Annotated in this window: 97 protein-coding genes, 3 pseudogenes and 1 riboswitch (1 of these 101 running past the window's edge); of the genes and pseudogenes, 26 read left to right on the forward strand and 74 right to left on the reverse strand. The window is 69.9% G+C overall.

Annotated elements, in window-relative coordinates:
* Positions 1-348: 348 nt before the first annotated feature.
* Positions 349-1,653, reverse strand: coding sequence for a tyrosine--tRNA ligase (gene tyrS / locus D473_RS0113780; RefSeq protein WP_017609648.1), 1,305 nt, complete (start codon positions 1,651-1,653; stop codon positions 349-351).
* 349 nt (positions 1,654-2,002) lie between these two features.
* Between tyrS and D473_RS0113785 the strand changes: the two genes are divergently transcribed.
* Both D473_RS0113785 and D473_RS0113790 read left to right on the forward strand, forming a co-directional pair.
* Positions 2,003-2,581 carry a TetR/AcrR family transcriptional regulator gene (locus D473_RS0113785; protein ID WP_026126929.1) on the forward strand — a complete coding sequence of 193 codons (579 nt, stop codon included), beginning with the start codon at positions 2,003-2,005 and terminating at the stop codon, positions 2,579-2,581.
* A 110-nt stretch (positions 2,582-2,691) separates the two neighbouring features.
* Positions 2,692-3,414, forward strand: a complete 723-nt coding sequence (locus D473_RS0113790; RefSeq protein ID WP_026126930.1) for an HNH endonuclease family protein — start codon at positions 2,692-2,694, stop codon at positions 3,412-3,414.
* Between the two features lie 10 nt (positions 3,415-3,424).
* On the opposite strand, the gene D473_RS0113795 is transcribed toward D473_RS0113790, so the two are convergent.
* From D473_RS0113795 to D473_RS0113960, 33 genes and pseudogenes are all read right to left on the reverse strand, one after another.
* Positions 3,425-3,916: a hypothetical protein gene (locus D473_RS0113795; protein WP_017609651.1), complete on the reverse strand. Its 492-nt coding sequence runs from the start codon at positions 3,914-3,916 to the stop codon at positions 3,425-3,427.
* 126 nt (positions 3,917-4,042) lie between these two features.
* Positions 4,043-5,260, reverse strand: a complete 1,218-nt coding sequence (lhgO, locus tag D473_RS0113800; RefSeq protein ID WP_017609652.1) for an L-2-hydroxyglutarate oxidase — start codon at positions 5,258-5,260, stop codon at positions 4,043-4,045.
* 56 nt (positions 5,261-5,316) lie between these two features.
* On the reverse strand, positions 5,317-5,748 hold the full coding sequence (locus tag D473_RS0113805) for a DUF742 domain-containing protein (RefSeq protein ID WP_017609653.1): 432 nt from the start codon (positions 5,746-5,748) through the stop codon (positions 5,317-5,319).
* Entirely contained in the window at positions 5,738-8,362 is a 2,625-nt protein-coding gene (locus D473_RS24875; protein ID WP_017609654.1) for a sensor histidine kinase, read from the reverse strand. The genes D473_RS0113805 and D473_RS24875 overlap by 11 nt, the downstream gene beginning before the upstream one ends.
* 261 nt (positions 8,363-8,623) lie before the next feature.
* Positions 8,624-9,541 carry a sirohydrochlorin chelatase gene (locus D473_RS0113815; RefSeq protein WP_026126931.1) on the reverse strand — a complete coding sequence of 306 codons (918 nt, stop codon included), beginning with the start codon at positions 9,539-9,541 and terminating at the stop codon, positions 8,624-8,626.
* A 157-nt stretch (positions 9,542-9,698) separates the two neighbouring features.
* Positions 9,699-10,295, reverse strand: coding sequence for a GTP-binding protein (locus tag D473_RS0113820; protein WP_017609656.1), 597 nt, complete (start codon positions 10,293-10,295; stop codon positions 9,699-9,701).
* Positions 10,276-10,719 (reverse strand): DUF742 domain-containing protein, encoded by a 444-nt coding sequence (locus D473_RS0113825; protein WP_241474795.1) that lies wholly within the window; start codon positions 10,717-10,719, stop codon positions 10,276-10,278. Before D473_RS0113825 ends, D473_RS0113820 begins: the two co-directional genes overlap by 20 nt.
* Complete coding sequence (locus D473_RS0113830; RefSeq protein ID WP_017609658.1) at positions 10,716-11,150, reverse strand: roadblock/LC7 domain-containing protein; 435 nt, start codon at positions 11,148-11,150, stop codon at positions 10,716-10,718. Before D473_RS0113830 ends, D473_RS0113825 begins: the two co-directional genes overlap by 4 nt.
* A 1-nt stretch (position 11,151) precedes the next feature.
* Complete coding sequence (locus tag D473_RS0113835; RefSeq protein WP_017609659.1) at positions 11,152-13,665, reverse strand: sensor histidine kinase; 2,514 nt, start codon at positions 13,663-13,665, stop codon at positions 11,152-11,154.
* A 250-nt stretch (positions 13,666-13,915) separates the two neighbouring features.
* Positions 13,916-15,370 (reverse strand): argininosuccinate lyase, encoded by a 1,455-nt coding sequence (gene argH, locus D473_RS0113840; protein ID WP_017609660.1) that lies wholly within the window; start codon positions 15,368-15,370, stop codon positions 13,916-13,918.
* A gap of 46 nt (positions 15,371-15,416) precedes the next feature.
* Positions 15,417-15,953 carry an arginine repressor gene (locus D473_RS0113845; RefSeq protein ID WP_017609661.1) on the reverse strand — a complete coding sequence of 179 codons (537 nt, stop codon included), beginning with the start codon at positions 15,951-15,953 and terminating at the stop codon, positions 15,417-15,419.
* The gene (gene argF / locus D473_RS0113850) at positions 15,950-16,906 is read right to left on the reverse strand and encodes an ornithine carbamoyltransferase (protein WP_017609662.1); all 957 of its coding nucleotides are present in this window, start codon (positions 16,904-16,906) and stop codon (positions 15,950-15,952) included. Before argF ends, D473_RS0113845 begins: the two co-directional genes overlap by 4 nt.
* Positions 16,903-18,115: pseudogene (locus D473_RS25740) on the reverse strand (acetylornithine transaminase). The gene argF and the pseudogene D473_RS25740 overlap by 4 nt, the downstream one beginning before the upstream one ends.
* A complete protein-coding gene (gene argB, locus D473_RS0113860; RefSeq protein ID WP_017609665.1) occupies positions 18,112-19,110 on the reverse strand; it encodes an acetylglutamate kinase in 999 nt (332 codons plus the stop codon). The pseudogene D473_RS25740 and the gene argB overlap by 4 nt, the downstream one beginning before the upstream one ends.
* Complete coding sequence (locus tag D473_RS0113865) at positions 19,107-19,898, reverse strand: bifunctional ornithine acetyltransferase/N-acetylglutamate synthase (protein ID WP_026126933.1); 792 nt, start codon at positions 19,896-19,898, stop codon at positions 19,107-19,109. Before D473_RS0113865 ends, argB begins: the two co-directional genes overlap by 4 nt.
* Positions 19,899-19,915: 17 nt before the next feature.
* Complete coding sequence (gene argC, locus D473_RS0113870; RefSeq protein ID WP_017609667.1) at positions 19,916-20,944, reverse strand: N-acetyl-gamma-glutamyl-phosphate reductase; 1,029 nt, start codon at positions 20,942-20,944, stop codon at positions 19,916-19,918.
* 141 nt (positions 20,945-21,085) lie between these two features.
* Entirely contained in the window at positions 21,086-22,501 is a 1,416-nt protein-coding gene (locus D473_RS0113875; RefSeq protein WP_017609668.1) for an NAD(P)/FAD-dependent oxidoreductase, read from the reverse strand.
* A gap of 193 nt (positions 22,502-22,694) precedes the next feature.
* Positions 22,695-23,150 carry a MarR family winged helix-turn-helix transcriptional regulator gene (locus tag D473_RS0113880; RefSeq protein WP_017609669.1) on the reverse strand — a complete coding sequence of 152 codons (456 nt, stop codon included), beginning with the start codon at positions 23,148-23,150 and terminating at the stop codon, positions 22,695-22,697.
* A gap of 202 nt (positions 23,151-23,352) precedes the next feature.
* A complete protein-coding gene (locus tag D473_RS0113885) occupies positions 23,353-24,579 on the reverse strand; it encodes an aminotransferase family protein (RefSeq protein WP_017609670.1) in 1,227 nt (408 codons plus the stop codon).
* Positions 24,580-25,000: 421 nt separating this feature from the next.
* The gene (gene pheT / locus D473_RS0113890; protein ID WP_026126934.1) at positions 25,001-27,487 is read right to left on the reverse strand and encodes a phenylalanine--tRNA ligase subunit beta; all 2,487 of its coding nucleotides are present in this window, start codon (positions 27,485-27,487) and stop codon (positions 25,001-25,003) included.
* The gene (gene pheS / locus D473_RS0113895) at positions 27,487-28,608 is read right to left on the reverse strand and encodes a phenylalanine--tRNA ligase subunit alpha (protein ID WP_017609672.1); all 1,122 of its coding nucleotides are present in this window, start codon (positions 28,606-28,608) and stop codon (positions 27,487-27,489) included. The genes pheT and pheS overlap by 1 nt, the downstream gene beginning before the upstream one ends.
* A 182-nt stretch (positions 28,609-28,790) precedes the next feature.
* Positions 28,791-29,924 (reverse strand): sensor histidine kinase, encoded by a 1,134-nt coding sequence (locus tag D473_RS0113900; RefSeq protein ID WP_017609673.1) that lies wholly within the window; start codon positions 29,922-29,924, stop codon positions 28,791-28,793.
* 515 nt (positions 29,925-30,439) lie between these two features.
* Complete coding sequence (locus tag D473_RS0113905) at positions 30,440-31,261, reverse strand: TrmH family RNA methyltransferase (protein WP_017609674.1); 822 nt, start codon at positions 31,259-31,261, stop codon at positions 30,440-30,442.
* 15 nt (positions 31,262-31,276) lie between these two features.
* Complete coding sequence (rplT, locus tag D473_RS0113910) at positions 31,277-31,648, reverse strand: 50S ribosomal protein L20 (protein WP_017609675.1); 372 nt, start codon at positions 31,646-31,648, stop codon at positions 31,277-31,279.
* Between the two features lie 172 nt (positions 31,649-31,820).
* Positions 31,821-32,015, reverse strand: coding sequence for a 50S ribosomal protein L35 (gene rpmI, locus D473_RS0113915; RefSeq protein WP_017576762.1), 195 nt, complete (start codon positions 32,013-32,015; stop codon positions 31,821-31,823).
* 187 nt (positions 32,016-32,202) lie between these two features.
* Positions 32,203-32,859, reverse strand: a complete 657-nt coding sequence (gene infC, locus D473_RS0113920; protein ID WP_241474796.1) for a translation initiation factor IF-3 — start codon at positions 32,857-32,859, stop codon at positions 32,203-32,205.
* Between the two features lie 298 nt (positions 32,860-33,157).
* Complete coding sequence (locus D473_RS0113925) at positions 33,158-33,994, reverse strand: shikimate dehydrogenase (RefSeq protein ID WP_017609677.1); 837 nt, start codon at positions 33,992-33,994, stop codon at positions 33,158-33,160.
* Positions 33,995-36,343, reverse strand: a complete 2,349-nt coding sequence (gene mltG / locus D473_RS0113930) for an endolytic transglycosylase MltG (RefSeq protein ID WP_026126936.1) — start codon at positions 36,341-36,343, stop codon at positions 33,995-33,997.
* A complete protein-coding gene (ruvX, locus tag D473_RS0113935) occupies positions 36,343-36,828 on the reverse strand; it encodes a Holliday junction resolvase RuvX (protein ID WP_026126937.1) in 486 nt (161 codons plus the stop codon). Before ruvX ends, mltG begins: the two co-directional genes overlap by 1 nt.
* A gap of 550 nt (positions 36,829-37,378) precedes the next feature.
* The gene (alaS, locus tag D473_RS0113940; RefSeq protein WP_017609680.1) at positions 37,379-40,045 is read right to left on the reverse strand and encodes an alanine--tRNA ligase; all 2,667 of its coding nucleotides are present in this window, start codon (positions 40,043-40,045) and stop codon (positions 37,379-37,381) included.
* Positions 40,046-40,351: 306 nt separating this feature from the next.
* Complete coding sequence (locus D473_RS0113945; protein ID WP_017609681.1) at positions 40,352-41,032, reverse strand: hypothetical protein; 681 nt, start codon at positions 41,030-41,032, stop codon at positions 40,352-40,354.
* A 566-nt stretch (positions 41,033-41,598) separates the two neighbouring features.
* Positions 41,599-41,862, reverse strand: a complete 264-nt coding sequence (locus tag D473_RS0113955) for a hypothetical protein (protein ID WP_017609683.1) — start codon at positions 41,860-41,862, stop codon at positions 41,599-41,601.
* The gene (locus tag D473_RS0113960) at positions 41,859-42,254 is read right to left on the reverse strand and encodes a DUF948 domain-containing protein (protein WP_017609684.1); all 396 of its coding nucleotides are present in this window, start codon (positions 42,252-42,254) and stop codon (positions 41,859-41,861) included. Before D473_RS0113960 ends, D473_RS0113955 begins: the two co-directional genes overlap by 4 nt.
* Positions 42,255-42,620: 366 nt before the next feature.
* Between D473_RS0113960 and D473_RS0113965 the strand changes: the two genes are divergently transcribed.
* Positions 42,621-44,162, forward strand: a complete 1,542-nt coding sequence (locus D473_RS0113965; RefSeq protein ID WP_017609685.1) for a serine/threonine protein kinase — start codon at positions 42,621-42,623, stop codon at positions 44,160-44,162.
* A 55-nt stretch (positions 44,163-44,217) separates the two neighbouring features.
* Here D473_RS0113965 and D473_RS0113970 read toward each other — a convergent pair whose 3' ends face one another.
* The 4 genes from D473_RS0113970 to D473_RS0113985 all read right to left on the reverse strand — a co-directional run bounded on the left by D473_RS0113970 (position 44,218) and on the right by D473_RS0113985 (position 51,016).
* Positions 44,218-45,549, reverse strand: coding sequence for a replication-associated recombination protein A (locus tag D473_RS0113970; RefSeq protein ID WP_017609686.1), 1,332 nt, complete (start codon positions 45,547-45,549; stop codon positions 44,218-44,220).
* A gap of 34 nt (positions 45,550-45,583) precedes the next feature.
* Complete coding sequence (locus tag D473_RS0113975; RefSeq protein WP_017609687.1) at positions 45,584-47,587, reverse strand: SpoIIE family protein phosphatase; 2,004 nt, start codon at positions 47,585-47,587, stop codon at positions 45,584-45,586.
* Positions 47,588-48,384: 797 nt separating this feature from the next.
* Positions 48,385-50,157: an aspartate--tRNA ligase gene (gene aspS / locus D473_RS0113980; RefSeq protein ID WP_083918009.1), complete on the reverse strand. Its 1,773-nt coding sequence runs from the start codon at positions 50,155-50,157 to the stop codon at positions 48,385-48,387.
* A gap of 181 nt (positions 50,158-50,338) precedes the next feature.
* Positions 50,339-51,016, reverse strand: a complete 678-nt coding sequence (locus D473_RS0113985) for an MBL fold metallo-hydrolase (protein WP_017609689.1) — start codon at positions 51,014-51,016, stop codon at positions 50,339-50,341.
* 461 nt (positions 51,017-51,477) lie between these two features.
* Between D473_RS0113985 and D473_RS0113990 the strand changes: the two genes are divergently transcribed.
* Positions 51,478-52,710, forward strand: coding sequence for a DUF349 domain-containing protein (locus D473_RS0113990; RefSeq protein ID WP_017609690.1), 1,233 nt, complete (start codon positions 51,478-51,480; stop codon positions 52,708-52,710).
* A 102-nt stretch (positions 52,711-52,812) separates the two neighbouring features.
* Here the strand turns inward: D473_RS0113990 and D473_RS0113995 are convergent, their stop codons facing one another.
* The 14 genes from D473_RS0113995 to pyrR form a co-directional block, all read right to left on the reverse strand.
* On the reverse strand, positions 52,813-53,478 hold the full coding sequence (locus D473_RS0113995; protein WP_017609691.1) for a DUF11 domain-containing protein: 666 nt from the start codon (positions 53,476-53,478) through the stop codon (positions 52,813-52,815).
* Between the two features lie 164 nt (positions 53,479-53,642).
* Entirely contained in the window at positions 53,643-54,836 is a 1,194-nt protein-coding gene (metK, locus tag D473_RS0114000) for a methionine adenosyltransferase (protein WP_017609692.1), read from the reverse strand.
* Between the two features lie 231 nt (positions 54,837-55,067).
* On the reverse strand, positions 55,068-56,261 hold the full coding sequence (gene coaBC, locus D473_RS0114005) for a bifunctional phosphopantothenoylcysteine decarboxylase/phosphopantothenate--cysteine ligase CoaBC (RefSeq protein WP_017609693.1): 1,194 nt from the start codon (positions 56,259-56,261) through the stop codon (positions 55,068-55,070).
* Positions 56,262-56,387: 126 nt separating this feature from the next.
* Positions 56,388-56,654, reverse strand: a complete 267-nt coding sequence (gene rpoZ, locus D473_RS0114010; protein WP_017576780.1) for a DNA-directed RNA polymerase subunit omega — start codon at positions 56,652-56,654, stop codon at positions 56,388-56,390.
* Between the two features lie 104 nt (positions 56,655-56,758).
* Positions 56,759-57,349: a guanylate kinase gene (gene gmk, locus D473_RS0114015; protein WP_017609694.1), complete on the reverse strand. Its 591-nt coding sequence runs from the start codon at positions 57,347-57,349 to the stop codon at positions 56,759-56,761.
* 198 nt (positions 57,350-57,547) lie between these two features.
* Positions 57,548-57,871, reverse strand: coding sequence for an integration host factor, actinobacterial type (mihF, locus tag D473_RS0114020; protein WP_017576782.1), 324 nt, complete (start codon positions 57,869-57,871; stop codon positions 57,548-57,550).
* Between the two features lie 368 nt (positions 57,872-58,239).
* Positions 58,240-58,947: an orotidine-5'-phosphate decarboxylase gene (gene pyrF / locus D473_RS0114025; RefSeq protein WP_017609695.1), complete on the reverse strand. Its 708-nt coding sequence runs from the start codon at positions 58,945-58,947 to the stop codon at positions 58,240-58,242.
* A gap of 222 nt (positions 58,948-59,169) precedes the next feature.
* Positions 59,170-60,111 carry a dihydroorotate dehydrogenase gene (locus D473_RS0114030; protein ID WP_026126939.1) on the reverse strand — a complete coding sequence of 314 codons (942 nt, stop codon included), beginning with the start codon at positions 60,109-60,111 and terminating at the stop codon, positions 59,170-59,172.
* A gap of 37 nt (positions 60,112-60,148) precedes the next feature.
* Complete coding sequence (locus tag D473_RS0114035) at positions 60,149-61,045, reverse strand: dihydroorotate dehydrogenase electron transfer subunit (protein ID WP_026126940.1); 897 nt, start codon at positions 61,043-61,045, stop codon at positions 60,149-60,151.
* A 118-nt stretch (positions 61,046-61,163) separates the two neighbouring features.
* A complete protein-coding gene (gene carB, locus D473_RS0114040) occupies positions 61,164-64,478 on the reverse strand; it encodes a carbamoyl-phosphate synthase large subunit (protein WP_026126941.1) in 3,315 nt (1,104 codons plus the stop codon).
* Positions 64,479-64,499: 21 nt separating this feature from the next.
* The gene (gene carA / locus D473_RS0114045; protein ID WP_017609699.1) at positions 64,500-65,696 is read right to left on the reverse strand and encodes a glutamine-hydrolyzing carbamoyl-phosphate synthase small subunit; all 1,197 of its coding nucleotides are present in this window, start codon (positions 65,694-65,696) and stop codon (positions 64,500-64,502) included.
* Positions 65,693-66,994 (reverse strand): dihydroorotase, encoded by a 1,302-nt coding sequence (locus D473_RS0114050; RefSeq protein WP_017609700.1) that lies wholly within the window; start codon positions 66,992-66,994, stop codon positions 65,693-65,695. Before D473_RS0114050 ends, carA begins: the two co-directional genes overlap by 4 nt.
* An 89-nt stretch (positions 66,995-67,083) precedes the next feature.
* Entirely contained in the window at positions 67,084-67,992 is a 909-nt protein-coding gene (locus D473_RS0114055) for an aspartate carbamoyltransferase catalytic subunit (protein ID WP_017609701.1), read from the reverse strand.
* On the reverse strand, positions 67,992-68,570 hold the full coding sequence (gene pyrR / locus D473_RS0114060) for a bifunctional pyr operon transcriptional regulator/uracil phosphoribosyltransferase PyrR (RefSeq protein ID WP_017609702.1): 579 nt from the start codon (positions 68,568-68,570) through the stop codon (positions 67,992-67,994). Before pyrR ends, D473_RS0114055 begins: the two co-directional genes overlap by 1 nt.
* A 562-nt stretch (positions 68,571-69,132) precedes the next feature.
* Here pyrR and bldD point away from each other — a divergent pair.
* The 3 genes and pseudogenes from bldD (at position 69,133) to D473_RS0114070 (ending at position 70,905) form a co-directional block, all read left to right on the forward strand.
* On the forward strand, positions 69,133-69,627 hold the full coding sequence (gene bldD, locus D473_RS0114065; RefSeq protein ID WP_017576791.1) for a transcriptional regulator BldD: 495 nt from the start codon (positions 69,133-69,135) through the stop codon (positions 69,625-69,627).
* A 363-nt stretch (positions 69,628-69,990) separates the two neighbouring features.
* Positions 69,991-70,281 (forward strand): annotated as a pseudogene (locus D473_RS26675) (zinc ribbon domain-containing protein); the annotation flags it as partial.
* A gap of 9 nt (positions 70,282-70,290) precedes the next feature.
* Positions 70,291-70,905, forward strand: a complete 615-nt coding sequence (locus D473_RS0114070; RefSeq protein ID WP_017609703.1) for a GNAT family N-acetyltransferase — start codon at positions 70,291-70,293, stop codon at positions 70,903-70,905.
* Here the strand turns inward: D473_RS0114070 and metF are convergent.
* Positions 70,838-71,680 (reverse strand): methylenetetrahydrofolate reductase [NAD(P)H], encoded by an 843-nt coding sequence (metF, locus tag D473_RS0114075; RefSeq protein WP_241474798.1) that lies wholly within the window; start codon positions 71,678-71,680, stop codon positions 70,838-70,840. The two genes, D473_RS0114070 and metF, sit on opposite strands and share 68 nt — an antisense overlap.
* 224 nt (positions 71,681-71,904) lie before the next feature.
* Between metF and D473_RS0114080 the strand changes: the two genes are divergently transcribed.
* Complete coding sequence (locus D473_RS0114080) at positions 71,905-72,987, forward strand: polyprenyl synthetase family protein (RefSeq protein WP_017609705.1); 1,083 nt, start codon at positions 71,905-71,907, stop codon at positions 72,985-72,987.
* Between the two features lie 1,226 nt (positions 72,988-74,213).
* A complete protein-coding gene (locus D473_RS0114085) occupies positions 74,214-75,107 on the forward strand; it encodes an SDR family oxidoreductase (RefSeq protein WP_017609706.1) in 894 nt (297 codons plus the stop codon).
* A gap of 69 nt (positions 75,108-75,176) precedes the next feature.
* On the opposite strand, the gene thiE is transcribed toward D473_RS0114085, so the two are convergent.
* Both thiE and D473_RS0114095 read right to left on the reverse strand, forming a co-directional pair.
* Positions 75,177-75,842, reverse strand: coding sequence for a thiamine phosphate synthase (gene thiE / locus D473_RS0114090; protein WP_026126943.1), 666 nt, complete (start codon positions 75,840-75,842; stop codon positions 75,177-75,179).
* Positions 75,843-75,896: 54 nt separating this feature from the next.
* Positions 75,897-76,250, reverse strand: coding sequence for an Rv2175c family DNA-binding protein (locus D473_RS0114095; protein WP_017609708.1), 354 nt, complete (start codon positions 76,248-76,250; stop codon positions 75,897-75,899).
* A 122-nt stretch (positions 76,251-76,372) separates the two neighbouring features.
* Positions 76,373-76,482: riboswitch (TPP riboswitch) on the forward strand.
* Between D473_RS0114095 and thiO the strand changes: the two genes are divergently transcribed.
* The 7 genes from thiO to thiI all read left to right on the forward strand — a co-directional run bounded on the left by thiO (position 76,451) and on the right by thiI (position 84,438).
* Positions 76,451-77,626, forward strand: coding sequence for a glycine oxidase ThiO (gene thiO / locus D473_RS0114100; protein WP_051043071.1), 1,176 nt, complete (start codon positions 76,451-76,453; stop codon positions 77,624-77,626). (Overlaps the previous riboswitch by 32 nt.)
* Positions 77,623-77,838, forward strand: a complete 216-nt coding sequence (gene thiS, locus D473_RS0114105; protein ID WP_017609710.1) for a sulfur carrier protein ThiS — start codon at positions 77,623-77,625, stop codon at positions 77,836-77,838. The genes thiO and thiS overlap by 4 nt, the downstream gene beginning before the upstream one ends.
* A 2-nt stretch (positions 77,839-77,840) precedes the next feature.
* Positions 77,841-78,611 (forward strand): thiazole synthase, encoded by a 771-nt coding sequence (locus D473_RS0114110; protein ID WP_017609711.1) that lies wholly within the window; start codon positions 77,841-77,843, stop codon positions 78,609-78,611.
* A gap of 376 nt (positions 78,612-78,987) precedes the next feature.
* Positions 78,988-81,021, forward strand: a complete 2,034-nt coding sequence (pknB, locus tag D473_RS0114115) for a Stk1 family PASTA domain-containing Ser/Thr kinase (RefSeq protein ID WP_017609712.1) — start codon at positions 78,988-78,990, stop codon at positions 81,019-81,021.
* A 47-nt stretch (positions 81,022-81,068) separates the two neighbouring features.
* Positions 81,069-81,746, forward strand: a complete 678-nt coding sequence (locus tag D473_RS0114120) for a response regulator (protein WP_017609713.1) — start codon at positions 81,069-81,071, stop codon at positions 81,744-81,746.
* A gap of 145 nt (positions 81,747-81,891) precedes the next feature.
* Entirely contained in the window at positions 81,892-82,917 is a 1,026-nt protein-coding gene (locus tag D473_RS0114125) for a 6-phosphofructokinase (protein ID WP_017609714.1), read from the forward strand.
* A 234-nt stretch (positions 82,918-83,151) separates the two neighbouring features.
* Entirely contained in the window at positions 83,152-84,438 is a 1,287-nt protein-coding gene (gene thiI, locus D473_RS0114130; RefSeq protein WP_017609715.1) for a tRNA uracil 4-sulfurtransferase ThiI, read from the forward strand.
* A 164-nt stretch (positions 84,439-84,602) separates the two neighbouring features.
* Here the strand turns inward: thiI and D473_RS0114135 are convergent, their stop codons facing one another.
* Together D473_RS0114135 and aroF are read right to left on the reverse strand one after the other, a co-directional pair.
* Positions 84,603-84,941 carry a hypothetical protein gene (locus tag D473_RS0114135; protein WP_017609716.1) on the reverse strand — a complete coding sequence of 113 codons (339 nt, stop codon included), beginning with the start codon at positions 84,939-84,941 and terminating at the stop codon, positions 84,603-84,605.
* A 425-nt stretch (positions 84,942-85,366) separates the two neighbouring features.
* On the reverse strand, positions 85,367-86,413 hold the full coding sequence (gene aroF / locus D473_RS0114140; protein WP_017609717.1) for a 3-deoxy-7-phosphoheptulonate synthase: 1,047 nt from the start codon (positions 86,411-86,413) through the stop codon (positions 85,367-85,369).
* Positions 86,414-86,716: 303 nt separating this feature from the next.
* On the opposite strand from aroF, the gene D473_RS0114145 reads away from it, so the two are divergent.
* A complete protein-coding gene (locus D473_RS0114145; RefSeq protein WP_017609718.1) occupies positions 86,717-87,352 on the forward strand; it encodes a molybdopterin-dependent oxidoreductase in 636 nt (211 codons plus the stop codon).
* A gap of 36 nt (positions 87,353-87,388) precedes the next feature.
* Here the strand turns inward: D473_RS0114145 and macS are convergent, their stop codons facing one another.
* From macS to D473_RS0114160, 3 genes are read right to left on the reverse strand one after another with little or no spacing between them, the layout of a single operon-like run.
* The gene (macS, locus tag D473_RS0114150) at positions 87,389-88,513 is read right to left on the reverse strand and encodes a MacS family sensor histidine kinase (protein WP_394296768.1); all 1,125 of its coding nucleotides are present in this window, start codon (positions 88,511-88,513) and stop codon (positions 87,389-87,391) included.
* Complete coding sequence (locus tag D473_RS0114155) at positions 88,510-89,436, reverse strand: hypothetical protein (protein ID WP_017609720.1); 927 nt, start codon at positions 89,434-89,436, stop codon at positions 88,510-88,512. Before D473_RS0114155 ends, macS begins: the two co-directional genes overlap by 4 nt.
* Positions 89,433-90,242 carry an alpha/beta hydrolase gene (locus D473_RS0114160; RefSeq protein WP_017609721.1) on the reverse strand — a complete coding sequence of 270 codons (810 nt, stop codon included), beginning with the start codon at positions 90,240-90,242 and terminating at the stop codon, positions 89,433-89,435. Before D473_RS0114160 ends, D473_RS0114155 begins: the two co-directional genes overlap by 4 nt.
* 405 nt (positions 90,243-90,647) lie before the next feature.
* Between D473_RS0114160 and D473_RS0114165 the strand changes: the two genes are divergently transcribed.
* Positions 90,648-91,469: a lysophospholipid acyltransferase family protein gene (locus tag D473_RS0114165; RefSeq protein ID WP_017609722.1), complete on the forward strand. Its 822-nt coding sequence runs from the start codon at positions 90,648-90,650 to the stop codon at positions 91,467-91,469.
* Positions 91,470-91,585: 116 nt separating this feature from the next.
* Here D473_RS0114165 and D473_RS26680 read toward each other — a convergent pair.
* Both D473_RS26680 and D473_RS0114175 read right to left on the reverse strand, forming a co-directional pair.
* A pseudogene (locus D473_RS26680) lies at positions 91,586-92,515 on the reverse strand (ROK family glucokinase); the annotation flags it as partial.
* 135 nt (positions 92,516-92,650) lie between these two features.
* Positions 92,651-93,121, reverse strand: coding sequence for a hypothetical protein (locus D473_RS0114175; RefSeq protein ID WP_017609724.1), 471 nt, complete (start codon positions 93,119-93,121; stop codon positions 92,651-92,653).
* A 385-nt stretch (positions 93,122-93,506) separates the two neighbouring features.
* Between D473_RS0114175 and D473_RS0114180 the strand changes: the two genes are divergently transcribed.
* Positions 93,507-95,309, forward strand: a complete 1,803-nt coding sequence (locus D473_RS0114180; RefSeq protein ID WP_017609725.1) for an AMP-dependent synthetase/ligase — start codon at positions 93,507-93,509, stop codon at positions 95,307-95,309.
* A 292-nt stretch (positions 95,310-95,601) separates the two neighbouring features.
* Here the strand turns inward: D473_RS0114180 and qcrB are convergent, their stop codons facing one another.
* From qcrB to ctaE, 4 genes are read right to left on the reverse strand one after another with little or no spacing between them, the layout of a single operon-like run.
* Complete coding sequence (qcrB, locus tag D473_RS0114185) at positions 95,602-97,269, reverse strand: cytochrome bc1 complex cytochrome b subunit (RefSeq protein ID WP_017609726.1); 1,668 nt, start codon at positions 97,267-97,269, stop codon at positions 95,602-95,604.
* The gene (qcrA, locus tag D473_RS0114190) at positions 97,269-98,423 is read right to left on the reverse strand and encodes a cytochrome bc1 complex Rieske iron-sulfur subunit (RefSeq protein ID WP_017609727.1); all 1,155 of its coding nucleotides are present in this window, start codon (positions 98,421-98,423) and stop codon (positions 97,269-97,271) included. The genes qcrB and qcrA overlap by 1 nt, the downstream gene beginning before the upstream one ends.
* Entirely contained in the window at positions 98,416-99,333 is a 918-nt protein-coding gene (gene qcrC, locus D473_RS0114195; protein ID WP_241474797.1) for a cytochrome bc1 complex diheme cytochrome c subunit, read from the reverse strand. The genes qcrA and qcrC overlap by 8 nt, the downstream gene beginning before the upstream one ends.
* A gap of 17 nt (positions 99,334-99,350) precedes the next feature.
* Positions 99,351-99,977: an aa3-type cytochrome oxidase subunit III gene (gene ctaE, locus D473_RS0114200; RefSeq protein WP_193373283.1), complete on the reverse strand. Its 627-nt coding sequence runs from the start codon at positions 99,975-99,977 to the stop codon at positions 99,351-99,353.
* A gap of 480 nt (positions 99,978-100,457) precedes the next feature.
* On the opposite strand from ctaE, the gene D473_RS0114205 reads away from it, so the two are divergent.
* Positions 100,458-100,898, forward strand: coding sequence for a chemotaxis protein CheY (locus tag D473_RS0114205; RefSeq protein WP_017609730.1), 441 nt, complete (start codon positions 100,458-100,460; stop codon positions 100,896-100,898).
* Positions 100,899-101,123: 225 nt separating this feature from the next.
* Entirely contained in the window at positions 101,124-102,215 is a 1,092-nt protein-coding gene (gene trpD / locus D473_RS0114210; RefSeq protein ID WP_017609731.1) for an anthranilate phosphoribosyltransferase, read from the forward strand.
* 115 nt (positions 102,216-102,330) lie between these two features.
* Here the strand turns inward: trpD and D473_RS0114215 are convergent, their stop codons facing one another.
* Genes D473_RS0114215 through D473_RS0114225 form a run of 3 tightly spaced genes read right to left on the reverse strand, consistent with a single transcriptional unit; the run spans position 102,331 to position 105,125 of the window.
* Complete coding sequence (locus D473_RS0114215) at positions 102,331-102,606, reverse strand: Lrp/AsnC family transcriptional regulator (RefSeq protein WP_017576826.1); 276 nt, start codon at positions 102,604-102,606, stop codon at positions 102,331-102,333.
* 52 nt (positions 102,607-102,658) lie between these two features.
* On the reverse strand, positions 102,659-103,423 hold the full coding sequence (locus D473_RS0114220; protein WP_017609732.1) for a rhomboid family intramembrane serine protease: 765 nt from the start codon (positions 103,421-103,423) through the stop codon (positions 102,659-102,661).
* Positions 103,401-105,125, reverse strand: coding sequence for a DEDD exonuclease domain-containing protein (locus tag D473_RS0114225; RefSeq protein WP_017609733.1), 1,725 nt, complete (start codon positions 105,123-105,125; stop codon positions 103,401-103,403). Before D473_RS0114225 ends, D473_RS0114220 begins: the two co-directional genes overlap by 23 nt.
* A 104-nt stretch (positions 105,126-105,229) precedes the next feature.
* Here D473_RS0114225 and D473_RS0114230 point away from each other — a divergent pair, with 104 nt between their 5' ends.
* From D473_RS0114230 to D473_RS0114240, 3 genes are all read left to right on the forward strand, one after another.
* Positions 105,230-105,505, forward strand: coding sequence for a hypothetical protein (locus tag D473_RS0114230; RefSeq protein WP_026126947.1), 276 nt, complete (start codon positions 105,230-105,232; stop codon positions 105,503-105,505).
* Complete coding sequence (locus tag D473_RS0114235) at positions 105,502-106,890, forward strand: NYN domain-containing protein (RefSeq protein ID WP_017609735.1); 1,389 nt, start codon at positions 105,502-105,504, stop codon at positions 106,888-106,890. Before D473_RS0114230 ends, D473_RS0114235 begins: the two co-directional genes overlap by 4 nt.
* Before the next feature lie 401 nt (positions 106,891-107,291).
* Positions 107,292-108,230 carry a C40 family peptidase gene (locus D473_RS0114240; RefSeq protein ID WP_017609736.1) on the forward strand — a complete coding sequence of 313 codons (939 nt, stop codon included), beginning with the start codon at positions 107,292-107,294 and terminating at the stop codon, positions 108,228-108,230.
* Positions 108,231-108,322: 92 nt separating this feature from the next.
* On the opposite strand, the gene D473_RS0114245 is transcribed toward D473_RS0114240, so the two are convergent.
* Positions 108,323-109,528 (reverse strand): DUF418 domain-containing protein, encoded by a 1,206-nt coding sequence (locus D473_RS0114245; RefSeq protein WP_017609737.1) that lies wholly within the window; start codon positions 109,526-109,528, stop codon positions 108,323-108,325.
* Between the two features lie 13 nt (positions 109,529-109,541).
* Positions 109,542-110,156, reverse strand: a complete 615-nt coding sequence (locus D473_RS0114250; protein ID WP_026126948.1) for a TetR/AcrR family transcriptional regulator — start codon at positions 110,154-110,156, stop codon at positions 109,542-109,544.
* A 370-nt stretch (positions 110,157-110,526) separates the two neighbouring features.
* Here D473_RS0114250 and D473_RS0114255 point away from each other — a divergent pair, with 370 nt between their 5' ends.
* Positions 110,527-111,552, forward strand: coding sequence for a C40 family peptidase (locus D473_RS0114255; protein ID WP_026126949.1), 1,026 nt, complete (start codon positions 110,527-110,529; stop codon positions 111,550-111,552).
* A 67-nt stretch (positions 111,553-111,619) separates the two neighbouring features.
* Positions 111,620-112,744, forward strand: a complete 1,125-nt coding sequence (locus D473_RS0114260; RefSeq protein WP_017609740.1) for a glycosyltransferase family 4 protein — start codon at positions 111,620-111,622, stop codon at positions 112,742-112,744.
* A gap of 202 nt (positions 112,745-112,946) precedes the next feature.
* Here the strand turns inward: D473_RS0114260 and D473_RS0114265 are convergent, their stop codons facing one another.
* The 3 genes in view from D473_RS0114265 to ctaC are tightly spaced (at most 9 nt apart) and all read right to left on the reverse strand, a layout consistent with a single transcriptional unit that may run on beyond the window.
* Complete coding sequence (locus D473_RS0114265; protein ID WP_017609741.1) at positions 112,947-113,372, reverse strand: cytochrome c oxidase subunit 4; 426 nt, start codon at positions 113,370-113,372, stop codon at positions 112,947-112,949.
* Positions 113,373-113,381: 9 nt separating this feature from the next.
* The gene (gene ctaD, locus D473_RS0114270) at positions 113,382-115,061 is read right to left on the reverse strand and encodes an aa3-type cytochrome oxidase subunit I (RefSeq protein ID WP_017609742.1); all 1,680 of its coding nucleotides are present in this window, start codon (positions 115,059-115,061) and stop codon (positions 113,382-113,384) included.
* Positions 115,062-115,343 carry the 3' portion of an aa3-type cytochrome oxidase subunit II gene (ctaC, locus tag D473_RS0114275; RefSeq protein WP_449406452.1) on the reverse strand. The gene runs 603 nt beyond the window's last position, so the window shows 282 of its 885 coding nt (coding positions 604-885); the start codon falls outside the window, past its right edge; it ends in the stop codon at positions 115,062-115,064.

The raw sequence follows: 115,343 nt of genomic DNA on the forward strand, positions 1-115,343 counted from the left end.
GATCGTCATTGCTTGTGGCCCGGAACCGAACCGACCCTTCGGGTGGCTCGCCGCCCCACAGCGACGCAAAAGAGTCTACGCAGGCCCTCGACAGACGTCAAACCAGACCCCGGACCCTCGCTGTCATCGGCGATCCGGGACCTGGGCGCCCCGTCCGGGCGGCTTGTCGGCCCCTCGTGTGCGCGTTCGAACAGGTCGCCCGCGCGTCCACGTCGGCTTCTTTGTCCGGAAGGAGTCTATCCGTCGGGCTCGGCCGGGATCAAGGGTCCCCCAGGCCGGCAGAACCTGTGGGAACGCCGAGGGGCGGCCACCGGCAGTGGGTGGCCGCCCCGCTTCACCGCCGTGGGTTCAGCCCCGGAGGATGACTCCGCCGATGTTGCGCTTGCCCTTGCGCAGGACGACGTACCGTTCCGCGAGCAGGTCCCCGGCAGCGACGACGGCGTCCTCCTCGGTGACCTTCACGTTGTTGACGTAGGCCCCGCCCTCCTTGATCGCGCGGCGGGCCGCCGACTTGCTGGGGGTCAGGCCGCTCTCGGTGAAGAGGTCGACCACACCGGGCAGTTCCCCGACCGGGACCTCGGTCTCGACCTTGGGCACTTCCGAGAGCGCCGCCTCGAGTGTGCGCCCGTCCAGTTCACTCAGGTCGGCGCGGCCGAAGAGGGCCAGGCTCGCGTCGACGACCTTGCGGCACTCCTCCTCGCCGTGCACCAGCGTGGTGAGCTCCTCGGCCAGAGCACGCTGGGCGGCGCGGGCCTGCGGACGCTCCTGGGTCTGGCGCTCCAGCTCCTCGATCTCCTCGCGGGAGCGGAAACTGAAGGTCTTGAGAAACCGGACCACGTCGCGGTCATCAGCGTTGAACCAGAACTGGTAGAAGGCGTACGGCGAGGTCAGCTCCTGGTCGAGCCAGAAGTTGCCCCCGGACTCGCTCTTGCCGAACTTGGAGCCGTCGGCCTTGGTGAGCAGGTTGAAGGTGAGCCCGTGCGCGGCGCCGTGCGGCTCGTTGGCGTCCATGCGGCGTACCAGGTCCAGGCCCGCGGTGATGTTGCCCCACTGGTCGGAGCCGCCGGTCTGGAGCGTGCACCCGTAGCGCCGGTAGAGCTGCACGTAGTCGTAGGACTGCAGCAGCACGTAGCTGAACTCGGTGTAGCTCATGCCGTCGCCGTCGAGGCGGTTCTTGACGGTGTCCCGGGCCAGCATCTGGTTGATGCTGAAGTGCTTGCCGACATCACGCATGAGTTCGAGCGCGCTGAGCTCTCCGAGCCAGTCGGCGTTGTCGGCCAGGATCGCGTCGGTGGGCCGTTCCGTCTCCCCCTCGGGGGTGAAGCGCAGGAAACTCGAGAGCTGTCTGCCGAGCTGTGCGACCCATCCCTTCACCGTCTCGCGGGAGTTGAGACGGCGCTCGGCGCTGGGCTTGGGGTCGCCGATGAGGCCGGTACCCCCGCCGACGAGGGCGATGGGACGGTGACCGGCCTGCTGGAAGCGGGCCAGGGTGACGATCTGGACGAGGTGGCCGACGTGCAGGCTCCCGGCGGTGGGGTCGAACCCGCAATACAGGGTGATCGGACCATCGGCGAGCGCCTTGCGGAGAGCGTCAAGGTCGGTCGTCTGCGCGAGCATGCCGCGCCACTGGAGTTCGTCGATGATGTCGGTCACTGTATTGCTTTCTGTTGCGAGGCGGGTCGAACCCGATCTGCCGTGATTCCGGGAGGAAGAGCGCTGCGCCTTCACCCGGTATCGCTCACTCCCACGTTATCGGGTGCGGGCACGGTCCTGGTCGCGGTGGTACCGCGCATTCACCGTACCCGGGCCTTGCCACACATGGTTAAGGAAATTAACTTCTTTGGTGGGCCCGATCCCGGGGCCGGACGAGACCGGAGGAGAACCATGCGCCATTTCGACCGACCAGGGGCATGCCTCACCCACGACCTGGACGGAAGAGGCCCCATGCCGGTGACTTGCGGGCCCGAGGACCTGGAGAAGCTGAGCTGCGGGGCGCAAGGCGATGCCTAGAGCCGGTGTGACCCCCGAACGGGTGGCCCGCGAAGCCGCGCTGCTCAGTGATGAGGAAGGGTTCGACGCACTGACCCTGTCCGGTGTCGCTCAGCGATTCGGGGTCTCGGTGCCGAGTCTGTACAAACACGTGGAGGGCCTCACCGGTCTGCGCCGGGCGGTGGCCCGCTCGGGGGTCCAGGAACTCGGTGCCTGTCTTCGAGAGGCCGTCGACGGACGTTCCGGCGCCGATGCGTGGCGGGCGTTCGCCCACGCCTATCGCTACTTCGCGCACACCCGCCCCGGCCGGTACACGGCGCTGCAGCGCGCACCGCTGTTGCCTTCCGGGACCGAGAGAGCGCCCCTCTCCCCCGATCCGGTGTCCGTGCTCACGGAGGTACTGCAGGGCCTCGGTGTGACCGAAGGCAGAGGTGTGCCGGTGATACGGGCGCTGCGCAGCGCGCTGCACGGGTTCGTGGATCTGGAGGCCAACGGCGGGTTCGGGCTCCCCGAGGACGTGGACACGAGCTTCGACGTGCTCGTGGAGGGTTGCGTGCGGATGGTCGTCCCCGACGCGGACGACCATGCGTGAAGCCCTCGGTCAGGGGTGCCGTCACGTACGGTTCCAGCCGTGAGCCACGCTTGAAGGGCACGAACGTCCTGCCCCGTGGAGCGGGGAACACAATGTTGGAGTCCCTTGAGATGTCGAAGAAGTCTTCTCTCCGGAGCGGCAGGTCCGGTTCGCGGCGGCCCCGTTCCAGGACCACAGCGGCCCTGAGCGCCGTCGTCGCCGTCATTGCGGTGGCTGTGGTGGCGTTGCAGCAGTCGGGTGTGATCGACCTCGGCAACGGACCGGCCGGGGACACCTCCGGCGGCGCCCCCTCGGACACGTCCGTGGACCGGGCACAGGAGCAGCTCGGGCAATTGCGTATCGAGGACGAGGAGGATCCGCCCGGGTACGACCGGGCGCTGTTCCCCCATTGGGACAGCGGGGTCGAGGACAACTGCACGACCCGGCAGGTGGTGCTGGAGCGCGACGGCGAGGACGTCGAGGTCGACGACGACTGCCAGCCGGTCTCGGGCAGCTGGGACGGCCGCTACGACGACGAGGTCCTCACCGACGCACAGGACGTCGACATCGACCACATGGTCGCGCTCAAGGAGGGCTGGAGGTCGGGTGCCCACGCGTGGACGACCGAGGAACGTCAGCGCTTCGCCAACGACCTGGACAGCACCCAGCTGTGGGCGGTGAGCGCCTCCAGCAACCGGTCCAAGGGGGACGCCGACCCGGCCGATTGGATGCCCCCGTCGGAGGAGGTCCACTGCGACTACGTGGCCTCCTGGATCGAGGTCAAGCACACCTGGGACCTGACGGTCGACCCGGACGAGGAGCAGGCACTGCGCGAGGTGCTCCAGGGCTGCTGACCCCGCCCTCTCAGGCGGGTGAAGCGGCGATGCCCCGGGCCGCGGCCATGAGCTCGTCGGTCCCCACGAGGCCGGAGGGGTCGCGTACCTCGACCGCGACCCCGGTCTCGGGGACCCAGAACGCCTCGGCGTCCCCGTGCAGCCCCGGTGCTCCGCCGTGGTCGAACTCGGCGAGCGCCCAGTCCTCGGCCCGCTCGTGGTACTCGGTGAGGAAGGCACGGGTGGTGTCGAGGTCGGCCAGGCGGTCACCACGCATCACCAGGACCTGGAGGACCACCCGTGCGGCGCCGTCCTCCAGGCGTTTCTCCCACACGCGGCTGTTGAAGGAGACCTCACCCCACTCGTAGGTGAAGTCGGAGGTCGAGGTCCCCTCGGTGGGTGCGGGCAGGTGCCCGATGGTGAATCCGTCCAATGTTCCTCCTCGGGGCGCCGCCCCCGCTGCCGTGAGCGTGAGCGCGAGTACGAAGGCCAGGGCCGATGCGGCCAGGCGGACCAAGGGCATGGGTTCCTCCCGTGGACGGTGACGGGGCCTTCCCGCACCGACGACGCCCATGGTGAGCTCTGCCCGGGCCGCTTTCCAGAGTGCCTTTCGTGCCTGTGGACAACTCCGGCACGACACACCGCCCTGTCACTCGGCCAGACCGTACTCCTCGGCGAGGAACTCCGCGATCGCCAGGGACGAGGTGGCCGCCGGCGAGGGGGCGTTGCGCACGCACACCACCCGGTTGTGGGTCTCGACGCGGAAATCGTCCAGGAGCCGGCCGTCACGTCCCAACGCTTGGGCGCGTACCCCGGAAGGCGCCGGAACGAGATCGGCGTTCCCGAGCTCGGGGATCAGACGCCGGGCCTGGGAGGCGAAGGCGGCGGTGGAGGCGGACACGAGCATCTCGCGGGCGCCCACGCTCCAGTAGCGGCGGGCCAGACGCCAGGTGCCGGGCCATCTCAAAGTGCGGGCGAGTTCGCGTGGACGCCAGTCGCGCCCGCTGTAGCCCTCGTCCGCAGTGGCCAGGACGGCGTTGGGCCCGGCCATGACCTCACCGTGGACGTGGCGGGTCAGATGCACACCGAGGAAGGGTTGGTGGGGGTCGGGGACAGGATAGACGAGGCCGTTGACGAGGTGGCGGCTCTCCGGGACGAGCTCGTGGTACTGGCCGCGGAAGGGGACGGTTCGGGGGTCCTCGGGCGCGCCGGCCATACGGGCGAGGCTGTCGGTCTGCAGACCTCCGCAGACCACGATGCGGTCGAATCGGTGGATGGCGCGTTCACCATCGGCCTCGCCGGTGAGGACCTCGACCCGGCTGTGGTCCTGGCGCAGGTCGAGGACGGGGGTGTTGAGCAGGATCAGGCCGCCCGCGCGGCGCACGTCGTCGGCGAGCTGTTCGGCGACGGCGGCATAGTCGGTGATGGCGGTCGAGGGCGAGTGCAGGCCCGCCACTCCCCTGGTGTGGGGTTCGATCTCGCGCAGCCCCTCGGGGCCGAGGCGGGTCACGCCGGGAACACCGTTGTCCTTGGCGCGGCGTTCGATCTCCTCCAGTCGGGCCTCGTCCTCGGCGTCGGCGGCCACGAGCACCTTGCCGGCCTCGCGGTAGGGCAATTCGTGTTCGGTGCAGTACTCCTTGAGCAGATCGGCCCCGCGCCGGCAGAGGGTGGCCTTGAGCGACCCGGGCCGGTAGTACAGGCCCGCGTGCACGACGCCGCTGTTGCGTCCGCTCTGGTGTGCGGCGACCCGGTCCTCCTTCTCCAGGACGGTGACCCGTCCCCCGGGCGTGCGAAGGGCGATCTCCCGGGCCAGGGCCAGACCCACGATCCCCGCCCCGATGACTCCGATGTGTCCGGTGCTGCGCATGGCCGAACGCTAGCAACGGCGATTGTGCAGTGGGCCACCGGGGCTGGGTACCTGCGTCACAGGGAGCGCAGACCGACCAGGACCGCGTGCAGGAGGTCGGAATGGCCCAGCGAGCGTGTGGGACCGCAGCGTTGCAGGGAACCCTCGGCGAGCATCTCGGCGGCGATGGCGCGGACCTGCCCCAACGGAAGACCCAGTTCCGCCGTGAGTTCGACGACCGTGCTGGCGCGTTCGGCGTGGTTCAGGATCGTCTCGCGTTCGGGGCGCAGCCACTCGTACCGGCCCGGGGTGCGGGCGGCCACGACCCGGCTGAGCATGTCCAGCTGCTCGACGGGCCCGTCGGGGCGGGAGGTGTTCACACCCGCGTCCACGGCGAAGGGACGCAGGAACCGTTCCTCCTCTCCCTCGGGCGGTGCGAGTTCCGCCGGTGCCCTGCGGGTGAGAGCGACGGTGGACTCCTCCTGCGGTTGCTGTCTCTCAGCGTTCACGGTGACCCCCCTGGTGTCCGGGCACGGTGGATGGGGACCCGTCGTACGGAGGGTCCCCCGGGGCGGGGTTCGGTTCTTGCGCTTGGAAGCCCTCGCCGGGTGTGGGCGGGTCCATGGGTTCGAGGGGACCTGAGATGTGGGAAGGGTCGTTCCAGTAGGGAACACCGGGCAGCGGTCCGGAGTCCCGGTCGCCGCCCGGCTGTGCTGCGGCTGGTTCTTCGGGCCGACTCGTGGGAGGTGTCCCGGTCCGTTCCGGGGGCGGCGTTGCGGGCTGCCCGGTGGGCGGTGTCGCGTGCCGGCCCGTGGTCGGGGTCCCCGACGGTCGCGCGGGCGGCGCTACGGGTTGCCGGGAGCGCGGGGTACGCACCGGCAGCGGCGGCCGCCCTCCGTCGGGTGCGGGCGCGCCGTGCGGCTCCGGGTGTTCCCGGGGCACGGGTGTGTCCTGCGCGTCCCCCGGAAGGGGCCGCTGCGGACCGGTCCCGGCAGGGTTGCGAACCGCCTCCGGGGAGCCGAGCCCCGCGGGGACCCGGGGTGTGCGTTGGGGCAGGGGACGCTGCGATCCGCTGGGGGCGGGTGTGTCGAGCTCCTGCCGGCGCCCGTCCGGGTTCGGGGTGCCTGAGGCCTCGATGCCCGGAATCGGGGTCTCGGGGGGTTCGAGCACGGACTCGGGGATGAGGGTGGTGGCACGTGTGCCGCCGTACGGGGACGGCCGCAGCCACACCTGGACCCCGTGGCGCTCGGCGAGGCAGGAGACGACGAACAGGCCCAGACGCGGGTCTTCGGGCAGGGCCATCACGTCGAACTCCGGAGGACGGGACAGGGTGTGTTCGGCCTTGGCGTATCCCTGTTCGGACATGCCCAACCCACGGTCCTCGACCTCGACGACGAGCCCGCCGACCACGGGCGAGCAGCTCACGTCGACGTGGCTCTCGGCCGGGGAGAACTGGGTGGCGTTCTCGACGAGTTCGGCGAGCAGGTGCACGACGTCGGCGACGGCCTGGCCGTGCATGAGGATGCGCGGCGCGGAGGTCAGACGGACCCTGCCGAAGTCCTCGGTCTCGGCGATGGCTGCGCGCAGCACGTCCACGAGCGGCCGGTGCTTGCTCCGGCGGCGGTTGGCCTGTCCGCCACCGAGGATGATGAGGTTGTCGGCGTAGCGGCGGCCCCGGGTCGCCAGGTGGTCGAGCTGGAACAGACGGTGCAGGGCGTCGGGGTCCTGTTCGTCGTGTTCGATCTCGTCGAGCAGGCGTAGTTGCCGTTGGACCAAGGCCTGGTTGCGGAAGGCCACGCCGAGGAAGGCGCGATTGGCACCCCGCCGGATCTCTGCCTGGCGGACGGCGGCCTCGACGGCGGCGAGCTGAGCGCTGTCGAAGGCCTCCGCGACCTGTCCGACCTCGTCCTCACCGCACTCGTCCAGGGGCGGCAGTTCGTCCTGCACCTCGACGCGTTCGCCACGCTGGGCTCGGTCGATGATCTCGGGCAGGTCGTCGTCGCGGTCGAGGATCTGGCCCCGCAGCCGGGCCAGGCGCCCGGTCAGGCGACGGGAGGAGCGCCCGACGACGGCGATGGCGACCATGCCGGCGACGAGGACCGCGCCCGCGGCAGCCACGCCCAGGGAGACACGCAGCAGGGCGGCGCTCCAGGCGAGGTCGACGGTGCGTTCGGTCTGTGCGAGGGCGAGTGCGTCGAGTTCGCCCAGCGCAGGGAAGGAGGACCCTTCCCAGTCGTCGGCGGAGACGTCGACGCCGGTATTGGGTTCGAGGACGGGTTCGCCGGTGGCGGTGACGGCCCCGGTCTCGATCAACAGGGGCCGGGTGACCACATCGCGGCTGAGTTCCTCGGCCCTGCCCCAGTCCTGGTCTCGGATCATCTCCTCGTGCTGGGAGCGGATGTCGGAGTGGAGCGAGTCCCCGGCCGCCTCCAGGGTGTCCCGGTAGGAAGCGGTCAGGTAGGTGAAGTGGGCGCTCTCCTGATGGTTCATCCCCCCGGCGGCGATCACCCCGGCGAGCAGGGCGTCTGCCTCGGAGTACTCCGATCGTGCACTCATCAGGTCGCTGGCCAGCACCGCGTCGGAGAGGTTCTCTCCCCCGTCGGTGGCGTGCACCAGTGCGGTGACGGTCTCCTGGAGCAGGTCGAGGATCTCCCCGTACTCGAGCAGTACACGCTCGCGGTTCGGGATGGCCTCGTCGATGCCCCGGCGCAGTTCGGCCACACCGGCGGGCGCCTCCTGCAGATCGGTGACGATGCGGTCGACCTCGCCGTCCCATCCCGCTCCGAGGTCGGCTGCGGCGGCCACGGCCTCCTCGAGCGCCTCGTCCGTGGACTCCCGCCCCTCCTCCAGAGAGGCGGTCTCGACGGCCGCCCGGTCGCCGCTCTCGACGGAGCCGAGCTGGACCAGCGCCTGGCGCCGTTCGGCCCGCAGCTCCTCCGCAGCGCCGGCGAAGATCTCCGCGCCGTCCTTGGCCTGGTTCACCGCGCCCATGAGCTGGACCGCCTGGACGGTCCCCACCGTCGCGACCACGAGCCACAGGGCAAGGAAGCACAGGCTCGGGATCAGCACGATGCGATTGAGTTGTCCTCGGATCGTGGGCGCGACGTCGCCTTTCTTTCGCATGGCCCCTCCAGCCGGTGCGTGTGCCGGACTCCTCCTCGGACGCCCCGGCGACTCTCGGTCGTGCCTGAGGCTATCGAAGTTTCATTGCTTTGCGTTGTCAAATAATCACTACTAGTTACATTCGTAAAGCTCGCAAGTCGCCGGAACGTGTGTTACCGGGAGGTTCCTGTCCAGGTGGGAGGGGCACACAACGCGACGGGGGGCCTACCACGTGTGTGTGGCAGGCCCCCCGATGTCGTTCGCGGGTCGGCGTGTCGCCGGTCAGGAATCTGGACGGTGGCGCGAACCCACCGGCGCAGGCAGCTCCTCCGCGGTGGGCGGCTGCTCCACCCCGAGGGAGTTGAGGATCTCCGCGTACCGGAGTGCGGCGATCTTGCCGAGCAGACTGTCGGCGCCCAGCGGATCACCCAGTCGCACGTCGAGCCGCTCCGTCAGCGCTTCCAGGCGCTCCCACGGCAGTTCCGGGCCCAGGGCGCTGGGGGCGATGACCGGGCGCTGCGAGCCTCCTTCGCGCAGCTGGCCGATGACACGCTCCAGGGCCTCCTCGTCGTCCAGGTCGGCGGGAAGCACGGTCACGCCCAGGCGGGCGGCCAGCAGCACGGCGGTCACACCGGCCGCACCCACGGCGCCCTCGCCGCCCACACCACCGACGACGACCCCGTCGGCCATCGTCGTGTTGCGGGCGACGACACTGATGAGACGCATCCGGTCCGCGCGCACCGAACCGGACTCGGCCAGCCGCAGATGCAGGACCTCGGCCAGCATGGGGTGCGGTCCCAGGCCCTCGGTGATGCGCACATCGGCACCGCTGTCGGCCACAGCACGTTCCACGGCGGCCGAGACCGCAGTGTGCGGAGCGGTGACGAGCGGAACAACGACCCCGGCCAGGGGACGCTCGCCGCCCTCGTCCAGACCGTTGAGCGCATCGGCCAGGGTCTCTTCCTCACCCTCGGTGTGTCCGTGGCGGATGTTCACTTCGGGGCGATAGGCGCGCACCAGATCGGCCATCCGGGCACCGATCGACTCACCGTCGGCGTCCTTGGCCTGTTCGGCCGTGCCGGGAACCGCCATGATCAGCGCCGGGGTCCCGAACCAATTGTCGAAGGACAGGGGGTTCCGGTGTCGGCCGGAGCGTCGCTTGGGCAGTTCGCGCGGGGGAAGTCGGTCAGAGTTTTGCATACCAGGGATTCAGATGAGAGGCGGATGGGGTGATCCGGGCAGATCAGAGCCAAGGTCACTGCCGCGACATTGTAGCGTTCAACACCACATTCACGAGCGCACCCACCGAACGTACACCCGGTGGATGCCCTGCGGCATCAGGCCTCAGCCCCGGATCTCAACCGCTCATCGCGGCCTGGCGGCTGCGCAGTACGTGCGTGACGAGCTCCACCAACACCTCCTTGCTGGACTTTCGCTCGCGGGCGTCGGCCGCCACCACCGGAACGTTCTCCGGGACGTCGAGCGCCTCTCGCACCTCTTCGGCCGAGTACTCGGTGGAGCCCTCGAAGCGGTTGACGGCGACGATGAAGGGCACGCCCTTGCGTTCGAAGAAGTCGACCGCGTGGAAGCAGGTGTCCAGCCGACGGGTGTCGGCCAGGACCACCGCGCCCAGGGCCCCCGCGGCGAGCTCTTCCCACATGAACCAGAACCGGTCCTGGCCGGGGGTTCCGAACAGGTAGAGGACGATGTCGGTGCCGATCGTGATCCGGCCGAAGTCCAGGGCCACGGTGGTGGTGGTCTTCTCCTCCACCCCGCCGAGGTCGTCCACCCCGTAACTGGCCTCGGTCATGACCTCCTCGGTGCTCAGTGGGGCGATCTCGCTGACCGAGGAGACCAGGGTCGTCTTGCCCGCGCCGAACCCTCCGGCGACGATGATCTTGACCGCGTGCGGAATCGCCTCTGTCGGCTGTGTATCAGAGTCTGCGGATGCCATCGAGTACCGCCTGAAGCACTTTCTTCTCGGGGAGTTCGGTCACGGGCGGGGCCGCCCGGGTGCGGAGGTCGCCCTCGGCGAGCAGGTCACTCAGGAGAACCCTGACGACGGTGAGGGGGATGTCGAGCCGGGCGGAGACCTCCGCGACGGAGACGGGTCTGCGGCACAGGCGCAGGATCGCCTCGTGCTCGGGCTCCCGGCCGTCCTCCTCCCGGTCGGAGACCGCCACCACGAGAGTGATCAGGTCGAGCTGTCCGCCCCGGCCGGTGGGTCTGGTGCGCCCCTTGGTCATGGTGTAGGGACGCACGAGCGGACCGACCGTGGAGCCGCCCACGACCCCCACGGACGTGTCCCCGCCGGCGCACGGGCCTCTTCGACCGCCGTCCCACGGATCGCCCGGCACCCTGTCTCGAGGCGCGGTCATGTCCCGGCTCCTCCTGCTGTCGTGAGGTGGTCCGACCTACGAGGGGCGGCCGTGAGGAACTGGCCGACCTGTTTGACCCTCAGGTTCATCTCGTAGGCGACCAGGCCGACGTCGGCCTCCTCCCTCGCCAGTACGGCGAGGCAGGCGCCGTCACCCGCGGCGGTGACGAAGAGGTAGGAGTACTCCATCTCCACGACGGTCTGGCGTACTCCTCCCCCGCCGAAATGTCGGCCCGTCCCCCGGGCCAGGCTCTGGAACGCCGAGGCCAACGCGGCCAAGTGTTCGGCGTCCTCGGGATCCAGGGTCCGGGAGCTGCCCAGCAGCAGGCCGTCCGAGGACAGTACGATCGCGTGCTCAGCACCGACCACCAGACCGACGAGGTCGTCCAGGAGCCAGTCGAGGTTGTCTGCGGCCTTGCTCTTGCCCACCATCTCAGTCGCTCTCTCCCGTGTGCTCGTCGGCGTCGCCGCCGACCTGACCGTCACTGCTTCGTTCGCCCCCCGTGGTCTCGGACTGCTCGTCCCGGCCGCGCCGGGTCCCCGCACTGAAGGCGTTCATCATCTGCCGCACCTGTTCGGGACCGCGTTCCTTGGGTGCGGCCCGTTCCTCCGCCCGGGGCTCCGCTTCCCCGGGCGGCTCCCGGCGCAGTTGGGGGGCGAGGTTGGCCTGGCGCCGGCGTCGGGGAAGCCCGGGACGCCCCTGCTCCGTGCCGACCCGGTCCCTGCCCCGGCGCCGGGGCAGGGGTGGTTGCGCACCTTGCTGTTCGGGGGCCGTTCCCGCCTCCCTCTCGGGGACGGTCGACAGATCGGGCACACCGCGCAGGACCGGCTCCGCGGAGGGCTCCGCCCCTTCCTCCTGCGGTTCGGGCACGGGACGCAGGACCGCGCGGGTAGCACGTTTCCCGGCCGAGGACGAGGGGTCGGCATTCTCGGGACCGGGCGCGGTGGCCGGGCTCTGGTCGCGGCGTGCCGCGCCGCCGAGGCGTGGACGCTCGGGGACCGCATCGGCCGAGGGGGCGATGAGGGCTCCGGGCACGAGCACCACGGCACGGGTCCCCCCGTAGGGCGAGGGGCGCAGTTCCACGGCGATGTCGTGTTTGGCGGCCAGGCGGGCGACCACGAACAGGCCCAGACGGGCGTCGACCCCAGCCGCCATGACGTCGAACTCCGGGGCCTCGGAGAGGGTGGTGTTGGACCGCGAGAGGGTGTCCTCGGTCATGCCCAACCCGCGGTCCTCGATCTCGACGACCACACCCTTGGGCACGGTCTCGGTCGCGATGGTGACCTCGGTGTGCGGGGGCGAGTAGGCGGTGGCGTTCTCGACGAGTTCGGCGAGCATGTGGATGACGTCGGCCACGACCGTCCCGGACAGGGACAGGTCCGGAATGGTGGTCAGGCGTACCCGTGCGTACTCGTCGCTCTCGGAGATCGCGCCCCGGAGGATGTCGACCAGCGGGATGGGATGGCGCCAACGGCGTCCGGGCTGGGCCCCGCCCAGGATGATGAGGTTCTCGGCGTGGCGGCGACCGCGTGTGGCCAGATGGTCGAGCTGGAAGAGGCTCTCCAGCAGGTCGGGGTCGTCCTCCTCGCGTTCGACCCGGTCCAGGAGCTGGAGCTGGCGCTGCACGAGCGACTGGTTGCGGTGGGCGATGCCCAGGAACACCCGGTTGACGCCCTCGCGTATGTCGGCCTGTTTGACGGCCGCGCTCACGGCGGTGCGCTGGGCGGTGTTGAAGGCGTCGGCGACCTGCCCGACCTCGTCGGTCCCGTGGTCGAGCTGATGGAGTTCGGTGTCGAGGTCGACGCTCTCGCCGGCTTCGAGGCGGCGCACGATGCGGGGCAGGTCCTTGCGGGCACTGCCGAGGGTCTCGGCCCGGAGTTTGGCCAGGCGGAAGGTGAGGCGGCTCGCAGTGCGCGCGGCGACCCCGTAAGAGAGGGCACCGGCGAACAGCGACAGGATTCCGCCGCCGACCGACACCGTCATCATCCACGAGGCGGCCGACTCGGTGGTCTCCACCACCGACCCGGCGCGGGCGTCGATGATCGCGGCGAGCTCGGTGTTGACGGGGTCGGCGTCCTCGCGCCAGTCGTCGAGGGTCTCGAGCGGGGACAGTTCGCTCTCCTGCTCACCGGTGAGAGGTTCGACCGTGACCTCGGGTTCGTGTGCCGCGAGGGTGTCGGCGGCCTCCAGCGTGTCCTGCCATGGGGCGCCGGAGAGCAGGTCCCCCGGTGCCGGACCGTCGACGGCGTCGGGGCCGGGGTGGACGGTGGCCACACGGTGGCGGGCGTCGGTGGTCAGCGCGGCGATGCGGTTCTGGTCGGAGCGGGTGAGCTCCTGTCCGGCGAGTGCGGCGCTGATGAGGGCGTCGGCGTGGCCGAAGCTCTCCTGGGCCCACATGAGGTCGGTGGTGGCGGCGGCCTCGGCGGCGGCGGTCCCGTCGTCGAGAGTGCGGGTGATGCTGCTGTAGAGGCGCACGCCCTCACGCAGCGCGGAGGTGTAGGTGCTCAGAACGGTGTCGATGTCGTCGGAACCACCGGAACCGGTACCGCGCAGCTCCTCGATCCCCTCGAGCGATTCGAAGAAACCGCCGACGAGGGTCCCGTTGAAGGGGGCTTTCCGGCCGCCGAGGTCCTCCCGCAGGGAACGGACGGTCTCCAGGGAGGCTTCGGAGTCCTCGATCCCCTCGGCCAGGGCGGTCTCACTCTCGCCCCCGGGGTCGGCCGCGTACTCGGCGTGCAGGCGGCGTTCGTTCTGCAGATCGGTGAGGGCGCGGGCGAGCTCGGCACCGGCGTCCCCCTCCGTGGCGGCCGCACGCAGGGAGACGGCTTGGGTGAGGGTACCGGCACTGATCACCACGAACAGCATCAGGAACGTGATGCTGGGGATCAGCACGATCTTCTTGAGCTGCGTCCCGATACCGCGGCGTGTGCCTCCTGACTGCCCCATGGTGCTCCTCCCGACGGATCGCGGACACCGGGGGTGGTGTGGACTGCGCAGGGATGGAACCGACGCGGACATGCGTCGATGACGGTGCGCACAGGAAGGACCACGTGTAGTGCCCGCAGGATCAGGACGCTATCGCACACCTACGCTCTGTGAGAGGGGAATCTCGAAACGCAATGAGCCCCCGTCTCACGAGCATCGATTCGTCGGTGCTCGTGAGGCGGGGGCCACGGGTGGACACTCCGGTCCGGGATCAGTCCTGTGCCGCGAAGGCCTTGCGGTGTTCCTGCACTCCGGCGCGCAGGCGCTCGAGCTGTTCGGCCACACGGACGGGGGCGGTGCCGCCCTTGCCGGAGCGGGAAGCGAGCGAGCCGGGCACCACCAGGACCTCGCGCACGTCCGGGGTCAATCGCGGCGAGATCTTCGCGAAGTCCTCGTCGGTCAGGTCGGGAAGGTCGATACCGCGCTCCTCGCACTCGCGTACGCAGGCGCCCGCGATCTCGTGGGCCTCGCGGAAGGGCACGCGCTCGCGCACCAGCCACTCGGCGATATCGGTGGCCAGGGAGAAACCCTGGGGCGCCAGTTCGGACATGCGGTCGGTGTGGAAGGTCAGAGTGGCGACCATCCCCGACATGGCCGGCAGCAGCAGGTGGAGGGTGTCGACGGCGTCGAAGACCGGCTCCTTGTCCTCCTGCAGGTCCCGGTTGTAGGCCAGCGGCAGGCCCTTGAGGGTGGCGAGCAGGCCGGTCAGGTCACCGATCATGCGACCGGACTTTCCCCGGGCCAGCTCGGCCACGTCGGGGTTCTTCTTCTGCGGCATGATCGACGAACCGGTCGAGAAGGAGTCGTCGAGGGTGACGAAGGAGAACTCCTTCGTGGCCCAGACGATGACCTCTTCCGACAACCGGGACAGGTCCACGCCGATCATCGCGGTGACGAAGGAGAACTCGGCGACCACGTCGCGCGCCGAGGTGCCGTCGATGGAGTTCTCGGCGGACGCGGGGAATCCCAGTTCGGCGGCGACGGCCTCGGGGTCCAGGTCGAGGGAGGAGCCGGCCAGCGCGCCCGAACCGTAAGCGGACACGGCGGCGCGGCGGTCCCAGTCGCGCAAGCGCTCGACGTCGCGCATGAGCGGCCAGGCGTGTGCCATGAGTTGGTGGCCCAGGAGCACGGGCTGGGCGTGCTGCAGATGGGTGCGGCCGGGCATGGCCGCTTCGGGGTGGGCGGCGGCCTGATCCGCCAGGGCCCCGACCAGGTCCAGGAGCCGGTCGGCGATGGCGCGCGCCTCCTCGCGGAGGTACATGCGCACCAGGGTGGCGATCTGGTCGTTGCGCGAACGGCCCGCGCGCAGGCGTCCGCCCAGATCGGGGCCCACTCGCTCCAGGAGGCCGCGTTCCAGGGCCGTGTGCACGTCCTCGTCCTCCAGGACGGGGACGAAGGCGCCCGAGGCCACGTCGGCCTCCAGACGGTCCAGGCCCTCGATCATGCCTTCCAGCTCGTCGTCGCCGAGCAGCCCCGCGCGGTGCAGGGCTCGGGCGTGGGCACGTGAACCGGCGATGTCGTGCCGGGCCAGGCGCCAGTCGAAATGGGTGCTCAGCGAGAGCCGGGCGAGGGCCTGGTCGGGGCCGCCCTCGAACCGGCCGCCCCACAGTCGCAGTGCCTCGGGCTGGTCCTCACCCGGCTGGTCGGTGCCGGTGTGGTCGGCCATGGCGGCCTCCTTCTGAATGCTTGTCGGTCGAGGATGTGGTCCCGGATCAGGGTCTTCGGTCGGCCAGGCGCAGCAGAGCGGCCGCGACGTCGTCACCGCCCTGGGGCTCGCGGGAGATGACGAGGATGGTGTCGTCGCCGGCGATGGTGCCCAGGACGGCGTGGAAGTCGGTGTGGTCGATGGCCGAGGCCAGGTATTGCGCCGCGCCGGGCGGGGTACGGACGATGACCATGTTGGCGGAGGCCTCGGCCGAGACCAGCAGGTCCTCTGCCAAGCGGGTGAGCCGCGCACCGGACACCTGGCCCAGATCGAGGGTGTCGGGGCGGGTGCGCTGCAGGCGCTCGCCCCCTTCCCCGGGCATGACGTAGGCCAGGTACCCGTCCGCGGTGCGGAGTTTGACCGCACCGAGTTCGTCGAGGTCGCGGGAGAGAGTGGCCTGGGTGACCTGGACCCCTGCTTCGCTCAGACGTCTGGCCAGCTCGCCCTGGGAACGGATGTCCGCGCTCTGCAGGACATCCGTGATCCGAGCGTGGCGGGCGGCCTTGGTCATCGGTGTGCCCCCGCCGGACTCCGTTCCGGTCACTGCTGGCCCACGAGCTCGTCTTCGGGTGTGTCCGCGACGTGGAGCAGGTAGGCCAGCAGTGCCTTCTGGGCGTGGCGCCGGTTCTCGGCCTCGTCCCAGACCGCGCTCCGGGGCCCGTCGAGGACCTCGGCGCTGATCTCCTTGCCCCGGTATGCGGGCAGGCAGTGCAGCACGATCGCCTCGGGACCGGCGGTCTCCATCAGAGCACTGTCGACGATGTAGGGCCGGAAGGGGGCATCGCGCTCGGCGGCCTCCTCCTCCTGGCCCATCGAGACCCAGGCGTCGGTGGCCACGACGTCGGCCCCCTCAGCGGCTGCGCGGGGATCGGTGGTGACGGTGGCCGAACCGCCGGTCCCCTCGGCGATCTGCTCGGCGCGAGCGAGCACCTCCCCGTCGGGGTGGTGGCCCTCCGGTGCTCCGATGCGCACGTGCAGGCCCGCGGTCGCGCCGCCGAGCAGGTAGGAGTGGGCCATGTTGTTGGCGCCGTCGCCGAGGTAGGCGAGTGTGCGGCCGGCCAGCTCGCCCTTGTGCTCCCGGATGGTCTGCAGGTCGGCCAGGACCTGGCAGGGGTGGAAGCTGTCGGTCAGCGAGTTGACGACCGGGACCCCCACGAGCGAGGCCAGTTCCTCCAGGTCCTTCTGCTCATAGGTGCGCCAGATGATGGCGGCGACCTGGCGTTCCAGGACCCGGGCGGTGTCGCCGAGCGGTTCACCGCGGCCCATCTGGGTGGTGTTCGAGTCCAGGACGAGCGGGCTGCCGCCCAGGTCGGACACCCCCACGGAGAAGGACAGGCGCGTGCGGGTGGAGGGCTTGTCGAACAGAAGCGCGACGGTGCGGGGACCGGCGAGCGGGCGGTGCCCGAAACGGTCGGCCTTCATGTCGTCGGCGATGTCCAGCACCCGGGCCTGTTCCGCGGGGCTGAGGTCGTCGTCGCGCAGGAAGTGGCGGGTCATGGCGTCTCCTTGGTGGCTGCGGCCTCTGCGGCGTCCAGGATGGTCGGCAGGGCCTCGATGAACACACCGATCTGCTCGGGTGTGATGACCAGCGGCGGGGCGACCCTGATCGCGTCGGGAGCGACCGCGTTGACCAGGAATCCCCGCACCGCTGCCTGTTCCTGCACATGTGCCGCGTGCGGTGCGGTGAGTGTGAGGGCGCGCCACAGGCCCACACCCCGCTGCCCGGAGAGCAGCGGGTGGTCCAGTGCGTCGATCTGCTCGGCCAACAGGTCACCCATGACGGTGGTGTGGGCGAGCAGCCCCTCCTGTTCGAGGGTATCGAGGACGGCGAGGGCAGCAGCGCAGGCCACGGGGTTGCCTCCGAAGGTGGAGCCGTGGTCGCCCTTGTGGAAGACGTCGGCGAACCGGCCCAGGCCGATGCAGGCGCCGATGGGCAGCCCGCCGCCCAGCCCCTTGGCGAGGGTGACCACGTCGGGGCGCACGTCATCGGCCTGGTGGGCGAACCAGTGGCCGGTGCGGCCGATGCCGCTCTGGATCTCGTCGAGGACGAAGGCGGCGCCGGTGTTGTCGCAGATCTCGCGGACCCCGGAGAGGTAGCCCTCGGGCGGGGGCACGACACCGGCCTCGCCCTGCAAGGGCTCGGTGAAGACGGCGACGCAGTGCTCGTCGACGGCCTCGCGCAGGGCCTCCAGGTCGCCGTGGGGAACGAAGCGCACCTCCATCCCGTAGGGGCCGAAGGGTTCGCGGATGGTGTCCTTGCCGGTCAGGGCCAGAGCGCCGGAGGTACGGCCGTGGAACCCGCCGGTGGCGGCCACGAAGTAGTGGCGGGCCGGGGGGGGGGCACNCACGTTTGACCAGCTTGAGGGCGGCCTCGTTGGCCTCGGTGCCGGAGTTGGCGAAGAAGACCTTGGCGTCCCCGCCCACGAGGGAGACGAGGCGTTCGGCGAGCTCGACCTCGCGCTCGTTGATGAAGAGGTTGCTGGAGTGGGCGAGTGTGGCCGACTGGTGGGCGACGGCCTTGACCAGGGCGGGGTGGCCGTGTCCGAGCGCGGAGACGGCGATCCCGGCGATGAGGTCGAGGTACTGGCGGCCGTCTGCGTCGTAGACCTCGCAGCCGCGTCCGAGGGTGAGGGCGATCTGGAGACTGCCGTAGTTCGGCATGAGTGCGTCCGTGAAGCGCTCGCGCAGGTCGCTGCTGCTGGTCACTGTGCTTCTCCGATGGTCTGGTCGGTCTGTTGGTGCCGCTGGGTCCGGGGCAGGTGTCCGTTCCCGCGGAGCAGGGCGGCCTCGAGCTCGGCGTCGGCGACCATCGTGCCCACGCCCTGGTCGGTGAAGACCTCCAGGAGCAGGGAGTGCGGGACACGGCCGTCGATGATGTGGGCCTGGGGCACGCCGCCCTCCACGGCCCGCAGGCAGGCCTCCATCTTCGGGAGCATGCCCGAGGAGAGGGAAGGCAGGAGCGCGCGCAGCTCATCGGCGTCGAGGCGGCTGATGAGCTCGGTGTTGTCCGGATAGTCGGCGAACAGTCCCTCGACGTCGGTGAGCATGATGAGCTTGCCGGCGCCCAGGGCGACGGCGAGCGCGGAGGCGGCGGTGTCGGCGTTGACGTTGTAGACACCGCCGTCGTCGGCGCGGGCGACGCTGGAGATCACCGGGATGCGCCCATCGCCGATGAGCGCGGAGACGGGGCCGGGCGTGACCTCGCGGATCTCGCCGACGCGGCCGATGTCGGTGGTCTCGCCGTCGACCTCGACCTGCTTGCGCTCGGCCTGCACGATGTCGGCGTCCTCGCCGGAGACACCGACGGCGAAGGGACCGTGCTGGTTGATCAGGCCGACGATCTCGCGATTGACCTGGCCGGTCAGGACCATACGGACCACGTCCATGGCTTCGTCGGTGGTCACGCGCAGGCCGGCGGTGAAGGTGGACTCCACGCCGACGCGGTCGAGCATGGCGTTGATCTGCGGTCCGCCGCCGTGCACGACCACGGGGCGCAGCCCGGCGTAGTACAGGAAGACGATGGACTCGGCGAAACGGACGCGCAACTCTTCGTTGATCATGGCGTTGCCGCCGTACTTGACCACGACGGTGCGGCCGTGGAAACGCGAGAGCCAGGGCAGTGCCTCGATGAGGTTGGCGGCCTTGTCCCTGGCCTCTGCCTGTTCCTCCGACTCTTCGGGCTGTGAGGGGCGCGCGATCATGTGTGGGCCTGCTCGTCCTCTGTGGTGGCGGTGTCCGCGGCGATCTGGGCGGCGAGATCCTCGCACACCTTCGTCAGCAGCGCGGCGACGGTCCGCTCGTCGATCGTGGTCTCGGCGGCCCCGCTGGCCAGGAGTACGACGGTGTCGCCGGGCCCGGTGAGCGGGGCGAGGGTGTGTGCGGCCACGGTCTCGACCAGGGCACCGCACTGCCCGGGGGTGAGTTCGGCGTCGGTGGTGAGTACGCACAAGGCGGTGCTCAGTGCTGCGTCGGGGCCCTTGGCCATACCGCCGGCGGTCACACCCTCGCCGCGCTGGAAGGCGAACTTGGCCACGGTGTCGGTGGTGCGCACCGCATCGGCGGCGGACAGTCCGCCCGACCGTGCCGCTTCGGACACGGCGTCGGCCACGGCCCGGCGCAGGGGTTCACCGTCGGGCCGGACCCCCGGGGCCCCGGCGGCACAGACGAGCACCTCGGCGGCCGAGTCCGACAGGGCCTCGGCGGTGTGCTCGGCCAGGGCGTGCACGGCCTGGAACCCGGCGGGGCCGGGGGCGGGGTCGGTGGCGCCGGTGTCGACGACCACGGCGCGCGCACGGCCGCCGCTGACGACCTGGCGCGACCACAGGACCGGTGCGGCGGGGCCCCCNGGCCCTTCGGCGGTGGTGAACACGGCGCCCGCTGCACGGGAGGGTCCGTCGTTGACGACCAGGGCCAGGTCCCGCGCCCCTTCGGGGCCGGTACCGGTGGCCACGCCCGCAGCGCGGAAGCCGCGCGGTGCAGAGACACTCACGGTGGAGCCTTTCTGGGTCACGGAGCCACCGCGGTGCGCGGGAGGCCGGTCGTTTCGGGCAGGCCGAGGGCGAGGTTGGTGCTCTGCAGGGCACCGCCGGCGGTGCCCTTGGTGAGGTTGTCCAGAGCTGCGACGGCCACCATGCGGCCGGCGTCGGGGTCGACGGTGACCTGGACCGCGGTGGTGTTGGCGGCCAGGGTCATGGCGGTGTTGGGCCAGGTGTCCTCGGGCAGCACGTCGACGAAGGGTTCGTCGGCGTAGGTGGCCTCGTAGGCGGCGCGGACCTGGGCGGCGGTGACACCGGGCTTGAGGGGAGCGGTGCAGGTGGAGAGGATCCCGCGAGGCAGGGGGGCGAGGACGGGTGTGAAGGACAGGGACACGCTCTCGCCCGCAACGGCGGTCAGGTTCTGGATGATCTCGGGGTTGTGGCGGTGTTGTCCGCCGACCCCGTAGGGACTGAGGGCTCCCATGACCTCGCTGCCGACCAGGTGGGGTTTGGGTGCCTTGCCCGCGCCGGAGGTGCCGGTGACCGCGACGACGGTCAGGTCGGGTTCCACGAGCTGTTCGGCCAGTCCGGGGAAGAGGCCCAGGGTGGCGACGGTGACGTGGCAGCCGGGCACGGCGATGCGGTGGGCCCCGGTCAGGCGCTCGCGTTGTCCCGGGAGTTCGGGAAGACCGTAGGGCCAGGTGCCGGCGTGCGGAGTACCGTAGAAGCGTTCCCAGGTGGCGGCATCGGTGAGCCGGAAATCGGCACCGCAGTCGACGACGAGCACGTCGTCGCCGAGCTGTTCGGCGATCTCGGCGGACTGCCCGTGCGGGAGGGCGAGGTAGACGACGTCGTGGCGGCGCAGCACCTCGACCGTGGTGGGGGCCAGGATCCGGTCGGCCAGGGGTCGCAAGTGCGGCTGGTGCTCGATCAGCGGGGTCCCGGCGTTGCTTCCCGCCGTGACGGCGCCGATCTCGATCTCGGGGTGGTCGAGCAGCAGACGCAGCAACTCGCCCCCGGCATAGCCGCTGGCTCCGGCGATGGCCGCCGTGTATCCCATGATGGTCTCCCCAATCGATCCTGACTGAACCATCATGCATTCGGCTGTAAATTTATGCAAGACCTCTGGAGCGCTCCGCCCTCGATGTGAGCGGTCTCTCTCCTGCCGGGGTCGGGGCATGCGCTGACGGCCCGGGGCCGGTCAGCGTCCGGAGATCCGGCCCGCCAGCCCCGCCAAGCGCGAGGTGTGACCGGCCGAGCCGGACTCGCGCCGGTCAGCGGTGCGGTAGAGCCCGTTGGTGACCCGGGTGCCGACCCAACGCAGGGGCTCGGGCTCCCAACCGCGGACCCGACGCCCCACCCACGGCAAGCGGGTCAGTTCGGTCTCCCGGCGCAGGAGCAGATCGCGCAGGGTGCGCCCGGCCAGATTGCTGGTGGCCACTCCGCTGCCGACGTAACCGCCGGCCCAGCCGAGCCCGCTCTCCGTGTCCAGGTCGACCGTGGGCGACCAGTCGCGGGGCGCGCCCAGCACCCCGGACCAGGCGTGCTCGATGGGGACCTCGGAGGCGTCGGGCAGCAAGCGGACCAAGGAATGCCACAGCTCGGCGATGGCGTGCGGCTGGGTGGCGCCCTCGGCGTCGGGCTCGGAGCCGAAACGGTGGGGCACGCCCCGCCCGCCGATGGCGATCCGGTCGTCGGCCGTGCGCTGTGCGTAGACGTAGGTGTGGGCGCTGTCGCCGAGGACCTCGCGGCCCTCCCAGCCGATGCGCTCCCACAGCTCGGCCGGCACGGGTTCGGTCGCGATCATCGAGGCGTGCATGGGCAGCCAGTCGCGGCGCAGACCGCGCATCGTGGCGGTGTAACCCTCGGTCGCGCGGATCACGTGGTCGGCGTGGACCGTACCGAGCTCGGTGACGGCGGCCGGGCGGGCCGCACCGCGCCGCGGACGGATCTCGGTGACGGTCGTGCCCTCGTACAGGTCCACACCCAGTGCTTCGACGGTGTCGGCCAGACCGCGCACGAGCTTGGCCGGCTGGACGCGTGCCGCATGGGGCGAGTAGGCGGCCGCGGTGAGCCCTTCCACCGCGACCCCCTGATCCTGGCCGGGGTCGACCATGTGCAGGTCGTCGGGCCAGTAGCCCCACTCCTGCAGGTGCTCGATGTCGCGGGTGAGCCGCTCGCGCTGGGCCGTGTTGGTGGCCACCAAGCGCATGCCGCCCTGGTGGACGTCGGCCTCGATGCCCTCGTCCCCGGCCACGCGCACGACCTCGTCCACGGTGCGCATCAGCGCGCGCTGGAAAGCGATCATCATGGCCTTGCCGTGGGAGCGGGCGTAGCGCTCGCGCGGGCCCGGGAACTCCGCCGACAGCCATCCGCCGTTGCGGCCCGAAGCGCCGAAACCCGCGAAGTAGCGGTCGACGACGGCCACCCGCAGGTCGGGCCGTTCCTTCTTGAGGTAGTACGCCGTCCACAACCCCGTGTACCCGGCGCCCACGACACAGACGTCGTAGTCGGCGTCGCCCCCGAGCGGTTCACGGCGCTGGGGCTGGCCGAGCTCGCGATACCAGAAGGAGACGGCGCCGTTGACAAAACGTGGGGATCGAGGGATCCGCCTCATCTGCGCGGCAGCAGTGAAGAGTCGCATCATTTCCCCCGGAACCTCTGTATCCACAGCCACCCCGCGTGGCTCCCCCGAACCTCACGCCAATTTACATGCGAAAGACGGATTGCGGGGCGTTTTCTGATGATTCGGGTAGATCCAGACCTTCGTCAACCGGGCTGACCGGACCTCGGGACAGATTCCGAAAACACTACGCAGATACACTGTCACGGAGCGTACGTGCGATTGTGGTGAGTTGTCGAACCCCGTCCTCCCCCAGAGGCTCGAGCACGTGTTCGCGCAGACGCCGGACGTGCCTTGCCCTGACCTCCTCGATGAAGGCGACCCCGCCCTCGGTGAGGGAGGCGTAGACGACCCGGCGGTCCTCCGCACAGTTCTCCCGCACCAGGTACCCCTCGCGCTCGAGCCGGTCGGCCAGCTTGGTGAACCCGCCGGTACTCAGACTGACCTCCCGTGCCAAGCGACTCATGGGAAGACGGTGCTCGGGGGTGCGCTGGAGCCTGATGAGGACCTCGAACCAGGGACCGGACATGTCTTTGCCGTCGGGGGTGATGCCGCCCAGCAACTTCGGCTGTATCGAGTTCATCGCCTCGTGCACCAACCCCCAGGCGGTGATGAGGTCGTCGTCGGTCGCGTGTACTCCCATGCCCGTCCCCTTCGTTTCGGCGGGGCACTCACGCACCACGCCTAAGAAGTATCTTCCTAGCAAACATTACTACATGAAGGAGAGCCGGGGACAAGTTTTCCGCAGTTCCACAAGACACAAAACGAGCCGGTGGCCCACCGCAACCGGCCTCGACCGATCACGAGGGGCCACCGGCGAACCGGACGTGGCCGTCGGGATCCTTTCAATGACGGGCGGCCACCGCGTCCAGCGCCCCGTACAGCGTCGAGGCGAGGTGGTCGATCTGTTCCCAGGTGATGATCAGCGGTGGAGAGACCAGCAGCGCATCGGGGATCGGACGAACGACCACTCCGCGGGCGCGGGTCTCGGCGAAGACCTCCGCCGTGGTGATGCCGCGCTCGGTCAGGGCCTCCTCGGTGAGTTCCACCGCGCCCATCACACCGACGCCCGAACGCACCTCCTCGACCAGCGGGTGGGCCTCCAACCCCCGCAAGGCACTGTCGAGATGGCGCTCGACCTCCAGCGAGACGGTGAAGAGGTCCTCCCGCTCGAGGATGTCGAGGTTGGCCATCGCCGCCGCGCAACAGGTCGGGTGGCCCGCGTAGGTGGTGCCGTGCACGAACGGGTTTCCCTCCTGGTTCCAGAAGGGGTCGGCGACCCGGCCGTTGACCACGACACCGCCCAGGGGCAGGTACCCGCTGGAGACACCCTTGGCGAAGACGATCATGTCCGGGCTGACACCGAAGCGCTCGATCCCGAACCAGTTGCCCAGGCGTGCGAACCCGCAGATGACGCTGTCGACGACGAACAGGACGTCGTACTGGTGGCAGATGCGGGCCACCTCGGTGAAGTAGTCGCGCTCGGGCGCGTACACACCGCCGGCGCCGATGACCGGCTCGGCGAAGAACGCGGCCACGTTCTCCGGCCCCACCCGCAGGATCTCCTCCTCGACCGCGGCGGCCGACTCGTGGGGGACCACGGAGGTGTCGCGGACCATCTCCCCGAAGCCGGTGCGGAAACGGTTCATCCCGATCATGCTGGTACCGAAGCCGTTGAGGCCGTGGTATCCGGCGGTACGGCTGATGAGGTGGGTCTTGTCGGCACGCCCCAGGGCGTACCAGTAACGGCGGGCCAGCTTGGCCGCGGTGTCGATGGCTTCCCCTCCCCCGGAAGTGAGCATCACACGGGGGTCGACCACGGGCGCGTGTGCGGCGAGGCGCTCGCTGAGCTCGATCGCGGGGACGTTGGCGAAGTCGTTGTAGACGGTGTACGCGTCCAGCGTGCTCATCTGGCGGTGGACGGCATCCGCGATCTCGGTGCGTCCGTGCCCTACGTTGCAATACCAGAGGCTCGACGTACCGTCCAGGAACCGGTCACCGGAGTCGTCCCACAGCCACACGCCCTCTGCGCGGGCCACCACGAACTCCGGCCCCTTGGCCACGGTGTTCATATCGCAGAACGTGTGCCAGAGACGGCTGGGCTCCCGGTGTTCTTTGGGAGCGAGTGCGGATGAGACAACCGTTTCGGTCATATGGCGACCTCCGAGCCGTGACTTGCGCAGAGCGCAGTGGATGAACCCAGGTTGAATCCGACCTACACCCGGACGTCCGGTTGCGGCAGGTGCTTGCAGGCTAAGCGTGATGAGTGCCTCACAGCAAGAGGCAAAACGAAGCTTCATGCCCCCAAACCCGAAGATCATGCGAGCTACCCCCGGCACTTCTCCCCAAAACCCGCCCTACGCAGGAAAAACAGCCTCGAAAATTTTTTGTTCGAGGGGGGCTTCTATCGAGCGTTTCGTACCGCGACAGGGATGTGCAGGGGTTACAGAACCGATTCGACACACGACGGCGGGGGGGGGGGGGNCTCCGGCCTCAGCCGCGCAGGCTCGCCCCGGTGCGCTCGGCGGCCACGGCGACGGCGGCGTCGCGGGCGGCCCCGGCCTCCTCCGCGGTCAGGGTGCGGTCGGGGGCGCGGAAGCGCAGCGCGAAAGCGACGGACTTGTTTCCCTCACCGACCTGATCGCCCGTGTAGACGTCGAACAGGCGCACGCTCTCCAACAGGTCCCCGGCTCCCTCGGCCAAGGCGTCGCTGAGCGTCCCTGCCGGGACCTTCTCGTCCACGATCAGCGCCACGTCCTGAGTGGCGACCGGGTAGGTGGAGACCTCCGGGGCACCCACCCGGGTGCGGGCGCTCTCGACCACGTCCAGATCGACCTCGGCGGCCGCTGTGCGGGCGGGCAGGCCGAAAGCCTGGATCGCGCGCGGGTGCAGCTCCCCGGCATGGCCGGCGAGCACACGCTCACCGTTCACACGCACGTACAGCGCGGCGCAGCGGCCGGGGTGCCACGGCGCGTACTCCGCGGCCTCGACCTCCAACCCGACACCGGCGACACGGGCCAGGTCGCGGACGGCCTGGATCGCGTCGGCCCAGATGGCCTCACGCCCCTGACCCCACCAGCCGGCGCGCTCGGCGCGGCCGGCCAGGACCACACCGGTGCGGCGGGGCTGGTGCGGCAGAGCGGCGTCCACACGCGCGATCTCCTCGGCGCTCGGGCCGCGCTCCACCGACAGGATCGGTGCGTCACCGCCGTGGCTGGGCAGGTAGACCAGGCCCGTCTCGAACAACGCCACGTCGTGGAAGCCACGGCTGACATTGCGGGCCAGGCTCTTGAACAACCCCGGAAGCAGCGTCGTGCGCAGCAGCGGTTCCCCGTCGTTGAGCGGGTTGGCCAGGCGCACGCTGTCACGGCGCGGGTCCTCCGCCCCGAGCTGGAGACCGTCCAGATCACGCTCACCCACGAACGGGTAACTGAGCACCTCGGTGTGGCCGGTGTCCGCGAGCGTACGCCCGAAGGCGCGGCGCAGGCGCTGGCTGTCGCTCAGACCGCGCCCGGGCCCGCTCAGCCGCACCGCCGGGATGTTCTCGTACCCCTCGAACCGGATGATCTCCTCGGCGAGGTCGTTGGGGTCCTCCAGGTCGGGGCGCCACGTGGGCGGGGTGACCGTGAGGATCCCGTCGCCGCCCTCCACGGTGCAGCCGATGGCCCGCAGGTGCTTCTCGGCAGTGCCCTCGGGGTAGTCGACCCCGGCCACCGACCCCGGATGGGAGGCACGCATCGTGATGGTGCGCTCCGGCGCCGGCCGTGTGACGTGGGTGTAGGCGCTCTCGGCGCTCGCCCCGCCCAGTTCGGCGAGGAGCTCGACGGCGCGGGTGGCGGCGGCGAGCTGCACGGCCGGGTCGACACCGCGCTCGAAGCGGCGCGAGGCCTCCGAGGACAGCTGATGGCGCCGGGAGGCGCGCGCGATGTGCATCTGGTCGAAGTGGGCGGATTCCACCAGCACGTCGGTGGAGCTCAGACCGATCTCGGTGTCGAGCCCGCCCATGACACCGGCGATCGCCTGCGCACCGCTCTCATCGGCGATGACGATGTCGTCGGGGTCGAGGGAGCGGCGCACGTGGTCCAGGGTCTCCAGCTTCTCCCCCGCCTCCGCTGCGCGCACGGTGACGGTACCCCGGAGGCGCTCCCGGTCCCAGGCGTGCAGCGGCTGGCCGAGCTCGAGCATGACGTAGTTGGTCACGTCCACGGCCAGGGAGACGGGACGCACACCGCTCTGGTGCAAGCGGCGCTTCATCCACAGCGGGGTGGGCGCCTCGGGGTCGAACCCGGTGGCCCCGCGCAGGACGAGTCGGCCGGCCAGGGCCGGGTCCGCGATCGCGGCGGGGTGCCCCTCACCCGTGGGCTCGGCGACGCCGATCTCGGCCGGGTCGAGCAGGTCGGCCCCGTAGAGCGTGGCGGTGTCACGGGCCACGCCCCGCATCGACAGCGCATACCCGCGGTCGGGGGTGACGGCGATGTCGAGCACGTCCTCGCGCAGGCCCAAGGGGCCGACGGCGTCCTGGCCCGGTTCACCGAAGCCCTCGGGCAGCACGACGATGCCGGTGTGGTCCTCCCACAGGCCCAGTTCGGTGGCCGAGCAGATCATGCCGGCCGACATCCGGCCGTAGGTCTTGCGCGCCCCGATCTCGAAACCGCCGGGCAGGACCGCGCCGGGCAGGACGGCAACGATCAGGTCGCCCTCGGAGAAGTTGCGTGCACCGCAGACGATCTCCTGGGGCTCACCGGTGCCGTTGGCCTCGCCGACGTCGACGCGGCAGAAGCGGACGGGCTTCTTGAAGCCGGTGAGTTCCTCGATCTCCAGGACACGGCCGAGAACGAGCGGGCCCTTCAGGTCGGCGCCGAGGGTGTCGACGGTCTCGACCTCCAGGCCGGCCAGGGTCAGGCGACCGGCGAGGTCGCGTGCGGTCACGTCGGCGGGCAGGTCGACGTACTCCCGCAGCCAGGTCATGGGGACTCGCATCAGATCTCACTCCCGAACGCCGAGGAGAAGCGGATGTCGCCCTCGACCATGTCGCGCATGTCGCGCACCCCGTGCGCGAACATCAGTGTCCGTTCGATGCCCAGGCCGAAGGCCCAGCCGCTGTAGACCTCGGGGTCGACCCCGGCGGCCGTCAGCACCCGCGGGTTCACCACACCGCAGCCGCCGATCTCGATCCAGCCCTCGCTGGAGCAGGTACGGCAGGGGGGGNCATCGGGATTGCCCACGGAAGCACCCCGGCACACGAAGCACTCCATGTCCACTTCGGCCGAGGGCTCGGTGAAGGGGAAGTAGGAAGCACGGAAGCGCGTGCGCAGGCCCTCACCGAAGACGGCGCCGACGAAGGAGTCGATGGCACCGCGCAGGTGGGCCAGGGTGATGCCCCGGTCCACGACCAGGCCCTCGAGCTGGTGGAAGACCGGGGTGTGCGTGGCGTCGAGCTCGTCGGTGCGGAAGGTCTTGCCCGGAGCGACCACGTAGACCGGCAGCTCGCGCTCGAGCAGGGCGCGCACCTGGACCGGAGAGGTGTGGGTACGCAGGACCATGCCGGAGTCGCCGCTCTTCCCGCTCTCCACGAAGAAGGTGTCCTGCATCGTGCGGGCGGGGTGGTCCGGCTCGAAGTTGAGGGCGTCGAAGTTGAACCACTCGGCCTCGACCTCGGGGCCCTCGGCGACCTCGAAGCCCATGCCGACGAACACGTCGGTCATGCGCTCGGCGACGGTGGTCAGCGGGTGGCGCGCGCCGCGGAGCGTGCGGTCCCAGGGCAGGGTGACGTCGACGCGCTCCTCCACGAGGACCCGCTCGTCGCGCTCGGTCTCCAGGACGGCCTGGCGGGCCTTGAGGGCCTGGCCGACATCGCGGCGGGCCCCGCCCACGCGCTTTCCGGCGTCGGCCTTGGCGGCCGGCGGCAGAGCGCCGATCTCCCGGTTGGCCAGAGCCAGTGGGGAACGGTCCGAGGCGTGGGCGAGCCGGACCTCCTTGAGTTCGCCGAGGTCGCCGGCGGCCTCGATGGCCGACAGCGCTTCCTCGCGCATACGGGCGACCTCGTCGGGGTGCAGGGGTGTCACCTCGACCGGGTCGTAGGAATTGTTGGGTGCAGACATGATGGGTTGCCTCGCCGCTGGCCCCGGCCCAGGGGTCGGGGCGCACGGCAGTCACGGTCCGCTCGGGGCGGACGAAGCCGACAGGAAGCACAGACGGGTTTCGGGCAGGCCACGGGAGAGCCGGATACGGGACACCGGGGCCGGCCGTTGCGCCCACCGGGATGCTGGAGTGACTGATCTGCTCAGACGAACTCGGGCGCCCCGGCGGGCACGGTAAATCGGAACTCGGCACCGCCACCGGGGGCGCGTCCGACGGTGATCGTTCCGCCGTGGGCCTCCACCAGGCCCTTCACGATGAAGAGCCCGAGGCCGGTGCCGCTCCGGCGCTTGCTGCGCCAGAACTGGCGGAAGACGCGCGGAATGGTCTCGGGCGCAATACCCTGGCCTTCGTCGCGCACCGACACCGCTGCTCCTCCTTCACACGGCTCGATCACCACACTGACAGTACCAGCGCCGTGCCGTACCCCGTTTTCCACGAGGTTGGCCAGGATCTGTTCGAGTTTGTCGGGGTCGAGCCACATCTGCGGGATCTCGTTGTGGACGCGGACGTCGAAGCGGGCCTCGTCCTCGCCGGAGAAGACGCGGCCGGCGACCACGCGCCGGACGGCCTCGTGCAGGTCGACGACCTGGCGGCGCACCTCGAGGCGGCCGGACTCGATACGTGAGACGTCGAGGAGGTCGTGGATGAGGCGGGTGACACGGTCGGCGTCGGCGTTGACCGTCTCCAGCATGAAGAGCTTCTGCTTGTCGGTCAGACGCTCCCACTTGGTGAGCAGGGTCGAGGTGAAGCCCTTGACGCTGGTGAGGGGCGAACGCAGTTCGTGGGCGACCTCGGAGACCAGGTCGGCCCTGCTGCGTTCGGCGCGGGTGGCGGCGTCGCGCAGTGTGACCACGAGGCGGATGAGGTCGCCCTCGGGCCGTGCCCGCACGTAGCGGGCGGCGACGAGGACCTCGCGTTCGTCGGGCAGGGAGAGGGAACGCTCGGCCTGGCGGACCCGGTCTCGGGCGCCGCCGTAGGGGTTGCTGGCCTCCCACCAGTCGTGCCCGTCGGGGCCCACGAACGGCAGGGCCGAGCGGAAGTCGCTTCCCAGGGCGGTCTCGGCGGGGATCCCGGTGAGTTGGGCGGCGAGGCTGTTGAAGAGGATGACGCGGCCGCGGGCATCGGCCACCACGAGACCGTCGGGGAGGTCGTCCGCGCGTAGACCGGAGTCGGGCCCCCCGGCCTTCTCGGCCCCCGGCACCATCCCGTTGGACGGGTATGTGTGCGCGCCGTCCGAGTCCCCCGTCGGCTGGTCCGCCTTCCGGCCGCTGCCCACGCCTCTCCCCGCTCCCTCGAAGGTCCACGATCACAGCACCCGGGCCGCGAACCGTCGACCGGCTCGTTGTCGTACCCGCGAGAACTCCGCAGGCGGTCTACCCTGCACCCCCGAACGGTACGCCCGACCTCCCCGGTCGGCCGCACATGGCGGGGGTCGAGCGTATAGGGGACCGCGGAACTCCGCGCACCCGGTCCGCCGAGAGGCCCCGTCAGACGCTCACGCGTTGTCGTCAAGCCTGCCCGTCCGAGGGCTCGGACGCACCGTTCTACCCGCGACACGGGTAAGGGCATGCGGGTCCGCAGCTGCTACACCTGAACCACCGCGATCCGGGTCAGACCCTATCGGCCCCGAGCAATGGTGCACGTGCATTTCGGATAGATCGGGTCATCGGACCATGGGAACAGGGTCTTTCCGGAAGCCCGGAACAGGCACCACCCGAGCATCGGATCCACCTACTGTGCGTAATCGAATCCGGGGTCAGCTGGACCGACACAGACGACTCGAGAGAGGGATCAGGGCCGGCGCTGCTGCCGCGCGGTCGTGTAAAGACACACCGCTGCGGCCGTGGCCAGATTCAGACTTTCGGCCCCGCCGTAGATCGGGACGCTGACCGCGCCGTCCGTCAGGGACACGACGTCCTTGGGCAGCCCCCAGGCCTCGTTGCCGAAGACCCAGCCGACCGGACCGTCGAGACCACCGGCGTCGGCGACCTCGTGCAGGTCCTCGGTGCCGCTGCCGTCGGCGGCCAACACACGGGCACCGCAGCGGCGCAGCGCCTCGACCGCCTCGTTGACCGGGGCGCCCACCACCACGGGAAGGTGGAACAGGCTGCCGGCGGAAGCGCGCACGCACTTACCGTTGTAGGGGTCCACGGAGGCGTCGGTGAAGACGACCACGTCCGCCCCGGCCGCATCTGCGGTACGCAGTACCGTTCCGGCGTTGCCCGGGTCCCGGACGTGGGAGAGGACGACCGCCAACCGGACATCGCCGACACTCTCCAGAGGGACGTCGACGAACTCGCAGACGGCGATGATGCCCTGCGGACTGACGGTCTGGGCCAACTCGGACATGACCTCCAAGCTGACCCTGTGTACCGGCAACCCCGCCCCATGGGCGGAGTCCACCAGTTCCACGTGGCGGCGCATGGCCTCGGCCGTGGCGAAGAGCTCCACCACGCCCGTGCCCCGGCGCCCTTCGGCCGCCAGGGCCTCACGCACCGCCTGCGGCCCTTCCACGAGGAAACGCCGCTCACGTTGTCGGAAGGTGCGCTTGGCGAGCCGCCGAACCCCCTTGATCCTGGGTGACCGGATACTCGTGAACTCGTGACTCACCAAGGCGCTACCGTTCCGTCAGGCCGCGGTCTGAGCCGGCAAGGCCTGCTTGGCCTTCTCGACGAGCGCGGCGAACGCAGCCTCGTCGTTGACGGCCAGCTCGGCCAGCATGCGACGGTCGACCTCGATCTCGGCCAGCTTCAGGCCCTGGATGAGGCGGTTGTAGGTCATCCCGTGAACGCGGGAAGCAGCGTTGATACGCTGGATCCACAGACGACGGAACTGCCCCTTCCGGTCCTTGCGGTCCCGGTAGGAGTACGTCATCGAGTGGAGCATCTGCTCCTTGGCCTTGCGGTACAGGCGCGAACGCTGACCGCGGTAACCACTTGCACGGTCGAGGATGACCTTGCGCTTCTTCTTGGCGTTGAGAGCCCGCTTCACGCGTGCCACTGTGACTCCCTCATAGTCTCTTCCGGCGCGCACGGCGCGCCGACCGGCCCGGGTCGAGGCCCGGCGGCCGTGTTCGCTTCAGGTGTGGGGTGTCCCCGGGGGCGGCGGCACAGCGACTGCGCTTCACCGCCGGCGGACGACAGACTCGTCGGCTCGGCTGTATCAGCCGGTCTTACCTACCGAGGAGCTTCGAGATCTTCTTCTCGTCCGCGGGAGCGAGCACGACCTCGTCGGAGAGACGGCGCTTACGCTTGGAGGTCTTGTGCTCGAGGATGTGGTTCTTGTTGGCACGGCGGCGCATGATCTTGCCGGAACCGGTGACCCGGAAACGGTCCTTGGCTCCACTGTGGGACTTGTTCTTCGGCATGTCGCCGTCGTCTCCTACTCCGTCGGCGCGTATCCCGCTCGAAACGGGTCACGCTGTTCTTCCGCTGCTACGGCGGGCCCTCGAGGGCGCCGCCTCGCGCATCTGGACCGCTGGGCGCACAGCCCTTCCCACCACCCGGTCTCCGCCTGGGCGTCGGCCGGGCGGTGGAGGACCAGCCCTGTCGCCGCTAGGCCTTGTCGCGCTGCTCGCGGCGGGACTTCTCCCCCGCAGCAGCCGCTCGGGCCTCGGCCTTGTGCTCGGAACGCCGCTTGTGCGGACCGATCACCATGACCATGTTGCGGCCGTCCTGCTTCGGCTGGGATTCGACCTGGCCGAGATCCTTGACGTCCTCCGCGAGGCGTGCCAGCAGCCGGCGACCCAGCTCGGGGCGGGACTGCTCGCGACCACGGAACATGATCGTCACCTTGACCTTGTCCCCACCCTTGAGGAACCGGACGACGTGACCCTTCTTGGTCTCGTAGTCGTTCGGGTCGATCTTCGGGCGGAGCTTGATCTCCTTGATGATCGTATTCGACTGGTTCTTGCGCGACTCGCGTGCCTTGACCGCGGACTCATACTTGTACTTGCCGTAGTCCATCAGCTTGGCGACCGGAGGACGGGCGGTCGGTGCGACCTCGACGAGGTCGAGGTCGGACTCCTGGGCCAGACGCAGCGCGTCCTGGACCGAGACGATTCCGACCTGCTCACCGTTGGGTCCGACGAGTCGGACCTCGGGAACCCGGATACGGTCATTGATGCGGGGCTCGGCGCTGATGGGACCCCTCCCTAGCTTTCTCGGATTACCTGGGACCGGCCGCCCGGTGGGCGGTCCGCTCGGCCGCACGGCCACCCTCGGGTGTTCCGGTCGACCGGGTCGGGGTCCCCGTGAAACGCGAAAACCCCGCCAGCGAATGCAAGCGGGGCGTACCGACCGGATTATTCCGTCACGGGCCGACGCCGTAGAACACCGGCCTCACCGGTGCCGCACGCGACGTCGGGCCCGTATCGACGGGCCGGAACCCACTCGGGCGGTACCCGGCGGGTGGGAGGAACACCTCCGCTTGCGCGTCCGGTGTGCTCGAAACGCACCGGACCAAGTCGTTGTGCACCAATATACCAGGCGCCGGAAGCGCTCGGGACACTCAGTTCCGCGCCTCACGCGCACGGCGGTCCAGCTCGGCCTCCCCCGCCGCGCGCATGGCATCGACCGGGACGTCCTCGCGCCCGGTCATCAGGCGCACCTGGGCCACGGCCTGGTGCAGCAGCATCGGGAAGCCCCCGACCACACGGCCCCCTCGCCCGGCGACCGCGCGTGCGGCCTCCGTGGGCCAGGGGGCGTAGACCACGTCGAACAGGTCGGCGCGGGAAGCGGCCAGTGCGTCACGGTAGCGGTCGGCCGCCCCCGAGGGCAGCGTGGACACCACCAGGTCGACGTCGATGCGGTCCTCCAGTTCCTCCAGAGGGGCCACCTCGATGTCGAGGCCGAGCCTGCGGACCGCCTCGGAGACCTCCCCGGTGCGCGCGACGTTGCGAGCCAGGAGGGTGAGGGACTCCTGCACGTCCAGTTCCCGCAGGGCCGCGAGCGCGGAGGCCGCGGTGGCGCCCGCGCCGAGCACCAGGCAACGGCGCGGTGCCTTGATCCCGGCCTCGGTCAGAGCGGTGGTGATGCCTTCGACATCGGTGTTGTGGGCACCCCAGGAACCGTCGCCGGCCCGCACCAGGGTGTTGGCACCGCCCACGGCCCGGGCCGTGGGCGAGACCCGGTCGGCCAGCTCCATGGCCCTGCGCTTGAGCGGCATGGTCAGCGACAGGCCGGCCCAGTCCGCACCGAGACCGCGCAGGAACGGGGCGAGCTCATCCTCCTCACACTCGTGCAGGCCATAGGCCCACCCCTCCAGGCCCATGGAGCGGTGGGCGGCTCCGTGCAGAACGGGCGAGAGGGAATGGGCCACCGGGGAACCCAGGACGGCGGCGCGCATCTACTCGCCACCTCCCCAGTTCTCCTGGAACCGCGCCTTGAGCTCCTCGAACTCCTCGTGGCTGTCGGTGAACTCGGTCACGCCGTTCTCGGGGTCGGTGGCAACGAAGTAGAGCCAGTCGCCCTCCTCCGGTTCCAGGGCGGCCTCGATGGCGTCCACCCCCGGCGCCACGAACGGGCCCGGGATCAGACCGGTGTTGTAGTAGGTGTCGAACCCGCTGGTGTCGGCCTCGCACTCGGCGAGCTGGTCGTTGTCGAGCGCGATGCCGTAGGTGTCGATGGCGTAGAAGCAGGTGCTGTCCATCTGCAGCGGCATGTCGATGTCGAGCCGGTTGTGCACCACACGGGAGATCTTGGGCATGTCCTCGGCGCTACCGCTCTCGGCCTGCACGATCGAGGCGATGGCCATGATCTCGTTGGGGTCGTAGCCGACCTCTGCGGCGCGGCCCTCGAGATCGATCTCGTCGGCGGTCTGACGGTACTGCGTGACCATGGTCTTGAGTACGGACAGCGGATCGGCGTCGGGCTCGAAACGGTAGGTCGAGGGGAAGAGGTAACCCTCGGGCCCCTCCGTCGCGTAGTCGGGGAGGTTGAGTTCCTCGGTCTGCTCGTAGGCCTCCTGCAGCTCCGCCTCACTGATGGCGGTCTGCTCGTCGATCGAGCGCATTATGCGCTCGGCACGCAGGCCCTCGGGGATGCTCACCCGCCCGCCGAGGCGGTTGTCCGAGTCGAACAGGGCCTCGACAGCGTGCTCGGCGCTCATCTCCTCGGCGAGGCGGTAGGTGCCGGGGGTGAGCTCCTGGTCGGGCACGGCACCCAGGGCGTTGGTGAAGGAGCGTTTGCTCGCGACCACGTTCTCGTCGGCGAGGTTCTCCGCGACGGCGGCGCCGCTCTCGCCCTCCTCGATGACGAAGGTGACCTCGCCCGTTCCCTCGCCCTCGTGATCGGCGGGGAAGACGTAGAGGCGCCCCACACCGAAACCACCACCGGCGATGGCCAGCACCAGGACCGTGGCCATGAGGCCCATCCGGTTCTTGCCCTGCTTGCCGCCCCTGGCCTTCCTGCCCTGCTTGCCCTTGTTCTGGGCGCGGCGCTGGGCCTCCTTGAGCTTGCGGCGGCTGCTGCGGCTGCCTCCGTAGGCCTCTGCGATGTCGGCGAGTCCGGGCTCGTGGTCCTCGTCGTCCTCGGGCTCTTCTTCCTGTGCCTCGACGGTCTCCTCGGCCGCTTCGGGTTCTTCGACCGGCGCCCCCTTGCGGCGGGGACGCCGTCCACGGCCCCGGCGGCGGGAGCGGGGCTCCTTCTGGGGCTCCTCCTCCTGGACCGTTTCCGCCGCAGGGGCGGTCTCGGCCTCCTGCTCGGCCGCACGGCGGGGACGCCGTCCGCGGCCCCGGCGGCGGGAGCGGGGCTCCTTCTGGGGTTCCTCCTCCTGGGCCGTTTCCGCCGCAGGGGCGGTCCCGGCCTCCTGCTCGGCCGCACGGCGGGCACGCCGGGACCGCCGAGGGGGCCGTGGTTCCTCCGGTTCGGGCTCCGGCTCGGGTCCGGTCGCCGCGAAGGCCCCCGAGTGCCGGGCATCAGCGTCGTGGGCACCACTGTCCCAGGGCTCCGGGGCGGGCATCGAACCGCTGTCCTCGGCTCGTCGGCGACGGCGGCTGCGGCGGCGCGGAGGTTCCTCCTCCTCGTCCTCGTCCTTCACGCGGGAGAAGACCCCGGAGTCGGCGGAGGTGTGCACGCCCGGGAAGTTGCCGCTGTCGAAGACATCGGTCTCGTCGGGAACCTCGGCGAGGAAACCGTCCCCGGAGTTCTGCTCGGGCCGGGCGCGGCGGCGCGAACGGCGGCCGGAGGGCGGCTCCTCGAGAGCCCGGCCGTCGGGATCCGGGGCCTCGACGCGCTGCCGGCGCCCGCGGCGGGGACCGGGGTCGGCCTCCTCGGCGGGGGCACCGTCCCACGGGGAGGAGCCGCTCGCGGGACCGTCGGCACGGGGGTCCTGGATGGCCGACGGGTCACCGCCGAGCTCGGCCAGCGCCGCCAAGGCGTCCTGGGCGGGGGCATGGTGCTCGGGGCGTCCCTCCCCGGTGCGTGCCGCGCGTCCACCGCGAAGGGCCTCGGCTGCACCGCTGCGGCGCGAGGGTTGATCACCCGGGTCCGGGGGCTCGGACCGGTGCCGCCGCCCGCGAGGCGGCTCCTGGCCCGCCGCCGGTTGCTGCGGCCATGCCTCGGAGGGCTCCCTACGCGCCCGGCGTCCCCGCGGCGGGGGATGCGCAGGCGGCGGATCGCTGAGCGGATCATGGTCGTAACCGCGCTCGGCACGTCCACGGTAGGGATCGTTGGGGTAATCATCCCTGTCGGTCATCATTCTCCTTGGCTGGAGCGAACGATCTCGCCCGGGGGCCGGCCGGTCGACCGTTCCTGGTCCAAGGCGCTCTGCAGGAGAACCGTCGCCGCGGCCTGGTCGATCACCGACCGGCGCGCACGGCCCCCCTTGGCGCCCTTCTTGCCGAAGGAAGCCCCGGAGAGGAGCTGCCCCTGGGCGGTCACGGTCGTCAGTCGCTCATCGACCAGTCGGACCGGGACGGGGTGGAGGAGGCGGGCGAGGCCCTGCGCGAATTCCCGTGCGGAGCGCGCGGAGGGGCCTTCCTCGCCCGACAATGAGGCAGGGTAACCCACCACGACCTCACGTGCCTCACGCTCCACCACCAACTGGGCGATGCGCTGCTTGTCGCCCTGGCCACGCGGGATCGTCTCGACGGGACTGGCGAGCATGCCGCCGGGGTCACTGGCAGCAACCCCGATCCGGGCGTTGCCGGGGTCGATCGCCAAGCGTGCACCGTGCCTCAAGAGGCCGTCTCCCCTGCTCCGGGGACGGTACTCGGGCGGTGAGTGCCGTCGACGGCACCACACCGCGGTTGGGAAATCCTCAACACGGCGGTCCTGTTCATCAACTAACTCGGGGGCGTCACCGCGCAGACAGACGTGAGTTCGGCTGCGGTGCGCCACAGTATGCCCGAATCCGTCACGACACGCAGCACGCTCATGCACGGCTCGTATGGGAGGACCCGACTGGGCACACGATTCGACATTCCGTGCGGGAACGGTGCTCCGTGCACGCGGGTACCGTCCGAGTGTAGGCCACCCCCGTGGGACGTCGGGGCATCCTGGGTGGTCCTGAGCCCTGTTGGCGAGCCGGATCAACGTTTTCAAGTGCGGTTCCGCTCCTCGCGTGTGGCCTGGCGCACGAAAAGCAGGATGCCACCGAACACGTACACGCGCGGTCATCACCACGCCAGGGACCCGGTCCCGCCCGGAACCGGTCCGAGGGCCGTGAGACAGAGGCGGGGCGCCCACGGGACGGACCCGCGGACGCCCTCACCATCGTCCGTTCCGGCGGTCAGGACGCGGCCACGGCCGCCTCCACCGCACGCAGCGCCTCATCGACCTTGCCGGCGTCCTTGCCGCCGCCCTGGGCGATGTCCGGCTTGCCGCCGCCACCGCCGCCGAGCGCACGGGCCGCGACCCCGACGAGGTCTCCGGCCTTGAGGCCCGCCGTACGCGCCGCCTCGTTGGTGGCGATCACTACGACCGGGCGGTCCTTGGGCACCGCGGTCATCGCCACGACCACCGGCTCCTCCTGGCTCAGGCGCCCGCGCACATCGAGGACGAGGGTGCGCAGATCGTCCGCGGAGGCACCCTCGGGCGCCCGCTCCGCCACCACCTGGGTGTCACCGTGCCGGCGCGCACCGGCCGCGAGGGCACCGGCCGCCTGCAGCACCTGGTCTGCACGCAGCTTCTCGATCTCCTTCTCGGCCGCGCGCAGACGCGTGACCATCGAGTCGATGCGCTCGGGCAGCTCTTCACGCGGGGTCTTGAGCTGCTCGGAGAGTTGGCCCACCAGCGCCGACTCCTTGGACAGCCGTTGGAAGGCGTCCGCGCCCACCGCGGCCTCCACACGGCGCACGCCCGAACCGATGGAGGACTCCCCCAGCAGCTTGACGATGCCGAGCTTGGCCGTGGAACCGACGTGGGTGCCGCCGCACAGTTCGACGGAGTAGTCGCTCATCTCCACCACGCGCACACGGTCGCCGTACTTCTCACCGAACATGGCCAGCGCGCCCATATTCAGCGCTTCGTCGAGGTCGCGCTCCTGGGTGCGCACCTCGATGTCCCCGCTCAGGACGGAGTTGACCTCTTCCTCGACCTCGGCCAGGCGCTCGGGCCCGACCTGGCTGTCGGCGGTGAAGTCGAAACGCAGCTGGCCCGGTCGGTTCTCGGAACCGGCCTGGCCGGCCGAGGGGCCCAGCGAGTTGCGCAGTGCGGAGTGGATGAGGTGGGTGGCCGAGTGCGAACGCTCGATCGCGCGGCGCCGGCCGGTGTCGATCGAGGCGTGCACGGTGTCGTCCAGGACCACCTCGCCCGAACGCACGGTGCCGCGGTGCACGAACAGGCCCGGTACCGGCTTCTGCACGTCCTCGACGTCCACGACGCCGCGCCCGTCGACGGCGAGCGTGCCCGTGTCGGCGAGCTGGCCGCCGCTCTCGGCGTAGAACGGGGTGCGGTCCAGCACGAGCTCGACCTTCTGGCCGGCGCGCGCGGCGGGTACACCCTCGCCGTCCACGACCAGGCCCCTGACGTGGGACTCGCTCTCGGCGTCGTTGTAGCCGAGGAAGTCGGTGTCACCGGCCTTCTCGTGCATCTGTGAGTACAGCGAGAGGTCGGCGTTGCCGAGCTTCTTGGCCTTCGCGTCGGCCTTGGCGGTCTGGCGCTGGCGCTCCATGAGCTCGCGGAAGGATCCCTCGTCCACGCTCAGCCCTTGTTCCTGGGCCATCTCCAGGGTGAGGTCGATGGGGAAGCCGTAGGTGTCGTGGAGCTGGAAGGCGTCCGCACCGGAGAAGACCGAACCGCCGGACTCCTTGGTGCGTTCGGCCGCGCGGCCGAACAGCGCGGTACCCGCACGCAGGGTGTTGGCGAAGTTCTGCCCCTCGGTGTCGATCACACCGTGGATGACCTCCGCCTTGTCCGCCAGGTCGGGGTAGATGTCCTTCATCGCGTCGATGCCGACAGCGGTGAGCTCGTGCAGGAACGCGGTGTCGGTGCCCGACAGCAGGCGCAGGTTGCGCACGGCGCGGCGCAGGAGACGGCGCAGCACGTAGCCGGCCTTCTCGTTGCCGGGCTTGACGCCGTCACCGACGAGCATGACGGCGCTGCGCACGTGGTCGGCGACCACACGGAGCATGACGTCGTTCTCGTGGTCCTCGCCGTAGGTGGTCCCGCTCAGCTCCGCGGCCCGGTGCAGCACGCGGCCGATGATGTCGGTCTCGTAGATGTTGTCGACGCCCTGCAGGACCGCCGCCAGGCGCTCCAGGCCCAGGCCGGTGTCGATGTTCTGCCGCGGCAGGTCGCCGAGGATCGGGTAGTCCTTGCCGGCTCCCTCGCCCCGCTCGTACTGCATGAAGACGAGGTTCCAGATCTCGATGTAGCGGTTCTCGTCCGCCGCAGGGCCGCCCTCGGCGCCGTACTCCGGGCCCCGGTCGTAGAAGATCTCGGAGTCGGGACCGCAAGGGCCGGGCACGCCCATGTCCCAGTAGTTCTCCTCCATGCCCAGGCGCTGGATGCGCTCGGGCCGCACGCCCACCTTGTCGCGCCAGATGGAGGCGGCCTCGTCGTCGTCGAGGTAGACGGTGACCCACAGCTTCTCGGGGTCCAGACCGAAACCGCCCTCCTCCACGGGGCTGGTGACCAGCTCCCAGGCGAGGGGGATCGCCCTCTCCTTGAAGTAGTCACCGAAGGAGAAGTTGCCCAGCATCTGGAAGAAGGTCGCGTGCCGGGAGGTCTTGCCGACCTCCTCGATGTCGGTGGTGCGGATGCACTTCTGGACGCTGGTGGCGGTGTCCCACGGGGGCGTGCGCTGGCCGAGGAAGTAGGGCTTGAACGGGACCATGCCTGCCGGGACCAGCAGCAGCGTCGGGTCCTCGGCGATGAGGCTTGCCGAGGGCACCACGGTGTGTCCGTTCTTCTCGAAGAAATTGAGGAAGCGGCGCGCGATCTCAGCCGTCTCCATTGATGCCCTCCTGTGTATTCGCACCAACGCGTGTGCTTTTTGCGGGTGGCCGCCGGGGACCCGCCCTGTTGACGACAACGGCGGCGGCCTCGTTGTTCCAAGGCTAACGCCGCCGGGCACCGGCAGGAGCCGCGTGAGCACGCCGGACCGGCCACCGCGGGAACCGGTCCGCGCTACCGGGGACCGTGGCCCCCGTCCGGTGGGCAGAGGCGGGGAGGGACCGCCCAGGAGGTCCGGCTTCTCGCCGGTCACGGAGCGGACCGGGGTGGCACACTCGGCGCCGGGGCCGTGTGTGCCACCCGCGGATCAGTACTGCGGCCCGGGGGCGAACCCCTGGGGCGCGGGCGAGTAGAAGGCCCGCGACACCGGCACCGCCATCAGCACGATGATGCCGACGGTGAACAGCAGGGGGACGATCGCGAGGATGTTCGCCGCGAACACGAGCGAGATGACCAGGAGCAGGGCGGACAGGATCTGGAAGACGACTGTGCCCCAGAGGATGACCCCGCTGCGCCGTCCCATGAAGGAGGCCAGCAGGGTGGAGATCAGCCCGTAGACGAAGGGGATCGCACCGACCCCGGCGAGGAGGCCGATCACCTCGTTCGCCCCGATACCGGCAGGCATGCCGGCATCCTGGGCGAGGATCTCGTTCATCTCCTGGATCGCCTGCTGATCACCGGCGATGAATACGGCCGAGGCCAGGATCGCACCGCCGAGGAGCAGGCCGAAGATCCCGCCGATGAACTGAAACACCCGGGCGGTGATGACGGTACCGGGCATCTTGCCCTCGGTCTGGGTCGCACCAGGGCCCATGGGCGGCGGACCGGGAGGCATCCCGGGCTGCCCCTGGGGCGGGTAACCGCCGGACTGGCCGTATCCCGGGGGCGGGTAACCGCCCGAGGGATGGGCACCCCCCTGCGGGGGATTCTGGCCCGACGGATACGGTCCGCCCTGGCCCGGGTTGTTGTAGGGGTCGTGCGGCTGCATCGCCCAGCCTTCCGTGTGTGTATGTGGATGATGCTCGGAAGAGCAGAGCCAACCCTACAAAACGGGCGGCTCATGCTTACCTGCACCTACCTGGACGTATACCCACAACAACCGGTTCCCCCACAGGACACACGTTCGGCCCGCGCCCTCTCTCAGTACTGCGGCCCTGGGGCGCAGGCGAGTAGCGAATAGAAGGCCCGCGGTGTCGGCACCACCATCAGCACGATGATGCCCACGGTGAACACCGAGGGGAGGACGGTACCGGACGTCTTTCCCCGGGGCTGGACCGCCCCGGGGCCCATGGGCGGCGGACCGGGAGGCATCCCGGGCTGCCCCTGGGCGGGTAATCGCCCGAAGGGTGACACCCCCAGCGGGGGATACGGGCCAGGCGGGTTCTGCCCACCCGGAACCGGCTGATCGCAGGGGTCGTGCGGCTGCCTCGCCCAGCCTTCCGTCTGTTTGCGTGGATACCGCTCGAGAGAGCAGAGCCAAGCCTACGGAACGGGCCGCTTCACACCGATGCGGCTCCGGCTCCCGCACGGCCCCGGGCAGGTGGGACCACCCGCTCAGCGTCCGCCGTCACCCTCGGCGGGGATCGCCCCGCGATCGCGGGGCGCGTACCTGCGCATGAGCTCTTCCTCCTGGTCCCGTACGGCACCGGCCAGGTCCTCGTTGAACTCGCGCAGGGCACCCCTGTACTCGCTCACGTGGCCCTCGACGCGGTGGGCGATCCCGCCGGGGGTCAGGGCACGCCGCGCGCGCTCGACCCGGTGGACGAGGTAACCGCCCACGGCGGCACCCGCGGCGAGATAGAACAGGCGGCGGATCACCGGCTCGCCTCCTTGCGCTTGCGGGTGCGAACCAGGGCGAGGGCGCGGCGCCGGCCCATCACGCGGCGGATCGCGTAATTGAACGAGGCGATCTTGACCAGTGGTCCGGTGAAGACCGAGCGTGTCAGCGCGGTCATGGTGGAGACGTCCTCGGAGGAGGACTGCATGTTCGCGGTGATCTCCTCCACACGCTCCAGGGAGGTGTTGGCGCGATCCACGGTGGAGGACATGTCCTCCAGGATCGGCGGCGTACGATCCCCCAGCTCGGAGACGACCTTGGTCGTCGCGTTGATGAGTTTGATGAGTTTGACGAGGGCCACACACAAGAAGGTGGCCAGCACCGCCCAGACCACCGCTGCGACGAGCGCGGCGACCTCTCCTCCGGTCAGCATTGAGGCTCCGTAGGCAGGTTGAGGGTTGAAGTGGAGGGTGGGGCCCTGGGGGTGGCGTCCGGTCGCCCGTCCGGGCTTCCCACGTCCTCGGCCGTCCGTCAACGGCTAGGGGAACGGCCGATTTTCGGCCGACCCTATCGCGTCCGCACCCCGGGAGCAGCGGCGGCACGCCATCACGGCCCACGCCCTCGACCGTCCGGAACCCCCCGTCGCTCGGTCACGGGCCGCGATCAAGGGTTCGACGGCCGTCTGCTCCTGCAAGACAATCGAGGCATCGGGCGGAGTGCTCCTCCTCCCGGATTTCACTACGATGTCCGGACACTTCCTCCCGCTGACGGCCGCCCCTGATGCACCGACAGGATCCCCATGAGCCCACGTTCTCCCCGTGAGATCTCCGTACTGGTCCCCCCGGGCCTCGCCCCGTTGTATCCGGACGACCCCTCGAGAATCGGCCCCTATCTGGTCCTGGGACGGCTGGGCCAGGGGGGCACGGGAACCGTCTACGCAGCGGTGGACGTCTCCTCCGACAACGCCGGCGATCGCCTCGTCGCGGTCAAGACACTCACCTCCCCCGAGCTGGAAGACCCCTCGAAGTACCCGGCCCTGGCGCGCCGACTGCGTTCGTTGGCCGCGATCGACGCCGCACAGGTGGTCACGCCCCTGGCCCACGACACCGACGCCAACCCGCCCTGGGCGGCGATGCCGTACATGGCGGGGGAACGCCTGTCCCACTACGTCACCAAACGGGGCGGCCTCGGCAGTGGCAAGCTCATCGCCCTGGCCGTCGGATTGGCCGAGGGCCTGTCCGTCCTGCACGCGCGGTCGGTCTCGCACGGAGCGCTGCGGCCCAGCGAGGTGATGCTGGGCACGGACGGACCACACATCATGGACTGCGCAGTGGCACCCTCGGCCTCGCGGATGCGCGGCAACGGCGCCACCTGGCTCAGCCCCGAGCGGTACCGCGGCGGAGCGCCTTCCCCCGCCTCCGACGTCTTCGCCTGGGGTGCCGTGGTCGCCTTCGCCGGGACCGGCCGACTGCCCTTCGGCACCGGTGAGGCCGACGAGATCGCCGAACGCGCCGCCGAGGGTGTCTTCGACCTGGAGGACCTGGAACCGGGTCTGCGGCCGGTCGTGGGGCGCGCCCTGGACCCCGATCCCGACCGTCGGCCGAGCCTGCGTGAGGTCGTAGGCGCGGTCATCGCCGTCTGGCAGTCCGAGCACAATGCCGACGAACCGCAGCCCGGCCGGGCAGAGATCTCCCGGATCCTGGAGCGGGAGTGGCACGCGATCGAGCCTCCGGCACGGGTTCCGGAGGTGGTGCGCCTGGAGGGCCGTATGGCCGGCAAGCGCCCCACCCGTTTCCTGTTCGCCGCCGGGACGGTCGTGCTCGCGCTCGGGCTGATCGGCACGGGTGTGTGGGGCGTCGGGCAGCTCCTGCCCTCACCGGACCAGGACGAGTCCTCGGCCGAAGCCGCAGCGGAGGCGCAGGAGGCCGAGGAGGACACGGTGGAGACCACCATCGTGGCCCGCTTCGACCCCTCCGAACAAGAAGAACCGGAGGAGGGACCGTGGGTCTACACCCCGGTCGACCGCGACGACACACCGATCCGCGGCCAGGGCGTGCCCACCCATGAGGCCTGGGCACTGCAGTGGGACGAGGACGGTGAACCCGCCGAGGCCGACATCGACCCCGAGGCCGAGGTGCTGTGCGCGAAGTTCTGCACGGCGCCCGAGGACGTCTTCCTCGACGAGGACTTCCGCGGCACCTACGAGATGACCGGCGCCGAGTTCATCGACTACCTCTCCTGGGGCCCGGTGGTGATCGTCGAGATCACCTTCGACGAGGAGTCGATGGAGGGCGAAGGTACCCCCGAGATCGTGCAGGTCACCGAACTCTTCACGGACTGAGCCGGGACGTGCGTGGCCCGCCCCCCCCCCGGGGGGGGTGCGCTCCGCACACGCCTCAGTCCCCGCGGAGCACACCCTTGATCCGCGCCAACACCTCGGAGAAGCGGCGTTCGGCGCCGTGCCCGGTGGGCCGGTAGTACTCGCGTCCGGTCAGGCCCTCGGGGGCGTGCTGTTGCGGGGCGACCCCGCCGGGGTAGTCGTGGGCGAAGCGGTAGCCCTTCCCGTGCCCGAGGTCGGCGGCGCCCTTGTAATGGGAGTCGCGCAGGTGCGCGGGAACCGCGCCGGCCCGTCCCGAGCGTACGTCGCCCATGGCCTCGTCGATGGCGGTGATGACGGCGTTGGACTTGGGCGCCAGGCTGATGTGGATGACGGCTTGGGCGAGGTTGATGCGTGCCTCGGGCAAGCCGATGAGTTCCACGGACTGGGCCGCGGCCACGGCGGTCTGGAGCGCGGTGGGGTCGGCCATGCCCACGTCCTCGCTGGCGTGCACGACCAAGCGGCGGGCGATGAAGCGCGGGTCCTCCCCCGCCTCGATCATGCGTGCCAGATAGTGCAGGGCGGCGTCGGGGTCGCTGCCGCGCATGCTCTTGATGAAGGCGCTGATGACGTCGTAGTGCTGGTCGCCGGAGCGGTCGTAACGCACGGCGTGGCGGTCGACTGCGCGTTCGACGTCCTCAGCGGTGATGGTGCGGGGCTCGTCCCCTGCGGGTCCGGCCACGAGCGCGGCCGCTTCGAGGTAGGTCAGGGAGCGGCGTCCGTCTCCCCCGGCCAGACGCACCACGTGTTCGACGGCCTCCTCGGAGAGCACGTAGCCGCCGTCGAGGCCGCGTTCCTCGGTCAGGGCGCGCTGCAGGAGCAGGCGGACGTCGTCGTCCTCCAAGGATTCCAGGCTCAACAGCAGCGAGCGCGACAGCAGCGGGCTGACCACGGAGAAGAAGGGGTTCTCGGTGGTGGCCCCGATGAAGCTCACCCAGCGGTTCTCGACCGCGGGAAGAAGGGCGTCCTGCTGGGTCTTGTTGAAACGGTGCACCTCGTCGACGAACAACAGGGTGCGGGTGCCGTGCATCCCCAGGCGGCGGCGGGCCTCGTCCACGACGGTGCGCACGTCCTTGACGCCGGCGTTGACTGCGGAGAGCTCCACGAAACGGCGCCGGGTGACCCGGCTCACCACGCTCGCCAGCGTGGTCTTTCCGGTTCCGGGCGGCCCCCACAGGAACACCGACATGGGTGCGTCGTCCTCGACCAGGCGGCGCAGCGGACTGCCCTCACCCAGCAGGTGGCGTTGGCCTGCGACCTCGTCGAGGTCACGCGGTCGCATGCGGACGGCCAGGGGCTCCTGGACCTTGGCGGCCTCGGCCCCGGCATCGTCGAACAGTGTTTCGGACACCCCTCCAGGGTAGGCGAGGCGCCCCTGCGATGCGTCAGGTCGCAGGAACGGCCGTGGAGAAGGTCTCGGGGACGCTGCGCACCGACCGGGTCATGCGGGTGATCAGGAGCGCGATGTCGTCTCCGCGGCCGGCCGGGGCCATGTCGGCGAGTACGTGCGCGGCCTCCTCCGGGGTCGCGGCGTTCGCGGCCAGCGCCTGCCCGACCTTGTCCAGGCCCTCCTGCATGCTGACCTCGGAGCTCTCCACGAGGCCGTCGGAGCACAGCAGCAGGGTGGTGTCGTGCGCCAGGACGCTGGTGGTCACGGTGTACTCGGTGTCGGGCATCACACCCAGGGGCGGTCCGGTTTCGGGTTCCCAGATGCGGTAGCCGCTGTCCGAGGCCAGGACCACGGGCGGTTGTCCGGCCCAGGCGGCCTGCATGACACCGGTCTCGCGGTCCACTACCAGGTAGCCGCAGGTGGCGAAGACGATCTCCCCGGTGTCGGTGAGCAGGCGGTTGGTCTCGCCCAGGACCACCCCGGGGTCGGACTGGTTGCTGGCGTAGGCGCGGAAGGCGACACGGATCTGGCCCATGGCGGCCGCGGCCTCCACACCGTGGCCCTGGACATCGCCCACGAGCAGGCCGACCTTGTTCTCCGGCAGTTCGATGACGTCGTAGAAGTCGCCGCAGATGCGCCAGCCCGCCCGGGAGGGCAGGTACTTGGTGGCGATGTCCATGCCGGGGAAGCTGGCGACCTGGCGGGGCAGCATGCGCCGTTGCACTGCGTCGGCGAGCTCGAGTTCGGCCTGCTGGGCCTTGATGCGTTGCAGGGCCTGCCCTGCCAGACCGGCGAAGGTGAGCATGAGGGCCCGCTCGTCGCGGCTGGCGTGGTGGGGGCGGTCCCAGACCATCTGCCAGACGCCGAGCGCGATCCTGCCGTCACCGAAGATCGGCACGGTCGCCCAGGCCTGGGACTTGCCGGTGTCACGCAGCAGTTCGATCGCGGACGGGAAGCGGCTGACGGCCTCGGCCCGGCTCTCGAAGAAACGCGGTTGCCGGTCCTGGATGACCGCGCCCATGGGGTAATCGGTGTCGTCGGCGAGGCGGCCGTCCATGGACTCGACGTTCCCGCGCTCGCGGGCGCTGGGCGAGGTGCGCAGCAGGCCGTTCTCGACGTAGAGGGCGACGGCGTGGAAACCACCGAAGATCGGCAGGAACTCCTCGCTGAGCAGGTCCATGACCTCGTCGACGGTGGTCGCGGACACGAGCTTGGAGGACAGGTCGGTGACCAGGCGGCCGTGCTCGGCCTCGGTTCGGCGCCGGTCGGCCAGGCGGCGCACGAGCTGGACGTGCTCGGTGACGTCGTCGACGATGCCGACGAGGCGGTCGGGTTCACCGGGCACGAACCGGGCCCGTACGTGCAGGGAACGCTCATCACCGAGACGGTCGAAGACCCGGAAGCGCTGTTCGTAGTCGCGGCCGGCGAAGGCTCCGGAGATGGCGTCGCGTACTCGGGCGACGTCGTCGGGATGGACCCGCTCGAGGATGCGCTCGAGCCCGGGGTCGTTGCCGGCCAGGAGGGCGCCCAGCGGGGTGGGGCCGAAGAGCTCGTATATGTGCCCGGTGCTCAGGTCCAGGCTCCACAGGACCGAGTCGGAGTTGTCGGTGCGCAGTTCGCCGACCACCCGCAGGTCGGTCTCCTCCGGGGACAGCAGGTGTGTGAGGACGACGACGTGGTCCTCACCCGGCAGCGGGCGCAGTTCGATCTCGGACATGCGGGGGTGGGAGCCGGGGGGTGCCAGTCGCAGGCGGACCCGGCGTTCCCGGCTCCCGGTCAGGGCCTCGGCATGCAAGGCGGCGCCGCGCTGGGCGTCGTCCCCGTCGAGGAGTTCGTGCCACGCGCGTCCGGCCCGGGCGTCCTGTGCCCCGAAGAGGTCGGTGAAGGCCCCGTTGGCGTGCACGATGGTGCCGTCGGCGCGGGTGAGCACCATCGGTTCCGGGGCGTGTTCGAACGCTCCCGCGAGCACGGTTTCGGAGTCATCGCCTGAGGCGCGCATTCGGTTCACGTATGACTCATCCTCATGTCGTCTCGGACGTCACACCCGCGTCTGACGCGGCCACCCGTTGGGAACGTTCCGATCGGTTCATTCTAGTGTCCGAGGCAATGGCCGCCCCGGGGCGTCTCGGGGCCGGTTGCGTCCACGTCGGTGCCCGGGGCGACCGCGTGGTCTCGGTACGGGGCGGCCCCGTACCGGTGATGGGGTCCGGGGCTGTCCGGGGCCGTCGGTGCGAGGACCGGATCCGACCGGCAACGGAACGAAGGATCGTTACGTTCGCGTGGTGCGGCGGCCCATCGGCGGTCTCTGTTCCGCCCAGCCCCACAGAAAAGCACGTGTCCGCTCGTGCCCGGTGTTCTTCAGCGGCGCACCGGTGCATCGCGGCACGAAAAGGTGATTCGCGCTCAACGCTAGAGGATGAAGGACCCCTGTCGCATCCGCAACAGGGGTGGCGGCCGGTTTCGGCCGGTTTCCGAACACAAAAGTGTCCGTTTTATTACCGCTAGGGCTTTGTGGTCGTTTGGGGAAGGTTCAACTTCTCTCCGGAAGGGAAGCGCAAGGTAAAGCCTTTTCCTACCCCCGAGGATCCCCATGCGCCGGCCACATGTGCCCGCCCTGCCGAGTCCGTGGCACGACAGCACACTCCGGAACTGGTCCTGCCGCCTGTGCGAACACAGCAACCCCGACGACGAGGACATCTGCTGCCAACAGTGCGGCGCCGCAAAACGCTGACGGCCCCGTACCGGTGAAGGGGCGGCACACAAGCGCCGCCCCTTCAGCCCGTTCGTGCCCTCGGGCTACCTCTTGGTGTTCTCCGGGGGCAGCACCGTACGGACGTGCACGTCGCGCAGCTGCTGCTCCGTCACATCGGAGGGCGCACCCATCATGAGGTCCTGCGCGTTCTGGTTGAGCGGGAACGCGATGGTCTCACGGATGTTCGGCTCATCGGCCAGGAGCATCACGATGCGGTCGATGCCCGGGGCGATACCGCCGTGCGGCGGGGCACCGAATTTCAGGGCCTTGAGCATGCCGCCGAACTCCGCCTCGACGGTGTCCCTGTCGTAACCGGCGATGTCGAAGGCCTGGTACATGATCTCGGGCGAGTGGTTGCGGATGGCGCCCGAGGACAGCTCCACACCGTTGCAGACGATGTCGTACTGCCAGGCGAGGATCTCCAGAGGGTCCTTGTTGAGCAGCGCGTCCATCCCGCCCTGAGGCATGGAGAACGGGTTGTGGCTGAACTGGATCTCGCCCTCGTCGGTGCGCTCGAACATGGGGAAGTCCACGATCCAGCAGAACCGGTAGGCCTTCTCCTCGAAGTGGCCCGCGCGCTTGCCCGCCTCGACACGCACCGGCGCCATGATGCGGTTGATCTCCGCATCGTTTTCACCGGCACAGAAGAAGAGACCGTAACCGGGGCCGGCGCCGAGCGTGCTGAGGAGTTCGTCGCTGATCTCGCCGACGAACTTGGCGATCGGCCCGGTCAGTTCGCCCTCCTCGCCGACCTTGAGCCAGGCCAGGCCCTTGGCACCCTGCTCGACGGCGTAGTCGCCGATGCCGTCGAAGAACTTGCGCGGCTGGTCCTGCACACCGGGCACCGCCAGGGCGCGGACCTTCTTGCCGGCGAAGGCGCGGAAATCGGTCTTGTCGAACAGCGCGGTGACGTCGACCATCTTCATGGGCACACGCAGGTCGGGCTTGTCGGTGCCGTACCACTGCATGGCGTCCAGGTAGGCGATGCGCGGGTACGGGGAGGTGATCTCCCAGCCCTCCTGCGAGAACTCGCGGAAGACATCGGTCATGACGTTCTCGATGATCTCGAAGACGTCGTCCTGCTCGACGAAGCTCATTTCGACGTCGAGCTGGTAGAACTCGCCCGGCGAACGGTCGGCGCGGCTGTCCTCGTCGCGGAAACACGGCGCGATCTGGAAGTAGCGGTCGAACCCGGCCACCATCAGCATCTGCTTGAACTGCTGCGGTGCCTGCGGAAGCGCGAAGAAACGCCCCGGGTGCAGGCGGGAGGGCACGAGGAAGTCGCGGGCGCCCTCGGGGCTGGAGCTGGTGAGGATGGGGGTCTGGAACTCGTTGAAGCCCAGGTCCGTCATCCGGCGCCGGATCGAGGCCACCACCTGCGAGCGCAGCATGACGTTGTCGTGCATGCGTTCGCGGCGCAGGTCGAGGAAGCGGTGGGTCAGGCGGCGCTCCTCGGAGGTGTTGTCCTCGGGGAAGACCGTCAGGGGCAGTTCCTCGGTGCTGCCGAGCAGCTCCAGCTCGGCGGCCTGGATCTCGATCCCGCCGGTGGGCAGGTTCGGGTTGACGTTCTCGGTGTCACGGGCCGAGACCTCGCCGGTGACCTGGATCACCGATTCCTTGCGGGCCCGGCTGAGCTCGCCGAACACCGGGGACTCGGGGCGGGCCGTGATCTGCGTGATCCCGTAGTGGTCACGCAGGTCCACGAAGAGCAGACCACCGAGATCACGGCGGTTGTGCACCCAACCCGAGAGGCGCACCTGCTCCCCGACGTGCTCCTTGCGGAGCTGACCACACGTATGAGTCCTGTAACGATGCATGAGTTACCAAGTCCACTAACTACACGGCTGAGTGAAAGCGCCGGACCACCCTGGCCGGATCCGGCCGTCGGAATGCCCCTCGAACACCTGGGATCTTACCGCCAACCACCGCACCGCACCGCCTCGGTCCCGATGGACGGGCACGGCACAGCGGTGCGGCCCGTGCGGGGCCGACCGGGGATCAGGCGGAGTCCTGGCCCAGGAAGGGGTTGGTGGCCCGCTCGCGGTCGACCGTCGTGCCGGGGCCGTGCCCGGGCAGGATCTGGGTGTCGTCGGGGCGTGCCAGCACGGCGTCGGCGAGGCTGCGCGCCATCGCCGTCTCGTCGCCTCCGGGAAAGTCGGTACGGCCGATGGAGCCGGCGAAGACGAGGTCGCCGGCGAACATGACCGGGACGCCGTCCTCCGTGGTGACGGTGTAGACGACCGAGCCCGGGGTGTGACCAGGGGTGTGCTGGACGTCGATCCGCAGCCCGGCGAGCGTGAGTGTGCTGCCGTCGGCGACCTCACACAGGTCCTCGGGCTCGGAGAAGGGTCCCGGGCCCAGCAGCGCCGAGAGCTGGGTGGCCAGACCAGGGTCCACACCCGCGGCGGGCTCGGTGAGCAGGCCACGGTCCTCGGGGTGCAGGTACACGGGCAGACCGCGGGCATCGGCGATCTCGGCGGCCGACCAGACGTGGTCGAAGTGGCCGTGGGTGAGCAGCACCGCGACCGGGGTCAGGCGGTGCTCGGCGAGGGCCTTGTCGACCTGCTCGGCGGCCTCCTGGCCGGGGTCGACGACGACGCACTCACCGCCCTCGGCCGGGGCGAGCACGTAGCAGTTCGCGGCGAGGGGCCCGGAGGGCAGTGCGGCGATGAGCACGGGATGACGTCCTGTCCTCGGTCGGTGTCCACGGATCGTAGGGGCGGGGCTCGGCCGGTACCGGCCGTGCGCCCTTCAGCTTCTGAGCCTACCGAGCACGTCGGCGGCCCGGACCGGACCGTTCACGCGGAGGGAGCAAGGCCACACGAGCGTTGATCAACATTCGATCACTACGCGCGGCGGCCCTCTTTGCCAGAACGCCCGATGATGCCATATTGGTCAGCGCCATCGTGTGCGCCGAGGCACCGACCTGCGCATCCAAGGATCCGCTTCCCACGGCCCGTCGACACACGAGGCGCAGGGTCCGGACCGCGACGTTCCTGACCCTGTTCGCGCACACGCCGCGTCGTCTCCCGACAGGTCGTGGGGATATCGTGCAGGGCACGATCCCGTACGAACCGGGCTGTACGCCGCGACGACCCGAGCCCGCACGCCGGGCCCATGACAGCAGGAGGACTACGGTGACCACGGACCCTTGGGGCCGCGTAGACGACGACGGCACGGTCTACGTGCGCACGAGCGAAGGAGAACGGGTCGTCGGATCGTGGCAGGCGGGTGCCCCGGAGGAGGCCCTGACCTTCTTCCGGAAGAAGTACGACGCCCTCGTGACCCAGGTGGAGTTGCTGGAGAAGCGCCTGCGCAGTACCGACCTGTCCGCCTCCGCAGCCATGACCGCCATCGACAAGCTCCGCGCCTCGGTACGCGAGGCCAACGCCGTCGGTGACCTGGACTCGTTGTCCGAGCGCTTGGACGCCCTGACCGCCCGCGCCGAGGAACGCAAGGTCGAGCAGAAGCAGGCGCAGGATCAGGCCCGTGACAAGGCGCGCGACGTCAAGGAACGGATCGTCGCCGAGGCCGAGCGCGTGGCGGCCGAGACCACACACTGGAAATCCGGCGGTGAGCGCATGGCGCAGCTCATCGAGGAGTGGAAGAAGGCCCCGCGCGCGGACCGCCCCACCGAGCAGGCCCTGTGGAAGCGGATGTCGGCGGCGCGCAACTCCTTCTCCAAGCGGCGCAAGGCCTACTTCGCCCATCTGGACCAGCAGCGCGACGAGGTGCGTGTGCTCAAGGAGGGCCTGGTCTCCGAAGCGGAGTCGATGAGCCACTCCACCGACTGGGGCCCGACGGCGCGCGCCTACCGCGACCTCATGCAGCGGTGGAAGGCCGGCGGCCGTGCCGACCGTGCCAGCGAGGACAAGTTGTGGGCGCGTTTCAAGGCCGCCCAGGACACTTTCTTCGACGCGCGCAACGAGGTCTTCGCCGAGCGCGACGCCGAGCTGCGGGTCAACGCCGACGCCAAGAAGAAGATCCTGGAGGAGGCCGAGGCGGAGATCCCGAAGATCTCCGACCCGCGCCGGGCGCGCACGCGCCTGCGTGAGTTCCAGGAGGCCTGGGAGGAGGCCGGCCAGCTCCCCCGTGACGTGCGCGACCAGCTCGAGGGCGCTTTCCGCCAGATCGAGGACGGTGTACGCAAGAACGAGCAGGCCGAGTGGGAGCGCACCAGCCCGGAGGCGCGTGCCCGGGCCCAGGACACGGTGGATCAGCTGGCCTCGGCCATCGCCGGCCTGGAGACCGCGCTGGAGAAGGCTCGCGCCAAGGGTGACGAGCGCAAGGCCGGGGAGTACGAGGAGGCGCTGGAGGCGCGCCGCTCGTGGCTGGCGGAGGCGCAGAACGCACTGGACGAGATGAGCTGAGCCGCTCCGACACGAAACGGGCCGCACCCCGCCCGAGGGGTGCGGCCCGTTTCGTGTTGCGGTGGTCGGCGTCCCCGCCCCTCGTGGTTGCGGGTCTCCGCCTCAGCGATGGGTGTCCAGGTGGTAGACCTGGGCCGCTCCTGGGAAGGTGCGCACGTTGGGCACCGAGCCGGGGCTGTGGTTACTGGGTGTGGGCGGCTCGGGCCGGGGCCTGCGGGCGCTGCGGTAACGCGCGTACCCCACGGCCCCCACGACCGATGCGAACAACAGCAGGGCCGCTGCGGCCACCATGGGCCAGGGCACCGCCTCGTGGACGCGGTGTTCGACGGAGGCGCACGCCCTCACGGCCGCGCCGCCCTCGGGGCGGACACACACGGTGGCGGAGGAGTGGGAGGAGCCCTCGGGCACCCCGGTCACCTCGGTCGTGGACACCATGGTCGCCCGTTCCCCCGGCTCCAGGGGGCGGTCCCAGAGCACTCGCGTGCCCTCGGGTTCGGCGTTGCCGCTCCCGATGACGTGGGACATGGTCTCGGGTACGAACTGGACGATCTGGGCGTTCTCCAGCGCCGTGTCACCGGTGTTGTGCACCCGGATCGTGTATCCGACACGGTCACCGGGGTTGAGCCGCTCCCCGGCCGCGTCGGCCTCCAGGGTGATGTCCAGGGGGCCCTCCCCCGGCCTTTCCTGCGCTCCGGCCGGAACGGTCTGCCCGGCCAGGGTCAACACGGCCGCCAGGCCGATCGCGGTCATGACCGTCGGCACCGCCATGGTGCAACCTCCGCACAGCAGTATGACAATACGTGAATATCTAATAACACGTAGTAGCCATCATTTCGTGATGCCGTGCGGTGCTCGCCCCAGAACACCCTTCCCGATACGGAAAGGGCGGACGGCCCGAGAGCCGTCCGCCCTGTTTCAGCGGTGTCGTCGTCCTAGCCGCCGACGAACGAACGCAGCGCCTCGGCGCGGTCCGTGCTCTCCCAGGTGAACTCGGGGAGCTCGCGGCCGAAGTGGCCGTAGGCGGCGGTCTTGGAGTAGATCGGGCGCAGCAGGTCGAGGTCGCGCACGATCGCGGCCGGACGCAGGTCGAAGACCTCCTTGACGGCCTTCTCGATCAGCTCCGTGGCAACCTTCTCGGTGCCGAACGTCTCGATGAACACACCGACCGGGTGTGCCTTGCCGATGGCGTAGGCGACCTGGACCTCGGCACGGTCGGCGAGCTCGGCGGCGACGATGTTCTTGGCGACCCAGCGGGTGGCGTAGGCGGCCGAGCGGTCGACCTTCGACGGGTCCTTGCCGGAGAAGGCGCCGCCGCCGTGCCGGGCGTAGCCGCCGTAGGTGTCGACGATGATCTTGCGGCCGGTCAGGCCGGCGTCACCCATGGGGCCGCCGATCTCGAAACGGCCGGTCGGGTTGACCAGGAGCCGGTAGTCGTCGGACTCCAGACCGTACTGGGACACGACCGGCTGGATGACGTGCTCCCGCAGGTCGGGGGCGAGCATCTCGTCGAGGTTGATGTCCGCGGCGTGCTGGCTGGAGACCACCACGGTGTCCAGACGAACCGGGGTGTTGCCCTCGTACTCGACGGTGACCTGGGTCTTGCCGTCGGGACGCAGGTACGGAACCGTCCCGTTGCGGCGGACCTCGGACAGACGCTCCGACAGGGCGTGCGCGAGCTTGATGGGCAGCGGCATCAGTTCCGGGGTCTCGCGGCATGCGTAACCGAACATCAGACCCTGGTCACCGGCGCCCTGACGGTCGAGCTTGTCCTCCTCGCGCTCGACACGGGCCTCGTAGGCGGTGTCGACACCCTGGGCGATGTCGGTGGACTGCGCGTCGATGGAGACGTTGACCCCGCAGGAGTCACCGTCGAACCCCTTGGCTGAGGAGTCGTAACCGATCTGGAGGATCTTCTCGCGCACGATGGCGGGCATGTCGACGTAGGTCTGGGTGGTGACCTCACCTGCGATGTGGACCTGACCGGTGGTGATCAGCGTCTCGACCGCGACCCGGCTGGCGGGGTCGGTGGCGAGCATCTCGTCGAGGATCGCGTCACTGATCTGGTCGGCCATCTTGTCGGGATGGCCCTCGGTGACCGACTCGGAGGTGAAAAGGCGGCGGGACACGTTACCTGACTCCTTGCAGCGGCTGCTGGCTGACATGGACAGTGCGGCGCCCGGTACTTCGGGGATCCGCCGAAGCGGGAAATACCGACCGTCGCGGTTGCTTGTCGTCGGTCCACTGTATAGGGACCTTCCGACGAGGCTTCCGGCGGCCTGCCCGGTGGGCAGGTCACGCGGTCGCCCTTGTGAAGTGTGCAGTACTCGGTGGTAGGAAATCCAGACCCGTCGGGGTATCTATCCGGTCAGACGTTCAATCACCAGATCCCAGACCCGGTCGGCGAGGTCCTCCTTGGGCCCGTTGGGCACCTCGGTCGCCGAACCGCCGGTGCCGAGGATCACGGCCTGGTTGTCGTCGGTACCGAACGCACGCCCCTGGCCGACCTGATTGACCACGAGCAGGTCGCACCCCTTGCGTTCGAGCTTGGCGCGGCCGTTGGCGACCACGTCGTCGGTCTCGGCCGCAAAACCCACCACGGTCTGGCCCGGGGCCCGTTCGGGACGGGTCCGCACCAGCTCCGCGAGGATGTCGGGGTTCTCGGTGAGTTCGATCGGGGCCGGTTCCCCACCGGACTTCTTGATCTTGGACTCGACGCTGTTGCTCGGTCGGAAGTCGGCCACGGCCGCGGCCATGACGACCGCGTCGGCGGCCAGCCGTCGTTCCTGCACGGCATCGGCGAGTTCGACCGCCGACGTGACGGGAACCACCTCGACCCCGGCCGGGTCGGGCAGCGAGACGTTGGCGGCGATGAGCGTGACCCGGGCGCCCCGGGCGGCAGCGGTGCGGGCGAGCGCGTACCCCTGCTTGCCGGAGGAGTGGTTACCGATGAATCTGACGGGGTCGAGGGCCTCGCGGGTGCCTCCGGCGGAGATGAGGATCCGGCGCCCGGCCAGATCCTGGCGGCCGTCGCCCCGGCGCAGGGCCAGGCGTGCGGCCTCGTAGAGTTCGACCGGGTCGGGCAGGCGGCCGCGTCCGCTGTCGGAGCCGGTGAGGCGTCCCTCGTCCGGGTCCAGGACGAGGGCGCCGCGGGAGCGCAGGGTCGCCACGTTCGCCCGGGTAGCAGGGTGTTCCCACATCTCGGTGTGCATCGCGGGCGCGAACACGACCGGACATCGGGCGGTCAACAGGGTGTTGGTCAGCAGGTCGTCGGCGAGGCCGGCTGCGGCCTTGGCCAGGATGTTGGCCGTGGCGGGGGCCACGAACACCAGGTCGGCCGATTGTCCGATCCGTACGTGGGGGACCTCGTGGACCCGGTCCCACACACCGGTCTCGACCGGTTGCCCGGACAGGGCGGCCCATGTCGGTTCTCCGATGAAGCGCAGGGCCTCGCCGGTGGGGACGACCCGCACCCGGTGGCCCGACTCGGTCAGCCGTCTCAGCAGCTCGCACACCTTGTAGGCGGCGATGCCACCCCCGACTCCGAGGACCACCTGGGGAATGTCTCTGTCATTCACTCAAGGAGTTCTACCAGGCGTGCCGTGCTGCCCCGGCGCCGGGGCAGCACGGCACGCCGATGGAGATCTCCAGGACCTCGGCGGTCACCCGCCGGAGGTCTCTCAGGTGCCCTCGTAGGGCTCGGCGGTCAGCAGCCCGGAGCGGACCTCGCGCAGAGCGATGGACAGGGACTTCTCCTGGACCTGTGTCTCGACCAGCGGGCCGACGTACTCCAGCAGGCCCTCGCCGAGCTGAGCGTAGTAGGCGTTGATCTGGCGGGCCCGCTTGGAGGCCATGGTGACCAGGCTGTACTTGCTGTCGACGCACTCCAGCAGGTCGTCGATCGGCGGGTTGGTGATGCCTTCGGCGACGGGCTCGGTACCAGCCACTTCGAATACCCCCAGGGACGGTCTCCGGCTCGTCGAAAGCCGCGAGGTGGATGATTGGGACTCGGGCGGCGCCGTACGGCGTTCCGCGGGGACACGCCCCGCTATCACACCTTGGGCGCGCTCATCAACGCTAGCAGTTCGCCGCACACGTCTTGAACCGATGTGTTGACGAGAGTGGTGTCGAACTCCTTCTCCGCGGCGAGCTCGACCTTGGCGACCTCCAGACGGCGCTGGACGACCTCTTCCACCTCGGTGCCGCGACCGGTGAGGCGGCGCACCAGCTCGTCCCAGGAGGGCGGGGCGAGGAAGACGTGCAGTGCCTCGGGCATGGTCTCGCGGATCTGGCGGGCGCCCTGGAGCTCGATCTCCAGCAGCACCGGCAGTCCGGCGGTCAGCCGGGCCTGGACGGGCGCACGCGGGGTGCCGTAGCGGTTGCCGGCGAACTGGGCCCACTCCAGGAGCTGGTCCTGGGCGATGAGCTCGTCGAACTCCTCGTCGCTGACGAAGTGGTACTGGACCCCGTCCTCCTCACCCGGCCGGGGTCGGCGCGTGGTCACCGAGACCGACAGCCACACGTCGGGGTGCTCCCGGCGCAGGCTCGCCACGACGGTGCTCTTGCCCACCCCGGAGGGGCCGGACAGGACGATGAGCCGTTTCTCGGCCTGGTGGAACTGGGCTCCGGGCTCAGCAGACATGTGTGTTCGGGCTTCCATTCGCTGTGCGCCGCCGTGCGGGCCGCGGGGCCGTCCGCGGCCCGGCCGCCGCCCCGCGCGGCGGATGTGCGGGACCTCCGCGTGCGATTGCGGGAAGCTCCAGTTATACCACCGCACACGAACGCGCCCGCCCGCGTCCGTGGGGAGACGCGGGCGGGCGGTCAGCGGTGTTCGGGGGATCTACTTGGTGAGGTCTCCGAACTCCTCTTCCAGTGCGGCGCGCTGGTTGGTGCCCAGGCCACGCACACGGCGCGACTCGGCGATGTTGAGCCGCTCCATGATCTGCTTCGCACGGACCTTGCCGACACCGGGAAGGGACTCGAGCAGCGCCGAGACCTTCATCTTGCCGATGACGTCGTCCTTGAGGCCTTCGGAGAGTACCTCGGACAGCGAGACACCGCCGTTCTTCAGCTTGTTTTTGACCTCTGCGCGCTCTTTTCTGGCCTTGGCGGCCTTCTCGAGAGCCGCATGCCGCTGCTCGGGTGTGAGGGGAGGAAGGGCCACGCCGGGTCACCTCGGATTTCTACTCGTGTGTAGAGGGCGGACGCCTGCGCAAGTTAGTAGGTCTGACCCCCGTTAGGCAACGTAAAGTGCCCTTTCAGGGGCTATTTCATCGAACCAACTACACGGAGTCACAGCGCCATTGCCCTCGGAAGCAAAAGTTGGGACTTTGGTCCTGGTTGAGTAGAGCACAGGACCTGCCACCAGGAATGGTCACCCAGCGGTGATGCGGGTCACCCACAGCGGCCGAGATCGAATTTTGGACACATGCAATAGCCGTCATTGTTGAGCCATAATTTTGAATGAAGAGTCCGCTGCTGCAGTCCGGCTACCGGACCCGACGATTCCACCGCCGAGCCCGGCACCGGACCCTAGACACGGACACCGGCGCGCCGGATCGTTGCCGCGATGGAAGCGGCCGCCGCGCCGGGATCCGATGCCCCGGTGATGGGCCGTCCGATGACCAGAAGGTCCGCGCCCGCATCGATGGCCTCCTCGGGGGTGGCCACCCGCGACTGATCACCCCTGTCCGCCCCCGCCGGGCGCACACCCGGCGTGATGAGGGTGATGTCGGGTCCCACCTCCGAACGGACCATGGCCGCCTCCTGAGGCGAACACACCAGGGCCCGGGCACCCGCTTCCACCGACAGCACCGCCAGGCGACGGACCGCGTCCCGGGCCGGGCCGAGCAGCCCCACCTGCTCCAGCTCGGCCTCGTCCATCGACGTCAGTACCGTCACCCCGGTGACCCGGGTCTCCGGCGCCGCCTCGACCGCGGCCCTGACCATGTCGGACCCGCCACTGGCGTGCACGGTCAGGTAGGAGGGTTTGAGGCCCGCGACGCTGCGCGCCGCCCCCGCCACGGTGGCGGGGATGTCGTGCAGCTTCAGGTCGAGGAAGACCCCGACCCGGTTGGCCCCCCGTACCGTGCTGACGACCTCCGGGCCGTAGCGCAAGTACAGTTCCAGCCCCACCTTGATCGTGCTCACGTGCGGTGCGACCGCAGAGGCCCAAGTGGCCGCCGTCTCGATCTCCTTGGCGTCGATCGCGACGGCGATGGGCGCTGGGGATGCGGTCATGTCGGTTTCTCCAATCGTGTGCCACCGACCCCGCGGTCGGCGCGGCACCACCCCGGGCCCACACGACGACCCGGGACGGTGCACGGTCACTGTCATGTGCACACCACCGAGGTGTGCACTTCCCCGGGCGGACGGCTTCATGCCCCTGATCCGGGACCGGTTCGGACACGTTCTGCGCGCCCCGCGCCACCTGCGACGACGGCCCACCGGTGCGTCGACGCGTCAGCCCCGGGGACCGGTCCGGTGGGCCGCTCCCACCAGGTCCGCGGCTCGTGTGAAACCGCGGACCTCCAGAGCCTCGGTGAACTCGCGCAACACCCGCGCCCCCGCCGAGGGGTCGGAGAAGTTGACGGTGCCCACGGCCACTGCACTGGCCCCGGCCGCCATGAACTCCAGGGCGTCCTCCCCGGTACGCACACCGCCCATACCGATGATCGGGACCTCGGGCAGGGCCTCGTGCACGCGGTAGACACAGCCGACCGCGATGGGGCGCACGGCGGGCCCGGACAGCCCTCCCAGGCCTCCGGCCACCGCAGGACGCAGGGTCCGGGTGTCCACGGCCATACCGCGCAGTGTGTTGATCATCGAGAGCCCGTCGGCCCCGGCGTCGACGCAGGCACCTGCGAGCTCCACGACGTCGGGGACGTCCCCGGCGAGTTTGGCCAGGACCGGCAGTTCCGAGCGGGCCTGGGAGCGGACCGTCTCCAGGACCTCCTCGGCGCGCTCGGGGTCGTCGGCGAACGTGCGGCCCGAAGAACTCGCCGGGTCGGGACAGGACAGGTTGACCTCGACCGCGCTGACGCCCTCGGCCTCCGACAGGCGCCGGGCGAGCTCGCCGAACTCGGCCACCCCGGCCCCGGCCACGGAGACGATCGCGCGCCCGCCCCGCGAGCACAGCCACGGCAGGTCACGCTGCAACAGCACGTCCAGCCCCGGACCCTGCATCCCCGTCGTCGAGAGCATGCCGCTGGGCGTCTCGGCCATCCGGGGCGCGGGTCTGCCCGCGTGCGGTTCCAGCATCACCGACTTGGTCGTCACAGCCCCGAGGGAGGAGATGTCGAAGAACTGGGCGAGCTCACGGCCCGCTCCCGCGCATCCGGCGGCGGTCACCACGGGGTTGGGCAGCTCCAGGGCGCCCACCCGGGTCCTGAGGGTTGCGTTCAAGGTCCTACTCGTCGGGTCGTGCGTCGTGTTGTGGAAATCAGGCGATGTCGCGGTCCTGTTCGACACCGCGCCCGCCGGCGCCCTTCCAACCGGGGGCTCCCAGGGCATCGAAGGGGATGGAGCCGACGTCGTCGAAACGCACCCGTTCACCGCGGAAGACCGGTCCGTCCACACACGAGCGCACCATGCGGGTGATTCCGTCCCCGCCCACGACGGGGATCACACACGTCATACAGATGCCGGTGCCGCAGGCCATGGTCTCCTCCACCGACACCTGTACCGGCAGGTCGTGGTTCTCGGCCACCGCGGTGACCGACCGGAGCATCGGCATGGGACCGCACGCATAGACCGCGTCGGACCGGCCCTCCCGCACCACCGTGCCCAAGACGTCGGTGACACGGCCGCGTGTGCCGAAGGACCCGTCGTCGGTGGTGAAGGTGGCGGTCTCCGCCAGGCGTCTGGCGGTGATGGCGTTGAGCACACCGTCGGCCGAGGCGGCCCCCAGGACGAAGTCGACCCGGCAACCGCGCCGGCGCAGCGACTGCGCCAGCGGGAACAGCGGAGCTGCACCGGAACCGCCGCCCACGAGCACGCAGTTGACCGGGTCCCGCGGCAGCGGGAAAGGACGGCCGAGCGGGCCGACGAGGTCCAGCAGGTCACGGGACCGGCGCTCGGCCAGCCAGGCCGTCCCGGTGCCCTCCACCGAGAAGAGGAACTCGATGGTGCCGCCGTAGTCGGCTTTGACGTCGTGTACGGCGAAGGGACGGCGCAGCAGGGTGCTGGAGTGGTCCCCGCCCACCCCGACGGAGACGAACTGGCCCGAGCGGAAACGTTCCGCGACCCCCGGGGCGACGACGGTGATGGCGACGTAGGCGTCGACCCTGCGCACGTTCAGCACGGGGCACCTGATCTGCACCGGTCCGTTGTCGCTCATGTTCGGGTCGGGGCCTTCCCTGTGGTCGTGCAGGTGGTCACGGGCGGTCGTCGCGGCCGGCACACGCCGGTCCGGGCGATCCCTCACAGGGTAGAGGCCCTGACCCGAGGAGCGCGTCTCAGGCCTTGAGGGCCTCACGTCCGGCGTGGAGGACCGCGGCGTGCTCCTGGAGGGAGCGCACGCCCACATCACCGCGCACACGGGCCTCGATGGCCTGGACGGCGGCGGCGAGCCCCTGCGCCGTGGTGACGCTGGGGACGTTGCGCACCACCGCGGCGGTGCGGATCTCGTACCCGTCCAGACGCGGCCCGGCCTGTCCGGCGCTGCCGAAGGGGGTGTTGACGGTGAGGGCGACCTCGCCGTCGTGGATGAGCTGCACGATGGTGGGCTCGCCCTCGGGACCGGGACCGGCGCTGTGCTTGCGCACGACCGTGGCATGCACACCGTTGCGCCGCAGCACCATCGCGGTGCCCTCGGTGGCCAGGATCTCCAGCCCCAGGTCGGCCAGGCGCTTGACCGGGAAGATCATCGAACGCTTGTCCCGGTTGGCGACGGAGACGAACACTTTGCCCTGGGTGGGCAAGGAGCTGTTCACCGCGAGCTGGGACTTGGCGTAGGCGGCGCCGAACTCCACGTCCAGGCCCATGACCTCACCGGTGGAGCGCATCTCGGGGCCGAGAATGGTGTCGACGCCCTCACCCTTCTTGTCGATGAACCGGTTGAAGGGCAGCACGGCCTCCTTCACCGACACCGGGGCGTCCACGGGCAGGTCCCCGCCGTCGCCGGTGGCCGGGAGCATGCCCTCGCTCCGCAGTTCGGCGACGGTGGCGCCGGCCATGATGCGCGCCGCCGCCTTGGCCAGCGGCACCGCGGTGGCCTTGGACACGAACGGCACGGTCCGGGAGGCGCGCGGGTTGGCCTCGATGACGTTGAGCACACCCGAGGAGAGCGCGTACTGGACGTTGAGGAGGCCCCGCACCCCGGTGCCGCGTGCGATGGCTTCCGTGGAGTTGCGGATCCGCTCGATGTCCTCACTGCCCAGGGTGACCGAGGGCAGGGAGCAGGCGGAGTCGCCGGAGTGGATCCCGGCCTCCTCGATGTGCTCCATGACACCGCCGAGGTAGAGGTCGTGTCCGTCGTAGAGGGCGTCGACGTCGATCTCGATGGCGTCGTCGAGGAAACGGTCGATCAGGACCGGGTGCTCGGGGCTGACCTCGGCGTTGCGCTGGATGTAGTCGGCGAGCATGGCCTCGCTGTAGACGATCTCCATGCCGCGTCCGCCGAGCACGTAGGAGGGACGGACCATGACCGGGTAGCCGATCTCGTCGGCGGCGGTCTTGGCCTGCTCGAAGGAGTGGCCGGTTCCGTACTTGGGCGCGGGCAGGCCGGCCTGGTCCAGGACCTGGCCGAACTCGCCGCGGTCCTCGGCCAGGTCGATGGCCTCGGGGCTGGTGCCGATGATGGGTACCCCGGCCTCCTTGAGTTCGCGGGCCAGCCCGAGCGGGGTCTGGCCGCCCAGCTGGACGATGACCCCGACGACCGGTCCGGCGGCCTGCTCGGCGCGCACGACCTCCAGGACGTCCTCCAGGGTGAGGGGCTCGAAGTAGAGCCGGTCGCTGGTGTCGTAGTCGGTGGAGACCGTCTCGGGGTTGCAGTTGACCATGACGGTCTCGTAGCCGGCGTCCGAGAGGGCGAAGGAGGCGTGCACGCAGGAGTAGTCGAACTCCACCCCCTGGCCGATGCGGTTGGGGCCCGATCCCAGGATGATGATCTTCGGCTTGTCGCCGGCCGGGACCTCGGTCTCCTCGTCGTAGCTGGAGTAGAGGTAGGGGGTCCGTGCGGCGAACTCGGCGGCACAGGTGTCCACGGTCAGGTAGACGGGGTGCAGGCCCAGGGCGTGGCGCAGTTCGCGCACCACGGCCTCGCTCTTGCCGGTGATCTCTCCGATCTGGAGGTCGGAGAAGCCCAGTTCCTTGGCCTCGCGCAGCCGGGACACGTCGAGCTTGGGTGCCCGGGCGAGGACCCGGGCGGCTTCCTCCAGACGCAGCATCTGGTCGAGGAACCACGGGTCGATGTGCGTGGCCTCGTGCAGCTCCCCCACCGTGGCCCCGGCTCGCAGGGCCTGCTGGACCTGGCGCAGGCGGATCTCGGTGGGAACCCTGGCCTTGTCCAGCAGCTCGTCCTTGTCTCCGGGTTCACCGGCCCAGGTCAGCCCCACGCCCTTCTTCTCCAGGGAACGCATGGCCTTCTGGAGGGCCTCGGGGAAGGAACGGCCGATGGCCATGGCCTCACCGACCGACTTCATGGTGGTGGTGAGTTGGGGGTCGGCCCCGGGGAACTTCTCGAAGGCGAACCGGGGCACCTTGACCACCACGTAGTCGAGCGTGGGCTCGAAACTGGCCGGGGTCTCCTGGGTGATGTCGTTGGGGATCTCGTCCAGGGTGTAGCCGACGGCGAGCTTGGCGGCGATCTTGGCGATCGGGAAACCGGTGGCCTTGGAGGCCAGCGCGGAGGAACGCGAGACCCGGGGGTTCATCTCGATGACGATGATGCGCCCGGTGGTGGGGTGCACGGCGAACTGGATGTTGCAACCGCCGGTGTCGACGCCGACCTCGCGGATGACGGCGATACCGATGTCGCGCAGTTCCTGGTACTCGCGGTCGGTGAGGGTCATGGAGGGCGCGACGGTGATGGAGTCACCGGTGTGAACACCCATGGGGTCGAAGTTCTCGATGGAGCACACGACGACGACGTTGTCGTTGGCGTCGCGCATCAGCTCCAGCTCGTACTCCTTCCAGCCGAGGATGGACTCCTCCAGGAGCACCTCGTTGGTCGGCGACAGGGCCAGGCCCTGGCCGGCGATGCGGCGCAGATCGTTCTCGTCGTGCGCGAATCCGGATCCGGCGCCACCCATGGTGAAGGAGGGGCGCACCACGACCGGGTAGTTCAGCTCCTCGGCCGCCTCCAGGCACTCCTGGAGGGTGTGGCAGATGCGCGAGAGGGCGGACTGGCCGCCGACGCGCTCGACGATGCCCTTGAAGCTCTCCCGGTCCTCACCGGACTGGATGGCCTCGATGTTGGCGCCGATGAGCTCGACGCCGTACTTGTCGAGGATCCCGCTCTCGTGCAGGTCGACGGCGGCGTTGAGGGCGGTCTGCCCTCCCAGGGTCGGCAGGAGGGCGTCGGGGCGCTCCTTGGCGATGATCTTCTCGATCATCTCCGAGGTGATCGGCTCGACGTAGGTGGCGTCGGCGATCTCCGGGTCGGTCATGATCGTGGCCGGGTTGGAATTGACCAACACGACCCGCAGGCCTTCGGCCTTGAGGACACGGCAGGCCTGGGTTCCCGAGTAGTCGAACTCGGCCGCCTGCCCGATCACGATCGGGCCGGAGCCGATCACGAGGACGGATGAAAGGTCACTACGGCGCGGCATGCTCTTGATTCCTCTTGATCGCTACTTGGCAGCCGGAGCAGGCTGGGCGGACATCAGGTCGACGAACTCGTCGAAGAGTTCGGCCGCGTCGTGGGGGCCCGCGGCGGCCTCCGGGTGGAACTGGACGCTGAACGCGGGCCGGTCCAGCAGCCGCAGGCCCTCGACGACCTGGTCGTTGAGGCCGATGTGGCTGACCTCGGCCCGGCCGTGGTCGGTGTCGAAGGGCTCCTCGAGCGGAGCGTCCACGGCGAATCCGTGGTTCTGGCTGGTGATGGCGACGCGTCCGCTGCGGGTGTCGCGTACCGGCTGGTTGACGCCGCGGTGTCCGAAGGTGAGCTTGTAGGTGCCCAGACCCAGGGCACGGCCCAGGATCTGGTTGCCGAAGCAGATGCCGAACAGCGGCTTCCCGGCCTCGAGGACACCGCGCACGGCGGCGACGGGGGCGTCCGCGGTGGCGGGGTCGCCGGGACCGTTGCTGAAGAAGACCCCGTCCGGGTCCAGGGCGAGGATCTCCTCGGCGGTGGCGCCGGCGGGCAGAACGGTGACCTTGCAACCGCGTTCGGTCAGGCGCTGAGGTGTCATGGCCTTGATGCCGAGGTCGACGGCGGCGACGTGGTGGCGGACCTCCACACCTTCGGGAGGCAGGACCTCGTAGGTGTGGTCGGTGCTGACCTCGGCGGCCAGGTCGGAACCGGCCATGGTGGGCTGCTCGAGGATGCGGGCGAGCAGTTTCTGCGGGTCGGTCTCCACCGTGCTGATGGCTGCGCGCATGGCCCCGCGGTCGCGCAGGTGGCGGGTGAGGGCGCGAGTGCCCTTGAGGGCGATGCCGACCACGTTCTGATCGCGCATCTCGTCGTCCAAGGTGCGCTGGGAACGCCAGCTGGAGGTGAGGCGGGAGGGTTCGCGGACCACATAACCGGCGACCCAGATGCGAGCGGACTCGGGGTCGTCGTCGTTGACGCCGGTGTTGCCGATGTGCGGGGAGGTCATCGCCACGATCTGGCGGTGGTAGGAGGGGTCGGTGAGGGTCTCCTGGTAGCCGGTCATACCGGTGTTGAAGACGGCCTCACCGAAGGTCTCGCCGCCGGCACCGAACGAGCGGCCGTGGAAGACCCGGCCGTCCTCGAGTACCAGGATCGCGGGTCCGCCCGTTTCCTCGGACACGTCTGCCTCCTCTTGCGTGCCGGGAAGGCCCCGGCCGTTCTGTGTGGTGTTCATGCGATCTTGCCTTCCAGGACGGTGGGGACCCCGCGCAGGAACGTGGCACGGACCCGGCCGGGCAGGGTCATGCCCCGGAAGGGGGTGTTGCTGCTCTTGGTGGCCATGGCCGCGCCCTCGACATCGACGGGGGCGGCGGGGTCGTACAGAACGACGTTGGCGGGCCCGCCCTCGCCCAGGGCGCGGCCGTGGCCCTCCACCCGGCCGATGCGTGCGGGGGTGACGGACATGCGGTCGGCGACCTGTTCCCAGGTCAGAAGGCCGGTGTCGACCATGGTGCGCTGCACGACGGCCAACGCGGTCTCCAGGCCGGTCATCCCCATGGCGGCGTTGGACCATTCGGTCTCCTTGGCCTCCACGGGATGGGGAGCGTGGTCGGTGGCGACGACGTCGATCGTGCCGTCGGCCAGGCCCTCGCGCAGGGCGAGGACGTCCTCCTCGGTGCGCAGCGGCGGGTTGACCTTGTAGACGGGGTCGTAACCCTCCACGAGCTCGTCGGTGAGGAGCAGGTGGTGGGGGGTGACCTCGGCGGTGACGTCGCAGCCGCGCTCCTTGGCCCAGCGGATGATCTCGACCGAACCCTTGGTGGAGACGTGGCACACGTGCAGGCGCGAGCCCACGTGCTGGGCGAGCAGGCAGTCGCGGGCGATGATCGCCTCTTCGGCGACCGCGGGCCAGCCGGACAGGCCGAGGCGGTCGGAGACGCAGCCCTCGTTCATCTGGGCGCCCTCGGTGAGGCGGGGCTCCTGGGCGTGCTGGGCGACGACGCCGTCGAAGGCCTTGACGTACTCCAGGGCGCGGCGCATGAGCAGCGCGTCGGAGACACAGATGCCGTCGTCGGAGAAGACGCGGACGGCGGCGGAGGAGTCGGCCATGGCGCCGATCTCGGCGAGCTGCTTGCCGGCGAGGCCGACGGTGACGGCTCCGACGGGACGCACGTCGCACAGGCCGGCCTCGCGGCCCAGGTGCCAGACCTGTTCGACGACGCCGGCGGTGTCGGCAACGGGGTCGGTGTTGGCCATGGCGTGCACGGAGGTGTAGCCGCCCATGGCGGCCGAGCGGGAGCCGGTCTCGACGGTCTCGGCGTCCTCGCGCCCGGGCTCGCGCAGGTGGGTGTGCAGGTCGACCAGGCCGGGCAGGGCGATCAGGCCGTCGGCGTCGACGACCTCAGCGCCCTCGGGGGCCTCCAGGCCGGTACCGACCCGGGCGACGGCGCCGTCGCGCAGGAGCAGGTCGACCGGGTCGCCACCGAGTGGGCGTGCCCCGCGGATGAGGTAGGGGCCGTGGTTCTCGGGCATCGCGGTGTACGGCTTTCTGTTCGGGTGGAGAAAGACTGGGGGTGCAGTGGGGCACCGGGCGCGCCGGCGGGCCGGGCGCGCGAGGGCGTTCAGGATCCGCCGAGGAGCAGGTAGAGCACGGCCATACGCAGGCTGACACCGTTGGCGACCTGCTCGGTGACGGTGCACCGGGGCGAATCCGCGACCTCCGCGGAGATCTCCATGCCGCGGACCATGGGCCCTGGGTGCATGACGAGGGCGTGCTCGGGCATGCGGCCGAGGCGTTCACCGTCGAGGCCGTAGTTGCGGGTGTACTCGCGCACGGAAGGGAAGAAGGACTCCCGCATGCGCTCGGCCTGGACACGCAGCAGCATGACGACGTCGCTCTCGGGCAGGACTGCGTCCAGGCCGTAGGAGACCTCGCACGGCCAGGTGTGCACGGACACGGGCAACAGCGTGGGCGGTGCCACGAGGGTGACCTCGGCGCCCAGGGTGGTCAGCAGTTGCACGGTGGAGCGTGCGACCCGGCTGTGCAGGACGTCGCCGACCACGGCCACGCGCAGGCCTTCGAGGGTACCGAGGCGGTTCCTCATGGTGAATGCGTCGAGCAGGGCCTGGGTGGGGTGCTCGTGGGTACCGTCCCCGGCGTTGAGGACCGATCCGTCGACCCAGTGGGCGAGGCGGTGTGCGGCGCCCGAGGCACTGTGGCGGATGACGACACCGTCGGCGCCCATGGCCTGCAGCGTCAGGGCGGTGTCCTTGAGGCTCTCGCCCTTGGAGACGCTGGAGCCCTTGGCCGAGAAGTTGATGACGTCGGCCGAGAGACGCTTGGCCGCCAGCTCGAAGGAGGTGCGGGTGCGGGTGGAGTCCTCGTAGAAGAGGTTGACCACGGTGCGCCCGCGCAGGGTCGGCAGTTTCTTGACCGACCGGTCGCCGACCTGGGCCAGTTCGGAGGCGGTGTCCAGGATCAGGGTGGCCTGGTCCCGGTCGAGGTCGCCGGCGGAGAGCAGGTGTCGCATCAGCACTCCTCCCCCGTCTCCGCGGCGCCGGCTCGGGGCCGGGCGGGGCCGAGCAGGACGGCGTCCTGACCGTCGGTCTCGCTCAGGCGTACGTCGACGTTCTCCCGCAGGGAGGTGGGCAGGTTCTTGCCCACGTAGTCGGCGCGGATGGGCAGTTCCCGGTGGCCGCGGTCGACGAGGACGGCGAGCTGGACCGCTCGGGGGCGGCCGAGGTCGCCGAGGGCGTCGAGGGCGGCGCGTACGGTCCGGCCGGAGAAGAGCACGTCGTCGACGAGGACGACCACACGGTCGTCGAGCCCGCCGTCGGGGATCTCGGTCCGGCCGAGCGCCCGTGCGGGGGCGAGCCGCAGGTCGTCTCGGTACATGGTGATGTCGAGGGAGCCGGCCGGGACGGCGAGCTCCTCCACCCGTTCGATGCGCCGGGCCAGGCGCTGTGCGAGCGGGACGCCGCGGGAGGGGACGCCGAGGAGTGTGACCTCGTGGCCGCCCTTGGTGCGTTCGAGCACCTCGTGAGCGATCCGGGTCAGGGCCCGGTCGATCTCGGGGCCGTCGAGGACGGCACGGGTGCCTTCGGGCATTTCCGCCTGTGCGCCCGAGGCTCCTTCTGCATCACCTGCAGTGGGTTTTTGCGCACGCAAAGTAGTGACCCCCTTCCCTGCTTCACTGAACAGGAAGTTAAAGGATGTCGATCGAGCCCACGCTACCAGCGCGGGTACCGCGCCTCCCCGGAGAGCTTTCTCTGCGCACCCCACAGATGTGAATTACCTCACAGAAAAAATCTATACATTGTTACCAATAGCGACGCATGAGCCACGTTCCGCCTTCACCTCTTCGCCACCTCCGACGCCGAAACCCCCCGTGAACACGGGCTTTCGTGCCCGAGCTCCCACCCCTAACCTCCCGTTCTCGGGTGACATGAGAGGAGTTTCACCTACGCGCGGTTCGGACACTGATTAGTCGCATTTCACACCAACGGCTTGACCTGGGCGCCAGACCCCCCTACCGTCACTGTCTGTAATCACTACCGGGTGGGGTTGCACCCCGTGACCATCCGCTGGACCGCCCAGGCGGCCCGCCGAGTACGAGCGGAACGTCTCCCCCACCACACCAGCCACCGTCACGGCCGGGAGCGACAAGAAGATGCCATCCGAATACGCGAAGTCCCTCGGCGCGCGACTGCGTGCCATCCGCACCCAGCAGGGCCTGTCCCTGCACGGCGTCGAGGAGAAGTCCCACGGGCGCTGGAAGGCCGTCGTGGTGGGTTCCTACGAGCGCGGCGACCGTGCCGTCACCGTGCAGAAGCTGGCGGAACTCGCCGACTTCTACGGTGTGCCGATGTCGGAGCTGCTTCCGGGCGGCGCCGCACCCACCCCGCTGGGCCCCACGCCCAAGCTGGTGATCGACCTGGAGCGCATGCAGCAGCTGCCGCAGGAGAAGGCCGGCCCGCTCTCGCGCTACGTCGCCACCATCCAGAGCCAGCGCGGCGACTACAACGGCCGTGTGCTCAGCATCCGCCAGGAGGACCTGCGTTCACTCGCGGTCATCTACGACAAGTCACCCTCGGACCTGACCGAGGAACTCATCAACTGGGGTGTTCTGGACCCCGAGGCACGTCGGGCGGTCGACGCTTTCTAGGTACCTCGACGCCTCACGCGAGAGCCGGCCCCTCCCCCCGAGGTCGCCGGCTCTCGTCGCACGGACCCCGCCCACCGTGCGGTGGTCGGGGTCCGTGCGGGGGCGGGGCGGCGCGGTCCGTGCGGGGGCGGGGCGGCGCGCGAGCGGTCCGCGAAACGAAAGGCGGCGCGGCCGGACGTGGGGCTTCCCCTCCCCAGACCGACCGCGCCGCTGTCCACCAGGGTACCCGGCGGACGGCCGTTCGAACACGGGTTCGATGACTTCAGCGGAGTCCAGCGAGGGACCCGGGCATTCACTCCCGGGAAGAATCGCTTAAGACAGGGATGATCCGCACCGGAACAGGGTTCCGCACTGCCCGTCTCACGGGTGGGCGTGCCCCTGGTCTTCGTCGACCCCGCCTACACGTCGCAGACGTGCGCCGAGTGCGACCACATCGACCAGCGCAACCGTGTGGACCAGGGACTTTTCCTCTGCCGGGGGCGCGGGGTCGTTGCCCACGCCGACCGGAACGCTTCCCACAACCTCGCCGCCCGCGGCGAGAGCGTGTGGAACGCGGGGCGCGAGTCACGCGCCATCGCAGCCCCGGGAGTGCGTCAAGGACTTCACGGCAACCCGTGGAGAAGATGGTGCGGGTGTGGGCCGAACAGGACCTAAGGTTGGCCCGTGGACGCCGAGACCGAACTTCGTGAACTGGCGCCGGACCCGTTCACGCACGCGGTTCCAGCCCTCATCCGGATCTACGAGGCCGCCATGGCACCCCCCGCCGAGCAGCTTCCCGGCCGAGCAGCGGTGATGAACGCCCACGCCGAACACCCGGGTTTCCGCTCGGTGGTGGCCATGCGTGGCGAGGAGGCCGTCGGGTTCGCCTACGCCTTCCGCGGGCGGCCCGGGCAATGGTGGCACGACGTCGTCGAGGCAGGGCTGCGCACCCACTGGAACGACCGGCAGGTGCGGCGGTATCTGGCCTCGGTCATGGAGATCGCCGAGGTGCACGTCCATCCCGACGCACAGAACCGGGGCATCGGACGGCGCATGCTGTACACCCTGTGCGAGGGGCGGCCGGAGCGGACCGCTCTGCTGTCCACCCGGACGGGCCCGACCCCGGCCCGCCACCTCTACGGTTCCTGCGGCTTCACCGCGCTGCTGGAGGCCTTCGCCTTCCCCGGCAGCCCGGATCAGCCCTTCGACATTCTTGCGGCACGGCTCCCTCTCAGGGAACCCGGGTCCCAGCGATCTCCCGGTAGATCTCCCTGGTGGCCGTGGACTGGTTCGAAGTGATGAAGTGGATTCCGGGGGCGCCCTCGGCGAGCAGCCGCTCGCACATACGCTGGGCGTGCTCGATCCCGAACTCGCGCACCGCCTGCTCGTCGTCGCCGAAGCTCTCGAACTTCTCGGCGAGGTCGCGCGGGAACGGGGCGCCCGAGAGCTTCTCGGAACGCGGGATGAAGGACGTGCGCACCACCGGGAACACCTCGGGGATGATGGGGATGTCGCAGCCCCTGGCTGCCACGCGGTCACGCATCCGCAAGTAGTCCTCCGGGTCGAAGAACATCTGGGTGATGGCGTAGTCGGCTCCGGCGCGGCACTTGCGGACGAAGTGGTCGGTGTCGGTCTCCACGTCGGGCGAGCGCGGGTGCTTGTAGGGGAAGGCGGCCACCCCGACGCAGAAGTCGCCGCTCTCCTTGATCAACCGGACCAGTTCCTCGGAATAGGTCAGCCCCTCGGGGTGGGAGACCCACTCACCGTCGGGGTCGCCGGGCGGGTCCCCGCGGACGGCGAGCAGATTGGAGACCCCCGCGGCGGAGAAGCGCCCGATGAGGTGGCGCAGCTCCGCGACGGAGTGGTCCACCAGGGTCATGTGCGCCACCGGGAGCAAGGTCGTGTCGGTGGCGATGTGTTCGGTGGTCTCTACAGTCCTTCCCCGCGTACTTCCGCCGGCCCCGTAGGTGACCGAGACGAACGAAGGATTGAGCGCCTCCAGTTCGCGGATGGCCCGCCAAAGGCGTTCCTGCGCCTTGGGCGTACGCGGCGGGAAGAACTCGAAGGAGAACATCGGCTCCCCGGAGTCGAGCATGTCGCTGATGTGCCGAGGGCTGGTGGCACGGGGTGCCACGGAACGTGTAGGTGCGGCCTGCATGTGCTCCAGCCTAGAACAAGCCCCTCCATCGACCGGGGGCCAGGGGTCGCCTCACGGCCCGGGCCCCCGGGATGCCGGTCTTCCCACAACCCCTCCGTGGCAGGACGAGGCGGGCGTGAGCAGCCGATAATGTGCGAGGTATGGCCCTTTCCTCGTCTTCTTCCGACTCACCCGTCTCGGCCGTCCGCCCGGCCGTGGACCGCGTCCTCGCAGACTTCGGCGCCCGCAACCGGGAGCGCCTGTTGGAGATCGGAGCCGAGCTCGCTCCGGCCGTCGACGCTTTGGAGACCATGCTCACCGGCGGCAAGCGGCTGCGCCCGACCTTCACCTACTGGGGCTGGCGCGGCGCGGGCGGAAGCGCCGAGGACGAGCGCATCGTGCAAGCGGCCGCGTCTCTGGAGTATCTGCAGGCCTGTGCCCTGGTGCACGACGACGTCATCGACAACAGCGACACCCGGCGCGGGCGGCCGGCCACCCACAAGCGGATGGCGAAGCTGCACGCCGAGCACGGATGGAGCGGGGACAGCGAGGACTTCGGCCAGGGCGCCGCGATCCTCATCGGTGACCTGTGCCTGGTGTGGTCCGACGAGATGTACCAGGCCAGCGGGTTCTCCCCCGAGACGCTGCTGGCCGGCCGGGTGCCCTTCGACGCGATGCGCACCGAGGTGATGGCCGGGCAGTACCTCGACACCCTGGAGCAGGTGCGGGGCACCTCCACGCGTGAGGCCGCGCTGCGGGTCATGCACTACAAGTCCGCCAAGTACACGGTGGAGCGGCCCCTGCACCTGGGTGCGGCGCTGGCCGGGCGCCTGGAGGACCTGGGTCCGGTCTACACCGACTACGGCGTGACCCTGGGGATCGCCTTCCAGCTGCGCGACGACGTGCTCGGCGTGTTCGGGGACCCGTCCACGACCGGTAAGCCCGCCGGGGACGACCTGCGTGAGGGCAAGCGCACCATGGTCGTGGCCGAGACGCTGGAGCGGGCCGCCACTGCCGACGCCGAGCGGTTCCGTTCGCTGCTGGGCAGCGCGGACCTGGACACGGAGTCGGTGGAATGGATGTGCGGGCTCATCGAGGACTCCGGCGCTCTGGCCGCGTGCGAGCAGATGGTGTCCGAGTACGCCGACCACGCCGTCGCGGCCCTGGACCATCCCGGCGTCGACGCGCAGGCCCGCGGTCCGCTGCGCGAGCTGGTCGCGATCGCCACTTCGCGCACGCACTGAACACCGTCCCCCTGGTTCCCTTTCTCGCAGGTGACAGGGCCTGTGGTTGGTGTGGGGCCTGTGGTTGGTGTGGGTGGTGTTCGTCGGAGCGTCGAGCCTAGCCCGGCCGGGGCTTCCCGCAACCCGCTTCGGCGCCACCCCCACGCCCTCGGGACCTGCCCAAAGGTGCGGCGTTGTGCGGGGTCGGTGTGGGGCGCCNCCGGCCCCCTCATCCGCCGAAGAAGTGGGGGTGCCAAAGACAAACCCCCTCGGGTGGCGGCATTGCGACCACCGCTTGCGGCGTGGGCACGGCCGCTCGCTCCTGCGGAGGCAACGGCCAACTACTGGCCCCGCCTGCTCCCGGTGACGGCATTGAGGCCGGGGGCGGCGGGCGTGTGCGACCTCTGGAAAGGCTTCGGGTTCCGCCCGAGCATTGACAGTGCTCCTGATAGCACTACAGGCCGGTGCTGGTGCTCGTAAGAGCACTGCCAACGGGCTTCGGTGGATCGCTCCCCCAACCGGGGCCATTTTCGGCGCCGAGAATGGCCGCGAAGCGGGGGCTCGTCCGTCTACACCGCCGAAATACGCCCGCCCGAGCACCCCCGACCGAGACAGCGCCCCGACCGAGGCCACCAAGCAAGACCCGACAGAGCCGGCTCCGCACGGAACCGGAACCGGCCGGGGCCGGTGGCCGCCCGCACGCCCGACAGAGCGGGCTCAATGCCGCCACCCCCGGCCTCAATGCGCCGCCGGGAGTGCCGGGGCCGGCCGTTGCCTTACGCAGGAGGGCTTCCGCAGGAGTGAGCCACCGTGCACACGCCTCGACCGTTGGTCGCAATGTGGCCACCACAGGGGGTTGGGGGGGTTGGTCGAGGTGGGTCGGGTGAGCCCGGCCTCAAGGGTCGCAGCGCACACCCCGAGGCGCTGGGAACAACCCGGCAGAACGCCGCCACCATCCCCGCAAGGAAAGGTGTGTGGGGGTGGCGCCGAAGCGGGTTGCGCAAAGACCCGGCCGGGCTAAAATCCCGACCCCGACGAACCACCACCCCCGGCACCACAAGAAACCCCACGATCCCCCGCCCCGCTGCCACCTCAGGCACCAAGCATGCGTCGGGCCGCCCTCACCCTCCCGACGTCGGGCCTACCGCATCCTGCGGATCTGGTTCGCGGTGCCCCCGGGGCCGGGCGCGTGAAAAGGGGGCGTGCCGCTGAGCGCGGTGTGCCCTCATGTGTCCGAGGATGGGTCCATGGGCGACGATCACATGACAAACCGCACCATTGGTGTGACCGGAGCGACGGGCGCGCTGGGCGGACGTGTGGCCGCTCGCATCGCGCGGCTGGGACTACCGCAGAGGTTCATCGTGCGCGACCTCAACCGTGCCCCGGAGTATCCGAGCAGCAGCGCGGCGATGGCCACGTACGAGGACACCAGTGCCTTCGAGCGTGCCTGCCGGGGTGTGGACACCCTGTTCCTGGTATCGGCCACCGAGTCCGAGGACCGTGTGCTGACGCACCTGAACGCCGTGGACGCGGCGGTCGAGGCCGGGGTCTCCCACCTCGTGTACCTGTCGTTCCTGGGGGCCGGGCCCGCCTCGACCTTCACCTTCGCACGCACACACTTCTTCACCGAGGCGCACATCCGGTCGACGGGGGTGCGGTACACCTTCCTCAGACCCAGCTTGTACCTGGACCTGTTGCCGCAGTGGGTGGACGACGACGGTGTGGTGCGCGGCCCCGCCGGTGACGGACGCATCGCGTGGGTCTCGCGCGACGACGTGGCCGACGTGGCGACCGAGGTGCTCACCGAGGCCGACACGTCCGCCCGCACCGTGAACACGACCCTGGACGTGACCGGGCCCGAGGCTCTGGGGCTGGCCGCGACAGTGGACAAGCTGACCACCCTCACGTCCCGCTCGATCCGGTACGTGCCCCAGACCTGGGAAGAGGCCCTGGCCTCCCGACGGGCGACCGGTGTTCCCGAGTGGCAGGCGGCGGGGTGGGCCTCCTCCTACGCCGCGATCGCCACCGGGGAGATGGACGTGGTCGCCTCGACCGTCCCGAAGCTGACCGGCCACCCGGCGCAGTCGATCGAGGGGTTCCTGCGCCGTCACCCGAGTGCTCTGGCGCACGTGAGGGTCTGACTCCCGGTGACCGCAGCCCTGCGCGGCGGTGTCGGCGCGCACCTTCCGGTAGGGGAAGGGGCGGTGGGGTCATCCCGCGCGGACGGTGAGCCGGGAGCGCAGGTACTCCGCGGCGGCACGGGGGTCCTCGGCCTCGGTGATCGCGCGGACCACGACGACACGGCGTGCACCCGCGTCGAGGACCTCGTCGATGTTCTCCGCGTCGATACCGCCGATGGCGAACCAGGGGCGGTCGCTGCCGAGCGCGGCGGCCTCGCGCACGAGGTCGAGTCCGGCAGCCGGACGGCCCGGCTTGGTGGGGGTCGACCATGTGGGCCCGACGCAGAAGTAGTCGGTTCCGGGCTCCTCCGAGGAGCCCGTCGCCGCCCCGATGTCGTTGTTGGACCGCCCGACGACCGGGTCGGCGCCGACGATGTCGCGGGCCATGGGCACAGGCAGGTCGCGCTGTCCCAGATGGAGCACGTCCGCGCGCACGGCGCGGGCGATGTCGGCCCGATCGTTGACGGCGAGCAGGGCCCCGTGGCGTTCGCACGCATCGCGCATGACCCCGAGGGCGGCGAGCTCCTCCCGGGCCTCCAGACCCTTGTCGCGGAGCTGGACGATGTCGACGCCGCCGGCGAGTGCCGCCTCGGTGAACTCGGCCAGATCGCCGCTCTCGGTGCGGGCATCGGTGCACAGGTACAGAAGGGATGTGTCCAGGCGCTTGCGCAGGCTGGTTCCGTGGCTGGTCCTCACCCGCACCACCCTAGAGCGTGGGCGCCCCGAACCGAAGAACGCCCACGGGCCACGTCAGAACGCCATGCTCTGGGCGCGGCGGCGCACCTCGGTGCCGCGTTTCTCGCGCATGGCCTGGATGGGTGTGCCCGGCAGGCTCTCGTCCGGGGTGAAGAGCCAGCGCAGGGCTTCCTCATGGGAGAAACCGGCGTCGCTGAGCAGCGTCAGTGTTCCGGACAGGCCCTTGACGAGGTCGTCGCCGTCCAGGAAGGCCGCGGGGATCGAGAGCTCGCCGCCGCGGGTCACGCCCATCATGCGGTTCTCCCGGATGAGCTGCTTGATGCGGTTGGGGCTGACCCCGAGGGGCTCCGCGGCCTCCTTGAGCGTGAGCCAGTCGCCGATCAGGGTGTCGATGTCGTTGTGTGTCACAGCCCCAATCTGCCACATGCGCACAGCGCACGGTGACACGCGCGCTCGATCCGCAGCACGGGTGCGCGATCGTCCCGGCCCCGTGCGGCGACTCCGGTATTTGATGCGGGTTCTAGAATGGGACGTGACCGCGGGAGCCGGGTGGTCCCGGCTGAGAGGGCGGAGTGAACGCCGCCGACCGCACGAACCTGATCCGGATCATGCCGGCGAAGGGAGTGGAAGGCAGCGCCATGCGCACCAGTCATCCCACCAACGACCGCAGGGACAGCCGCGTGGTCGTGGTCGGCGGCGGCCTGGCCGGGCGGGTCACCGCCTGGCGCGCCGCCCAACAGGGGCTCGACGTCACCGTGGTGGAGCCCTCCGACGCCCGCTCGGCCTCCAGGGTCGCCGCGGGCATGCTCACACCCGCCACCGAGGCGGTCTTCGGCGAAGAACCCCTCATGGAGTTCGGGGTGTACTCGGCGAGCCTGTACGCGGACTTCGTCGCCGAGCTGGAGGCCGCGAGCGGCGTCCCGGTCGGCCACCGCAGCACGGGCACGCTCATGGTGGCGTTCGACCGCGACGACCTCGCGGTCCTGACCGATCTGCACGAACTCCAGCAGCGCCTCGGGATCCCCACCGAGCGCCTGACCGGGCGCGAGTGCCGCGGGCTCGAACCGATGCTGGCCCCGTCGGTACGCGGCGGGGTCCTCGCCTCCGCGGACCACTCGGTGGACCCGCGCCGCCTTCTGGACGCCTTGGCCGCCGCCGGCGCGCACGCGGGCGTGCACGAGGTCACCGACCGGGCCGTGGAGGTCACCGGCAGCCTCCGGGTGCACCTGGCCGGGGGTGAGACCCTCGGTGCCGACCAGGTGGTCCTGGCCGCCGGGTGCTGGGGCAACGGCATCACCCTGCCGGAACCGGTCGTGCCCACCCTGCGCCCCGTCAAGGGCCAGCTCCTGCGCACCCGCCTCCCGGGGGGCTCCGAGCCGCTGGTGCACCGCACCGTGCGCGGCCTCGTCAAGGGTTCGCCGGTCTACCTGGTCCCGCGCGAGGACGGGGAGATCGTCGTGGGCGCCACTCAGGAGGAACGGGGCCACGACGAATCCCTGACCGTGGGCGGGCTCTGGCAGGTCCTGCGCGACGCCCGCGAGCTCGTACCGGGCGTGACCGAACTCGAGGTCACCGAGGCCTGCGTGGGGCTGCGTCCCGGCTCACCCGACAACGAACCCCTGCTCGGCCCCACCCGGGTCCCCGGGCTCCATCTGGCCGCCGGGCACTTCCGCCACGGCGTCCTGCTCACCCCGGCCACGGGCGAAGCCATGGCACAAGCCCTCACCGAAGGCTCCCTGCCTTCCCCCGCACGCCGGTTCTCTGCTGACCGGGAGGACACATGAGGCTCACCGTCAACAACGAAGATCGCACCTACGGGCCCGACATCACCGTCGAAGCCATCGTCCGCGAGTTCACCGCCTCCGACGGGGGCGAGATCCCCGGGGGCATCGCCGTGGCCGTCAACGACGAGGTGCTACGCCGCCCGGCCTGGGCCGCGACCCGGCTCGGCACGGGCGACCGCGTGGACGTCCTGACCGCAGTACAGGGGGGCTGACCATGTTCGATCCGCACGTGGACGACCCGTTCACCATCGCCGGGACCGCCTTCTCCTCCCGGCTCATCACCGGGACGGGAGGGGCGCCCTCCATCGACGTGTTGGAGGAGGCTTTGGTCACTTCCGGCACGGAGCTGACCACCGTCGCGCTGCGCCACGTCTCTCCCACGCAGGAAGGTTCCGTGTGGGACGTGTTGCGGCGCAACAAGATCCGTCCACTGCCCAACACCGCCGGCTGTTTCACCGCCGCCGACGCGGTGCGCACCGCCAGGCTGGGGCGCGAGGCGCTGGAGACCGACTGGGTGAAGTTGGAGGTGATCGCCGACGAGCGCACCCTCCTGCCCGACCCGGTTGAGCTGCTGGAGGCGGCCGAGACCCTCGTCGACGAGGGTTTCACCGTCCTGCCCTACACCAACGACGACCCGGTCCTGGCCCGGCGCCTGGAGCAGGTCGGCTGCGCGGCCGTGATGCCCCTGGCCGCGCCGATCGGCTCGGGCCTGGGCATCCGCAACCCGCACAACCTGGAGCTCATCGTCGAGCAGACGGAGGTCCCGGTCATCGTGGACGCCGGCATCGGCACGGCCAGCGACGCGGCCCTGGCGATGGAACTGGGCTGCGACGCGGTCCTGCTGGCCACCGCCGTCACCCGCGCGCAGGAACCGGGGCTCATGGCCGCGGCCATGCGTGACGCGGTACGGGCCGGCCGGGCCGCACGCCTGGCCGGGCGTATCCCGGTACGCCGATACGCACAGGCCTCCTCTCCCATGCCCTAGGAGCGCCGTACGAGCGACGGCACGGGGTCGCCCGTCCCCCCGGCGGGTGAGGGGTCCGGGCGGCCCGATATGTCACGTGAGCGCTCTGACACCACGTGTTCCTTCGCGTCGCCTACCGTGGTGGGGTGCACCTCGACGCACAACCGAACGAGCTTCCGCCCCCGTGCCCTCTGCGCGGAGGGGGAGGACCGCCGACCGCGGGGCGGGCGTGTGCGCCAGATTCCGCTATCGTGTCGGTTCGACACACGGTGTCGGGTGAGCGCCGTTGCCCAGAGCGCACCTTCGGGTCGCCCCGGCCACCCCGGTCTGCCCGGGCCGCATCGCCCACGCCGACCGTGACTGCCCGCGCTCCCCGCAGCAAGGACATGACTCCGCCGTGGACATGACGACTTCCGACCCACTCGTAGGCGCGACACTCGACCGGCGCTACTTCGTCGAGTCCCGTATCGCCGGGGGTGGGATGGCGACCGTCTACGTCGCCCACGACCTCCGTCTGGACCGGCGGCAGGCGTTGAAGGTGATGCACCCCTCCCTCGCCCAGGACCCCGCCTTCGTCCAACGTTTCATCAACGAGGCGCACTCGGTCGCCAAACTCTCGCATCCGAACGTGGTGCAGGTCTTCGACCAGGGCGAGGACACCGGGCACGTGTTCCTGGCGATGGAGTACGTACCGGGACGGACCCTGCGCGACCTGCTCAAGGCCAAGGGGCGCCTGGCCCCGCGGGCCGCGCTCAACATCATGGCGTCGGTGCTGGCCGCGTTGGGAGCCGCCCACCAGGCCGGTATGGTGCACCGCGACGTCAAGCCCGAGAACGTGCTCCTCACCGAGGACGGCCGGGTCAAGGTCGCGGACTTCGGTCTGGCGCGCGCGGTGGAGCAGTCCAACCAGGGCCTGACACGCACGGGCACCCTCATGGGCACGGCCGCGTACCTGGCCCCGGAACAGATCGAGAAGGGTCTGGCCGACGCGCGCAGCGACGTGTACGCGGCCGGGATCATGCTGTACGAGCTGCTCACCGGGAGCCAGCCGCACACCGGCGAGACGCCCATCGCGATCGCCTACCAACACGTGAACGAGGACGTACCGCGGCCCTCGCACTTCGTCCCGGACATGCCGCCCGAGGCCGACGCACTGGTGACCAAGGCCACCGAGCGCGAACCCCGGTTCCGGCCCAGCAATGCCGGTCAGTACCTTGCGAAGGTGCTGGAAGCGCTCAAGCGACTGCCCGAGGACCCGCGGCATGCGGGACCGTTGCCGCCGGTGGCCTCGCAGAAGGGGTCGGCGCCGACGGTGACCGCGCCACAGCTCATCGCGGGCGGTTCGGGGCCGGGTACCGAGAACGCGACGATGGTCGTTGACATGGACTCGGCCGGGAGCGACGACGGGCCCGGGCACGACGACGGCGGCGAGGGGGCCTCGTGGCTGAGCCGCAACCGTGTGCTCGCGTTCGGCGGGGCCGTAGTGGCACTGGTGGTCCTCGTGGCCGGCTGGTGGTTCCTGATCGGGCGTTTCGAGACCGTACCGGACGTGGCCGGGGCCGACACCGACACCGCCCGGTCCGAGATCCAGGCCACCGGGCTCGATTTCGACCTGGCCGGGGAAGAGGTCTACAGCGAGGACGCCGAACCGGGCACCGTCGCCGAGACCGAACCGCAGATCGGTGACCGCCTGTCCGAGGGCGATCAGGTCACGGTGTTCCTGTCCAAGGGGCCGCAGACCTTCGACATGCCGGACCTGACCGGCACGGACGTCGCCGACGCCACCAAGGAGCTGGAGGACCACGGGTTCGCCTCCGACGACATCGTCCAGGAGGAGGTCGACGCCGACGACGCCCCGCCCGGCGAGGTGCTCTCCACCGACCCGGAGGCGGGCGGTACGGCGGACCGCGAGGAGGCCGTCACGCTCACCATCAGCCGCGGCATCGACGTCCCGGCGGTGGCCGGACGCGGGGTCGACGAGGCCGTCTCCACCCTCGAGGAGCTCGATCTGGAGGTCGAACTCGAGGAGGAAGAGAGCGAGGACGTCCCCGAGGACACCGTGATCAGCCAGAACCCCGACACGGGTACCAGCCTGGGCCCGGGCGGCACGGTCACGCTCACCGTCTCGACCGGACCTCCGGAGGTCGACGTGCCCGATGTGGTCGGCATGGACCTCGAGGATGCCGTGGAAGAGCTGGAGGATGCCGACTTCGAAGTCGAGGTGGATCGCATCCTGCGCGGTGACACCATCGCCCGCCAGTCAGTGACCGACAGCGCTCCCGAAGGCACCACGATCGAGCTCATCGCGACCCCGGGCGGCATCGACCTCGGGGATCTCGGCGACCACGGAAACGGCAACGGGAATGGCAACGGCAACGGCAACGGCAACGGCAACGGCAACGGCAACGGCAACAACGATGATGATGACTGAAGACCGCTGATCTGCGCCGGCCGCGGTGGGCCGATAGGGTGCCGGCCATGGACAGTGCGCTCGAGCGGATCAGGATCCTGGTCGTCGACGATCATCCGATGTGGTGCGAGGCCGTCGCCCGCGACCTCGACGAGGCCGGCACGACCGTGGTGGGCACCGCCGGGAGCGGCGCCAAGGCCATGCGCATCGCCCCCGCCGCGCGCCCGACCCTGGCCGTGGTCGACCTCCACCTGCCCGACATGGGCGGGGTGGAGCTCATCGCCGGCCTGACCGGACTCCCCGAGCCCCCGCACGTCCTGGTGCTCTCGGCCAGCGGCTCCGGGGAGGACGTGCTGGCGGCCGTCAAGGCGGGCGCGACCGGGTACCTGGTCAAGTCCGCCGACCGCGAGCAGCTCTTGGACGCCGTGCGGCGCGTGAACGCGGGCGAAGCGGTCTACACCCCTGGCCTGGCCGGGCTGGTCCTGGGTGAGTACCGGCGCCTGTCCTCCCACGCCGAACCGGAGGAGGGGGCCGGGACGGCACCGAGCCTGACCCCGCGGGAGACCGAGGTGCTGCGCCTGGTCGCCAAGGGGTTGGCCTACAAGCAGATCGCGGAACGCCTGTCCATCTCGCACCGGACGGTCCAGAACCATGTCCAGAACACCCTGACCAAACTGCACCTGCACAACCGGGCACAACTGGTGCGCTACGCCATAGACCAGGGCATCGACGGCGGCGGGGGATGAGGCAGCGGGTGTGCCCGTCCCGAGTCGTGTGGATCCGCCGCTTACGCAGGGCCCCACGGGGTTGGCCTGTGCTCCCCGCTCGCACTATGGTCTAGACCATATGGCGTCCTACGCCGTGAAAACCCACAACGTGGAGGAGAGTCGCATGCGAGTCGGGGTGCTGACCGGTGGCGGGGACTGCCCAGGTCTGAACGCGGTCATCCGTGCCGTGGTCCGCAGGGGGATCAAAGACTACGGATACGAGTTCATCGGCTTCCGGGACGGCTGGCGCGGCCCCCTCGAGGGTGCCACCAAGCCGCTGGACATCTCGGCCGTGCGTGGCATCCTCCCGCGTGGGGGCACGATCCTGGGATCCTCGCGAACCAACCTCATGAAGATCGAGGGCGGGGTCGAGCGCGTCAAGGACAACATGGCCGGCCTGGGCGTGGACGCGCTCGTCGCGATCGGCGGCGAGGACACCCTCGGTGTGGCCCGCCAGCTCCACGACAGCGGCGTCAACGTCATCGGTGTCCCCAAGACGATCGACAACGACCTCAACGCGACCGACTACACGTTCGGCTTCGACACCGCGGTCAACATCGCCACCGAGGCGATCGACCGCCTGCACACCACTGCCGAGTCGCACCACCGCGCGCTCGTCGTGGAGGTCATGGGCCGCCACGCGGGCTGGATCGCTCTGCACTCGGGGATGGCCGCCGGGGCCAACGTCATCCTCATCCCGGAGCGTCCCTTCGACATCGACCAGGTCGTCAAGTACGTCGAGAGCCGCTTCGAGACCCAGTACGCACCGATCATCGTCGTTGCCGAGGGCGCCCACCCCCAGGAGGGGCAGATGGAGCTGGCGACCGGGGAGAAGGACGCCTTCGGCCACGTGCGCCTGGGCGGCATCGGCCAGGCCCTCGCCGAGGAGATCGAGCAGCGCACCGGCAAGGAGTCCCGTTCGGTGGTCCTGGGCCATGTGCAGCGCGGCGGCACCCCCAGCGCCTTCGACCGCGTCCTCGCCACCCGCCTGGGCGTCAACGCCATCGAGGCGGTGCACGAGAAGTCCTTCGGGAACATGGTGGCCCTGCAGGGCACCGACATCGTCCGGGTGGACCTGTCCGAGGCGACCGACACCCTCAAGACCGTTCCGCCCGAGCGCTACGAAGAGGCCGAGGTCTTCTTCGGCTGACCGCGCCTCGCCGAGAGCGTTCCCCTGATCGTGGGCCCCTCCCGTCTTCCGGGAGGGGCCCACGTGTTCCGTCGTGGTTCTCACAGGCGTTCACCGGACCGGGCGGGAATGTACCGAGCGCTCCGGGAATTGTTCGATACTGGTAGGCGGCGGCGAGGCGCCCGGTCCCGCCACCACTCCCTCTTCCGCCCCGAACCGGGCCGTGAAGGCATCGTTATTTCCGGAGGTAGCACCATGTCAGCGTCGCTGGAGTCCGCGCCGCTCCCCGTGACCGAGGTCGGAGCCGACGACGGGCTCGGCGAGCTCTGCGTGCTCATGAAGCTCGGCGAGATCGTTCTCAAGGGCTCGAACCGCAAGCTCTTCGAGCGCCGGCTGCACAACAACATCCGTAACTCCGTACGCGACTTCGGCCACATCCGCCTGTCCCAGCGGGGCGCGGGTGTGATCATCGTGCGCAAGCCCGGCGCCTCGGACCTCGAGGTCGCCGAGATCGCCGACCGCATGGCCAACGTCATGGGCGTGGTGTGGGTGCACCTGGTGCGCCGCGTGCGCAAGGACCTCGACGCCATCACCGACATCGGCGTGCGTTCCATGGCCGACCGCGAGGGCACCTTCGCGGTGCGTGCACGCCGCCGGGACAAGCGCTTCGAGATGACCTCCTCGGAGCTGGCCGGGTATCTGGGATCGAAGATCATCGAGACCCACGGCTACCAGGTGAACCTCAAGCGCCCGGACAACACCCTGCACGTGGAAGTGGACAAGGACGAGGCGTTCGTGTTCACCGAGGGCACTCCCGGCCAGGGCGGGCTGCCCGCGGGGATGAGCGGCCGCGGCCTGGTACTGATGTCGGGCGGCATCGACTCACCGGTGGCCGCGCACCGGATGATCCGGCGCGGCCTCAAGGTCGACTTCCTGCATTTCTCCGGGATGCCCTTCACCGGACCGGAATCCATCTACAAGGCCTACAGCCTGGTGCGCGAGATCGACCGTTACCAGGTGGGCTCGCGTCTGTTCGTGATCCCCTTCGGCAAGGCCCAGCAGCAGCTGAAGAGCTCCGGTAACGAACGCCTGCAGATCGTGGCCCAGCGACGCCTGATGCTCAAGACCGCCGAGGCGCTGGCCGACGACCTCAAGGCGGAGTGCCTGGTCACCGGGGACGCGCTCGGCCAGGTCTCCAGTCAGACGATGGCCAACATCACCGCTCTGGACGACGCGGTGGACCTACCGATCCTGCGCCCGCTCATCGGCATGGACAAGACCGAGATCATGAGTGAGGCGCGCCGTATCGGTACCTTGGCGATCTCGGAGCTTCCGGACGAGGACTGCTGCACCATGCTGACCCCGCGTCAGGTGGAGACGGCCGCCAAGATCCCGGACCTACGCGTGATCGAGCGCCGTCTGGACGCCGAGGAGCTGGCCGAACACCTGGTCTCCAGCGCCCAGCGGCACAAGCCGAGCTTCCTCGGCGACGAGTCCCCCTCCCAGGTCGACCGTGCCCCGGTGGCCGCCGTGCAGGTCTGAACCCGTGCGGGGCGGCGGTGCACCGCCCCGCCGATGTCCCGTTCGCGACAGCTTCGACACCGTCCTGGGACAGATCCAGCCGTTCACGTCGTGAGCCGCGTGGCCACCCGCCCGTGACGGGGGAGAATCCGCAGCAACCTGCCGGCGGTGCCGTCCGCTACAGCTCAGTCGGTCGCCACGCCGGGGATCTCACCGAACGGGCCGGCGTTGATGGTGACGGTGCCCGCGTCGGCTGCCGCGTGGGCCTGGAAGGCCTCGCCGGCGTCGGCCCGGGTCTGGCTCGCCTCACCGGTGAGTTCGGACTCGAACGGGACATCGGCGTCCAGGGCAAGGGGCTCCTCCTCGCCCAGGTTGGCCAGCGACAGATGCGGAGCGGTGGAGTCCGGTCCCCACTCCACCGCGTCGATCTCCAGTTCGTAGTGCAGGCTGTCCCCCTGGTTGTCGGGGGTGAGGCCTTCACGGACGTTGCCCCTCCGCCCATGCTGTTCGCATATGCCTTCCATACTTCGACGCGGGGATGGGATCCTACGGCACGCGAGTGCAAGGGTCGGCCTTCCGGCACACCAGACGAGAATGCCGCGAGGTCGCCGCGGAAGAACCCGGAACGAAATACACCGAGAACGAGACCGGACCGCCCCACCACCGAATGCGCAGATATCGAGCATGGTTTCGGCGCGCATTTCTGTAGCGGGGCACCGCCGGCCCGGTCGGAGGCGCGTATCGCGCTGTCCCGTCTCTTCGACCGGTGGCCGGGGTCGAGGGCGGCCGGGGACGTGCCACGCGCACCCACGCTCCTGGTCGACTCGCGCATCCGCCCCGACGTGCGACTGACGTGCTCCGCCCCGCTCCGGCTACTCCAGTGCGGGTGGAGCACCCCTGACGGCGGCCCCGGATCCGGCCCTCAGGGCCGGGGCCGCCGCCGTTCGCCCTACAGGCCGGCCGGCTGCCGCTCCGGGGCAGGGGTCAGGGTACGGCCGCTGAGCGCGGCGAGGGTGCCCGCCAGGTCCCGCAGCTCGGCCAGGTCCCCCTCCAACAGCGCCTGGGGGCCGTCGCACAGGGCGCTCTCGGGGTGCGGGTGCACGTCCACGATGACCCCGTCGGCCCCGATGGCCACGGCCGCGCGCGAGAGCGGCAGGACCAGGTCGCGCTTGCCCCCCGAGTGGGAGGGGTCGACGATGACCGGCAGGTGCGAGAGCTTCTGCGCGACCGGCACGGCACTGATGTCGAGGGTGTTGCGGGTGGCCTTCTCGAAGGTGCGGATGCCGCGCTCGCACAGCACGATGTCGAGGTTGCCGCGCTGGGCGACGTACTCGGCGGCCATCAACCACTCCTCGATGGTGGCGTTCATGCCGCGCTTGAGCAGGACCGGCTTGCCCGCGTCACCCGCCGCCTGCAGCAGAGCGAAGTTCTGCATGTTGCGGGTGCCGATCTGGAGCATGTCGGCGTGGGAGGCGACCAGGTCGACGTCGGCGGCGTCCACGACCTCGGTGACGATGGGCAGCCCGGTCTCCTCGCGCACGTCGGAGAGGATCTTCAGACCTTCCTCCCCCAGGCCCTGGAAGGCGTAGGGGGAGGTACGGGGCTTGTAGGCACCGCCACGGAGCAGGGACGCCCCCGCGGCCCGGGCCATACGCGCGGCCTCCAGGGTCTGTTCGGGGGTCTCCACGGCGCAGGGTCCGGCGATGACCGACATGTTGTCGCCACCGATCGGGACGCCTCGCACGCTGACCACGGAACGACTGTCGTGGTTCTCCCTGCTCACGAGCTTGTAGGGAGCGGAGATGCGCAGCACCTCGGCCACCCCGGGCTTGGCGGCCAGCCCCAGGTCCTGGAACCGGTCGACCTCCCCGACCAGACCGATGATGGTGCGGCTGACCCCGCGCGTCACGTAGGCCTCACCTCCGACGGAGGAGACCAGTTCGACGAGCGCGTCGATGTTGTCGGGTGTGGCGTCCGGTGCCATGACGATGACCATGTGGGTTGTCCCTGTGTGTCGAGTGCGGTCGAGCCGCGGGGACCGTCGCCCGGAACGCAGAGAGCCCCGGGCCTGTCCGGCCCGGGGCTCCTGGAGAAGTCGTCTGTGTCAGCGCAGCGCTTTACAGGCGACCGTCCGGGGTACGGGCCGGTAGCCATAAAAGCGCCAAAAGTTCCGCTGCATGGCTGTGACTATAACGCACGCTCCACCGCCCCGCACAAGGACGGGGGGAGTGACCTAGCTCTCCCCCGCCACTGGGAGAATGGAAGGAACCTGGCATCCACACGCGAACGGGGGGACCGATTGTCCGCTGGAACGGAGCCAGACAGGCAGGGTGAGGACCGGTCGACCGGCTTCCCACCCGGACAAGCGGTCCGGTACCAGCACAAGGCCCTGCACTACGGGCCGGTGCCGGCCTTCCGTCCCGAGCGCTGGGACCTGCGCGTGGTGGGGGCCACCGAGACCCTGGGCGCCTACCGCTGGACCCACGAGGAGTTCCAGGAACTGCCCCGCACGGAATCGGTCAGCGATTTCCACTGCGTGATGCGCTTCAGCGTCCCCCAGGTGCGCTGGTCCGGGGTGAGCGCGCTGGATCTGGTCGCGTTGGCACCGCCCTCGCCCGAGGCCACCCACGTGATGGTGTGGGGCGAGTACGGATACAGCGCCAACCTGCGCATGTCGGACTTCCTGTCCCCGTCGGTACTGCTGGCCACCCACCGCGACGACCGGCCCCTCACCCCCGAGCACGGCCATCCGCTGCGGATGGTGGTGCCCGACCTGTACGGGTGGAAAAGCGTCAAGTGGTTGCGGATGGTGGAGTACATGACCGCCGACCGCCGGGGCTTCTGGGAGGAACGCGGGTACCACAACCGGGCCGACCCCTGGCTGGAGCAGCGTTTCTCCGCCCAGGAGGAGCACGGCGACGGTCCCGCGCTCTGAGCCGGCCGCGCTCCGGCCCGCCTTCGCCCGAACAGGTCAGGAGCGGGGGAGATGGATCTCGACCTCGGTCCCCTCGCCGGGTCCGGTGAGGACCTCGACGCTCCCGCCCAGGTCGTGTACCCGGCCGAGGACCGACCGCGCGAAACCCAGACGGCCCTCACTGCGCGCGCTCTCCAGCCGTCCCTCCGCGATACCGGGGCCCTCGTCGCGCACACTGACGGTCACACCGGCGTCCTCGTCCTCCACCAGGACCCAGGCGCGGGTGCCCTCGGGGCAGTGCGCGGCCACGTTGTCCAGCGCCGCGTGCACGGCAGCAGCGAGTTCGCGGGCGGCACGCTCGGACAGTTCGACGGGTTCGGCCGGACCGGACACCGAGACCAGGGAAGATTCCTGGGCACGCAGGAGCTCGCGCAGGTCCCCGGTTCCGGGGACGTCCTGGACCGGGGCCTCGATACCGCTGATCAGAGCGCGCAGGCGCACCTCCTGCTCGCCGGCCATCCGCCCGAGTTCGGCCGCCTCTCCCCCGGCCTCCTCCCCACGGCGGTGCACGAGGGTGAGCACTTGGAGCACCGAGTCGTGCACCGAGCGGGCGATCTGCTCGCGCTCGCGCATACGCGCCTCCAGTTCCACGGCGCGGGCGAAACGTTCCTCGGCCCGGTGGGCGACGCGGGCCATGTATCCCACAGCGGTACCGGCCAGCAGGAGCAGCACCACCCCGCGCAGGGTGGCACCGGTGACGGCCGCGCCCATGAGATCGCGCAGCACCAGGTCGCCGAGGCCGTACAGGAGCGCGACCAGGACCGTCGCACGCACGCCCGCGATCGCACCGGTGGCCAGGACCGCACCGGCGAACCAGTAAGCGCTCAGAGGCGCGGCCTGGGTCAGGTAATGGGGCCCGGCGGCCAGACCTGTCGCGAACAGGCACCCGAAGGCCACCAGGAGGTCGACGGTGAGCATGCGCCGGTCGCGCAGGTGCGGGCGGGCATAGAGGCGGGTGCTCACGACAGTCCACGAGGCCATCACCGCCAGCACGCTCCACGCCGGCCAGGGACGGATCAGGTGCTCATGGTGATGGATGATGAGGAACAGGGCGTGGGCCAGCGCGGCGGCGCGGTAGAGGGCGAACGTGCGCCAGAGGGGGACGTCGAAGCCCAGGCTCAGACCACCGCCCCGTTGTCCGGTCCGTTGTCACCGGGCGGACGGCTGTCGGTCATGCGCAGGATCAGCACGACGAAGCTGGTCAGGAACGCCACGACCGCGACGAGCATGATCCATTCCGGCAGCGAGATCCCCAGGAAGGCCGACCCGAAGAGCACCACGGGCGCGGCCAACAGCCCGAACCACGCGGCGATCCCGACCTTGTCCCCCCGCAACAGGGGCGGCGGGGGCGGCGGCTCGTAGTGGCCCTCGAGCTCCGCCTCGGCACGGCGCGCGGCGGCCCCTTCGTCCTCCTCGCGTGCGTCGTCGTCACGGTCCTCGCGGCGGCGGGCACGGGATGCGAGCAGGTCGCCGACCCGTTCGGAGACGGAATCGTCCTCACGGTCCGCGGTGCCGAGGTTCTCGGCGTCGGGCCAGGAGGCGCTGTCCCGGTCGGGTTCGGCGGCGGTGTCGTAGAAGCGGGCGACCAGGTCCTTCCAGACCTCCTCGTCGGAACCGGCCCCGTCGCGGGCCCCGTTCCCCTCCTCGAGCGGACCGTCCAGCAGGTCGCCGCCGACGGCGTTGTCGGCCCCGCCCGGAGCCCGGTCGCCGGCGGTGTCCTCCGGTTCGGGGAGGGGCTCGGTGCGCGGGGCGAGCAGGTCGGAGGCGTCCTCGTCGTACTCGCCCTCGTCCAGACCGGGCAGTTCGGCGCCCAGCACCTGCTCGGCGGCCGTGCGTTCGTCGGCGTCGACGTAGAGGTGGTCGGTGGGCGGGTCCTCCTCGGTCCCGCCGGCCGGTTCGAGGACGTCCTCGTCCAGCGGTACGGCATAGGCGGCGATGCCGCTGCGGCGCAGGACCTCGAGCATGTGGTCGGCGTGCGACGGGGAGAGCAGGATCAGCGGAACGTAGGCCTCGGCGAGCAGGCCGTTCTCCCGACGGTGTGTCATCGGTCGGCTCCTTCCCCGCTCCTCTTCTGCTCTCGCACGAACGCGAGGCTTCCGGCGAAGATCGTGGACGCGTCATGGTCGAGGGTCGCCACGTGGTAACTGTCCCGGAGCAGATGGATCGTCACTCTGGTGTTGACCGCTCTCCTGGCGAGGATACGCAGACTCCTCGGTCCCACCACGTGATCCTGGGTGCTGCGGTAGGCCAGGATCGGCGCTCGCAAACCGGACATCCCGTTCTGAACCGTGCGCCACAGTTTCGGGAGTGTCGCCGCGGCTGCGGTCGGTACCCGGTCATACCCCCCTTCCCCGGTATCGGCACGGGACACGTCGCTGCCGATACCGGGGGTGGAGGGCAGCAGGCGTGCGGCCAGCCGGGGGAAGGGTGCGATGAAGGGGAGCCGGGCGTCCTCCAGCGTCAAGGAGGGGTTGACCAGGACCACGGAGGTGACGAGGTCGGGGTGCTCCTGGGCCAGGCGCAGACTCAGTGCCCCACCCATGGACAACCCCATCACGTGGACCTCGTCGCAGCGCTCGGCCAGGTCGAACAGGGCACTCTCGGCCGCGGCGAACCAGTGGTCGCTGGTCGTGAGGTTCATGTGCTGCCAGACCGTGCCGTGGCCGGGCAGCAGCGGCACTTCCACGCTGAGCCCGGCCTCGACCAGGTACTCGGCCCAGGGGCGCATCGAGTGCGGTGTACCGGTGAACCCGTGGCACAGCAGCGCCCCGACCCGCGTGCCCCGATGGCTGAAGGGATCGGCCCCTGGGAGCAACGCGGTGTCCGGTGCGGTCGGATCGGTCGATGTCACGGAGGTGTCTCCTGGGGGATCGTTCGGCACTTCCGGGCGGCGCCGGCCGTGGGCCATGAGGCGTGTCCGGCTTGCGAGGCTAGCCGTTCGGGCGGACACACGCCACGTGTGAACAGTAACGCCGCGCCCGCGATCGGCCGTGGCCGCTACCGGACCGGCCCGCCCCGGGAACCCAGGGGCGGCGGACGGCCGGGTGCGGTGGACCAGTATCCTCGTGGGGGCCCGGACACGGCCCCCGATCAGGCACGCTTTGGCAGACGGCGTGGCCCGATGGGAAGATGGCCCACGTCGGACGACGAGCACCCGCCACCCCGGGCGGGGGTGTCCTGGCCGTAGTTGACCGAGCGGGAATTGGACAGCGGTGGACCCTGCCCAGAGCTCCCCGCGAACGCAGGGGTGATCCGAATGTTCTACTGGGTGGTCAAGGCGATCCTGGGGCCGGTGCTGGCCGTACTGTGGCAGCCGAGGGCCGAGGGTGTGGAGAACGTGCCCCGTCGCGGCCCGGCCATCATGGTCAGCAACCATCTGTCCTTCTCCGACCACTTCTTCGGCCCGTTGCCGCTGCCGCGCAAGATCACGTTCCTGGCCAAGGCGGAGTACTTCACCGGGACCGGGGTCAAGGGTCTGGCCAGCCGGGCCTTCTTCACCGGCGTGGGACAGATCCCGATCGACCGCTCCGGCGGCAAGGCCAGTGAGGCGGCGCTGCGCACCGGACTCCGGGTCCTCAGGCGCGGCGACCTGCTGGGCATCTACCCCGAGGGCACCCGCTCCCCCGACGGCAAGCTCTACCGCGGCCGTACCGGTGTGGCGCGCCTGGCCCTGGAATCGCGGGCCCCGGTGATCCCGATGGGGATGATCAACCTCGAGAAGATCATGCCCCCGGGCCGGACCGTCCCCAAGCTGGGTGTGCGCCCGCAGATGAAGTTCGGCGAGCCCCTCGACTTCTCCCGCTACTACGGCATGGAGGAGGACCAGCGGGTCCTTCGCGCGGTCACCGACGAGATCATGTACGCGCTCATGGAGCTCTCGGGCCAGGAGTACGTGGATCGCTACGCCCAAGCGGTGAAGCAGGAGCAGGAAGCCGAGGCCAAGGAGGCCAAGCGGGAGCAGCACGCCGACGACAAGGAACGCCGCAAGGCCGACCGCGCCCGCCGCAAGGACGAACGCCGCGCTCTCAAAGAGGAGCGCAAGGCGCTCAAGTCCTCCGAGCGCAAGCGGAAGAAGTAGGCCTCCGGTACAGGTCCGGCCCCCTTTTTTTCCGCCCGTACGGCCGCCGTTCCCCGCCCGGGGACGGCGGCCGTACGCGTTGCGGAAGCCGGTGTCAGCGTCGGGCCAGGGCCCCCCCCTGCTCCCACGATGCCGGCCTCTCCCCCCAGCTCTGCCACACGGACGTCGGCGAGCCTGCGCCCCGGCCCACCGGAGACGTTGCGGGCGAAGGAGGCCCGGACGGGGTCGAGGAGCATCTCCCCCGCGTCGGAGACACCGCCCCCCACGATGAAACACTCCGGGTCGAGGATCGCGGCCAGGTCGGCCAGGCCGCGCCCGGTCCAGTCGGCCACGGCCTCGAAGCACTCCAGAGCGGCGGGGTCCCCTTCCAGGGCCGCCTGGGTGATGACTTGTCCCTCGATACCCTCCACGCTGCCGTCGGCGAGCTTGAGCATGCGCTCGGCAGCGACGGGGTCGGCACGGGCGAGATCACGCCCTTCGGCGACCAGGGCGCTGCCGCTGGCGTACTGCTCCCAGCAGCCGTGATTGCCGCAGGCGCACCGGCGGCCGTGCGGAACCATCCGGTAATGGCCGATCTCGGCCGCGACCCCGTACCGACCGCGGTGGAGCTTCCCGCCCAGGACGAGACCGCCGCCGATGCCGGTACCGAGGGTGATGCACACGATGTGGTCGCTGTCGCGGCCGGCGCCGAAACGGGCCTCGGCCCAAGCAGCGGCGTTGGCGTCGTTCTCGATCACCACGGGCAGGCCGACACGTTCCTGAACGCGGTCGCGCAAGGGGTGATCGCGCAGCCCGATGTTGACCGCGACCTGGACGGTGGCACGGTCCTCGTCGACAAAACCGGCCACACCCACACCGACAGCCCCGATCTCGCCGGAGTCCCGGCGTGCACGCAGCTCACCGACGGCGCGGGCCACGACGTCGGCCAGTGCCCGGGGGTCCTCGGCGGGGGTGGGGTGCTTGACCCGGTCGAGGATCTGCCCGTGGGGGTCGACGACACCGGCGGCGACCTTGGTCCCGCCGATGTCTACGCCGATGGTCAGCATGGGGGCAGCTCCTTCGCACTTACGCACGAACTCTGACATAAGTAGGCGCCTTCAGGCCAGAGTCCTTGCAAATGGTGAAAACCATTCGATTAAACCAGGCCGAGCCGCCTCTGGCACCCCCATCGCCGTACTCGGTCAGGCGCGGGGCTCCCCGCTCCCCTCGCGAACTCCCCCGGAACCGGATCCGGTCCGATGGCCCCGAGCCTCGGCCTCCTCCGCCTCCCGGGCGGCGCGCCCCTCCTCACGGGCCTGCTCCAAGGAGCGCTCGAGCACGCCCCAGGTACGGCCCACGGCGTCGGCCAGACTCAGACCGGCCCGGCCCAGGTGGCCGGCGACCTCGGGTGCGGCCTTGCGCACGATGTCGAAGACCTCCTCGGCGGCCGGCCTGGGCTCGGGCGCCTCGAGCCGGATCGCCTCGCCCCACACGTCCTCCTCCTTGGAGCCGGAGACCGCCGCACCGACCCCGCGCTTGAGGCCGGCCGAGAGGAGCCTGCGCTGGACGTCGTCGACGAGTCCCAGGACACTGCCGATGGGGTCGGGCTCCGCGGGACGGTTGCGCCCCTGGTCGCCTCGTTGCCCGGTCTCGCGGGCGTTGTTGTCCGTCATGTCCCTCTCCTGTCGTGACACGTCCTCGGCTTCACGTTAACCGGGCGCGCGGGCCTCGGACAGGGGCCCGAGCCGGTCTCCCGAAGGTTCCGGGGACGGGCCCGAGAATTCCGGGCGTTGTTGTGGACACACTCGGCCGGCGGAGGGGCAGCAGGAACGAACACCCCCGAAAACCCTCACTCCAGAACAGGGACACGAATGTGCGCATGGGGCACACCAAGGGATATCGTCACGTGCGAATGAGGCGCCCCGACAGCGCGTCATCGCAGGGTGTCCGGTCACTGTTGGATACCGAACGGCGACCTGTCCTACTCACGAGTAGCATTCATTGTTACGGTCATCACGTCCCCACACATCAGAATCCGTTCACGTCCAGGAGCACCACGTGCGCGAATACAGCTCTCCAGCGGTCGTCGAGATCTCCGACGACGCACGGCTGACCGACACGCTCTACGCCCGCGCGGCCGCCGAGCCCAAGGCCACGGCCGCCCGTAAGCAGGAGTCCGAAAGCCGGTGGCGTGTCATCAGCGTCGAGGAGATGCACGGCGACGTCGCCGCCTACGCCAAGGCTCTGATCAACGCCGGTGTGGCCCACGGTGACCGCGTCGCCCTGCTGTCCCGCACCCGCTACGAGTGGACGGTCGTCGACTACGCCATCTGGTCGATCGGTGCCGTCACCGTGCCGATCTACGAGACCTCCTCCCCCGAGCAGATCGAGTGGATCCTCTCCGACTCCGGCACCAAGGCCGTCTTCGTCGAGAACGACGAGCACGCTCAGCGCGTCGAGGCGGTCCGTTCCAACACGCCCGAGCTCCAGCAGATCTGGCGCATCGACGAGGCGGAGTTCACCGAACTGCGCGCAAGCGGCTCCGAGGTCTCCGACGAGGTTCTCGAGGAGCGCCGCACCGCCGTCAAGGCCGACGACCTGGCCACCCTCATCTACACCTCCGGGACCACCGGCAGGCCCAAGGGCTGCCGGCTCACCCACCGCAACTTCCTCTTCATCGCCCGCAGCGCCCTGGAGGGCCCCGCCAAGAAGGTCCTCAAGGGCCACGAGGACCCCTCCACCCTGCTGTTCCTGCCGCTGGCGCACGTCTTCGCCCGCTTCGTGCAGGTCATGGTCATCGAAGCCAAGGCGACCCTGGGCCACTTCCCTTCGGCCGGCCCAGAGCTCATCGACCAGTTCTCGGTCTTCAAACCGACCTTCTTGCTGGCCGTCCCCCGCGTGTTCGAGAAGGTCTACACCAAGGCCGAACAGAAGGCGACGGCCGAAGGCAAGGGCAAGATCTTCAACGCCGCGGCCGACACGGCGATCGCCTACAGCAAGGCTCTCGACACCGGCCAGGTGCCGCTGTCGCTGCGCCTGAAGCACAAGCTCTTCGGCAAGCTGGTCTACGGCAAGATCACCGACCGCCTCGGCGGCGAGGCCGAGTACGCCGTCTCCGGCGGTTCCGCCCTCGGCTCGCGTCTGGGCCACTTCTTCCGCGGCATCGGTTTCACCATCATCGAGGGTTACGGCCTCACCGAGACCACCGCCCCGACCTCGGTCAACAGCCCCGAGTTCAACAAGATCGGGACCGTGGGCCAGCCCCTGCCGGACACCTCCGTCAAGATCGCCGAGGACGGGGAAATCCTCCTCAAGGGCGACCACATCATGACCGGCTACTGGGGGAACGAGAAGGCCACCAAGGAGGCCTTCACGGAGGACGGTTACTACCACACCGGTGACCTCGGTGCCCTGGACGACGACGGCTTCCTCTCTGTCACCGGCCGCAAGAAGGAGATCATCGTGACCGCCGGCGGCAAGAACGTCGCACCGGCCGTCCTGGAGGACCGCATCCGTGCCAGCGCGCTGGTCTCCCAGTGCATGGTGGTCGGTGACAACCGCAAATTCATCGCCGCGCTCGTCACGATCGACCCCGAGTCCTTCGAGCAGTGGAAGCAGCAGAAGGGCAAGACCGGCGAGATCGCCGAAATGACCGACGACCCCGACCTGAACGCCGCGGTCCAGGAGGCCGTGGACAACGCCAACCAGGCCGTGTCCAAGGCCGAGAGCATCCGCAAGTTCAGGATCCTGCCCGCCGACTTCTCCGAGGAGAGCGGCGAGATGACCGCCTCGCTCAAGGTCAAGCGCCACGTGGTGAACAAGGCATGGAGCAAGGAGATCGAGGAGATCTACAACGGCTGAGACCGTTGCGTCACCATGATCGGCCCCGGGCCCGTGCCGAGCCCCATACGGACACGGACACACGCCGCGCGAACGCGCACACCCGCCTCCGAGCCCCCATGGCGCACGCGGAAGCACCGAAACGGCCCTGGGGCACCTCCATCGGCGTCTGCGCGCCCCCGGCCGCCACACAGGCCACAGGGCCTTCTGGGGACGAACGACCCGGACACACGACGGACCCGGCCGTAGCACGGCCGGGTCCGTCGTCGATAGGGCGATCCGTCCTCGGGGAGCGGATCCGCCGGGTCACTCGTTAATGCCCGTCCTTGCCCTCCTCCGGGCCCTCCTGGGAGGTGTGGTCGTGGGAGTGGTGCAGGTGGTGGCCACTGTGCGGCTCCACGTCGCGCACCGTCACGTTGTCCTTCGTGTACCAGTGCGCGAGCGCCCTGCGGAGCTTGCCCATGCCCTTGCGGGCCTCGGGGTTCTCCACACCGCTCGGATCCACGTCCTCCTCCGCCAGGGCGGTGGAGGAGGGATCCCGCTTGCTGCTGAGCACCTCCACCGTCTCGGCGGAGCTCTCCTTGTGCATCTCGATGAACTCACCGCTGGGCAGCTGCCGGATGGTGCCGCTCTCGTAGCCCTGCTCCAGGGTCTCCCGGTCACGGCGCTGCAGCCCCAGGCAGATGCGCTTGGCGATGACGAACCCGAGGATCGGCCCCGCGATCGCCAGGACCCTGAAGATGTAGGTCGTGAGATACAGGTCGATCGAGAAGGTCTCCGACAGGACGTCGTTGGAACCCGCCATCCACAGCACGCCGTAGAAGACGATGCCGGCCACGCCCACACCGGTGCGGACCGGTGCGTTGCGGGGACGGTCGGCGACGTTGCGGGCGCGCTTGTCACCGGTGATCCACTGCTCGATGAACGGCCACAGGGCCAGCCCACCGAAGATCAGCCCCGGGATGACCAGACCGGGCACGAGGACCGCGGTCATGATCGGGTAGCCGGCGATCTGGAAGTCGAACCAGTTCGGGAAGATTCGCAGCGAACCCTCCATGAAGCCCATGTACCAGTCCGGTTGGAGGCCGGAGGTGATGGACGTCGGCGCGAACGGCCCGAACAGGTGGACCGGGTTGATCTGAACGAAGGCGCTCAGACCCGCGATCACGGCGAAGGTGAAGAAGAAGAATCCACCCGCCTTGACCGCGAAGGCCGGGAACATGGGTGTCCCGACCACTGTCTTGTCGGTTTTCCCCACCCCCGGATATTGGGTGTGTTTCTGGTGCCACAGGATCATGAAGTGCGCGACGATCAACCCCAGCAGCAACGCCGGGATCAGCAATACGTGCAACACGTACAGCCTGGTGATGATGTCCTCGCCGGGGAACTCCCCGCCGAAGAGGAACATCGAGATGTAGGTACCGACGAGCGGGATCGCCAGCATCACGCCTTGCAGGATCCGTACACCCATGCCCGAGGGCAGGTCGTCCGGCAGGGAGTAGCCGAACAGGCCCTCCACCATCGCGAGGACGAAGATCGCCACACCGATGAGCCAGTTGATCTCGCGCGGCTTGCGGAACGCACCGGTGAAGAACACGCGGAGCATGTGGATCACCAGAGCGGCGACGAAGATCAGCGCCGCCCAGTGGTGGATCTGCCGCATCAGGAAACCGCCGCGCACATCGAAGTCGATGTACAGCGTGGAGGCGAACGCCTCCGACATCGGGACGCCCTGCATACTTTCGTAGGAGCCGTCGTAGACGACCTCCAGCATGCTGGGCTTGAACCAGAGCGTCAGGAAGACGCCGGTGATCAGCAGGATGATGAACGAGTAGAGCGCGATCTCACCCAGCATGAACGACCAGTGGTTCGGGAAGACCTTGCGAAGGTTCTTCTCACCGGTCTTGGCCAGATGGAAGCGGTCGTCGATGTAGTTGCCGACGCCGCGCAGTGCCTTGGGTGCCTGAGTCGTCTTGCTCATCAGCTACCGCCACCCCCCTGGTATTCCCAGAACGTCGGACCGGTCGGCTCGTTGAAGTCACCGGTCGAGATGAGGTAGCCCTCATCGTCCACACCGATCGGGAGCTGCGGCAGGCCGCGGTGGGCCGGGCCGAAGACGACCTTGGCGGCGTCCGTGGCATCGAATGTCGACTGGTGGCACGGGCACAGGATGCGGTGTGTCGTGCGCTCGTACAGCGCTGCCGGGCACCCGACATGCGTGCAGATCTTCGAGTAGGCGACGATCCCGTTGTACGTCCAGTTCAAGTGGGTCTCGTCGGAGCCCTCCGAGACCGGCTGGTTCATGCCGTCCTTCCAGTCGTCCTCCGGGATCTTGATCAGAAGGATCACGGATTTCGCCTGGTCGTTCAGGCTGATGCCGTGCGGGTACCGCTCGTCGTCGATGGCGGGCAGGGCGGAGATCATCCCGTTGGGGTCGTTCTCCAGGTCCTCGGCCCGCAGGGCACGGTGGGTGCCCTCGACGTACATGCGACGGCCGTTCTCCCACGGGGTGTGGTGCATCATGTCCCGGGGCAGCGGGCCCAGGTCGCGCAGCAGCACGACGGGGGCGATGCCCAGCGGGATCATCGAAGCGATGAGCGTGCGGCGCATGAGCGGACGCTTGGTGAAACCGCTCTCGTCGGCGCCCTTCATGAAGAACTCGCTGAAGGAGCCCTTCTCCTGATCATCGGAGGGCAGCTCGTCGTAGGGCGAGTGCACCTCGTAGTGGGGCATCACGTTGCGGGCCCACACGGTCATACCCGCGCCGATACCGAACATCGCCAGGGTGAGCGTGCCACCCAGCAGCATGTTCGAGTACTGCGCGATCTGCGGGGACGCGATCGCCGGCTCGCCGGACGCGTTCGGCGGGAAGACGAAGTAGGACGCGATGAAGGCGATCCCGGCCAGAGTGGCGACGATGAACCACGCCGACGCCATCTTGTCCCCGCGGCGCTGCTGCTCCTCGGAGCGAAGATGCGTCTCGGAGGGTTCGAAGGGCCCTGCGTGACCGCTCTCGTTCTCTGCTGTCGGCTCGGAGACCACGCGCTCCTCAGCGGAGGCCGACGGGGTGCCGACCACGCGCTCGGGCTTCTCGTGCCCGGCCTCATTCTTGTCGTTGTTGTTGTTCTCAGTCATGGGCACGCTGCTTCGCGGTGATCCAGATCGCACAGGCCACGATCAGGGAGAGACCCACGGTCCACCCGATGAAGCCCTCGGCGACCTGACCGACACGGTCCAGGGCGAAGATCCCGCCCGCATCGGGTTCGGCCTGGAGGGTCTTCACATAGGAGATGAGCTCCTGCTTCTCCTCCGGTTCGATGACGCCGTCACTGAACATCGGCATGGCGCCGGGACCACTGACCATGGCCTCGTAGATCTCGCGCGGGGTCGCGTCGTGGATCTCGGGGGCCCAACGGCCATCGGTCAAGGCTCCGCCCCCGCCGGACCAGCTGTGGCAGTGCGCACAGTTGGTCAGGTAGAGCTTCATGCCCATGTCGGTGTCTTCGGCACCCTCGATGTAAGAGTCGTATTCGGCCTCGTAGGTCTCGAGGGCCTCCTCGTAGGAACCCTCGTCCTCGAAGTCCTCGCGCTGCGGCTCACTGCCCGGCACCTCGTAAGGCACGTCGGGGCCTGCTTCGCCGTCCCTGATCTCCGCGTCGTAGTACGCGATCAGGTTGGCGAGCTCCTCCTCGGACATGACCATCGCTTTGCGCGGCATCTGGCTGTCCGGGTCCATGGACGGCATACGTCCGGTGCTGACCTGGAAGTTGACCGAAGCGGACCCGGCCTCACGCAGGTCTGGCCCGTTCGGGGTGCCGGAGCCGTCCTGCCCGTGGCAGCTCGCACACGTCTGGTCGAAGATGGCCCTGCCCTCGGCGATGTCGACGTCGTCCGGGGCCGGGGCCTCAGCGGCGAGGGTCTGTGCCCTGGCGTCCTCGGCGGTGGGGGCCATCGCGGCGTACCCCACGCCGAACAGGGCTAGCGCGAGGATGACGACGACATACCCCGCCAGGGGATGCCGCCGCCGCGCGGTAATCCATTTCACGGTTTCCCCGTTTCGGGTCACTGGATGAAGTAGATGGTGAAGAACAAAGCGACCCAGACGACGTCGACGAAGTGCCAGTAGTAGGACACGACGATCGCACTGGTCGCCTGCTGGTGGGTGAAGCGCTTCGCGGCGTACGTGCGTCCCAACATGATGAGGAACGCGATCAACCCACCGATGACGTGGAGTCCGTGGAAGCCCGTGGTCAAGAAGAACATCGACCCGTAGGGACTCGACTGCAGAGTCAGCCCCTCGTGAGCGATGAGCTCGTAGTACTCATACGCCTGTCCGCAGATGAAGAACAGGCCCATGAAGAACGTGATGAAGAACCACATACGCAGCTTCCGAACATCCCCGCGCTCCGCGGCCCAGACGCCGAACTGCGCAGTGAAGCTGGAAGCCACCAGGACCACGGTGATGGTCGACGCCCACGGAACGTTGAGGTGGGCGTCCGGCCAGGCCCCGAGGTCGGGGTCTCCGGTGATCACCGATCGGATGGTGAAGTACATCGCGAACAGCGCAGCGAAGAACATGAGCTCGTTGGCAAGCCAAACGATGGTGCCAACACTCACCAGGTCAGGACGCTTTGCCGCACCATGCGCTGGTGTCGGTGCTGTTTTTGGGTTCGCGGTTGCTGTCGCCACGGGAGCATTATTACGGCATCTCGCGCAGCGCCGTACTCGACCCCCCGTAAGGCGACGGATCAGCACCGGCATCGACCGCCCGGAAGCACCCGGACGCCTACCTGCCCGTGACTCGGGCGTTACTGTAACGATCGGCCCGGCCGGGGCGCTTCTACGACACGCTGTAGGCGCCACACCGGCCTGATCCTGGGCGTCCTGGGCTTTTCCGTACCCCTGGGAGGTGCACGCGAACCACCCCGGACCAACGCCCGGACAACAAAAGGATCACCGTTGCATAACATGGCCGCTGAGCACGGTGAGGCGCGTCACTCGCGGCCCCCGGTGGGCAGGTGTCCAACGTCTCAGCGGATGGGACGGCCCCCGGTCTTCACTGTGCAGCACGAGCGCGAGGGAATACAGTCGGAGGGGACAGCCAATGAACCCCTACGGCCGCCACCCCCGAGCTGCGGCCGTGGACCGACGTGATGGGACGGTTGCGCGATGGTGGGCAGTGGTACCGACTCCGGCACCAGGATGCGCGTGCTGATCTACAGCGACAACGCCGAGACCCGTGAACAGGTGCGCCTGGCCGTGGGCCGCCGGCCCGCCGCGGACGTGCCCAAGGTGGAGTTCTTCGAGTGCGCGACCGCCCCCGCGGTCATCAACAAGCTGGACTCCAAGGATCCCGGGGACCGCATCGACGTGGCGATCTTCGACGGCGAGGCCGCCTCCCCCATCGGTGGCATGGGCCTGTGCCGCCAGGTCAAGGACGAGATCTTCCGCTGCCCGCCGGTCCTGCTCCTGGTGGGACGGCGCGACGACGGCTGGCTGGGCACGTGGTCGCGTGCAGAGGCCGTCGTCAGCCATCCGATCGATCCCGTCGCCCTGGCGGAGTCCCTGGCCGAGCTCATGCGCTCACGCGCGATGCTCGTCGACGGGTGAGGCACGTGGCTCACCGACACGGTCGGAGCGCACAGAACGACGGCCAGGAGCAACTGCGCCGTCGTCTCGTTCTGGGCGGGGCACTCAACCACGGTGCCGACATCGGGCGATGGCGCGGCCCGGCGCCTCTCCGAAACTGAAAGCGCGGGGACCGGCCCTGCCGTGCAGCCTGCCCGGTCCCCGCCGAAAAGCCCCGTTGCCGTGCACAGCCCGTGGAGTCACACCATGAACGTCCCGACCTCAGCCGCCCCTGCCGAGGAACCCTCCGGCGTCACCGAGCGGAACTGGTCCAACCTCATCACCGCGCTGCTCGGCGGAACCGGCCTGGCCGCCGCCGACACCGAGTGGGCGATGAACGAGATCATGTCGGGCTCGGCCACCGACGCCCAGGTCGCCGGTTTCGCGATCGCCCTGCGTGCCAAGGGTGAGAGCGTCTCGGAGGTCAGCGGCTTGGCCGAGGGCATGCTCGACAACGCGGTGGGTCTACAGGTTCCGGGGCCGACACTGGACATCGTGGGCACCGGCGGCGACCGCGCCCACACGGTGAACGTCTCGACGATGGCCGCGATCGTCTCGGCCGCGGCGGGCGCGCGTGTGGTCAAGCACGGCAACCGGGCGGCCTCCTCCTCGTGCGGGACCGCCGACGTGCTCGAACGCCTGGGCGTGGTGCTGGACCTGCCCCCGCACCTGACGGCGCGGGTGGCCCAGGAGGCCGGCATCACCTTCGCGTTCGCGCCGATGTTCCACCCGTCGCTGCGGTTCGCCGCCAAGCCGCGCCGTGAACTGGCGGTGCCGACGGTGTTCAACTTCCTGGGGCCTCTGACCAACCCGGCCCGGCCCACCGCTTCGGCGATCGGGGTCTTCGACGAGCGCATGTGCGAGACCATCGCCGGTGTGTTCGCCCGGCGCGGCTCGGACGCCCTGGTCTTCCGCGGCGACGACGGCATCGACGAACTGACGATCTCCACGACGTCCACGGTGTGGGTGGTGCGCGGGGGGCAGGCCCGCCGCGAGGTCCTCGACCCCGTGGAACTGGGGATCCCCCGCTCCCCGCAGGACGCCCTGCGCGGCGGGGACGTGGAGTTCAACGCCCGCGCCGTGCGCGAGACGGTCCAGGGCCGTGAGGGCCCGGTGCGTGACGCCGTCCTGCTCAACGCGGGTGCCGCGCTGGCAGCCGTGGACGGTGTCGAGGGGTCGTTGACCGAGGCGGTGCGCGCCGGTTACGAGCGGGCCGCGCAGGCCGTCGACAGCGGGGCGGCCCGGCACGCCTTGGAGACGTGGGTGGAGACCAGCCAGGCGCACGCCAAGCAGGCCTGAGGGCGCCGCTGGGCCCCGGGCACGACAGGGGGCGGACCCGTTTTCCGACGGGCCCGCCCCCTGCTCCGTGTGCGTCGTACGACCCGTCCTGTGTCCGTGCCTCGTGGGCGGGCCGTCACCAGCCCAGTGCGAAGGCCGACTCCAGGTCGTGCTTGGAGTAGGCCTGGAACGAGATGTGGGTGTCCGAGGAGAGCACCCCCGGGACCTTGTTGACGTGGCCGGGGATGACGTCGGCGAGGTCCTCGTGGCGGCGTACGCGCACCATGGCGATGAGGTCGACACCGCCGGTGACGGAGTAGACCTCGCTGACCCCCTCGATCTCCGCGATCGCCTCGGCGACCTCGGGGATGCGGTTGACGTCGGCCTTGATCATGACGATCGCGGTGATCACTGTGCCTCCAGGGTTGGTTCGGGCGGAGCGGGGCGGGCCCGGAGAATGCAGCTCAGTAGATGTCGGAGAGCCGTGTCCCGGAGCGCCAGCGCAGCCGGTAGACCACCAGTCCCAGGACGACCCCGGCGATGAACCCGTACACGTGCGCGGCGTAGGCCACGCCGGAGTCCTCGCCGGGTGCGTCGGAACCGGTGACGTAGAGAAGATACTGAAGGACGAAGTAACTGCCCACCAGCGCCCATCCGGGCAGCCGCATGGGGATGACCACGAACACCAGGGTCGTGACCCGGCTGCGGAACTGTACGACGAGGTAGGCACCGAGCACCCCGGAGATCGCTCCGGAGGCCCCGACCATGGGTACTTCCCCGCCCAGGTCGCTCAGGGTCTGGCCCAGGGCGGCGGCCAGGCCGGTGACCAGGTAGAGCGCCAAGAAGCGCAGGCGGCCGATGCGGTCCTCCACGACCGGCCCGAAGACGAACAGGTAGACCATGTTGCCGAGCAGGTGGGCGGCGCCGCCGTGCACGAACATGGAGCTGAGCAGCGAGAACCAGACCGCCTTGCCCTCGATCTGCCCGCATTCGGCGACGATGGGGGCGGCCAGGCCGGTGGTCCCGGTGAGTTCGGCGGGGACCGCGCCCCAACGCATGAAGTAGTCCTGGATGGCGCAGAAGCGCTCCACGGCCTCCGGCGGGTACCAGACGGCGGTGGCGGCCTGGGGTGAGGCCAGGTAGAGAAGGACGTTGGCCGCGATCAGGGCGTAGGCGACCACAGGGGCACGGCGGACCGGATAGTCGTCATTGAGCGGGAGCGCGGCCATGCGCCCAGTGTGTCATTTCGGCGTGGGCCTCCGCGCTCCGCAGCGGGCATGTCCATTCGCCCTCGAGGCGCACCAGGCGGGTGGCGGGGTCGGTGAGCCACTCCAGGACGAGCTCGCCCTCGGCGGCGGTGGCCCTGGGGACGGGGCCCGGTCCTGGTTCGACGTGTTCGGCGGTGGCCTCGAGGGAGGCGAGGAAGGCCTCGGGGTCGGTACCCGGGCGCAGGACGGCGCTTGCCGCCAAGCGGCCGTGGCGCACGACGGCGGTCTCCCAGCCCAGCGGCCCGGGACGGGCGGCGACCACGTGGGGCAGGGCTGCCAGGGAGGCCAGGCGTTGGGAGCGCCCGGCCCCGCGCAGGAAGGCGGTGAGCCGGTCGCGCAGGGCCGCGGCCTCTTCGTAGCGCAACTGCTCGGACATCTCCCGGATGCGGGCGGTGTGGGTGTCCACGACCGCCGCGGGGTCGCCGGTCATGGCCTCGCGGGCGGCGTCGGCGTGGGCGGTGTAGGCGGCTCGGCTCTCGGTGCCGTCGCAGGGGGCGCCGCAGCGGCCGAGTTGGGCGAGCACACAGGGTTCGACGGTGCGCCGGGGCGGGTCGAAGGTGTGGGTGCACTGGCGCAGCGGGAAGGCGGCCAGAAGCGCCTCGCGGGCCCGGTCGGCCTCCTTCGGGGAGGTGTAGGGCCCCAGGTAGGGGGCGCCGTCGTCCTTGATGGCGCGCACCACGGACAGGCGAGGGAAGGCCTCGGCGGTGAGTTTGACCCAGTGGACGCGTTCGGGGTGGCGCGAGCGGCGGTTGTAGGGCGGTTTGCGTTCGGCGATGAGGCGCAGTTCGCGGACCGAGGCCTCCAGCTCGGTGGCGCACACGATGGGGGTCACCCCTTCGACGACGCCGGCCATCTCACGGATGCGTTGCCGGTTCTCGGCGGCGGTGAAGTAGGTGCGTACGCGGTGGCGCAGGTTCTTGCTCTTGCCGACGTAGAGGCCGGCGCCGTTGGCGTCGGTGAACACGTACACGCCTGGGGCCTCGGGCAGCCCTTCGGCGAGATGGCGTTTGGCGATCTGTTGTCTGGTCGGGGGTTTGGTGACCGAACGCAGTTCCTCGAGGCTGTGCACGCCCATGGGGCCCAGGCGGTCGATGAGCCCGTGCAGGACGTCGACGGTGGCGCGTGCGTCGTCCAGGGCCCGGTGGTTGGGGGTGACCGGTGTACCGAAGAAGGCGGCGAGGGTGCCGAGCTTGTGGTTGCGGGTCTCCCCCCGGCCCAGGACCGCACGGGCCAGGCGCAGGGTGTCGACCACGGGCGGGGCGGGCCAGGGGTGCCCGTGGCGTTCGCAGGCGGCCTTGAGGAACCCGGTGTCGAAAGATGCGTTGTGGGCGACCAGGGCGGTGCCGGGATCGCGGCACAGGTACTCCAGGAGATCGGGCAGGACCTCCTCCATGGGCGGGGCGGTGGCGACCATGGACTGGGTGATACCGGTCAGGAGGGTGATGGTCGCGGGGACGACGACGCCGGGGTTCACCAGGGTGGTGAACTCGTCGACGACCTCCCCTCCGCGGACCCTCACGGCGCCGACCTCGGTGATCCGCGCGCCGGTGGCGCTGGTGCCCGTCGTCTCGAGGTCCAGCACGACGAACGTGGTCTCGGCCAGCGGGGTTCCGAGGTCGGCGATGCTGGTCTGGACGCCTTCGCGGGTCTGAGGCTGTGACACGCGGCCAGGGTAGTCGGCGCCTGCGACCGAACCTTCCGGGATGCATCCACCCGCGCCCGAGATGGAAGGATGTGGGAACGACCCCACACGAGAAGGAGACGATCGTGGCCATCGCGAAGCCGGGCGACGACGGACGTCGGCGCTACGCCGGGTACGGAGACCTCACGCGGTTCGATGCGACCCGGACGGTGCGTTCCGGGGACTTCGTGCACCAGGAGCTGTCCGGCACCGGGGCCGGGGAGGAGCACACGGTCCTGTCGGAGACGGGGGAGCGGGTGCGGTGCCGCCGGTGCTCCGCCACGGACACGGTCCGGGTCGTGGCCCGGCCCGGTGCCGCGCGCTCCGTCCGGACGGCCGAGCGCGTCTCGGGACGGGCATGAGCACGGATCCGGAGGAGACGGCCGGGGCGGGCGGTGAGGGGGCTTCGGAGCCCGGTGCCGAGTACTCCCCCGAACCCGCCGACACCGGTGAGCAGTTGGCGCGTCCCCTCCCCGAACAGGTGCGCGCCCGGGTCGTGGAATACGGTTCCGACGTCCTGGGCGGGATGCGCTCGTCCGAGCTGCCGCTCGTGCTGCGCCGGGTCGCCCGATTCGAGCCGCGGCGCCGTGCGCGTCTTGCGGGCCCGCAGATCGCCGCCCAGTTGGAGACCGATGCCGGTTTCCGCTCCCGGGTGGCCTCCCGTGTGGAGCAGGTGTGGCCGGAGCTCGTCGAGGGGCTGCGGTCCGGTGTGGTTCCGCCGGCGGCCGACCCGGTCGCGGTCGCGGCCTGTGCTTATCTCGTGCGCCCCGAGGGGTGGGCCGAGATCATCGAGAACATCCACGGGGAGTTGGAACGGCGGGTCGTCGCCCAGGAGGCCGACGAGGCGGCTGAGGCCGCCGAGGCCGCGCGCACGCAGTTGGAACAGGTCAGACGCGAGCACCGGACCGAGAACGAACGACTGCGTTCTCGGATGAAGGAGCAGCGTTCGGAGATCGCCGATCTGCGGCGCCGGATCCACCACGAGCGCGGACGCGCCAAGGAGGCCACCGAGCGGGCCGAACGTGCGCTGGAGGAGACCGCGGGTCGCGAGAGCGAGTCGGCCGCCCGGGTCAGCGCCCTGGAGTCGGAGAACCGGCGCCTGCGTGCACGTGTGGTGTCGGCGGAGACGCAGGTGGAGAACGCCCGGCGCGCGGCGCGCACGGGGCGCAACGCCGACGAGGCCCGCCTGCGGGTGCTGTTGGACGTGCTCGTGGAGGCCGGGCACGGCCTGCGGCGGGAACTGGCCCTGCCGACGTCCCTGGACAGCCCGGCCGACATGGTCGCCGGAGGCGAGGACAGACGCGCGTCACTGGAGGGGTTGCCCGACGACGACCCCGGGTTGTTGGGACACCTGTTGACGGTGCCGCGCGTGCACCTGCTGCTGGACGGCTACAACGTGACCAAGACCGGGTACGGGACGCTTCCGCTGGTCGACCAGCGCACCCGGTTGTTGTCCTCCCTCGAGGGGTTGGCGAGCCGGACCAAGGCCGAGATCACGTGTGTGTTCGACGGCGCGGACGTGGACACCCCTCCGGTGGTCGCAGGCCCGCGGCGTGTGCGGCTGCTGTTCAGTGAAGCGGGTGAGACCGCCGACGAGCTCATCGTGCGTCTGGTGGGCGCCGAACCCCCGGGGCGTCCGATCGCCGTGGTGACCTCCGACCAGGAGATCGTGTCGGCGGTGCGGCGGGCCGGGGCGCGTGCGGTGCCCTCGGCGGTGTTCCTGCGCGGACTGGAAACCACCGGTTGAACCGTCGCCTCCCGGGCCGCTGGTGTAACACGTACCACCGTGGTGGGCACGGGCGCGGACGGTGTGGGCCCTGGCCTGGGAGGACCCTCCGTCCGAACCCGCTGATAACCGGCGGACTCGGCCATCGGATCGGCCCCTGTGGTTGAGCCCTGCCGGACGGTCCGCTAGGTTCTTCCCGAACGTGAGTGCTCTCCCGGGTAGTGGATCGTACGCGTGTCCGCCCCGAACCGGTGGAGTCCCCGCTGCGCTCACGCCTCCCCGCCAGGACGGTCGGTGAGGAACCCCTTCAGTCTCGCCCCCGTACAAGCATGCGGACTCATCAACCTCAAGGAGCGTGGACCGCCATGAAGAACCCCGGTGGTCGGCGTCAAGCTCGCCGAATCGCATCGACAGGCATCGGAATGGTGGCCGCTGGTGCCATCCTCGTCCCCGGAACCGCATACGCGGACCCCTCCCAGGACGAGGTCGAGGACCGTGTCGAAGAGCTCAACGAGGAGGCCTCCACCCTCGTCGAGGAGTACAACCAGGCCAAGGAGGACCACGAGACCGCCGAGGCCCAGTACGAGGAGATCGACAGCCAGGTCGGCGATGAGCAGGAGCGCTACGACGAGCTGCAGGAACAGGTCCAGCAGTTCGCCAACGCGACCTACCAGTCGGGCGATATGGACTCCACGACCAATGTGCTGACCTCCGAGGGTCCCGAGGCTCTGCTCGAGCAGAACGCGGACCTCAACTACCTGTCCGAGAACCAGATCCAGGAGCTCGACGACTTCAGCGACTCGGCCGAGCGGCTGTTCTCGCTCAAGGACGAGTCGGAGCAGGCGCTCCAGGACGCCGAGGACCAGCTCGAGGAGGCCGAGGAGGCCAAGGACGAGGTCGAGAGCAAGATCGAGGAGCAGCAGGAGCTGCTCGCCGAGTTCCCCGACTCCGACCCCTCCTCCGAGGGCGCCGACGATTCCGGCGGATCCTATACCGGAGGTGCGAGCGGCAACGCCGGCTCGGCCCTGGACTTCGCCTACGCGCAGGTCGGTCTGCCCTATGTCTACGGCGGCACCGGCCCCGACGGCTACGACTGCTCCGGCCTGGTGCAGGCAGCATGGCGTTCGGCCGGTGTGGATCTGCCCCGCACCACCTACGCCCAGGCCGAGGTGGGCCAGCGCATCACCGACATGAGTGCGCTGCAGCCCGGCGACATCATGTTCTTCTCCGGTATGAGCCACAACGGCCTCTACGCCGGTGGCGACCAGATGGTGCACGCGCCCCGCACGGGCCGCAACATCGAGGTCGTCGGCCTGGCCGCCTACTGGGGCGGGCAGTTCGAGTTCGCGGTGCGCCTCTAGGCACCGCGGGGACGGCAGGATCCGTCCGCGCGCACCACGGGCGGTGGCAGCCGGAGCGCCGGGCCACCGCCCGTGGTGCGGCGGGCACGGTGTCAGCGGGCGCGGGACAGCACGTGCTTCTGGAGGGCTTCCAGCGGCCCCTGGCGGAAGCGGCGCAACCAGAGCGCGGACCCGGCCATCAGGAGCAGGGACATCGCGGCCCACGAACCGAGGATCCACCACGATCCGCTCCCGGCCATTCGTTCGGTGAGCCCGAGGCCGAACCCATAGCAGACCAGCATCAGGACCAGGTTCTGCGCCACGTAACCTGTCATGGCCATCCGCCCCAGGGCGGACAGGCCGGCCGCGACGGGCCCTGTGCCACCGCATCGGTCGAGCAGGGCACCGACGAGCCCGATGACACCGAGGGCGACCAGGGGCGCGGCCATGTAACGGTCGACGAGCAACCACTCCTGCCCGCCCAGAGCGGCGACGAGGGTGAACGGGACGCCGGTGCCCAGCCCCCAGCGCAGGAGCCGGCTGCGGATGAGGCGGCCGGTGCTGTGGTCCCCGAAGGCACCGGCGCGGAAGAGGCGTACACCGAGCAGGAACATGAAGACCATGAGGGCGAAGCTCACGATGGGCTCGGCGCGCAGGAGCAGGAAGTGCTCCAGGCGGAAGACGATCTGGTCCGGGTAGGAGCCGTTCGCGTAGAGCTCCACCACTTCGGCCGGCACCTCGTCCTGCCCCTCGGATGCAGGTAGCAGGACCAGGAGCGCGGTGGCCATGGACATCAGGGCCAGGTGCAGGCCCAGCGAGCCCCACAGGAACCGTGTCCGCAGTCGTTCGGAGCGGCCCAGGAGCCAGGCCACCAGCAGCGCGACGACCGCGTACCCCATGAGCACGTCGAAGGCGAAGACCAGGGTGAAGTGCACCGTGCCTTCGACGAAGAGGAAGAGGGCCCGCCACTTGTAGACCCCGGGCCACCGCTGGTCGCGTTTGCGGGCGGACCTGTACTGCAGGGCCAGACCGGCTCCGAACATGAGCGTGAGGAGAGCGAAGAAGGTTCCGTTGGCGGCGGTACGGAAGAGGCCCTCGGCCAGCGTGGACACGGACGGGTCGTCGAGGAAGAGCCCCATCGGGAGCGCGCCGGCACCGCCGAGGAGTGCGGAGGCCTCTCCTCCGGGCGCGGTGAACAGCCACACGTTGGTGGCCAGGGTTCCCAGGATCGCCGAACCCCGCAGCAGATCGAGCAAGGGCATGCGGGTCTGTTCACGTGGCGGGGCCGGTGCGGCGCCGCCACGGGCCGGTGCGGTCATCGTTCTCCCCCGTTCAGGCGCCGGTGGTCCCCGGAGCGGGGGCCAGGAGCCGGTCGATGTGGGTGCACAGGACCGTGCGAATGCGGTCTGCGCCGAAGTGGTCGGAGCCGAGGAGGTGGTGGATGGTGAGGCCGTCGACCAGGGACACCAGGGCGACGGCCTCCTCCGTGGGATCGTTCTCCGTTGGAAAGGCCCCGGTCTGCCCGGCGATGGTGAAGGCGTCGGCGAACCCGTCCACGAGCAGGCGTGTGGTCCCGCGGTGCAGGCCGGCCAGGTCCGGATCGGTGACGGTGGCGGGCAGGAACTCCAGCCACACGGTGAGTTCGGTGCGGCGTTCCTCGTCCAGGGGCAGGAGTGTCTCGGCCAGGCGCAGGAGGAGATCGCGGAAGGGCGGTCGGCGCTCGACCCCCTCCAGGCGTTCGGCGCCGCGGCGGTAGAGGTGCTCCACGCCGAAGCGGAGGAGGTCCTTCTTGCTGCGGAAATAGCGCTGGACCATGCCCACGGAGGCGCCTGCCTCCTCGGCGACGTCGACCATCGTGGTGTCGGCCAGGCCCTTGCGGGCGACGACGCGCAGGAGTGCGCGGGCTATGCGGTCTCGGCGTTCATCGTGGTCTGCTGTTCGTGGCACATAAAAATATTACGAGCATATTTTTATTGCTGCAACCGGTGGCCGCATCCGGCCCCGGGGCCGTAGTGGCACACCGGGTGCGTTTTCCGGACTTGTAGCCGGGTTTCGGACACCCGCGCCCGTCCCCAGGGACGTCACGAAACGGTTGAGTGGCGACTGAAGGATGCACTAGTCTTCGACGCCGAGCGTGGTCGCTCCTCTTCGCTGCCGGCCCGGCGGCGACGGCCCCGCCCGGGTGGAGCCCACCCCCAGCACCAGAGTGTCCGGACGCGCCCCATCGCGTCGGCCCGGTGCGGTTCTTCCCGACTCGCCCGGTGCAGTTCCCCGCGCGCACCTTCCCTGCTGCGCGGGGAGAGAAAGGTATCCCCACGTGTCTGCTTCCCACAGCGGCCGAAACCGCCGCACCGCGGTGATCGCATCCCTCACCGCCGGAGCCTTCCTGTTTCCCCACGGCGTCGCCCACGCCGAGCCGAGCGCCGACGACGTGCGCGAGGAGATCGAAGAGCTCCAGGAGGAGTTCTCCTCGCTCAACGCCGAGTACAACGAGGCGCAGGAGACCCACGAGACCTCCGAGGAACGCCTGGAGGAGATCCAGAGCGACATCGAGACGGCCGAGGAACAGGTCGAGGACCTCGCCTCGGGTGTGCGCCGGCTGGCGAACCTGTCCTACTCCGGGGTGGACTACACCTCCCCCACCCAGCTCATCGGTTCCGACGGCCCCGAGACCGCCATGAACCACCAGGCGGACCTGTCCTACCTGGCCGCGCAGAACGACGAGACCCTGGAGCGCTACACCGAGGAACTCGAGCACCTGGAGGCGCTGGAGTCCGAGGCCTCCGACACCGAGGAGAAGGCCGCGACCGCGCTCGAGGAAGCGGAAGAGGCCACCGGATCGGCCGAGGAGGCCATCGAGGAGCAGGAAGCGCTCCTGGAGGAACTCACCGAGGAAGAGCGGGCCGAGGCCACCGAGTCCGTCGGTGACGGCGGCGGCAGCGGCGGCAGTGACGCCGGCGGGGGCAGCTACGACGGCCCCGCATCCGGCAACGCGCTCACCGCCCTGGACTTCGCCTACGCACAGATCGGCAAGCCCTACGTGTGGGGCGGCACCGGCCCCGACGGCTACGACTGCTCCGGCCTGACCCAGGCCGCCTGGAGCGCCGCCGGGGTGTCCTTGCCGCGCACCACCTACGACCAGATCAACGCCGGCACCCAGATCTCCTGGGAGAACAAGCAGCCCGGTGACCTGCTCTTCTTCTACGGCGCCCAGCCCAGCCACGTGGGCATGTACGCGGGCAACGGCGAGATGGTGCACGCCTCCACCTCCGGCACCCCGATCGGGACCGTGACCCTCAACGACTACTACCGCCAGGAATTCGTCGGCGGCGTCCGGCCCTGACCCACGTGCCCCACGGGTGGGACCGGGTGCCCACAACGCACGGACACGGGGCTCTAGACTCGCTCAGGTGTCGCGAACGCTGATCATCACCAACGACTTCCCGCCCCGACCCGGGGGCATCGAGGCCTTCGTCCACGAGCTGGCGCTGCGCCGGCCCCCGGGATCGGTGGTGGTGTACACCTCCGCCCCGCACCCGCGGGACGCGGCGCGTGACCCGCACTTCGACCTGCGTCAGCCCTTCCCGATCGTGCGCGACGCCGCCCGGACCCTGCTCCCCACCCCACGTGTGGCCGCGCGGGCCCGAGCCATCGCCCGTATGGAGGACTGCGACTCCGTGCTCTACGGCGCCGCCACGCCACTGGGGTTGTTGGCCTCGGGTATGCCGGTCCGGCGGCAGGTGGCCCTCACACACGGGCACGAGGCGTGGTGGGCCTCGGTCCCTGCGGCACGGGAGAGCCTGCGCCGGGTCGGCGAAACGGTCGACACCGTCACCTACCTCGGCGACCACACCCGTGAGCGGCTCGCACGGGCCCTGTCGCCCCGGGCCAGGTACCGCATGCGCCACCTGGCCCCGGGCGTGGACACCGACAGGTTCCGTCCCGGCGCCGGCGGCCGTGCGATCCGCGAACGCCACGGGCTCGGGGACCGACCGGTGGTGGTGTGCGTGTCCCGTCTGGTGCGCCGCAAGGGCCAGGACACCCTGATCCGCGCCTGGCCCCGGGTCCTGGCCGACGTCCCTGACGCGGCACTGCTCGTGGTCGGCGACGGCCCCGAGGCGGCCCGGCTCCGGAACGCCGCCCAGAGGACGGAATCGGTGTACTTCACCGGCCCGGTCGGCGCCGCGGAACTACCCGCCCACTACGACGCCGGGACCGTGTTCGCCATGCCCTGCCGCTCACGCCACGCCGGCCTGGAGGTCGAGGGCCTGGGCATCGTCTTCCTGGAGGCTTCGGCGACGGGACTGCCCGTGGTGGCCGGGGCCTCCGGGGGCGCCACCGACGCAGTCCTGGAGGGTGAGACCGGGGCCGTCGTGGACGCAACCCTGCCCGGCCCCACCGCGCGTGCCCTCATCCGGTTGCTGCGCGCTCCGGAAACAGCCGCCCGCATGGGCGCTCGCGGCCGCGAATGGGTTTCGCGGGAGTGGACCTGGCAGCGTTCCTCCGAGCGCCTCACGGAGCTTCTGGAGGCCTGAGGCCCCAACGCCCGCTCCCGCACCGTCCCCCACGCCCGGCGCGGGGGTCCACAACGGGTCCCGCATGCCCTCCGCGCATGACAAGAACCGCCCCGGTGCCGGGGGGCCGCGCAGAGCGCGACCCCTTCCGGTCACCGGGGCGGTGACGTGGACACCGCACCGTGTGTACTCGCACTCCGAGCAGCCACACGGCGGGGAGCTCCTAGTGCTCGAACTCCTTGCGGTAGTACTCGAACACCCAGCCGATCGCGGTCAGGATGATGGCGAGGAAACCGAGGAACACCATCCACCAGCCGATGGCCACACCGATGGCCGTGAAAACCACGGCAGCTGCCACGAACAGCGGCCACCAGCTGTGCGGACTGAAGAAGCCGAACTCGCCGGCGTTCTCCGCGATCTCGCCGTCCAACCGCTCCTCTGCCGGCAAGCCGTGGAAGTGCTCGCTGCGTCGAGCCGCCATGAGCAGCCAGAAACCCATCATCCAGCCGAAACCGACACCGATGACCAGAGCCGTGGTACCGGTCCACTCGATGGCGCCGTGGTCCTGGTACGACCAGTAGATGTACAGGGCAGCAACCATTCCGAAGAAGGTCGAGATACCCATGAACAGATAGGCCTGTGTCTTCACTTGACCGCCCTACTTCTTCTCTGCGCCCGCGGCGACGGCACCGGGTGCGGCGGCGTGCGGGTGGTTGAGGTCGAAGGCCGGGCGCTCGGACCGGATCCGCGGAAGCGACGTGAAATTGTGCCGCGGCGGCGGGCACGAGGTCGCCCACTCCAGGGAGCAGCCGTACCCCCACGGGTCGTCCACCTCGACCATCGGCGCCTTCTTGGCCGTGACGTACATGTTCCAGAAGAAGATGAGCGTCGAGGCGGCCAGTACGAAGGAGGAGATCGAGGAGATCTGGTTCAGCGTGGTGAAGCCGTCGCCGGGCAGGTAGTCGGCGTACCTGCGGGGGAAGCCGGCCGCACCCAGCCAGTGCTGGACCAGGAAGGTGCCGTGGAAGCCCAGGAACAGCAACCAGAAGTGGAACTTGCCCAGGCTCTCGTTGAGCATCTTCCCGGTGAACTTGGGCCACCAGAAGTAGAACCCGGCGAACATCGCGAAGACCACGGTGCCGAACACGACGTAGTGGAAGTGCGCCACCACGAAGTAGGAGTCGGTGACGTGGAAGTCGATCGGCGGGGAAGCCAACAGCACCCCCGTCAGGCCGCCGAAGAGGAAGGTGGCCAGGAACCCGAGGGTGAACAGCATCGGTGTCTCGAAGGTGAGCTGTCCGCGCCACATGGTGCCGGCCCAGTTGAAGAACTTCACCCCGGTCGGGACCGCGATGAGGAAGCTCATGAACGAGAAGAAGGGCAACAGCACCGCGCCGGTGGGGAACATGTGGTGCGCCCACACGGTGATGGACAGGCCGCCGATGGCGATCGTCGCCGCCACCAGGGACTTGTAGCCGAAGATGGGTTTGCGGCTGAAGACCGGCAGGACCTCGGTGACGATGCCGAAGAACGGCAGCGCGATGATGTAGACCTCGGGGTGTCCGAAGAACCAGAACAAGTGTTGCCACAGGATGGCGCCGCCGTGTTCTGGGTTGAAGACCTGCGTACCGACCATGCGGTCCGCGCCCAGGGCGACGAGCGCACCGGTCAGGACCGGGAACGCGATGAGGACCAGGACACTGGTCAGCAGCGTGTTCCAGGTGAAGATCGACATGCGGAAGGTCGTCATACCGGGTGCACGCATGCACAGGCCGGTGGTGATGAAGTTGACCGCACCGAGGATCGTGCCCAGGCCGGAGACGAGCAGGCCCAGGACCCACAGGTCACCGCCCAGACCCGGTGAACGCACCGCGTCCGAGAGCGGGGTGTAGGCGAACCACCCGAAGCTGGCGGCACCGCCCGGGGTGAGGAAGCCGCTGATGGCGGTGAGGCTGCCGAACAGGAACAGGTAGTAGCTGAACAGGTTCATCCTCGGGAACGCCACGTCGGGCGCACCGATGTGCAGCGGCATGATGACGTTCGAGAACCCGATGAAGAGCGGGGTCGCGAACATCAACAGCATGATCGTGCCGTGCATCGTGAAGAACTGGTTGAATTCTTCGTTGGACATGAACTGCATGCCCGGCGAGAACAGTTCCAGGCGCATCAGGACCGCCAGAACACCGCCGAACAGGAAGAACGCGAACGACGTGATCAGGTACATGTACCCGATCGTCTTGTGGTCGGTCGACGTCAACCAGTTGACGATGATCGACCCCTTGCGCGTCGGTGCCTGCGCGGCACCGCTCTGGGGTTGAGTTTCCGTCGTCGTGGTCATTTAACTGTCAGTCTCCTCGGCGTCCGCGGCATCGACCGCTTCGAGGTCCTCGGTGTCCTCGTCCACGGTCTCCTGCTCGCGCTCCTGGGCCCACTGGGCGTAGTCGTCCTCGGAGAGCACCTCGACGTTGAAGAGCATGCGGGAGTGGTCCACACCGCACAGCTCGGCGCACCGGCCGATGTACTCGCCCTCGGTGTCGTCGTTGAGGTTGGCCTGGAAGGCGTTGTCGTGCCCGGGGATGACGTCCATCTTGAAACCGAACGCCGGGATCCAGAAGGAGTG

Source organism: Nocardiopsis xinjiangensis YIM 90004, from assembly GCF_000341145.1.
In the GTDB taxonomy this organism is placed as follows: domain Bacteria; phylum Actinomycetota; class Actinomycetes; order Streptosporangiales; family Streptosporangiaceae; genus Nocardiopsis; species Nocardiopsis xinjiangensis.

What these genes read in the sequence shown, in the direction of transcription:
- D473_RS0114125 (WP_017609714.1), top strand. Translation starts at nt 81,892, where the DNA reads ATGCGAGTCGGGGTGCTGACCGGTGGCGGGGACTGCCCAGGTCTGAAC.
- D473_RS0114085 (WP_017609706.1), top strand. Translation starts at nt 74,214, where the DNA reads ATGGGCGACGATCACATGACAAACCGCACCATTGGTGTGACCGGAGCG.
- D473_RS0114235 (WP_017609735.1), top strand. Translation starts at nt 105,502, where the DNA reads ATGAGCACGGATCCGGAGGAGACGGCCGGGGCGGGCGGTGAGGGGGCT.
- D473_RS0113925 (WP_017609677.1), bottom strand. Translation starts at nt 33,994, where the DNA reads ATGCGCGCCGCCGTCCTGGGTTCCCCGGTGGCCCATTCCCTCTCGCCC.
- metF (WP_241474798.1), bottom strand. Translation starts at nt 71,680, where the DNA reads ATGTTCTCCTTCGAGTTCTTCCCGCCGCGTACGCCCAAGGCGCAGGAA.
- D473_RS0114165 (WP_017609722.1), top strand. Translation starts at nt 90,648, where the DNA reads ATGTTCTACTGGGTGGTCAAGGCGATCCTGGGGCCGGTGCTGGCCGTA.
- D473_RS0114135 (WP_017609716.1), bottom strand. Translation starts at nt 84,941, where the DNA reads ATGGAAGGCATATGCGAACAGCATGGGCGGAGGGGCAACGTCCGTGAA.
- argH (WP_017609660.1), bottom strand. Translation starts at nt 15,370, where the DNA reads ATGGCCGACCACACCGGCACCGACCAGCCGGGTGAGGACCAGCCCGAG.
- thiI (WP_017609715.1), top strand. Translation starts at nt 83,152, where the DNA reads ATGTCAGCGTCGCTGGAGTCCGCGCCGCTCCCCGTGACCGAGGTCGGA.
- D473_RS0113995 (WP_017609691.1), bottom strand. Translation starts at nt 53,478, where the DNA reads ATGGCGGTGCCGACGGTCATGACCGCGATCGGCCTGGCGGCCGTGTTG.
- D473_RS0114055 (WP_017609701.1), bottom strand. Translation starts at nt 67,992, where the DNA reads ATGCGACACCTGCTCTCCGCCGGCGACCTCGACCGGGACCAGGCCACC.
- carB (WP_026126941.1), bottom strand. Translation starts at nt 64,478, where the DNA reads ATGCCGCGCCGTAGTGACCTTTCATCCGTCCTCGTGATCGGCTCCGGC.
- D473_RS0114080 (WP_017609705.1), top strand. Translation starts at nt 71,905, where the DNA reads ATGGCCCTTTCCTCGTCTTCTTCCGACTCACCCGTCTCGGCCGTCCGC.
- bldD (WP_017576791.1), top strand. Translation starts at nt 69,133, where the DNA reads ATGCCATCCGAATACGCGAAGTCCCTCGGCGCGCGACTGCGTGCCATC.
- D473_RS0113975 (WP_017609687.1), bottom strand. Translation starts at nt 47,587, where the DNA reads ATGCGCGCCTCAGGCGATGACTCCGAAACCGTGCTCGCGGGAGCGTTC.
- D473_RS0113790 (WP_026126930.1), top strand. Translation starts at nt 2,692, where the DNA reads ATGTCGAAGAAGTCTTCTCTCCGGAGCGGCAGGTCCGGTTCGCGGCGG.
- D473_RS0113830 (WP_017609658.1), bottom strand. Translation starts at nt 11,150, where the DNA reads ATGGTGGGCAAGAGCAAGGCCGCAGACAACCTCGACTGGCTCCTGGAC.
- D473_RS0114245 (WP_017609737.1), bottom strand. Translation starts at nt 109,528, where the DNA reads ATGACCGCACCGGCCCGTGGCGGCGCCGCACCGGCCCCGCCACGTGAA.
- pheT (WP_026126934.1), bottom strand. Translation starts at nt 27,487, where the DNA reads ATGCGAGTCCCCATGACCTGGCTGCGGGAGTACGTCGACCTGCCCGCC.
- argC (WP_017609667.1), bottom strand. Translation starts at nt 20,944, where the DNA reads ATGGGATACACGGCGGCCATCGCCGGAGCCAGCGGCTATGCCGGGGGC.
- thiO (WP_051043071.1), top strand. Translation starts at nt 76,451, where the DNA reads ATGCCGGCGAAGGGAGTGGAAGGCAGCGCCATGCGCACCAGTCATCCC.
- qcrA (WP_017609727.1), bottom strand. Translation starts at nt 98,423, where the DNA reads ATGACTGAGAACAACAACAACGACAAGAATGAGGCCGGGCACGAGAAG.
- pyrF (WP_017609695.1), bottom strand. Translation starts at nt 58,947, where the DNA reads ATGACCGCATCCCCAGCGCCCATCGCCGTCGCGATCGACGCCAAGGAG.
- trpD (WP_017609731.1), top strand. Translation starts at nt 101,124, where the DNA reads ATGAACGTCCCGACCTCAGCCGCCCCTGCCGAGGAACCCTCCGGCGTC.
- D473_RS0114120 (WP_017609713.1), top strand. Translation starts at nt 81,069, where the DNA reads ATGGACAGTGCGCTCGAGCGGATCAGGATCCTGGTCGTCGACGATCAT.
- D473_RS0113785 (WP_026126929.1), top strand. Translation starts at nt 2,003, where the DNA reads ATGCCTAGAGCCGGTGTGACCCCCGAACGGGTGGCCCGCGAAGCCGCG.
- D473_RS0114240 (WP_017609736.1), top strand. Translation starts at nt 107,292, where the DNA reads ATGGTGGCCGCTGGTGCCATCCTCGTCCCCGGAACCGCATACGCGGAC.
- D473_RS0114110 (WP_017609711.1), top strand. Translation starts at nt 77,841, where the DNA reads ATGTTCGATCCGCACGTGGACGACCCGTTCACCATCGCCGGGACCGCC.
- ctaD (WP_017609742.1), bottom strand. Translation starts at nt 115,061, where the DNA reads ATGACCACGACGACGGAAACTCAACCCCAGAGCGGTGCCGCGCAGGCA.
- D473_RS0113820 (WP_017609656.1), bottom strand. Translation starts at nt 10,295, where the DNA reads ATGGCATCCGCAGACTCTGATACACAGCCGACAGAGGCGATTCCGCAC.
- D473_RS0114205 (WP_017609730.1), top strand. Translation starts at nt 100,458, where the DNA reads ATGGTGGGCAGTGGTACCGACTCCGGCACCAGGATGCGCGTGCTGATC.
- D473_RS0114220 (WP_017609732.1), bottom strand. Translation starts at nt 103,423, where the DNA reads ATGGCCGCGCTCCCGCTCAATGACGACTATCCGGTCCGCCGTGCCCCT.
- argF (WP_017609662.1), bottom strand. Translation starts at nt 16,906, where the DNA reads ATGACCCGCCACTTCCTGCGCGACGACGACCTCAGCCCCGCGGAACAG.
- pyrR (WP_017609702.1), bottom strand. Translation starts at nt 68,570, where the DNA reads ATGCCCGAAGGCACCCGTGCCGTCCTCGACGGCCCCGAGATCGACCGG.
- carA (WP_017609699.1), bottom strand. Translation starts at nt 65,696, where the DNA reads ATGAACACCACACAGAACGGCCGGGGCCTTCCCGGCACGCAAGAGGAG.
- qcrB (WP_017609726.1), bottom strand. Translation starts at nt 97,269, where the DNA reads ATGAGCAAGACGACTCAGGCACCCAAGGCACTGCGCGGCGTCGGCAAC.
- D473_RS0113875 (WP_017609668.1), bottom strand. Translation starts at nt 22,501, where the DNA reads ATGAGGCGGATCCCTCGATCCCCACGTTTTGTCAACGGCGCCGTCTCC.
- D473_RS24875 (WP_017609654.1), bottom strand. Translation starts at nt 8,362, where the DNA reads ATGCGAAAGAAAGGCGACGTCGCGCCCACGATCCGAGGACAACTCAAT.
- mltG (WP_026126936.1), bottom strand. Translation starts at nt 36,343, where the DNA reads ATGACCGACAGGGATGATTACCCCAACGATCCCTACCGTGGACGTGCC.
- argB (WP_017609665.1), bottom strand. Translation starts at nt 19,110, where the DNA reads ATGATCGCGCGCCCCTCACAGCCCGAAGAGTCGGAGGAACAGGCAGAG.
- D473_RS0114035 (WP_026126940.1), bottom strand. Translation starts at nt 61,045, where the DNA reads ATGAGCGACAACGGACCGGTGCAGATCAGGTGCCCCGTGCTGAACGTG.
- rpmI (WP_017576762.1), bottom strand. Translation starts at nt 32,015, where the DNA reads ATGCCGAAGAACAAGTCCCACAGTGGAGCCAAGGACCGTTTCCGGGTC.
- aroF (WP_017609717.1), bottom strand. Translation starts at nt 86,413, where the DNA reads ATGGTCATCGTCATGGCACCGGACGCCACACCCGACAACATCGACGCG.
- D473_RS0114155 (WP_017609720.1), bottom strand. Translation starts at nt 89,436, where the DNA reads ATGACACACCGTCGGGAGAACGGCCTGCTCGCCGAGGCCTACGTTCCG.
- thiS (WP_017609710.1), top strand. Translation starts at nt 77,623, where the DNA reads ATGAGGCTCACCGTCAACAACGAAGATCGCACCTACGGGCCCGACATC.
- D473_RS0113960 (WP_017609684.1), bottom strand. Translation starts at nt 42,254, where the DNA reads ATGCTGACCGGAGGAGAGGTCGCCGCGCTCGTCGCAGCGGTGGTCTGG.
- D473_RS0113815 (WP_026126931.1), bottom strand. Translation starts at nt 9,541, where the DNA reads ATGCAAAACTCTGACCGACTTCCCCCGCGCGAACTGCCCAAGCGACGC.
- alaS (WP_017609680.1), bottom strand. Translation starts at nt 40,045, where the DNA reads ATGGAGACGGCTGAGATCGCGCGCCGCTTCCTCAATTTCTTCGAGAAG.
- D473_RS0113835 (WP_017609659.1), bottom strand. Translation starts at nt 13,665, where the DNA reads ATGGGGCAGTCAGGAGGCACACGCCGCGGTATCGGGACGCAGCTCAAG.
- D473_RS0113825 (WP_241474795.1), bottom strand. Translation starts at nt 10,719, where the DNA reads ATGACCGCGCCTCGAGACAGGGTGCCGGGCGATCCGTGGGACGGCGGT.
- aspS (WP_083918009.1), bottom strand. Translation starts at nt 50,157, where the DNA reads ATGCATCGTTACAGGACTCATACGTGTGGTCAGCTCCGCAAGGAGCAC.
- D473_RS0113885 (WP_017609670.1), bottom strand. Translation starts at nt 24,579, where the DNA reads ATGAACACCGTGGCCAAGGGGCCGGAGTTCGTGGTGGCCCGCGCAGAG.
- D473_RS0114050 (WP_017609700.1), bottom strand. Translation starts at nt 66,994, where the DNA reads ATGCCCGAGAACCACGGCCCCTACCTCATCCGCGGGGCACGCCCACTC.
- D473_RS0113945 (WP_017609681.1), bottom strand. Translation starts at nt 41,032, where the DNA reads ATGCAGCCGCACGACCCCTACAACAACCCGGGCCAGGGCGGACCGTAT.
- gmk (WP_017609694.1), bottom strand. Translation starts at nt 57,349, where the DNA reads ATGTCTGCTGAGCCCGGAGCCCAGTTCCACCAGGCCGAGAAACGGCTC.
- D473_RS0113965 (WP_017609685.1), top strand. Translation starts at nt 42,621, where the DNA reads ATGAGCCCACGTTCTCCCCGTGAGATCTCCGTACTGGTCCCCCCGGGC.
- lhgO (WP_017609652.1), bottom strand. Translation starts at nt 5,260, where the DNA reads ATGCGCAGCACCGGACACATCGGAGTCATCGGGGCGGGGATCGTGGGT.
- D473_RS0113795 (WP_017609651.1), bottom strand. Translation starts at nt 3,916, where the DNA reads ATGCCCTTGGTCCGCCTGGCCGCATCGGCCCTGGCCTTCGTACTCGCG.
- D473_RS0114175 (WP_017609724.1), bottom strand. Translation starts at nt 93,121, where the DNA reads ATGACGGACAACAACGCCCGCGAGACCGGGCAACGAGGCGACCAGGGG.
- D473_RS0113880 (WP_017609669.1), bottom strand. Translation starts at nt 23,150, where the DNA reads ATGGGAGTACACGCGACCGACGACGACCTCATCACCGCCTGGGGGTTG.